We start from the raw sequence: 112,210 nt of genomic DNA on the forward strand, positions 1-112,210 counted from the left end.
CTTGTCCCGAGCATCTGCAACCGATTGATTTTAGATACGTGTTTGGATCCTCGGCACAAGGCCGAGGATGACGTCGCATGCTAGGCAGCCATCACGAAGCAAGCGCGGCCTTTATCTTCTCCGCGTGGGCCTTCAATACCTCGCCATCGGCCATCACGCCGGAATGCGGCTTCAGCGGCTCGCCTTCCTTGCGCGGAATGACGTGGAAATGCAGGTGAAAAACGGTCTGGCCAGCCGCCGGTTCGTTGAACTGGGCGATGAAGACGCCATCGGCATCGAAGGCTTCCTTGGCCGCCACTGCCAGTTTCTGCACCACGGGAATGGTTTTCGCCAGCACTTCAGGGTCGGCATCGAGCAGGTTGCGTGAACCGGTTTTCGGAACGACCAGCAGATGGCCGGGGGCCTGCGGCATCACATCCATGAAGGCTAGCGTGTGCTCGTCCTCGTAAAGCTTGTGGCTCGGAATTTCGCCGCGCAGGATTTTTGCGAAGATATTGTCGTCGTCATAGGCGCTGGCCGTCATCGTGTTCTCTCCTCATGGCGGACTATACGTCCGGTTCCTGTCTCTCGCCCTTGCGGAAGGGCGTGTGTTCATCAAGATAATCGCCGATATGCTCGACTTCCTCGCGCTCGCGCTGAAGATAATCGGCAATGGCGCGGCGCAGGCCTGGGTGGACGATGAAATGCGCCGAATGGGTGGTGACGGGCATGTAACCGCGCGCCAGCTTGTGTTCGCCCTGGGCGCCGGCTTCCACCCGTTTCAGTCCCCTGGAAAGCGCGAAATCGATCGCCTGATGGTAACAGACCTCGAAATGCAGAAAGGGGTGATCCTCGATACAGCCCCAGTGGCGGCCATAAAGCGCGTCCGAGCCGATGAAATTGATCGCACCGGCAATATAGCGTCCCTCGCGTTTCGCCATCACCAGCAGCACGTCATCAGCCATGCGCTCGCCGATCAGTGAATAAAATTCCCGCGTCAGATAGGGCCGGCCCCATTTGCGGCTGCCGGTATCCATATAGAAGGCGAAGAACTGGTCCCAGATATCCTCGGTCAGGTCGCTTCCCGTCAGCCAGTCAATCTCGATGCCGTTTTCGAGTGCGGCGCGGCGTTCTTTCTTCAGCCCCTTGCGCTTGCGCGAGGAAAGGGCGTCGAGAAAATCATCGTGATCGCGATAACCGTCATTGATGAAGTGGAACTGCTGGTCGGTCCTGTGCAGGAAATCGCGCGGCAGAAGGGCGGAGAGATCGTTCTCTTCCAGAAATGTGACATGTGCCGATGAGACGCCGATCTTTTCCGTCACCTGCGCGAGACCGGAGGCCAGGAGCGTTTTGAAACGTGTCTCGTCCTCGTTTTCGCAGACGAGCAACCGTGGTCCGGTTGCCGGCGTGAAAGGGACCGAGCATTGCAGTTTCGGATAATAATGCCCGCCGGCCCGCTCGAAAGCATCCGCCCAGCCGTGGTCGAAAACATATTCGCCCTTGCTGTGGTTCTTCAGATAGGCGGGCACCGCGCCGACCAGAGCTCCGGAGGCGTTTTCGAGAAGCAGATGGTGCCCCAGCCAGCCGGTTTTCGCTGTCGCCGATCCCGATTCTTCCATGGATGATAAAAATTCATGGGAAATAAACGGGTTGTAGATTTTTCCTGACGTATTGCGCGAGGTTCCGGAAAGCCGTTTCCAGCTTTCCGGATCGATATCCCTGAAGGATTGCGCAACGCGAATGGAATAGTCTTCTGTCATGCCGTGGCGGACGGGTTCTCTCTCGGGTCGAAACCTTCGAATGTCATCTGGTCCGCATATTTATAGGTAGTCTCGCGCGCATTTTCATCCCTGACCGTCCAGGTAATCACCGGAAGGCCAAGTTTTCTTTGCGCCTCGATGAAGCTGTTGGGCAGATGACCCCAATGATAGGAGATAAAATCGAGCCCGAACTGCATCGCTTCGTCATGTTTGAAGAAGTCTTCCGGCTTGTCGCCTTCGGCCGTCAGTCCCAGCGGCCAGGGCGAGCCGGCCGCCTTCAAATCCTTCAGCAGATGGTGGTCGAAGCTCATCAGCGCCACATGGCCCTTATAGTCCTCAAGGTCTTCCAGCACCGCCTCGGCAAAACCGTCGTCGACGCCTTCACCGGCGCGGCCTTTAAGCTCGATGACCAGCGGCACCTTGCCGGCGCAGAACGTGAGAAGCTGCTTGAGGGTAGGGACCCGATCCCCGGTCTGGCCGACGGCAAGAAGCGACAGCTCGGCGGATGTGCGTTCGCGCACATCGCCCTTGATGCCGGTCAGGCGGGCCATGTCGTCGTCGTGAAAAATCACCGGCACACTGTCGGCCGCCAGCTGCACGTCGCATTCGATGGCGAAACCGGCTTCGATGGCGCGGGAAAAGGCGGAAAGCGTATTTTCCCAGACCGCCTTATTGAGATCGTGATAACCGCGATGGGCGACGGGCTGAGCTGTCAGCCAGGAGAGTTTCAGCGTCATACGTCGATTTCCACGATGGCGTCTATTTCGACGGCGGCATTGAAGGGCAGGCAGGCCATGCCGACGGCGGCGCGGGCGTGTTTGCCGGGCTCACCGAGAACATTGGCAATGAGGTTGGAAGCACCGTTGATGACGAGGTGCTGTTCCACGAACTCCGGAACCGACGCAACAAAGCCATTCAGCTTGACGACACGGCGGATTTTCGAGAGATCGCCATTCAAAGCGGCCTTGACCTGTGCGAGAATGTTGACGGCGCATAATTCGGCCGCGCGCTGGGCGCCTGGCACGTCGACATCGCGGCCAACGAGGCCCGTCACCGCAATCTTGCCCGATTCCATCGGCAGTTGACCCGATACATAAAGCAGATTGCCGCTGATGGTGAATGGAACGTAGTTTGCGGCTGGTGCTGCGGCTACGGGGAGCGTAAAGCCAAGTTCCTTGAGGCGGCCTTCGATGACGTCCGACATTTTCGTCTCCGGTTTTGTTGTAAATCCTTCAAGAATCCGGCATTCAGAAGATGTTGATCCAAAAGCCGGGCGGTTGCTTGTACAATATGAGCGGCGAGTCCAACAGGAGATATTGCATGTTTGTCAGGACGCTTGGTTTCGTTGCCGCAACAGGGCTTATGACCGGCCTGTCGAACGCTGCCAATGCCTTGCCGGTCACGGTTCCCGATCTCGTCGCCCACCGCGCCGTCTACGATCTCGAACTCAAGGATGCGTCCGATCGATCCGGCATCGAGGGCATGACGGGCCGCATGGTCTATGAATTCACGGGCTCGGCCTGTCAGGGCTACAAGACGGATTTCCGTTTCGTGACGCAGATCAACACCGGCGATGCCGTGCGCATGACCGACCAGCAGACCACGACCTTCGAGGATCTGACGGCCAAGAAATTCACCTTTGAGACCAAGTCCTACACCGACGACAAGCTGGACAAGGAAGTGCAGGGCGCCGCGACCGACGGTACCGATGGCGTGAAGGTCGATCTGACCCGCCCGGATGCCCGCCAGGTCAGTCTCGTCGCCAGCGAATTCCCGACGCAGCACATGTTTCAGGTCATCGAACATGCGAAACAGGGAAAGCGCATCTTCGAATCCCGGATATTCGACGGTTCGGACGATGGCGATGAAAGCCTGATCACCTCCACGCTCGTCGGCAAGTCGCAGATGCCGAAGGATGGCGATGCCGACGCCGGCAAGGCGGGCGAATTCGCCAAGGCGGCATTCTGGCCGGTAACGATCGCCTATTACAACGACAAGACCGGCACGGACGCGCTGCCGATCTACCGCATGTCGTTCAAACTTTACGAAAACGGAATCACCCGCGATCTGACGATGGATTACGGCGATTTCGTTCTGACGGGAAAGCTTACGAAGCTCGATATTCTCAAGCCCGAAACCTGCGAAAACAAGCCTGTCCGCTGAAACGCGGCTGTTTCTGCGGTTTTTTCGCATAAATGCTTGCATTTTCATGCGGGCGACTGTATGCGGCTCACCATTCCACACGCGAAGCTTGGGATGTTCCGGGAGAAATCCGGTCCGTTCCGCCCGGTGGTATCGATGAAAATCGGTGCTGTTCGCTTCGCGGGGGTTAAACCGGAAAAGGAGTAACAAGGCATGGCATTGCCCGATTTTTCTATGCGCCAGCTTCTGGAAGCTGGTGTTCACTTCGGCCACCAGACGCACCGCTGGAACCCGAAGATGAAGCCGTACATCTTCGGCGACCGTAACAACATCCACATCATCGACCTGGCCCAGACCGTTCCGATGCTGTCGCGCGCCCTTCAGGTCGTGTCCGACACCGTTGCCCGTGGCGGCCGCGTTCTGTTCGTTGGCACCAAGCGCCAGGCGTCCGAAATCATCGCCGACAGCGCAAAGCGTTCGGCCCAGTACTACGTCAACTCCCGCTGGCTCGGCGGCATGATGACCAACTGGAAGACCATCTCCAACTCGATCCAGCGCCTGCGCAAGGTCGACGAGATCCTCAACTCGGAAGCTTCCGGCTACTCCAAGAAGGAACGCCTGAACCTTGAGCGCGAGCGCGAAAAGCTTGAAAAGGCTCTCGGCGGTATCCGCGATATGGGCGGCGTTCCGGACCTGATGTTCATCATCGACACCAACAAGGAAAAGATCGCGATCGAAGAAGCCAAGCGTCTTGGCATTCCGGTCGTTGCTATCATCGACAGCAACTGCGATCCGGACCACATCGACTACCCGATCCCGGGTAACGACGATGCTTCGCGCGCCATCTCGCTTTACTGCGACCTGATCGCCCGCGCTGCCATCGACGGTATTGCCCGTCAGCAGGGCGCTTCCGGCCGCGACATCGGCGCTTCGGAAGAAGCTCCGATCGAGCCCGCTCTCGAAGACGAGGCTGGCGCCTGATATAGGCCCTGTCTGGCGGCGATCTCGGTCGCCGTCTCCTCGACCAGGATATGACAAGGCCGTCAAAGACCTTCAATGGGTTGACGGCCTTGTTCGTTTCAAGCGCTCCGCCACGTTTTTATGAAATCGCTGGCGTCCGATGCGGTTGAAACGGAAGGCAGTCTTCATAACGCTGTCATACTTCAGCGGCACCCATCATCTCGATGCATGGAGACGCCGCAGCACTTGGGAATGCGCATGCCCCTTTCCTGAAATCCTCTCCGGTTTCAAAGGGTGTGCGGCCGGGTACAGTCATCACCCAGAACTTCGGTACGGCAAATTCCGCCGGCTGACCGATCGAACCGATAAGAGGCACACAATGACCGAAATCACAGCCGCAATGGTGAAGGAACTGCGCGAAAAGTCTGGCGCAGGCATGATGGACTGCAAGAAGGCTCTTGCTGAGACCAATGGCGACATGGAAGCGGCGATCGACTGGCTGCGCGCCAAGGGCATCGCAAAGGCCGACAAGAAGTCCGGCCGCACGGCTGCCGAAGGTCTGGTCGGCGTTGCCACCATGGGTCACAAGGCTGTCGTCGTTGAGCTGAACTCCGAAACCGACTTCGTTGCCCGTAACGATGCGTTCCAGGACCTCATCCGCGGTATCGCCCAGGTTGCCCTCACCACCAACGGCACCGTTGACGCTGTTTCCGCTGCCACCTATCCGGCAACCGGCAAGTCCGTTGCCGACAGCATCAAGGACGCGATTGCCACCATCGGTGAGAACATGACGCTCCGCCGCTCGGCAGCGCTCGAAGTTCCGCACGGCGTTGTTGCGACCTACATCCACAACGCTGCCGGCGACGGCATCGGCAAGCTCGGCGTTCTCGTTGCCCTGAAGTCGGAAGGCGACAAGGCCGTTCTGAACTCCATCGGCCGTCAGGTTGCCATGCACATCGCTGCGACCAACCCGCTCGCCATCCGCGCTGAAGAAGTCGACGCCGCCGTTGCCGAGCGCGAGCGCAACGTCTTCATCGAACAGGCCCGCGAATCCGGCAAGCCGGAAGCCATCATCGAAAAGATGGTCGATGGCCGTATGCGCAAGTTCTTCGAAGAAGTCGCCCTTCTGTCGCAGGCTTTCGTCATCAACCCGGACCTGACTGTCGGCGCTGCTGTCAAGGAAGCCGAAAAGGAAGCCGGTGCTTCCATCGAAGTGACGGGCATGGTTCGCCTGCTGCTCGGCGATGGCGTCGAGAAGGAAGAAAGCGATTTCGCAGCCGAAGTCGCAGCCGTCGCCAAGGGCTGATTATATTTACCCAATCTTGGGAAAACGGGAGGGCATCGCGTGACAACGCGGTGCCCTTCGTGTATCCGCGTTTCGGTTACATTTCCGAGGAGTCATGATGTCTTCCAAGCCGATCTACAAACGCGTTCTTCTCAAGGCTTCCGGCGAAGCCCTCATGGGCGATCAGGGTTTCGGTATCGATGTGGCGGTGGCTGATCGCATCGCTTCCGATATCGCCGAGGCGAGGGCGATGGGCGTCGAAGTCGGCGTTGTCGTCGGCGGCGGCAATATTTTCCGCGGCGTTGCCGTGGCCTCCAAGGGCGGCGACCGCGTGACTGGCGACCATATGGGCATGCTGGCGACCGTCATCAACGCGCTGGCGCTCGCGACCTCGCTGCGCAAGCTCAGCATCGACACCGTCGTTCTTTCCGCAATCGCCATGCCTGAAATCTGTGAGAGCTTCTCGCAGCGTGCGGCGCTCCATCATCTCGCGCAGGGGCGTGTGGTGATTTTCGCTGGCGGTACGGGCAACCCCTTCTTCACCACTGATTCTGCCGCAGCCTTGCGCGCTGCGGAAATGGGCGCCGAAGCGATCTTCAAGGGCACACAGGTGGACGGCATCTATTCCGCCGACCCGAAGAAGGACCCGGCGGCGACCCGTTTCGACGAATTGACCCATAGCGAAGTGCTCGGCAAGGGACTGGCGGTCATGGATATCGCCGCCGTTGCGCTTGCCCGCGAAAACCACATTCCGATCATTGTTTTCTCGATCCACGAGAAGGGCGGTTTCGCGCAGATATTGACCGGCGGCGGCCGCAAGACCATCGTGCACGACAAATAATCAAAACGATGCCGCCTCAAGGGGCGATTACGGCCGGCTTGGCCGACAAGATGGAGTATCAAGATGAGTGGTGTTGACCTCAACGATATCAAGCGCCGTATGGACGGCGCCATCAATGCATTCAAGAGCGATATCGCATCGCTTCGCACCGGCCGCGCTTCGGCCAATATTCTCGATCCGGTCACCATCGAGGCTTATGGCTCGCGCGTACCGCTGAACCAGGTTGCGAATATCACTGTTCCGGAGCCGCGCATGCTCGGCGTCAACATCTGGGACAAGTCGATGGTCAACGCCGTCGACCGTGCGATCCGCGAATCCAATCTCGGCCTCAACCCCATCGTTGACGGCCAGAACCTGCGTATCCCGCTGCCTGAACTCAACGAGGAGCGCCGCAAATCGCTCGTCAAGGTCGCCCATGATTATGCCGAAAAGTCAAAGGTGGCGATTCGCCATGTTCGCCGCGATGGCATGGATGGTCTGAAAAAAGCCGAAAAGGACGGTGACATCGGTCAGGACGAAAGCCGTGGACAGTCGGAAAAGGTTCAGAAAATGACCGATGACACGATTTCGGAAATTGACCGCTTGCTTGCCGAGAAGGAAAAGGAAATCATGCAGGTCTGATATCGCTTGCGATAGACCTGTATTTTATTCGTTTTAATTCCGCGCTGCCCTGTTACTGGATCGATATGCCGACGACGACACGTTCCTCCATACCCGAGCACGTCGCCATCATCATGGATGGCAATGGACGCTGGGCAAAGCAGCGCGGTCTTCCGCGCGTGATGGGGCATCGCCGCGGTGTGGAGGCCGTGCGCGAGACCGTGCGCGCGGCCGGCGATTGCGGAATACGCTATCTCACGCTCTTTGCCTTCTCGTCGGAAAACTGGCGCAGGCCCGAATCCGAGGTGAGCGATCTGATGGGGCTTTTGAAAGCCTTCATCCGGCGTGACCTTGCGGAACTGCACCGCGAAAATGTCCGCGTGCGGATCATCGGCGACCGGCAGGGGCTGAAGCACGACATCCGTTCTCTCCTCGAAGAGGCGGAGCAGATGACGGCGGGCAATACCAAGCTGACGCTGGTGATCGCCTTCAACTACGGAAGCCGCGACGAGATTGCGCGCGCGACGGCGGCGATTGCGCGCGATGTCGCCGAAGGCAGGCTTAATGCCGAATCCATTACGCCGGAGATGATTTCGGCCAGACTCGACACGTCGGGTATGCCTGATCCTGATCTCATCATCCGCACCAGCGGCGAAGAGCGCCTGTCGAACTTCCTGCTCTGGCAGGCCGCTTATTCCGAGTTCCTGTTCGTTCCCGAATATTGGCCGGACTTCGACCGCCAGCGATTCTTCTCCGCAATCGAGCAATATGCAACGCGTGACCGCCGCTTCGGTGCACTCACCGAGCAGGTTGCCGTGGCAGGCGCCTGATGAGCCGTGAACTCAGACTGCGGATCGTGTCCGCAATCGTCATGGCGGCGGTCATTCTGGCCGCGACCTGGTATGGTGGCATTCTGTTCCGCATCGTCGCGGGCCTCCTGGCGATCCTCATCTATTATGAATGGTCGACGATTACCCGGCTGTCGGAAACCAATTCGACCGGCAATGCCTGGGGCTGGTTCGCGGTCGCCGTCATCGCCGGCAATACGATATTCGGCGAATCCTCGCTCGATCTGCCGCTCTTATCCGGCTTCACGCTGACGGCGGCGCTGTTTCCAATTTTGCGCGGCAGAAACTGGTGGCTGGTGGGCGGCATTTTTTATGCGGGCCTGAGCGGCATATCGCTGGCAGCCATCCGTGGTGACGAGCTGACCGGCTTCGTGTCCATCCTGTTTATCTTCGCCGTTGTCTGGTCGACGGATATTCTCGCCTATTTCGTCGGACGCGCCATTGGCGGGCCGAAGCTTGCGCCTTCGATCTCGCCCGGCAAGACCTGGTCCGGCGCGATCGGCGGGGCGGTGGCGGCCGTGATCGGCGGCGGCGCGGTGTCCATGGCCTATCACGGCAGGATCAGCGTGCTGGTGCTGGGGCTCGCCCTTATCCTTTCGGTGTTCAGCCAGATCGGCGATCTCTTCGAATCTTTCGTGAAACGGCGTTTCCAGGTCAAGGATTCCAGTCATCTCATTCCGGGCCACGGCGGCTTCATGGACCGTGTCGACGGTCTTGTTTTCGCCTGCTTTACGGTATTCCTCATTGCTTTCGTGCATGCGGCGGCAACCGGCGACGTGCCCGGATCGGGCGGCGGTCTGTTGCCGGGTTTTTGAGCGGCGCGAAGGGTCACGACACAAAGGGCAGATTGTCATGAACACAGTAATGGCGGCGACCGGCTTTCTGACCGGCTATATCGTGCCCTTCATCCTGGTGCTGTCACTGCTCGTTTTTGTCCATGAAATGGGCCATTATCTGGTCGGTCGCTGGTGCGGCATCCGCTCCACCGCATTCTCCATCGGCTTCGGCCCGGAACTGATCGGTTTCACCGACAAACGCGGCACGCGATGGAAGATTTCGGCGATCCCGCTCGGCGGTTACGTCAAGTTCTTCGGCGATGAGGATGCGGCGAGCAAGCCGGATAGTTCCGGCCTGTCGCATATGTCTCTGGAGGAGAGGGCGCAGACGCTTTCCGGCGCAAAGCTGTGGAAAAGGGCGGCCACGGTTGCCGCAGGCCCGATCGCCAATTTCATTCTCGCGATTCTCATCTTCGCGGTGCTCTTCGGCATTTACGGCCGGATGATCGCCGATCCGGTCGTGGCGGAAGTCCGTGAAAACAGCGCGGCGGCTGCCGCCGGCGTGCAGCCCGGCGACCGGCTCATCGCGATCGATGGCGAAAAAGTGATGACCTTCGAGGATGTCCGCCGTTACGTCGGCATCCGGCCGGGCACGCCGATCACGGTGACGGTCGAAAGGGCGGGCGAGGAGCTGAAGCTGCCGATGGTCCCGACCCGCACCGAAACCACCGACCAGTTCGGCAACAAGCTGGAAATGGGCATTATCGGCATCGTCACCGACCAGACCAGTGGCAATTTCCGCCATATCGAATATTCGCCGTCCGAGGCGCTGGTCGAAGGCGTGCGGGAAACTGGCCACGTCATTACCGGAACATTCAACTATATCGGCAATCTCGTGACAGGGCGCATGAATGCCGATCAGCTTGGTGGTCCGGTGCGTGTGGCGCAGGCGTCCGGCCAGATGGCGACGCTCGGCATTTCCGCTGTTATCCAGCTTGCCGCCGTTCTTTCCGTCTCCATCGGTCTTTTGAACCTGATGCCTGTGCCGGTTCTGGACGGCGGGCATCTGGTGTTCTACGCCATCGAGGCCATTCGTGGCAGGCCGCTTGGCGCGGGCGCGCAGGAAGTCGCGTTCCGTATCGGGATGATGATGATTTTGGGTCTTATGGTTTTTGCAACATGGAATGATATCAGCAGCTTGATCGGCTGAGGATTGTGTTTTAACGGTTTTGTTAGTTATTTGTTTACCTTGTTTTTATGCCGAAGTGGCGAATGAGCCACTCTGGAGCACGAAGTAAACAGAATTTAACGTTCGCGCTTGCTTGTAGGGGAAAAGCAGGTAAAACGACGCACATGGCCGGAGTCGGGTTCCGCCCGCTGAGGGACAACGTAAAAAGGTAAGAATTGAAATGAAGGCTGGTTCAAGATTTTTGAACGCTGTGTCGGCGGTTGCTCTGTCTGCCGGTGTTGCTTCGGTTGCGGGCCTTGGCGTGCTTGCCTCTGCTGGCGCTGCAAATGCGGCCGTCATCAGCAGGATCGATGTTCGCGGGGCCGACCGGTCCGGTGCGGACTCCGTGCGTTCCAACATCACCATTGCGCCGGGTAAGAACTTTTCCAATTCGGACATCGATGAATCGGTGAAGCGTCTTTACGCCACCGGTTACTTCTCGAATGTTTCCATGCGCGTTTCCGGCAGCACGCTGGTCGTGACCGTCAATGAGAACCAGCTCGTCAACCAGGTGGTCTTCAACGGTAACCGCAAGATTAAGGACGACAAGCTCGCTGGCGTTGTGCAGACCCAGTCCCTCGGCCCGTTCAATCAGGCCATCGTGACCGCGGATATTGCCCGCATCAAGGAAGCCTACGCCGCCATCGGCCGTAGCGATGTTGAAGTCACCACGCAAACCGTTTCCGTCGGTCAGGGCCGTGTGAACATTGCTTTCGTCATCAATGAAGGCGAGCGCACGAAGATCGGCCGCATCGATTTCATTGGCAACAATGCCTATAGCGATGGTCGTCTGGCCGCCGTTATCAATACCAAGAAGTCCAACATGCTGTCGTTCCTGACACGTAAGGACGTCTATAACGAAGACAAGCTGCGCGCCGATGAAGAGGCGCTGCGCCAGTTCTATTACAACCGTGGTTACGCCGACTTCCGTGTCGTTTCCTCCGATGCGGTTCTGGATGAATCCAAGAACGAATACACCATCTCGATCACGGTAGATGAAGGCAAGAAATACGATTTCGGCAATGTCGCCGTCGAATCGACCGTTCCCGGCGTCGATGGTTCCGAACTGCAGGGTCTCGTTGAGACCCGCCAGGGTGCGAGCTACAGTGCCAAGGAAGTTCAGCAGAGCATGGAAGCGATTTCCAAGCGCGTGGCCGGCGAAGGTTATCCCTTTGCCCGCGTAACGCCGCGCGGCGACCGCGACATGGCTGGCAACACCATCGGTGTGACCTATATCGTCGATCAGGGTGAGCGCGCCTATGTCGAGCGTATCGAAATCCGCGGCAACACCCGTACGCGTGACTACGTCATTCGTCGCGAGTTCGATATTTCCGAAGGCGATGCGTTCAACCAGACGGTCATCACGGCTGCAAAGCGCCGTCTCGAAGCGCTCGGCTATTTCTCGAAAGTCAATATTTCGACCGCCGGCGGCAGCGCGCCTGACCGTGTCGTCATCGTTGTTGACGTAGAAGATCAGTCGACGGGTTCGTTCGGTATCGGCGCCGGCTATTCGCAGAACGACGGTGTGCTGCTCGAAGCATCCATCGAAGAGAAGAACTTCCTCGGTCGCGGCCAGTACATCCGTCTCGCCGCTGGTGCGGGTGAAGATGATGCGCGCAGCTATACGCTGTCCTTCACGGAGCCCTATTTCCTCGGCTACCGTCTTGCCGCAGGTTTCGACCTGTTCAAAAGCCAGAGCCGCAGCGAAGACTATTATGACTACGACGAGCAGGGCTTCTCGCTGCGCGTGACCGCGCCGATCACCGAAGACCTCTCGACGACGTTCAAGTACACCTACAAGCAGCTCAATTATGACGGCGAAGGCGACTGGGAAACCGGCAGCAACCTTGCCGCTCCCTACAAGGACCTGATCCGTGGCGGTGACTGGACGCAGTCCATCATTTCGAACACGCTGAACTACAATACGCTCGACGACCGCAACATGCCGCGCGAAGGCTGGCAGGCTGCTCTGACGAACGAATTTGCAGGTCTCGGCGGCGATTCCGAATATTACAAGATTTACGCCAAGGCTCGCTTCTTCTACACGCTCTCCGATGAGTACGATGTCATCGGCTCGCTGACCGGTCAGGCCGGTCACGTGGTGCCGACAGGCGACAATCTGCTGGTATTCGATCAGTTCAAGTTCGGTGGCCGTCAGGTTCGCGGCTTCAAGAACGACGGTATCGGTCCGCGCATCGGTTCCGACTCCATCGGCGGCACGACCTATTTCGCCGCTTCTGCTGAAGTCACGGCTCCGATGCCTGGCGTTCCGGAAGATTTCGGCCTTCGCCTTGCTGGCTTCGTGGATGCCGGCACGCTCTATGGCAACAAGGTTGCCAACAGTGCAGGTGTGAAGGACGACAACTCCATCCGCGCATCCGCCGGTATCGGCGTGATGTGGGCGTCGCCCTTCGGTCCGATCCGCGTCGACTACGCCGTGCCTTTCGCCAAGGAAGACTACGACGAGGAACAGCGTTTCCGGTTTGGCATGTCCAACACTTTCTGATATCGGCAGTCCAGAACTGCAACTTTGAACGTTCTGGAGTTTCCGGCTGATGGAATACAACGCCTTTTTTCCGCCCCACGAGGGATTGCGATTGAAAGATATCGCAGACCGTTTTGGGGCGGAACTGTCTGATGACGCGGCGGGAGAGCGGATCATTCGGTCCGTTGCGCCGGTATATCGGGCAAAACCCGATCAGCTCTGCTATATTCTTTCGCGCAAGAGCCGCGATGAGTTGCAGACCTGCGACGCTGGCGCCGTCATTTGTGACGCCGCACTTGTAGACATGCTTCCGTCTCATACCCCTGCGCTGATATCGAAAAACCCGCATACGCTTTTTGCGCAGGTTGGTGCCTTGCTGCATCCCTCCGCCATGCGTCCGGGTCTGATCGCGCGGATGGAAGCTGAAATTTCCCACGCTGCGCATGTCGATCCATCCGCGAAGCTGGAGGCGGGTGTCATCGTCGAGTCGCTCGCCGTGATTGGAGCTGGCGCCCATATCGGCGCTGGTACGCGCATCGGTCCCGGCGTCATCATCGGGCAGGATGTGCAGATCGGACGCGATTGCACCATTGCCGGCGGCGCAAGCGTTCTTGCAGCCCTTATCGGTAATAATGTGATTATCCATAACGGCGCACGCATCGGACAGGACGGTTTCGGTTATGCCCCCGGTCCGCGCGGCATGTTGAAGATCGTGCAGATCGGCCGGGTCATCATTCAGGACAATGTCGAGATTGGCGCCAACACCACGATCGATCGCGGCACCATGGATGACACGGTCATCGGCGAAGGCACCAAGATCGACAATCAGGTCCAGATCGGCCACAACGTCCGCATCGGCCGCCATTGCGGCATCGTCAGCAAGGTCGGCATTGCGGGCAGCACCCGCATCGGCGACGGTGTGATGATTGGCGGCGCGGCCGGCATCAATGGCCATATCAACATTGGCGACGGCGTACAGATCGCGGCGATGAGCGGCGTTGTGTCGGACGTTCCGGCAGGCGCCCGTTATGGCGGCACGCCCGCGCGTCCGATGAAATATTTCCTGCGCGACATGGCCGAAATTCTGGCGCGCGCTGAAGGGCGTGATAAAAAAACAGGAGAGAAAAACAATGACTGAAGAAACGAAGACGGCGCTCGGCGCGGCTGACATTCTGGAAGTCATGAAGCTTCTGCCGCATCGTTACCCATTCCTGCTGATCGACAAGATCATCGAGATCGACGGTAACAACTCGGCGATTGGCATCAAGAACGTCACCGTCAACGAACCGCATTTCACCGGCCATTTCCCGGACCGGCCGATCATGCCGGGCGTTCTGATCGTTGAAGCCATGGCCCAGACGGCGGGTGCGATCTGCGCTCGCAGCCAGGGTGAGGGCGGTCATCTGGTTTACTTCATGACAATCGACAATGCGCGGTTCCGCAAACCCGTAGTCCCTGGTGATCGTCTGGAAATCCATGTCGTCAAGCAGCGCCAGCGCGGTAATGTCTTCAAATTCCATTGCGAAGCGAAGGTGGACGGCGCGCTGGTGGCGGAGGCCGATGTCGGCGCCATGATGATCCCCGAGGATCAGCAATGAGCACGATTGCCGCCTCGGCCAGAATTCACCCGAGCGCCGTGATCGAAGACGGCGCGGTGATCGGTGAAAATGTCGTCATCGGTGCGCTGAGCTATGTCGGCGCGAAAGTCACGCTGCATGACGATGTTCAGCTGCACAATCACGCCGTTGTTTCCGGCCTGACCGTGATCGGCCGTGGCTCGGTCGTCCATCCCATGGCGGTCATCGGCGGCACGCCGCAGGCAATTCGCCATGACGGTTCGGAAACGACCCTCGAGATCGGTGAGCGCTGCATCATGCGTGAAGGCGTGACGATGAACGCCGGCAGTTCCGATGGCAGCAGCAAGACCATTATCGGTGACGATAATCTCTTCCTCGCCAATTCGCATGTGGCGCATGATTGCCGCCTCGGCAGCCACATTGTGCTTTCCAATAATGTGATGCTGGCGGGCCATGTCACCATTGAGGACCGCGCTATTCTCGGCGGTGGCTGCGCCGTGCACCAGTTCACGCGCATCGGCCGCCAGGCCTTTATCGGCGGACTTTCGGCGGTCAATTACGATGTCATTCCCTATGGCATGCTGAATGGCAATCCCGGCATCCTCGGCGGCCTGAACGTCGTGGGCATGACCCGTGCCGGCATCGAGCGCGCCGATATCCATAAGGTCAGACGCGTCTACAAGGCGATTTTCGAGGCCGAAGGCACGATCCGCGGCAATGCGGCGGCCATCGACCGTAACGACTATCTGGATTGCCCGCAGGCGCTTGAAGTCATCGACTTCATCGGTGCGGATAGCGACCGCGCGATCTCTTCGCCCAACCGGGGCAAGTGAGCCGTGACAGGCGGCGGGCGTCTCGCCATCGTGGCCGGCAGCGGCCAGCTGCCGCTTTATGTGGCGGCCGCTGCCCGTGAGATGGGCGAAAACCCTTTTATCGTGCGCCTGCGTGATGATTCCCGTTTCGACTGGAGCGGTTTCGACAATGCCGTCATCAGTGTCGGCGATGTCGCCGGGCTTGGCCGTCTGCTGCGCGAAAACCGGGTAGACCGCGTCGTGCTGTCCGGTGGTGTGGCGCGGCGGCCGGAATGGCGCGAGATCCGCCCCACACTCGGCATCCTGCTCAAACTGCCGTCCATTGTCAGGACGCTGCTGTCCAGCGGCGACGACGCCGTTCTGCAGATGGTCATCAAGATCATCGGCACGCTCGGCGCAAAAGTCATCGGCGCTCACGAGATCGCCCCCGGCCTGCTGGCCGCTATAGGCCCTTTCGGTGCGCAAAAACCTGCCGAGGATGATCTGCGCGATATACGCAAGGCGGCTGAGGCCGCGCTTGCACTTGGCAAGCTCGATGTGGGGCAGGGCGCCGTCGCCGTCGGCGGCCGCATTGTCGCGCTGGAAGGCGTCGAGGGCACGGATGCCATGCTGGCGCGCGTCGCGGCATTGCGCGCCGAAGGACGAATATCCCCGCGCCGCAGGGGTGTGCTCGTAAAGCTGTGCAAGCCGCAGCAGGATGTGCGCGCCGACCTGCCGACAATCGGTGTGGAAACGGTAGAGAATGCGCGAAAAGCCGGGCTGGCTGGTATTGCCGTCGAAGCCGGGCGGGCGCTGGTGCTTGATCGCGAGGCGATGTTGAAAGCGGCCGATGAGGCGGGCATATTCGTCTGCGGCATCGATACATCACTTGGCGGAGACATGATCGGATGACGGCGGCACTAAAAGTGGCGGTCATAGCCGGGGAAGTATCCGGCGATCTTTTAGGCGCGGATCTGATCCGCTCGCTCAAGGCCCAATATACGGGGCCTGTCGAGCTGGTCGGTGTCGGCGGCGAAGCGCTGGAAGCGCAGGGACTGGTTTCCCTGTTCGACTATTCCGAACTCTCCATCATGGGCTTCACGCAGGTTCTGAAAAAACTGCCGAAGCTCATTGCGCGGATCAACCAGACCGCTCAGGCAATCGCCGCCGCAAAGCCCGATATTCTCCTGATCATCGACAGCCCGGATTTCACCCATCGCGTTGCGAAAAAAGTCCGGCAGCAATTGCCGCATCTGCCGGTCGTCAATTACGTCTGCCCCAGCGTCTGGGCGTGGAAGGAATATCGCGCCACGGCGATGCTCTCCTATGTCGATCACGTGCTGGCGCTGCTGCCCTTCGAGCCGGAAGCCATGCGCCGTCTCGGTGGTCCGCCGACAACTTTTGTTGGTCATCGCCTCAGCGTCGACCCCGATGTGCTCTCCGTGCGTCAAAAGCGGGCGGAACGTTCTCTGCCGGCGAATGGCGAACCGAAGACCATTCTCCTCCTGCCAGGGTCGCGTTCCACGGAGACGACGCGGTTGATGGAGCCGTTTCAGGCGGCAGCGAGAGCTTTTGTGGAGCGCAACGGTCCGACGCGGTTCCTGTTGCCCACCGTGCCGCGTCAGGAAAAACGCATCCGCGAACTGGCAGCATCATGGCCGGAGGATATCAGGCCCGAAATCGGTATCGATTCCGCTTTTAAATGGAATGCCTTTGCTGAAGCCGATGCGGCGATTGCCGCTTCCGGCACGGTCATTCTGGAACTCGCGCTCGCGGGCGTGCCGACGATCTCGGTCTACAAGACGGACTGGATTTTCACCATGCTGAGCAAGCGGGTGAAGACCTGGACAGGCGCGCTGCCGAACCTGATTGCCGATTACGCCGTCGTGCCGGAATATTTCAACGAGGTGGTAAGGGCAGGTTCGATGCTGCGCTGGGCAGAGCGTCTGTCTTCCGACACCACCGAGCGGCAGGCGATGCTCGAAGGTTATGCACTCGTGCAGCAGCGTTTGCACACGGATGTGCCTCCGGGCGAAACCGGTGCGCGCATTCTTCTGGATGTCCTGAAGAGCAAAGCTCGCCCCTCACAATAATCATATAGGCACTCTCTCCATCGGGCTGCCGTCCTGCTGCCGATGCAGGCAGGCGAGGGCGCGATTTTACTGCATTTGATCGTTAGGGCGGCAAACGGCTGACCGTCAGACGGCTCCCGGCCCATAAATTTCCGTCTGGCACACCTCTTGCTTTCAATCTTGTATGCAAGATAGCCATACATCAGAAAGCGCCCAGAGCGCGGTAGAAGACGCCATCATCTCCGGCATTCTTTCCGCCCGCATTCGTCCGGGAACCCGCCTCAGCGAGAACCAGCTCGCCAGCCTTTTCAGCGTGTCTCGCACGCGCATCCGCGAGGCCATGATGCGGCTGGAGACGCGCGGCATCGTCACCGTCAGCCCGCGCCGCGGCTGGTTCGTGGTGGAGCCTTCCGCCGAAGAATCCATCAAGGTCTATGAGGCGCGGCGCATCATCGAATATGGGCTTTTGCGCAATCTTTCCGGCGTCAGCCCGGAAGGCATCGCCATCCTCGCCGATCATCTCGATGAGGAGAAGGCGGCGATTTCCAAAGGCGACCGCCAGCGCCTGACCTGCCTGATGGGCGATTTTCACATCCGCATCGCCGAAATCGCTGGAAACGACATCATCGTCGAAACGCTGCGCGACCTGACGGCCAGAACCATCCTCATCTCCATGCTCTATCAGTCCGATTTCCATGCGCAGCAATCGCATGACGGACATTGCCGTATCTTCGAAGCGATCAAGGCGGCCGATTTCCATGGCGCCGCCGAACTCGCCATCCGCCATCTCGACGAAGTCGAAACCGGTCTCGATCTCACCCGCAGGCCGGATCCGCTCTACGAGCTTCGCAATTCCCTTTCACTTCAGCCTCTTTCCTCAAGCCCCAAGGAGTAATTCTCAATGATTTCCAGACGTTCATTGCTTGCCATTGCCGCGATTTCCGCAACGCTCGGTTTTTCGCCCGCAGCCTTTGCCGATGCGCTCGGTGATATCACCTCCCGCGGCACGATACGCGTTGCCGTCCCGCAGGATTTCCCGCCCTTCGGCAGCGTCGGCACGGATATGGCCCCGCAGGGCTATGATATCGACGTCGCCAATCTGATCGGCGAGAAGCTGGGCGTGAAGGTCGAACTCGTGCCGGTCACCAGCGCTAACCGCGTTCCCTATCTGCAGACCAACAAGGTCGATCTCGTGATTTCGAGCCTCGGCAAGAACCCGGACCGTGAAAAGGTCATCGACTTCTCCACCGCCTATGCGCCCTTCTTCAACGGCGTGTTCGCGCCGGATTCGGTTGCCGTCACCAAGGCGGAAGATTTGTCGGGCAAGACCATTGGCGTCACCCGTGGCGCGGTCGAGGATCTGGAGCTGACGAAGGTGGCGCCTGCCGATACGACCATCAAGCGTTATGAGGACAATAACGGCACGATCTCCGCCTTCCTCGCCGGCCAGGTAGAAGCCGTCGCCACGGGCAATGTCGTGGCCGCCGCCATTCTCGCCAAGAACCCGCCAAAGCGCCCCGAGCTGAAGTTCCTGATCAAGAATTCGCCCTGCTATATCGGTCTGAACAAGGAACAGCCGGCGCTGCTTGAAAAGGTCAACGCCATCATCGCCACCGCAAAGACCGATGGTTCCTTGAACACGATCGCGCAGAAATGGCTGAAAACCGACCTGCCCAAGGATCTCTGAGCAACCCGGAAAAACGCATGCGCCGGCCTCGCCTTGAGGCAGGACCGGCGCATGGTTTGTCCTCGCCGAAAGGAAGCATCGGGTGAAATACACATTCGATTTTGGATGGCTTCTCGACTATTATCCGCAGATCGCCAAAGGCATCGCCGTTACGCTGGAATTGATTGCCATCGGCGGCGTTCTCGGCATCGCCCTCGGCATCGTCTGCGCCTGGGTGCGCGCGCTAGGCCCCAAATGGCTGCGGCCGCCGGTCGCGACCTATGTGGAGCTCATTCGCAACACGCCATTCCTCATACAATTGTTTTTTATCTTTTTCGGCCTGCCATCGCTTGGCCTGCAATTGTCGGAACTGACCGCCGCCAACATCGCCATGGTGGTCAATCTCGGGGCCTATAGCTGCGAGATCATCCGGGCCGGTATTCAGGCGACGCCAAAGGGGCAGTTCGAGGCGGGGGCAAGCCTTGCCATGACCCGCTTTGAAACCTTCCGGCATGTGGTTCTGGTGCCCTCGCTGCAACGCATCTGGCCGGCGCTTTCGTCGCAGGTGGTGATTGTCATGCTCGGCTCTTCGGTCGTATCGCAGATCGCCGCCGAGGATTTGACCTTCGCGGCCAATTTCATCCAGTCGCGCACCTTCCGCGCCTTCGAAGCCTATATGGTCTCCACCGTCATTTATCTCGTGCTCGCCATTCTTCTCCGGCAGGTGCTGGTCATCGGCGGCAACTTCATCTTTCCGCGCAGGAGTGTCCGATGATCGAATTCTCCACCTGGGATATTCTCAGAAACCTGCTGCTCGCCACGCGCTGGACCGTGCTTCTCTCGCTCGTCTCTTTTGCCGGCGGTGGTCTGGTGGCGCTGCTTCTGCTCTTCATGCGCATTTCCCGGAAAAAATCGATGCGGGCTTTCGCACGCTATTATGTCGAGCTTTTTCAGGGCACGCCGCTTTTGATGCAGCTCTTCATCGCCTTTTTCGGCCTCGGCCTGTTCGGCATCGATGTGCCGGCCTGGCTGGCGGCGGGCCTGACGCTGATCCTGTGGGCGGCGGCCTTCCTCACGGAAATCTGGCGCGGCTGCGTTGAATCCGTAGCCAAGGGCCAGTGGGAGGCATCGGCAAGCCTTGCCATGGGACGCCTGCAGCAAATGCGTTACGTCATCCTGCCGCAGGCCCTGCGGGTCGCCATTCCGCCAACCGTCGGTTTCTTCGTGCAGGTCATCAAGGGAACGGCCGTGACCTCGATCATCGGTTTCGTCGAACTGTCCAAGGCCGGCACGGTCGTCACCAACGCCACCTTCCAGCCCTTCACCGTTTATGGCCTCGTCGCCCTCATCTATTTCGCGCTGTGCTGGCCTCTGTCTAAGAGCAGCCAGATCCTCGAAAGGAAGCTCAATGTCGCTCATCGAAATCACTGAAGTCCGCAAAAGCTATGGCAGCAACGAGGTTCTGAAGGGCATCAACCTCGATGTAGAGCCCGGTGAGGTCATCGCCATCATCGGCAAGAGCGGATCGGGAAAATCGACCCTGCTTCGCTGCATCAACGGGCTGGAGACGATTTCGGCCGGTTCCATATCGGTCGCCGGCGCGCAGCTTCTCGAAGACGATCTGCATCTGAAAGCCCTGCGGCTGAAGGTCGGCATGATCTTCCAGCAGTTTAACCTTTTCCCGCACCGGACCGTCGGCGGCAACGTCATGCTGTCGCAGACCGTGGTGAAGAAGACGCCGAAACCGGAAGCGGAAGCCGTTGCCCGCAAGATGCTGGAACGGGTCGGGCTGGCGCATAAATTCGATGCCTATCCCGATGAATTGTCCGGCGGCCAGCAACAGCGCGTCGCCATTGCCCGCGCTCTCGCCATGCAGCCGATTGCGCTGCTGTGCGACGAGATCACCTCGGCACTCGATCCCGAATTGGTCTCGGAGGTGCTGGCGGTGGTGCGTGAACTGGCCGGTGAAGGCATGACTCTCCTGATGGTTACGCATGAGATGAAGTTTGCGCGCGACGTCTGCTCCCGCGTCGTCTTCATGCATGAGGGCAGGGTGCATGAAATTGGCCCGCCGGAGGAGGTGTTTTCCAATCCCGCTACACCCGAACTCAAGCAGTTCCTGGGCGTTGCGGCACGCCACTGAGAACTATTCGGATGCCCAACAAAAAAGGCCGGCGGGTGAAAACCTGCCGGCCTTTGATCTTATAGGGTTTCGCGGCTTAGCGCTTGGAAACCGGAACGTAGTCGCGCTTGCCGGCGCCCGTATAGAGCTGGCGCGGACGGCCGATGCGCTGCTGCGGATCTTCGATCATTTCGTTCCACTGTGCGATCCAGCCGACGGTGCGGGCAAGAGCGAAGAGAACGGTGAACATGGTCGTGGGGAAGCCGAGCGCCTTCAGCGTGATGCCCGAATAGAAGTCGACATTCGGGTAGAGCTTCTTTTCGACGAAGTAGGGGTCGGAAAGGGCGATCTTTTCCAGCTCCAGCGCGACCTGCATGATCGGATCGTCGGAGTTGCCGGTGGCTTCCAGCACTTCGTACATCGTCTTCTGCATGATCTTGGCACGCGGGTCGTAGTTCTTGTAGACGCGGTGACCAAAGCCCATCAGGCGGAACGGATCGTTCTTGTCCTTGGCGCGGGCGATATATTCCGGGATGCGGTCAACCGTGCCGATTTCGTTGAGCATGTTGAGCGCCGCTTCGTTGGCGCCGCCGTGAGCCGGGCCCCAGAGGCAGGCGATGCCAGCTGCGATACAGGCGAACGGGTTCGCACCCGAAGAACCGGCAAGACGCACCGTGGAGGTGGAGGCATTCTGCTCGTGATCGGCATGCAGGATGAAGATGCGGTCCATGGCGCGGGCCAGAACCGGATCGACCTTGTAATCCTCGCAGGGCACGGCAAAGCACATGTGCAGGAAGTTGGAGGCGTAATCGAGGTCGTTCTTCGGGTAAACGAAGGGCTGGCCGATATGGTACTTGTAGGCCATGGCGGCGATTGTCGGCATCTTGGCGATCATGCGCAGCGAAGCGACCATGCGCTGGTGCGGATCGGTGATGTCGGTCGAGTCGTGGTAGAAGGCCGAGAGAGCGCCGACCGTGCCGCACATGACGGCCATCGGATGCGCATCGCGGCGATAGCCGGTGAAGAAGCGGCTCATCTGCTCATGCACCATGGTGTGGCGCGTGACGCGGGTGTCGAAGTCCTTCTTCTGCGCAGCGGTCGGTAGTTCGCCGTAAAGCAGCAGATAGCAGGTTTCCAGGAAGTCGCCCTGTTCGGCGAGCTGCTCGATGGGGAAACCACGGTGAAGGAGAACGCCCTCGTCACCGTCGATATAGGTGATCTTGGATTCGCAGGAGGCCGTCGACGTGAAACCCGGGTCGTAAGTGAAGGAGCCCGTGTGCTTGTAGAGCGTGGCGATATCGACGACGCTTGGTCCAATCGTGCCTTCCCTGACCGGGAGTTCGACCTGCTTTTCGCCAAGTGTCACTGTAGCGCTTTTTTCCGTCATACTGATCCTCCGAAAACATGCGGGTGGGGGCGTTGAGACACGCCCCGCGGTTAAGCGTCTACCGATTAGCTATATGATCCTTGCGCAGATGCCAAGCTATCCAAAGGTCAAATTGTGCATTGCGGCAAACGCAATTGCCTTGCTTTCGTCTTTCCCGGCGATGGCAATTCAATCTCAGTCAACGCAGGGTTAAAGGAAAGGATTGCAATCCCTCGCATCCGCCTGCAAACCTGTTCCCGGTGCGGCAGGGGCGCGGCGCGGATTGCTCGGTCAAGGGGAAAAACAGCATTTCAGATATGCCGAAACGATGCAGGGCGATTTGCCCGGCACGGCGGAAATCCTTTATCCGCTTCGCAGAACCGGCGATGTCGCGACATATGACATGCCCGCTCTTGTCGGCAAGCCGAACCTGCGAACCATCGCCTCCCAAAAAATCGCCGCATGCGTCGCCGAGGAGCGCGCATTCGGCCACGATTTTCTTTTCGTTCCGGTTTTCATCGGCTGCGGTGCGATCCTCTGGTTTTCCCTCAACACCTCGCCTTCATTCTCCGCTCTGGCGATCACATGTCTTATCGCCACCGGTCTGGCGTTTTTCGCGAAATATCGCTCGGGCTTTGCAGCCACGGCCTGTGGCCTTCTCGCGCTGCTTTTGCTGGGCATGCTTTTCGCCGGGGTCGAAACGTGGCGTGCGGGAACAGTGGTGCTGGATACGCCCGTCACCACCACCATTACCGGCACGGTGACCCGAAGGGAGGTGGATGCGCGCGGGGACTGGCGATATGTGGTGCAACTCACCGCAACGGAAGCGCCGGCATTGTCACGCCCGCCGGGTAAGGTCTCGCTCCTGTCACGCGGAGGAGGCGAGCCCGCCGCCCTCGGCGCGACCATTCGTGGCAAGGCGCGGCTTTCGCCGCCATCCGGCCCGGCTCTGCCGGGGCTCAACGATTTCGCCTTCGCGTCCTATTTCAGGGGCATAGGCGCGACCGGATTCTTCTATAAGCCGCCACAGACGGTAACTCCACCCGGCATCGACGCGAAGACGGGCTGGCTGGAATGGGCCGACATGCGGCTCTATGGCCTTCGCACCGCCATTGCCGAGCGCATCCGCAACACCATCGGCGGCGATGCCGGCGCCTTTGCCGCCTCCATCGTCACCGATGAGAGACAGGCCATATCCGCCGAAACGATGGAAGCGTTGCGGCTTTCCGGCCTTGCCCATATCGTCGCCATATCCGGGCTCAACATGGCGCTGGCGTCGGGCATATTTTTCGTAGGACTGAGGCTTGCCTTCAGCCTTTTTCCGGCATTTGCGCAGCGCTGGCCCGTGAAGAAGATTTCGGCTTTCGCCGCGCTCTTGATGACGCTTGCCTATTATCTGATTTCAGGTTTCGCCGTTTCCGCCGAGCGCGCCTGGCTGATGATGTCGGTGATGCTGATCGCGGTACTGTTCGATCAACCCTCGCTCAGCCTCAGGAATGTTGCGCTTTCCGCTTTGGTCATTCTCGCTTTTTCGCCCTCGGAAATCATGGGTCCGAGCTTCCAGATGTCTTTTGCCGCGACCATCGCGCTCGTCGCCTCCTATGCCGCCTGGAGCCGCTGGCGTATCGATCGCGAGCGTCTGTTTATCGGGCGCAAACCGGCATGGATGACGGTGGCGCAAACGGCGTGCGCCATCGTTGGCGGTGTCATCACGACGTCGCTGATCGGCGGTCTTTCGACGGCAATCTATTCGGCCGAGCATTTTCAGCGTGTCACCACCTATGGACTTTTCGCCAATCTGGCCGCCATGCCGCTGATGTCGCTGATTGTCATGCCTTTCGGCCTTTTCGCCATGCTGCTGATGCCTTTCGGGCTGGACGCGTCATTTCTGAAAGTCATGGGGTACGGCATGGCCCTCGTCATCGAGGTTGCGCAGGAGGTGGCGTCCTGGGGCGGAAGCGCTGCGACGGGCCGGCCGCACGGGTGGTTTCTGGGGCTCGCCTCGGCTGGCTTTCTAATGTTGACATTGCTGCGCAGCCGGCTTGCGCTTCTGGGCATGCCGCTTCTGTTCCTTGCCTTTGGCCTTTCGGCCGCCACGGCCTATCGCGATCCGCCCGATTTGCTTGTTCATGAGGATGGCGAGCTGGTGGCGCTGCTGGAGGACGGCAAAGCCTATACGACGAAGGCTCAGCCGCAGGGTTTCGTTTATGGCCAATGGCAAAGGGCGCTGCTTTTACCGGAGCAGCCTGTGCCGCCAGTCCTTCTAAAGACCGAGGCCACGGCAAACACCGTGGCTTTGGCCCCGAAGGCGAAGCTTGATCCGCAAGAGATGAGCGCGGTTGCACGGCAGATGACGGCGGCCCTGAGAGACGCCGAGCCCGGTGTTTTCACCTGCAGCAAAGGCACATGGTGCGTTGCGCGCGCGGGAAGCGGCGAATGGATCATCGTTCTGGAAGATGGCCGCTTTGCCGGAAAGGCTTGCGATATCGCCGATATCATTATCGTCTCCCGCAGAACGTCCTTCTCCCAATGCCGCTCGGGCGCACTTCTGTTGAACCGGGATATCCTGCGACGGATCGGTTCGCTGGAAATGGACTTCGCCGGCAGCGAGCAGGCAGCGGTCGTCGGCAGGCTGCGCGCTGCAATCGCCGGCATGGACAGGCCCTGGAGCGAACATCGCTATTACGACTGGAAAAGCGGCCGCTTCGATCACGACGTGCCTGATGCCATCATGCGGTTGCTGGCGGCATCGCAATAAAGTGCCGCCAGCATGGACCGTCAGGGCTTGATGCGCAGATCCGCGGTCAATTCGCCGATCCCGCTAATTTCCTCTTCATGCGCCGCATCGCGCCAGACTTCCTTCAGTCCGGCCTCGTACCATTCGCGCATGGCGGGAAGGGCGAGCAGCCGGTCGCAATAGGCTTTCGTCGCGGGCGAAAGTTCCGCGCCATAAGTCTGGAAACGAAATGCCACTGGGCAGAAGAAGGCATCGACCGCCGTGAATTTCTGGCCGGCAAGAAAAGGCCCGCCGAATTTCGCGAGGCCTTCGCTCCACAACACGTCAATGCGCTTTATATCGGCCGCAAGCCCGGTATCGCCACCCTTCGGTTTTACGCGAATGCCGACCGACATCGGGTAGAGGTTGCGCAGCGAGGAAAAGCCCGCATGCATTTCGCTCGCCGCCGACCGTGACCAGGCCCTTGCCTGCTTGTCGCTCGCCCAGACGCCCTGGTGTCTTTCCGCCAGATATTCGGCGATCGACAGCGATTCCCAAACCGTCACGCCCTCATCGACAAGGCAGGGCACCTTGCCCGTCGGCGAGAAGGTGGAGAAGGAAACGCCTTCGCCGAAGGGAACGAGTTTTTCATCGAAGGCGATGCCGAGCGTGCGCATCAACACCCAGGGCCGTAGCGACCATGAGGAGTAATTCTTGTTGGCGATATAAAGATCGTACATGACGTGTTTCCCCGATATGACGCGCATTTCTATACCGGCGGGTGGCCCTTGGAATATTGCAAATAATCCATGGCTCCCATAAGCCGCGTTGATGAATGGGAAAGTGAGGGAAGGGAGAAGGAGGCATATCCACGTCACCGCCCGGAGATGAGGGCGAAACACATCCTCTCTTTACTTGCGCAGGGCCGCATTGTTCCAGGGAACAAGCCAAGATGCCTCAAAGGGAGCGTCCTCTTCTCGATGACGCCCCTGGCGAAAAAAGGCGGGCTGCCAATTAATGATAACGGCGGATCAGCCCTACGAGCTTGCCCTGGATTTTCACCCGGTCCGGTCCGAAAATGCGGGTCTCATAGGCGGGGTTGGCGGCTTCCAGAGCGATGGAGGCTCCCTTGCGGCGGAAACGCTTCAGGGTCGCTTCTTCATCATCCACCAGTGCTACGACGATGTCGCCCGGATTGGCCGTGTTGCCGTTGCGGATGATGACGGTATCGCCATCAAAAATGCCGGCTTCGATCATCGAGTCGCCCTTGACCTCAAGAGCGTAATGTTCGCCCGAGCCGAGCATGTCGACCGGGACGGCCACATCATGGGTGTTGTTCTGGATGGCGGAAATCGGCACACCGGCGGCGATGCGGCCCATGACCGGCACGGTGGCGGCGCCGGCGAAATCATTGGTGGGCGCCTTGGGGGCAGGGGCCGGCTCCGGCGTCTTCGGTTTGCCAAGGCTGCCTTCGATGACGCTCGGCGAGAAGCCGCGCTGCGGCCTTGCACCCGGCGCATAGGCCTCAGGCAATTTGATCACTTCCAGCGCCCGCGCCCTGTTAGGTAGCCGGCGAATGAAGCCGCGCTCCTCGAGTGCGGTGATCAGCCGGTGGATGCCGGATTTGGATGCAAGATCGAGTGCGTCCTTCATTTCATCGAAGGAGGGCGGCACGCCGGACTCTTTCATTCTTTCATGAATGAAGAGAAGCAATTCCTGCTGTTTGCGCGTGAGCATGAGGAAAACACCCTTGAGAATCGTCGTTGAAGTCGCGAAACAAATACAGAACGAACACTATATGTTCCATATGTGTTCCGCAATCCCCTAAAATTTCGTGAAGGGTGCATCGCAGATCGTGATTTGATCGTCGAAACTATCAACAAAGCAGATCTAACGATGTGTGCCGCATCTTGAATACCAGAAACCACCGATCGGAGAGACCCGGCCGGTGGTTTCTGACTGCCGTTTGCTACGGCTCTTATATCAGTAGATCGTGAGCGCAGGAATGAAGCTGACCGCGATGAGGAGCAGCATCGCCATGGTGAAGAACGGCCACAATTCCCTCGTCGTCGCGCCGAGCGGCGCTCTGGCTATGGAGGACGAGATGAAGAGCGTGGTGCCGATCGGTGGCGTATAGAGCCCGATACCGAGATTGATGACCATCATCATGCCGAGCTGCACCCTGTCGAGCCCGATCATATCCGCAAGCGGCACGAAGATCGGTCCGAGCAGCAGGATCGACGGCGGCAGATCGAGCGGCATGCCGATGATCAGCATCAGGATGTTCATCATGAGAATGATCAGGATCGGGTTGGAGATATTCTCGGCCACCCAGGTGGCGAAATGCTGGGGCGCCTGATCGAAGGTCAGCACCCAGCCCACCGCCGCACTGCCCATGATGACCAGCATGACGACGCCGGTTGCGGAACCAGCTTCGACGAAATTGTCGCAGAAACGCTTCCACGTCAGATCGCGATAAAAGAAGATGCTGAGCACGAGCGAATAGACGACGGAAAGAACCGCCACTTCGGTTGGCGTTGCAAAGCCGAAGCGGAGGCCGAGGATGATCAGGATCGGCAGGAGGATCGCCGGCAGGCTGCGGAACGCAAGTAGCGCCAGATCGCGCTTGCGGGTGCTTTCGTCACGCACCGCATAACCACGCCGCACGGCAATGGCCCAGCAGACGAAGATGAAACCGGCGGCCATAAGCAGGCCCGGCAGAATGCCGGCGATGAACAGATTGGCGATGCTGACGCCGCTGACCAAAGAATAGAGGATCATCGGGATCGACGGTGGAATGAGTACGTCGATGACCGCTGAAGTGGCATTGTTCGCCGCGCAGAGGGGAGCGGGGTAACCTTGGCGCTTTTGCCATGGAATGAGCACCGAACCGAGTGCGCTCGCGTTGGCGACCGCGGAGCCGGACACGCCGCCGAACACGACCGACGAAATGACGGTGGTGGAAAGCGGGCCGCCGCGCCAGCGCTGCATGGCCTTGGAGGCGAGTTCCAGAAGCTGGGTTCCGAGTTTGCCGCCGAGCATCAGCGTGCCCGCGAGCATGAAGAACGGCAGCGCCAGCATCGGGAAAGACTGCGTCTGGTCGTAAACCTGCTGCGCCACGATCGAAAGCGGCACATAACCGTTCCACAGCACGGCGACGCCGGCAGAGATGATCAGCGCATAACCGACCGGAACCGCAATCATCATGAGAATACAAAATGCAATGATCATCACGATGGTCATAGCGGCATCTCCTCGGTTGCACCGTGTGGGCGGGCATGCCAGCCGCTGGAGAGAATGCGCAGGCTCGCGGTGGCGGTCGCGACCGAGACCAGTGCCGCGCCGAAGGCGATGGAATAATATCCGATGCTATTGGGCAATTGCAGCACAGGGCTGATTTCCGCGCCGGCGATCTCGGCGACGACAAGCGCCTGCTGCGCGAGAACGACGAAACTTGCGACCGTCACGAGATTGGCGAACAGCAGAACCGCCACCTTGCCGCGTTCGTCGAACTTGTCATAAATCCATTCAACCGCCATATGCGCGCCGCTCTGCGCGGCAAGGGTAATGCCGGCGACGATGAACCATGGAAACAGCATGGTTGGCAGTTCTTCCGCAAAGTCCAACCCGCCGGAAGTCGATAGATAGCGGACGATGACGTTTGCGGTCATGATGACCGTGAGCAGAATGCCGGTTGCCACGATGACGATGCGGCAGAGGGTGGCGATGAAACTGTCAACGCGATTGGCGGCGGACAAGGCTCCTTCGAGCATTGGCGCATCTCCTGAAAACTGAAACCGTATGAATGTCGGCGTGAGCGAGGCTACCGCCGATCCTGTCTGTGGACATAAAGGCGAGGCCGGGCGGCATGAACCGGCCCGGCGTCCTGATCATCAGCCCTTGGCAGCCTTTTCCAGCTCGGCGACGAAACCGCCGAAGGGCTTCTGCTTCCATGTCTCCAGCACCTGCGCGGTCGCTTTCGCGAAAGCCGCGTGGTCGATGTCTTCCACCACCTCGATGGCGGCATTGGCCTTGAAGGCAGCCAGAGACGCGCTTGCCTTTTCCGCCGAGAGTTTGCGCTGAAGCGCGCCTGCCTCCTTCGCGGCGGCCTTGACCGCCTCAAAATCCTTGCCCAGCCGCCCCTCGGCGAATTTGGACATCAGGAACGGGGTGGACTCCCATTTATGGGCGGTGAGGCTGATATGTTTGTTGACCTCGTAAAGCTTGGAGCTTTCGATATTCACGAGCGGATTTTCCTGCCCGTCAACGACACCCTGCTGAAGCGCGATGTAGAGTTCGCCAAACGCGATCTGAACCGTCGCCGCATCCAGCGCCTTGAAAATATCCATGGTCATCGGGTCGGCCGGCGTGCGGATTTTCAGGCCCGCGACGTCCTGCGGCTTGGTGATGGCGTGTTTGGAGTTGGAGACATGGCGGATGCCGTTGTCCCACCAGTCGAGCGGCACGATGCCGACCTTCTGGAAACGCGCATCGAGCGATGCGCCGACATCGCCCTCGAGTACCTTGATCGCCTGATCGGCGTTGCTGAACAGGAAGGGCAGGCCGAGCGCCGCAAGTTCAGGAACAACGCTCGAAACCGGACCCTGGCTGTTGGCGGTGAAATCCAGCGCCCCGGTGCGCAGGCTGGTCAGCATGGCGGCGTCGCTGCCAAGCGTTTCCGAACCGGCGACATTGATCGCCACGCGGCCTTCGGTTTTCTGGGCAACGAGTTCCGCGAATTTCGCGGCCGCCAGCGTGCGCGGATTGCCCGGCGCAGCCCCATGGCCGAGCGTCAGCGTCGTGGCGGCCCGGGCGTTGCGGGCCGTCGTCACAATGGCCGGCGCCGCCAGCGCCAGTCCGGTACCGGTCAGGAACATACGCCTGTTGATGGAAATACTCATTTTTCTCCTCCCTGGATTTAAACACTCTCGGCGTTGTCCGACCACGCGGATAACGCGCTCCACTCCCTTGAAACCGCCGGCTCCCCCCCGGCTGATTCCGCACCATGTCTGAGCTTCAGCCTTTAGACCGAACCGTGCGGTACTTCAAAATTTTCATTCTCCAGCCACGCCCTTGCGCGCGCCACGATCATCGCCGTCGAGATGCCGTAGCGGTCATGCAGGGTGGGCAGCGCGCCTGCATCCAGAAAAGCATCGGGCAGGGCGATCTGCCGCAGGCGCGGCAACCGGCCGCTTTTCATCAGCGCCATCGCCACGGCCTCTCCAAGCCCGCCGATTTCGCTGTGGTTTTCCGCCACGATGACCAGACGATCCGCCCGGTCCACTTCCGCGAAGATCGAGGCGGTATCGAGCGGCTTGATGGTGGGGGAATGCAGCACGGCGCAGCCGACGCCCTCTTTTTCAAGCAGGGCAGCCGCTTCGAGAACCCGCATCGTCAATATGCCGGACGATATGAAAAGGACCTGCGCACCATCGCGGATAAGCTTCGCCTTGCCGAGTTCGAACCGATAGCCATATTCTTCGAGCACCACCGGCACCTGGCCGCGCAGCAGGCGCATATAAACGGGGCCGTTAAAATCCGTGATGGCTGGCACCGCGCCTTCTATGTCGGTCGCATCGCACGGGTCGATGATCGTCATGTTCGGCAGCGCGCGAAAAATCGCCAGATCGTCGGTTGCCTGATGGCTGGGGCCGTAACCTGTCGTCAGGCCGGGCAGGGCGCAGACGATCTTCACCGGCAGGTTTTCCTCGGCAATGGCCATCGCGATGAAATCATAGGCGCGGCGGGCGGCAAAGACCGCATAGGTGGTCGCGAAGGGCACGAAACCTTCGCGCGCCAGACCGGCCGCAGTGCTCATCAAAAGCTGCTCGGCCATGCCCATCTGATAAAAGCGCTCGGGAAAGGCTTTGGCGAAAATATGCAGGTCGGTATATTTGCCGAGATCGGCGGTGAGGCCGACAATATCCTCGCGTTCCTTCGCCAGCTGAACAAGGGCGTGACCGAAGGGAGCAGGCCGTGTCGGCTGGCCTTCGGCGGCGATGGAGGCGATCATCGCCGATGTGGTGAGGCGCTTCTGCGGGGCTGCTGTACTCATTGCGGCCGTCCTTCCTCAAGGGCGTCGAGCGCCAGTTTCCATTCATGTGCTTCCACGCGAATGAAATGGGTGATTTCGCGGTTTTCGAGAAAGGGCACGCCGCGGCCCATCCGGGTATCGAAAATGATGGCGCGCGGCCTGTCATCGATAAGTGACATTGCGATATCGAAGGCCTCGCGAACCTTGTCGATATCGTTGCCGTCCACGCGCTGCACGTGCCAGCCGAAGGCCGCGAATTTGGCGTCCACGGGTTCGGAGGACAGCATCTCGCGGGAAGGGCCGTCCGCTTGTTGATTGTTGAAATCCACAAGATTGATGAGATTGCCGAGCCTGTGATGGGACGCGCCCATCGCGGCCTCCCAAGTGGAACCTTCGCCCAACTCGCCATCCGACATCAGGTTGATGATGAACCGGTCGGAATTCTTGCGCTTGAGGCCAAAAGCCATGCCCACCGCAATGCCAAGCCCATGGCCGAGCGATCCGCCGGTGATTTCCATGCCCGGCGTATAGGAGGCCATGCCGGACATGGGCAGGCGCGACCCATCGCAGCCGTAGGTCTCCAGCTCGTCTTCCGGAATGACGCCCGCCTCGATGAGCGCTGCGTAAAGCGCAATCGCATAATGGCCGATGGAAAGCAGAAACCGGTCGCGGCCTTCCCAATGCGGATCGTCCGCCCGGTAACGCATGGTGTGAAACCAGGCCACCGCCAGAACATCGGCAATGCCGAGCGCCTGGCCTACATAACCCTGGCCCTGCACCTCACCCATCAAAAGAGCGTTGCGCCGGATGCGCCAGGCGCGTTCCGCCAGCGATACATTCGCCAGCGCCGCTTCCTTCGTTGCATCTGTGTCCGAATACGCCTGAGCCATGGTTTCCTCCTCCCGGTCAGAAAAATCGAAGCCGATTTTCCGGCTTCGAAAGGGCTTTGTCAGTGAATGAGCATTCCGCCATTCACGTCGACAACCGCGCCGGTGACGTACGAGGAGAGATCCGAGGCGAGGAAGAGATAGATATTGGCGACATCGATAGCGTCGCCGAGACGGTTTAGCGGAATGCCCTTGAGAATGTCGCGGCGCATATCGTCGGTCAGCTTGCCGCCGGTAATGTCGGTCTGGATCAGGCCGGGCGTGACGGAGTTGACGCGAATGCCGTCGGGGCCGAATTCACGCGCCATGGCCTTTGCGAGACCCAGAACGCCCGCCTTGGCCGCCGAATAATGCGGCCCGCCGAAAATGCCGCCACCACGTTGCGCGGAGACGGACGACATGCAGGCAATCGAGCCGCCGCCATTGTCGCGCATATTGGGAATGAAGGCCTGGCTGAAATTCAGCACACCGGTCATGTTGACATCGACGATGCGCTGCCAGTCTGCGCCGGTAATGTCGAGCGTCTTCACCGGCTGGGTAATGCCGGCATTATTGATGAGGATATCGATCTTGCCGAAAGCGGCGATGACTTTTTGCGCGGCCGCCTCGCAGGAGGCGCGATCCGCCACATTGCCGCCGACCCCGAGATGCTCGCCGCCATCCACTTTTTCAAGCGAGGCCGCAGCTTCGATGCTGCCGGCTTCATCCAGATCCACGATGGCGACGCGGGCGCCGTGGCGGGCGAAAAGTTCCGCCGTGGCGCGGCCGATGCCGCGTTTGCTGGCGGCGCCTGAAATAACCGCGGTCTTTCCATTCAACAACATAAGCAATCCTCCCAAGCCGGGCGGGCCGGCTTCATACGCTTGACGGCGGTGCTCCCGACCTGCCGCCGCATCCCGTCCTGCGACGAATGCAGCCTCGATATTGCAGATGGGCAGAGGGCGCTTCAAACGCGAAGTTTACATCATCTCATGAATCTGCTTCAGTAATCGAATGTTGAACGGCATTTCACTCACCTCCATCCGCGCCTTCGAATCCGCCGCCCGGCTCGGCTCATTCCGGGCCGCTGCCGATGAGCTCAACCTGTCGGCGAGCGCCGTCAGCCATGCTATCGTCAAGCTCGAAAGGGTGCTCGGTACGCCGCTTTTCGAGCGCACCACGCGAACCGTGCGCCTGACGGCGGCGGGGCAGACGCTTCTGGCACATGCATCGAACGCCTTCGAGGAGTTGCGGCAGGGCATCGAGGTGGTCTCCTCCAACCGCTCCCATCTTCTGCGCCTGCATTGCGCGCCGAGCTATGCGGCGCAGGTATTGTCGCCGCGCCTGCCGCAATTCTTGAACGCCAATCCGGGCATTGAGGTGCGGCTGGCGGCCAGCACCGCCTATGTGCGTTTCGTCGATGGTGAATTCGATGCCGATATCATCTATGGCGAACCGCAGGGAGACGATCTCATCATCATTCCGCTGGGCAGAGAACGTGTCACACCGCTGTGCTCGCCGTCGCTCGCGGACGAGATCAGGACACCCCGCGATTTGAACCGTCAATTGCTTATTCGAAGCGACAACAAACGTCTGCAATGGCCGGACTGGTTCGAGGCTAATGGGCTCGGCAAGCCGCCCATTCAGGCCATGAGTTTCGACCGCAGTTTCCTGGCGATCGATGCCGCCGCCAATGGCGTCGGCGTGGCGCTGGAATCGACACGGCTTGCCCATCGCGAGATAAAATCCGGGCGGCTGGTCGCGCCCCTGAGCGGCGCGACGCAGGACCTCCACTATGTCGGCCATTATCTCGCTTATCCCAAATCCGGCAGCCAGCGCAGGCTGGCAAGACGGTTTGCCGACTGGCTGATCGAAGATCTTCAGGATCCCGCATTTGAATAGGAATGCGGTTGTTACGTGAATTGAATTCACTGGCGCGTTAATTTTTTCCGCTTGCTCACGAACGGAGCTCTCCGTCATTTTCCGGTCGGAATAATGAGGTTGCAGCGTGATCGGCATCGTCCCTTCGGCTGCGGCTCAAGGGGAGGATTGCATGAAAGATCGCATCATATCGGCGTCCGGCGCGCCATATGACGGCTATGGGCGCGAGGAGATGCTGGAAAGCATCGCCAGGATCGGTTTTCGCCATGTGGAGCCTGCCTTTATCGTCGGTTACACCGAACCATTTGATGAAAGCGCGTTCCTGCCGGCTGAAATGGCGTCATGGCGCCGGTCGCTTGATGATGCCGGGCTGGGCTGCCATGCCATGTCGTCGCATATCGATCTTGGACTGGACGATTCCGTAGAAATTTTCACCGGCAGAATGGCTTTTGCAGCGGGAATCGGCGCGAGGGTAATCGCCACCAATGCATCGGCCCGGCAGCGCGAAGACCGGTTCCTGCGCAATATCGAGGTGCTTCTGCGCCGTGCCGAGGCCTTCGGCATCGTGATCGGGCTGGAAAATCCCGGCGATGGCAGCGAGAGCCTTTTCAACATCGCGCAGGAGGGCGTCGCGCTCACGCGTCGTTTCGGCTCCCCATGGTTGGGGCTGAATTATGACGCGGCCAATACCGCGTCCCATCGTCCGCAACTCAGGAATTTTGCCGATGACGCGGTGGCGGCGCTGCCGGCCTCGGTCCATGCGCATATCAAGGATGTGAAACGCACGCCGGAGGGCTGGTTTTTCGTGGCGGTGGGCGAAGGCGATATCGATTGCCACAAGCTGCTCGGTGAGATTGCCAAAAAGCCGGAGATGCCGATCAGCATCGAGTTTCCAGCCCGCCTGCACCGTCGCGCGGATGCCCAGCCGGTAAGGCGTATCAGTCCTGCATCGCTTCGAGAAATAGAGCAGGCGCTGACGGTTTCGCTTCACGCGGTCAAAAGAGGATTGGCCGGGGGCGGAGCCGCAAGCTCGGCCGCTGTCGCCTGAGAGGCGGCCTGAGAAGCGGCCCGAGAAGCGATAGGGGCTGGCGCGTAGACGGCATAAAGGAGGAGAGTAATGCAGAGATTTGTGAATAATCCCGACGAGGTGGTCGAGGATACGGTGAAAGGCTTCGTCAAGGCCCATCGCGACATCGTGCGCCTTGCGGAAAATCCGCGTGTCGTCGTTGCCAGGGGCGCGCCGGTCGCCGGCAAGGTCGGTGTTGTCACGGGCGGCGGCTCGGGCCACGAGCCGGCCTTTATCGGTTACACCGGCCGCAACATGCTGGATGCCGTCGCCGTCGGCGAATTATTTTCATCACCCACGGCCAAGAGCTTTCACGACGCGATCCGCGAAGCCAATGGCGGCAGGGGCGTGATCGTGCTCTACGGCAATTATGCCGGCGACAATATGAATGTGAAGATGGCGACAAAACTCGCCGCCAAAGACGGCATCGAGATCGCCACCGTCGTCGCCAATGACGATGTGTGTTCCGCGGCCCCCGAGGAGCGTGAGAAACGCCGCGGCGTCGCCGGCGAAATCTTCATGTGGAAGATCGGCGGCGCCAAGGCGGCAAGCGGCGCTTCGCTGGAGGATGTGCGGGCCACCGCCCAGAAGGCCATCGACAATTGCCGCTCCATCGGCGTCGGTCTCGGCCCCTGCACCCTGCCGGCGGTCGGCCATCCCAACTTCCAGATCGAACCGGGCGCGATGGAAGTGGGCATAGGCCACCATGGCGAACCCGGCGTTCGCGTCGAGAAGCTGAAATCCGCCGCTGAGGTGGCGAAGGACATGTGCAAGATCGTGCTCGACGATCACAACCTGCCGGCTGGCAGCGAGGTGGCGGTGCTGGTCTCCGGGCTTGGTGCGACGCCCGTCAACGAACTCTACATCCTCAACGACACGATAGAATCCGAGATTTCGGCGCGTGGCCTGAAAATCCACAAAACCTATATCGGCAACTATTTCACGTCGCTTGAGATGGTGGGCGCGACTTTGACCGTGATGGCGCTGGATGACGAGCTGAAACCGCTGCTCGATGCCGAGGCGCTTTGCACCGTTATGCTGTGAGGAGAAAATTCATGCAGTCTTTTCAGAACGCCAAGGCCGGCGACATCGTTCTCTCCATGGCCGAAACGATCATCGAAAACCGCGCCTATCTCAGCGAGATCGACGGCAAGATCGGCGATGGCGACCATGGCGTGAACATGGCCAAGGGATTCGGCATGGCGGCAGACCGGCTGAGAGGGCAGGACGCCTCGCTTGCCAAGGCGCTCGATACGCTCGGCACGATCCTGATGACGGAAATCGGCGGTTCCATGGGGCCTCTTTATGGGGTGCTGTTTACGGAATTCGCCGAGAAGATCGAAAATGCCGAGGTTATCGATGCACCGTCCTTCAGCAGAATGCTGCATGCCGGTCTTGAAGGCGTCAGTTCCATCGGTTCGGCCAAGGTGGGCGACAAGACGCTGCTGGATACGCTGGTGCCGGCCGTGACGGCATTCGACACCGCCACCGCCTCGGGCGCGTCATTCCACGATGCTGCCGCAGCCCTTGTCGCTGCCGCCGAAACCGGCAGGGATTCGACCATCAATCTCGTGGCGAAGATCGGCCGCGCCAGCCGTCTTGGCGAGCGCTCGCTTGGTGTTCTCGATGCGGGCGCCACCTCCTGCGCGCTCATCCTGCGCAGCCTTGCCGAAGGCGCACAGGCCAGATTGCAATCTTGAAAACATGACATGTCGGCTGAAGCCCACGAGGCTCGCACGCGAATAACGGGAGACACCGAAATGAGAATTGTCGCGGGCGCTGACAGCGCCGGAAAACCCCTGCTGGATGCGGTGCTCGCCCATCTTTCCAGCAGGCAAGGGCTGACCGTCGTGGATCGAAGCCAGGACGGATTTTATGCCGATCTGGCCGAAGCCGTGGCCGGCAGCATCATCGCCGGTGAATTTGATCGCGGCCTCTTGTTTTGCGGAACCGGCATCGGCGTCTGCATCTCCGCCAACAAGGTGCCCGGCATCCGCGCCGCCTTGACCCATGATACGTATTCCGCCGAACGCGCGGCGAAATCCAACAACGCTCAGATCATCACCATGGGCGCCCGCGTGATCGGACCGGAACTGGCGAAAGCCATCGTCGACACCTGGCTGGCATCGGAATTCGATCCGAAAGGGTCTTCGGCGAAAAACGTGGAGGCGATCAACCGTCTCGATGCATGCCGGTAAGCCATAGGTGCGTGACGAGACCGGCCCGGCGAAGCTGATCGTTTGCATTGCTGGCGTCATCTGTGCTTTTGTCACGCGCAAACCCGCAGCACAGGGGCTCGAAAATGGCGAACCGAAATAGTGTCGATCATCTCGTTTTGCCGGTACAGTCTCTTGCCGTGGCGAAAGACCGCCTTGAGCTTCTCGGCTTCACCGTCGCTCCGGAGGCCCTCCATCCCTTCGGCACGCAGAATGCCTGCGTTTTCTTCACGGACGGCACCTATCTGGAACCGCTCGCGATTGCTGACCCGGCTAAATATAATGAATCGGTGAACAGGGGCGACGTGTTCACCGGCAGGGATCGGGCCTTTCGGCAGCGTCATGGCGATGAGGGTTTTTCGGCCCTGGTGGCAAGAAGCGAAAGCGCCATTGCCGATCATGACAGGTTTTCCGCATCCGGCTTCTCGGCAGGCGATATCTTTGAATTTTCACGGCCCGTGCGGATGCCGGACGGCTCACAGAGTGAGGCGGCATTCCGGCTGGCATTCGCAGCGAGCGGCGCGGCTTCGGATTTCTTTCTGTTCAGTTGCCAGCGATTGCTGGCTTTGCCGAGTGACCGGGCGGCGCTGGAGCGCCACGCCAATGGCGCTTCCGGTCTCAGCGAGATCGTTCTGTTTTCTGGCGGCGATCAGAACGCGGTCCGTCTGATCGAAACGGTATTTGCCTGTGAGGAGGAGATGTCTCCAGATGGAGATATTATTTTTGCGACCGGCAACGCGCACATCAGGCTGAACCAGAAACCGGCCTTCAGCGAAAGCCTGCCCAATTCTCCGAATGGCCTGCACGGCGCAGGCATCGTCTTTTCCGTTGACGATCTTGCCGTGACAGAAGCGGTGCTTGCTGCTAATGGCGTCTCCAGCGCAGAAGCGGACGGCCGTCTTGTGGTGTCCGCCGCGCCCGGTCAGGGCGTTGCATTCGCCTTCGAGGAAAAATGATGAGCGTTACGAACAATCTCAAAGTCACCGCCGGCGACGGCGCCAATTCGGTTTCCTTTTCCAACAGCGAGCGATTTTCTCTGATTGCCGGCCCCTGCCAGATGGAAAGCCGGGAACATGCTTTCATGATCGCCGGTGTCCTGAAGGAGCTTTGCGACAAGCTGGGGATCGGGCTCGTTTATAAGTCGTCCTTCGACAAGGCGAACCGTACGTCGCTTTCCGGCAAACGCGGCATCGGCCTTGACAGCGCTATGCAGGTTTTCGCCGATCTCAAGAAGGAATTCGGCTTTCCTGTTCTGACCGACATTCACACCGAAGAACAATGCGCCATCGTGTCCGAAGTGGTGGATGTGCTGCAAATCCCGGCCTTTCTCAGCCGCCAGACCGATCTTCTCGTCGCCGCCGCGAAAACCGGCCGCGTTATCAACGTCAAGAAGGGCCAGTTTCTCGCCCCCTGGGACATGAAGAACGTGCTGGCCAAGCTGAATGAGAGCGGCAATCCGAATGTGCTTCTGTGCGAGCGCGGCGCCTCCTTCGGTTACAACACGCTTGTTTCCGACATGCGCTCACTGCCGATCATGGCTTCGCTCGGCGCGCCTGTTGTCTTTGACGCCACGCATTCGGTTCAGCAGCCGGGCGGGCAGGGCGGCTCCACCGGCGGCCAGCGCGAATTCGTCGAGACTCTGGCGCGGGCGGCGGTTGCTGTTGGTGTCGCCGGGCTCTTCATCGAAACCCATGAGGACCCGGACAATGCGCCGTCCGACGGCCCCAACATGGTTCATCTGAAGGACATGCCGAAACTGCTCGAAAAGCTGCTTGCTTTCGACGCCATCACCAAAGCCTGAGGCGCGGAGGCGTTACGGCGGCACTGTTTGTGCCAATCGATTTTAATGGCGGGCGGGCCGTTTCTGCCGCCCGTCGTCATTGTAATTTCTTCGCCATCGTCTAAGACAGGCGACGGAAAATATCTGTTCCATTCCCAAGGGAGAGACCATGACTGCCATTACCGATATCATCGCGCGCGAAATCCTCGACAGCCGCGGCAACCCGACCGTTGAAGTCGATGTTTACCTCGAAGACGGCTCCATGGGCCGTGCCGCCGTTCCTTCGGGCGCCTCCACCGGCGCGCATGAGGCGGTTGAGCTGCGCGATGGCGGCAAGCGTTATCTCGGCAAGGGCGTGGAAAAGGCGGTCGAAGCCGTTAACACCGAAATCTTCGACGCTATCGGCGGCTTCGATGCTGAAAACCAGATCCAGATCGACCAGACGATGATCGTGCTCGACGGCACGCCGAACAAGTCGCGCATCGGCGCCAACGCCATTCTCGGCGTATCGCTCGCTGTCGCCAAGGCTGCCGCCGAAGCTTCCGGCCTGCCGCTTTACCGTTATGTCGGCGGCCCGAACGCACATCTGCTGCCGGTTCCGATGATGAATATCATCAATGGCGGCGCGCATGCCGATAACCCCATCGACTTCCAGGAATTCATGATCCTGCCGGTTGGCGCGGAAAACATCCGCGAAGCCGTGCGCATGGGTTCTGAAGTGTTCCACACGCTGAAGAAAGAACTGGCTGCCCAGGGCCACAACACCAATGTCGGCGACGAGGGCGGTTTCGCACCGGGGCTCGAAAGCGCGCCCGCCGCACTCGATTTCATCATGAAGTCGATTGAAAAGGCCGGCTACCGCCCGGGCGACGACATGTTCGTCGGTCTTGACTGTGCCTCGACCGAATTCTTCAAGGACGGAAAATACGTTCTCGAAGGCGAAGGCCGCACGCTGGAATCGGGCGCAATGGCGGAATATCTGGCGGAACTCGTCGCCAAGTACCCGATCATTTCCATCGAAGACGGCATGGCCGAAGACGACTGGGAAGGCTGGAAGACGCTGACCGATCTCATCGGCAATAAGTGCCAGCTCGTCGGCGACGATCTCTTCGTCACCAACTCCGCGCGCCTTCGTGACGGCATCAAGATGGGCGTTGCAAACTCCATCCTCGTCAAGGTCAACCAGATCGGCTCGCTCTCCGAGACGCTGGATGCGGTCGAGACGGCGCACAAGGCCGGTTACACCGCCGTCATGTCGCACCGTTCGGGCGAAACGGAAGATTCCACCATCGCCGATCTCGCTGTTGCGACGAACTGCGGTCAGATCAAGACCGGCTCGCTTGCCCGTTCCGACCGGCTCGCAAAGTACAACCAGCTGATCCGCATCGAGGAAATGCTGGGCCCGCAGGCTGCCTACGCCGGCCGTTCGATCCTGCGCGGTTAATTCGCGTTCGGGTTTCTTGATGTGGCCCGTTGCCTGGCGGGTTCGTTTAAGCGGCGAGTGGTATGGTCCGCGCTCCGTCACCCCGGACTTGATCCGGGGTCCAGCGCGATCAAGTCCTTGATCGCGAAAGACTCTTCTCACAGCGCAGACGCGCTGTGGCTGGATGCCGGATCAAGTCCGGCATGACGAGCGTTCTTTTAGCGTCTTTGCCAATCCAGCCCGCCTTTCGGCGGGCTTTTTAATGCCCATTTGCCAATCGCCCGTTAAGGTCAACGGATAGTTAAACAATCCGCCTTAGTCTCGAGACTCAGGTTATGCGTTTTAAGGCTTCTCTCCGGCATGTGGACCAGACATCATAAAAAGAGACGATTCGGTCGGCTGATCGTTCCGGCCATCACGATCGCTTTTCTTTCCTATTTCGGGTATCATTCCATCCATGGCGACTTCGGCCTGCAGGCGACGGAGCGGCTGGAGCGGCAGCGTATCACCCGCACTGCGGAGCTTGCAAAGCTGACGCAGGCGCGTGTGGCGCTGGAGCGGCAGGTGGAATTGATGAGCGATGGCTCGCTGGAGCGGGACATGATCGACGAGATTTCCCGTTACCAGCTGAATATGTCCCGCACGGACGAAATCGTCATCATGAACACATATTTCTGATTAACCTGAATCAAGTTAATTTAACATTTCTGATTTATTCACAGCATCTTAGCGTGAATATGTGCCATGCGTTTAAAGCATTGCTGCATGGCATTTTCTTGCATATGGTACGCGCCACTCTATCCATTCAAATGGCAACTCAGGGAGGGATGAATGGCGCCGCGAAAATCAGCGACCGTATCCGGCCGCAAGACCACGGCAAAGGCTGCAACCGAATTCACCGGCAAGAACAGCCCCGACTTCTCCAAGGAAGACGAACTTCACGCTTACCGTGAAATGCTGCTCATCCGCCGCTTCGAGGAAAAGGCCGGCCAGCTCTACGGTATGGGCTTTATCGGTGGTTTCTGTCACCTCTACATCGGTCAGGAAGCCGTTGTTGTCGGCATGCAGATGTCGCAGAAGGAAGGCGATCAGGTCATCACCGCCTATCGTGACCACGGCCACATGCTGGCTCTGGGCATGAGCGCGCGTGGCGTCATGGCCGAATTGACCGGCCGCCGCGGCGGTCTGTCGAAAGGCAAGGGCGGCTCCATGCACATGTTCTCCAAGGAGAAGCATTTCTATGGCGGCCACGGCATCGTCGGCGCTCAGGTTTCGCTTGGAACCGGTCTTGCTTTCGCCAACAAATATCGCGGCAACGACAATGTCTCCGTGACCTATTTCGGCGATGGCGCGGCCAACCAGGGCCAGGTCTATGAGAGCTTCAACATGGCTGCTCTCTGGAAACTGCCGATCATCTATATCGTTGAAAACAACCGTTACGCCATGGGCACCTCGACCGCCCGCGCCACGGCCCAGTCGAACTATTCGCTGCGTGGCCAGTCCTTCGGAATTCCCGGCGTTCAGGTGGATGGCATGGATGTGCGCGCCGTCAAGGCCGCAGCCGACCAGGCACTGGAACATTGCCGCTCCGGCAAGGGTCCGATCATTCTGGAAATGCTGACCTACCGTTACCGTGGTCACTCCATGTCCGACCCGGCGAAATACCGTTCCAAGGATGAAGTGCAGAAGATGCGCTCCGAACATGACCCGATCGAGCAGGTCAAGGCACGGCTTCTGGAGCAGGGCTGGGCAAGCGAAGACGAACTCAAGGCCATCGACAAGGATGTCCGTGATATCGTTGCCGATAGCGCCGACTTCGCCCAGAACGACCCAGAGCCGGATGTATCCGAGCTTTACACCGACATTCTGCTCTGATCGGGAAAGGGAAACCAATGCCAGTAGAAATTCTTATGCCCGCCCTTTCTCCGACCATGGAGGAAGGCACGCTTTCCAAATGGCTTAAAAAGGAAGGCGACAAGGTTACATCCGGTGACGTGATCGCCGAGATCGAGACCGACAAGGCGACCATGGAAGTGGAAGCTGTGGATGAAGGCGTCATCGGCAAGCTGCTGATCGAGGCTGGCACCGAAGGCGTCAAGGTCAACACGGCAATCGCCGTTCTCCTTCAGGACGGCGAAAGCGCCGACGACATTTCTTCCTCCGCGAAGAAAGAAGAGCCGAAGGCTGAAGCCGCAAATTCCGATTCGGATGCGGCCGGCGGCAAGACCCGCGAAGCGACCGAAGAGCCGAGCGCTGCCAAGGAAGCCGCCAAGGTTCCGGCAGCACCCAAGATCGAAGTCGCAGCCGATCCGGACATTCCGGAAGGCACGGAAATGGTGATGACGACGGTGCGTGAAGCGCTGCGCGACGCCATGGCCGAAGAAATGCGCGCCGACGAAAAAGTCTTCGTCATGGGTGAAGAAGTCGCCGAATATCAGGGCGCCTACAAGATCACTCAAGGGTTGCTGCAGGAATTCGGTGAACGTCGCGTCATCGATACCCCAATCACCGAGCACGGCTTTGCCGGTATCGGCGTCGGTGCGGCGATGACGGGCCTGCGACCTATCGTCGAATTCATGACCTTCAACTTCGCCATGCAGGCGATCGACCAGATCGTCAACTCGGCGGCAAAGACGCTTTACATGTCGGGTGGCCAGATGGGCGCGCCGATGGTGTTCCGCGGTCCCTCGGGCGCTGCTGCCCGCGTCGGCGCACAGCATTCGCAATGTTACGCCGCATGGTACAGCCATATTCCGGGCCTCAAGGTCGTCATGCCTTACACGGCTGCCGACGCCAAGGGTCTGCTCAAGGCCGCCATCCGCGATCCGAACCCGGTCATCTTCCTTGAGAACGAAATTCTCTACGGCCAGAGCTTCGAAGTGCCGAAGCTCGATGATTTCGTGCTGCCTATCGGCAAGGCGCGCATTCACCGCAAGGGCAAGGACGCGACCATCGTTTCCTTCGGCATCGGCATGACCTATGCCATCAAGGCTGTTGCGGAACTCGAAAAGCTCGGCATCGATGTCGAACTGATCGACCTGCGCACCATCCGTCCGATGGATCTGCCCACCGTCATCGAATCGGTCAAGAAGACCGGTCGTCTGGTCACCGTCGAGGAAGGTTTCCCGCAGTCATCGGTCGGTGACTTCATCGCCAACCAGGTCATGCGCGCTGCTTTCGACTATCTCGATGCGCCGATCCTGACGATTGCCGGCAAGGACGTTCCGATGCCTTACGCGGCAAACCTCGAAAAGCTGGCTCTGCCCAACGTCGATGAAGTCGTTCAGGCCGTCAAAACCGTCTGCTACAAGTAAGGGGAGGCGTTTCGATGCCGATAAACATCACCATGCCTGCCCTTTCTCCGACGATGGAAGAGGGCAATCTGGCCAAGTGGCTGGTCAAGGAAGGCGACAAGGTCGCTCCCGGTGACGTGATCGCCGAGATCGAGACCGACAAGGCGACCATGGAAGTGGAAGCCGTCGACGAAGGCACCGTTGCGAAGCTGGTTGTTCCGGCCGGCACGGAAGCCGTCAAGGTCAACGCCCTCATTGCAATCCTCGCCGCCGATGGCGAGGATGTTGCCGAGGCGGCAAAGGGCGGCGCTGCCGCTCCCGCGAAGGCCGAGGCTCCGAAGCAGCAAGCCGCAAAGGCTGAAGCGCCGAAGGAAGAAAAATCCGAAGCTGCTCCTGCCAAGGCTGAAAAGCCGGCCGCCGATCAGGCGCCCGCGTCCTCTACCCCGGCCCCGGTTGCAAAGTCCGGCGAGCGCATCTTCGCTTCGCCGCTTGCCCGCCGTCTCGCCAAGGAAGCTGGTCTCGAGCTCTCGGCCGTCTCCGGTTCCGGCCCGCATGGCCGCATCGTGAAGACAGACGTCGAAAAGGCTGCCGCTTCCGGCGGTGCAAAGACTGCGCCGAGCGCGGCTGCCGCGTCCGCAGGGGCACCGGCCCCCGCACTCGCCAAGGGTCAGTCGGACGAAGCAGTTCTCAAGCTGTTCGAAGAAGGCTCCTACGAGCTCGTGCCGCATGATGGAATGCGCAAGGTCATTGCCAAGCGTCTGGTCGAATCCAAGCAGACCGTTCCGCATTTCTACGTCTCGGTCGATTGCGAACTGGATACGCTTCTGGCGCTGCGCGCCCAGCTTAACGCCGCTGCCCCTGAAAAGGACGGCAAGCCAGCCTACAAGCTTTCGGTCAACGATATGGTCATCAAGGCGCTGGCGCTGGCGCTTCGTGACGTGCCTGACGCCAACGTCTCCTGGACGGAAAGCGCTATGGTCAAGCACAAGCATTCGGATGTCGGCGTCGCCGTTTCCATTCCGGGCGGCTTGATCACGCCGATCATCCGCAAGGCCGAGCAGAAGTCGCTCTCCACAATCTCCAACGAGATGAAGGACTACGGCAAGCGCGCGAAAGAGCGCAAGCTGAAGCCTGAGGAGTATCAGGGCGGTACGACTGCCGTGTCCAACATGGGAATGATGGGCGTGAAGAGCTTCTCCGCCGTCATCAACCCGCCGCATGCCACCATTCTGGCAGTCGGCGCGGGTGAAGAACGCGCGGTCGTCAAGAACGGCGAGATCAAGATCGCCAACGTCATGACGGTGACGCTCTCCACCGACCACCGCTGCGTCGATGGCGCGCTCGGAGCCGAACTGATCGGCGCCTTCAAGCGCTACATCGAAAACCCGATGGGCATGCTGGTTTGATCGGAGAATAAAATGGTGAAGTCGGTCCTCTGCTTTGGCGATTCCCTGACCTGGGGATCAAATGCGGAAACGGGTGGCCGGCATAGCCATGGCGATCTCTGGCCGAGCGTCTTGCAAAAGGCGCTCGGTTCCGACGTGCATGTGATCCACGAAGGTCTTGGCGGCCGCACCACCGCTTATGACGACAACACCGCCGATTGCGACCGCAATGGTGCGCGGATTCTTCCGACGTTGTTGCACAGCCATGCGCCGCTTGATCTGGTGATTATCATGCTTGGCACCAACGACATGAAACCGGCGATCCATGGGTCGGCGATTGTTGCCATGAAGGGCGTGGAGCGGCTTGTGAAGCTCACGCGCAACCACATCTGGCAGGTGGCCGATTGGGAAGCGCCTGACGTGCTGATCGTCGCGCCGCCGCAACTGTGCGAAACGGCCAACCCCGTGATGGGAGCGATCTTTCGTGATGCAATCGATGAATCGGCAATGCTGGCGTCCGTTTACCGGGATCTGGCCGACGAGCTCGATTGCGGATTTTTCGATGCGGGTTCCGTGGCGCACACGACGCCGGTGGATGGCGTTCATCTCGATGCTGAAAACACGCGAGCCATCGGGCGCGGGCTGGAGCCCGTCGTCCGCATGATGCTCGGACTTTAGGAACAATTCCCGGTCGTGGCGCTGCTCGCGACCCGATAGGACAAGGCAGGAAAACAATGGCTCAATCTTATGACGTCATCATCATCGGTTCGGGACCGGGCGGTTACATAGCCGCGATCCGCGCAGCCCAGCTCGGCATGAAGGTTGCCGTCGTGGAGCGTGAGCATCTGGCCGGCATCTGCTCCAACTGGGGCTGCATTCCCACCAAGGCGTTGCTGCGCACCGCCGATGTCATGCACACCGCCACCCATGCCAAGGATTACGGCCTGACGCTGGAAGGCTCGATCAAGCCTGACGTCAAGGCAATCGTGGCGCGTTCGCGCGGCATTGCCGCTCGCATGAACAACGGCGTCGGTTTCCTGTTCAAGAAGAACAAGGTCGATATCATTTGGGGTGAGGCCAAGATCACCAAGCCGGGCGAAATCGTTGTAGGCAAGTCCACCAAGCCGGTGGTTCAGCCGCAGGGTCCCGTGCCGAAGAACACGCTCGGCGAGGGCACCTACACTGCCAAGCACATCATCGTCGCCACAGGCGCCCGCCCGCGCGCGCTGCCCGGCATCGAGCCGGATGGCAAGCTGATCTGGACCTATTTCGAGGCAATGAAGCCGGAGGAACTGCCAAAGTCGCTGCTCGTCATGGGCTCGGGCGCCATCGGCATCGAATTCGCCAGCTTCTACCGCACCATGGGCGTCGACGTCACCGTCGTCGAGATCATGAGCCAGGTCATGCCGGTCGAGGATGCGGAAATCTCCACCTTCGCAAAGAAGCAGCTCGAAAAGCAGGGCATGAAAATTCATCTGGAGACCAAGGTTTCCAAGGTGGAGAAGGGGGCGAACTCCATTACCGCGACGCTTGAGAAGAAGGACGGTTCTTCTGAAAAGATCACGGCTGATCGCATGATCTCGGCTGTCGGCGTCGTCGCCAATATCGAAGGTATCGGCCTTGAGGCTGCCGGCGTGAAGACGGATCGCGGCTTCATCGTCATCGACGGTTACGGCAAGACCAACGTGCCTGGCATCTACGCCATCGGTGATGTCGCCGGCCCGCCGCTGCTTGCCCACAAGGCCGAGCACGAAGCTGTCATCTGCGTCGAAAAGATCGCCGGTCTGCCGAATGTGCATCCGATGGACAAGCTCAAGATTCCGGGCTGCACCTATTGCAATCCGCAGGTCGCTTCTGTCGGTCTCACTGAAGCCAAGGCGAAGGAACAGGGCCGCGACATCCGCGTCGGCCGCTTCTCCTTTGCGGCGAACGGCAAGGCCGTGGCGCTCGGCGAAGATCAGGGCATGGTCAAGACCATCTTCGACAAGAAGACGGGTGAGCTGCTTGGCGCGCATATGGTCGGTGCGGAAGTCACCGAACTCATTCAGGGCTCCGTTGTTGCGATGAACCTCGAGACCACTGAAGAAGACCTCATGCACACGATCTTCCCGCATCCGACCATTTCGGAATCGATGAAGGAAAGCGTGCTCGACGCCTATGGGCGTGTTCTGAACGCATAAGTGCTCCGTGATACCCGGCATTGTCTAACCATGCCGGGTGTCCCATATGTCTCGATGCAGGCTCCTTAAATGGGGCTGGTTCTTTCAGGGAGCGTGGGAATGGAAAGTGTAGGCTGGATTGCAGCAATCATCATCGGCGGTCTCGCCGGCTGGCTTGCGGGCAAGCTCATGGACATGCGTTTCGGCATCTTCATGAACATCGTCCTTGGCATCGTCGGCTCGGTGGTTGCGGTTGCGGTGCTTCGAACCTTCGATGTTTTCGTGCAGGACAGCAGGCTCGGCTATTTCGTCACCTCGTTCCTCGGCGCCAGCCTTTTGCTGTTTCTGGCGAAGCTGGTACGGCGCTGAAAGGCTTCGTGGCCGGAAGGGGCTTACGCTTTTTCTGGAATTGTTCTAAAGCATCGGGCCAACAGATGTTTAGGTCGCCAGGGGCGATGGAAGCAGGTTTTTAATGGTCACTATTCTCGACAGGACGTCGTCCGACGAAAAGCGCATTCGCCACCCGGAAAAGGCGCATCGGCCCGATACCGAGGTCATGCGCAAGCCGGAATGGATCCGCGTCAAGGCGCCGACCTCCAAGGGCTATCACGAGACGCGTGAACTGGTGCGTTCGCACAAGCTGGTGACGGTGTGCGAGGAGGCCGGCTGTCCGAATATCGGCGAGTGCTGGGACAAGAAGCACGCGACCTTCATGATCATGGGTGAAATTTGCACCCGCGCCTGCGCCTTCTGCAATGTCGCGACCGGCAAGCCCAATCCGCTGGATATGAACGAGCCGGAGAACGTCGCCAAGGCCGTCAAGCAGATGGGCCTTTCCCACGTCGTCATCACTTCGGTTGACCGTGACGATCTCGCCGATGGCGGTGCTGAACATTTCGAAAAGGTGATCTGGGCGATCCGCGCCGCGTCTCCGACGACGACCATCGAAATCCTCACACCCGACTTCCTGAAGAAGCCCGGTGCGCTGGAGCGTGTCGTCGCCGCCAAGCCCGATGTCTTCAACCACAATATGGAAACCGTTCCGGGCAATTACCTCACGGTTCGCCCCGGCGCGCGCTATTTCCACTCCGTGCGCCTCTTGCAGCGGGTAAAGGAACTCGATCCCACCATGTTCACCAAGTCGGGCATCATGGTCGGCCTCGGCGAAGAGCGCAACGAAGTGCTGCAGCTGATGGACGATCTGCGCAGCGCCGATGTGGACTTCCTGACCATCGGTCAGTATCTGCAGCCGACCCGCAAGCACCACAAGGTCGAGGCCTTCGTGACGCCGGAAGAGTTCAAGTCCTATGAGACGGTTGCTTACACCAAGGGCTTCCTGATGGTGTCGTCGAGCCCGCTGACCCGCTCCTCGCACCATGCCGGCGACGATTTCGAGCGCCTGCGTGCGGCCCGCGAAAAGAAGCTGCTGGCAGCTGCTGAGTAGGGGACAAAGGTTCGGTAACATAGGTTGCTGCATCGGGCGATATACGCTCTCTCCACGGTCATGCTCGGGCTCGTCCCGAGGATCTGCAACCTATCGATTGTACGATACGTGATTGGATCCTCGGGCCCTAGGATGACGTGAGTAGGAGGCGAGGCTTGTGAAATGGCTCCGCCGCCTGTTTCCGGCCTTCAACCGATCACACCACAACCTTTTCCGGCCGATGCGCCCGCATGCACAGCACGACGCTCAGCACCACCGCACATATTGCCACGACCTCAATCAGTGTCGGGCCACGCCCTTCCCAGAGAAAACCGTAAAGCAGCGCAAACAGCGTTTCGAACAGGATCATCTGCCCGACCATGGTGAGCGGCAGAAGGCGGCTCATGCGGTTCCATAGGGCATTGCCGAGAATGGAGGCGGTAAAACCAAGCCCGGCTGCAACAGCCACAAAGTGCAGCCAGTCGCCTGAACTATGGCTTTCGCCGCCAAAGCCAAAGGCCGGAATGGCGAGCGCGAGCGCAAGCCCACCGGTCACCACACCGGTCATCATGTTCCAGTCGTCGGCGCTGACATCGTGAAGACGGGAGAGCCAGCGGGCATTGCCGACCGCAAAGGCTGTCCATGACGCCAGCGCACCGAGCGCACAGGCAAGCCCGATGACACGGGAGACATCGAGCCCCGCATCGTTTTCCGTCAGCGACTGCCATGAAATGCCGATAATCCCCATCGCGCCGAAGGCGAGCGACGGCCACAGCCGCTTCAGCGACACCGCCCCGTGATCGCGGCTGCCGATGATGGTGACGGCGACCGGCAGGAAACCGATGATAATGGAGGTTAAGGCGACGCCGCTCAATTTTACCGCGGTCGATATGAAGACATAATAGGCGATATTGCCGATCATGCTCAGCCAGCCGAGTGCTATCCACTCCCGCGCGCCAAAATGGGCCGAGATGCGTTTCAGACGCGGCCCGATGATGATGAGGGAAATCAGCCCATAGGTGAGATAACGCGCCGTCGAGAGTTGCAGGGCGGAAAAATCCGGCACGAGTTTGGGAGCGAGAAAAATCCCACCCCAAAGCGCACCCGCCAGCATGCCGAAAAAAACACCGAGACCTGTTCTGTTCATGTCATGTCACATCCGCATTCACATCTGCCTGCGATGTGCCACAGCTCTTTGCGGCTGTCTTGACAAAAACTCCTGATCGAATGTGCTGGCGGTTTTAATGAAGCCCGCAGGTCCGACGGTAGGCTGCGGGCGTTTCACCCACTGCATTGCGCATGGCGCGCGTCAGTGCAGTCTGGTCGGAAAAACCGGCCCGCAAGGCGATCTCGGCAATCGGCAGGGTGGAATTGCTGAGCAATGCGCAGACCTTGTCCAAGCGCAGCCCGGCCAGCCAGCGGTGAGGCGGGAGGCCGAATTCTTCGAGAAACAGCGCATGCAGGCGGCTGTCGCTGATCGTCACGCAGGAGGCGAGCATCTCGATGGTCCAGGGGAAGAACGGTTCCGCCCTGATAAGTGCAACAACCCTGCGCAGGCGTTGGCGAATGTCGGCTTTCTCATTGGCAAGGCTGTCGATCAGGAGCGGTGCCCACAGACCGGCAATATCGTCGCGTCGCCCCTCTGTTCCGATGACGCCGCGCATATAGGCGATCAATTGCCGCGTATCCTGCGCGATATCGAGAAACGGCGAATGGGCGAATTTCTCGAGCGTTTGCTCGGGAAGGGCGCCTTCATCTATATCGACCACCAGCGAGTGGTTGCTTGCCGTCGCTTCCTGCGTATGCGGCGCATCGCGATGGATGAACACGCCGCGTCCGGCCGACAATTCGTCCTGCCGTCCCGCCACATCGATCAGCAAACGCCCGGAAACCGGAAGAACGATCTGAACGAAGCCATGCCGTTCCTTCGGTCTTTCTTCCCTGTAGGTTCTGATATCGGCGGATGCGGCTGTCATGACGCTGTCGTTTCCATTGTGCAAAGAAATGGCCGCCTCGAAAAAGCGGCCAGTTTCATCGTTTGATTATGACATCGTCTTGAAGATTGGGCCAGTCGGCTTTATCGATCGGCTCTGCGCGCCGGCAATTAACAGCCTTCCTTGGCGGTCGATTCGCCGCGTTTGCGCTTGCGCAGAACCGGCTTGTTCTCTCTCGCCTCGCATTTCGCGACGTCGATCAAATAGGCAAGCACCGGCATGCCGTTCATCGATGCGAGTTGCTTGGCGGATTCGAGAAGGTTGATGATGTTGGAAAAATCGTCCATCGGCTCACTCAGTGGCTCAAAGCGGTTATATGTCGGGTCTGAACCCAAGGATGAATACGCTGGGTGAAATCGGGAGCTTCCAGCGCCGTTGCATCCAATGGGTGTAATATTAGTCGCAAATAAATAGCAATCCCTGCGACGGGGTTACAATAGTCAATTTTCCGTAACTGTCATGCACGGCGAAGATATCGCTGCGGGGTGATGGCAGAAAAATCCAGCAGTCAGATGAGGTTTCTGAAATGCCAAACTATCTTCACAGGGTGGAAGATGCGGCTGCGATCATCGCCGGGGCGCAGCGAATCATGGTCGTGGGCTGCTCCGGCGGCGGCAAGACGACGCTTTCGCAGAAGCTCGCGCGCAATTTCGGACTTCGCTACATCTCCATGGATCGCGATGTTTTCTGGCTGCCCGGCTGGCAGGCGCGCCCGCGCGACGAGCAGCGACGGAGGATAGCCACCATCATTACCGAGGAACGCTGGCTGATGGACGGCAGCAATCCGTCGTCTTTCGATATACGGCTGCCGCGATCCCACATCGTTTTGTGGGTGCGCATGCCGCGCTGGCTCTGCCTGTGGGGCGCCGTCAGCCGGGCGATCAAGGGTTACGGCAAGGCCCGCCCGGAAATGGCGGAGGGGTGTCCCGAAAGGATAGACATCGATTTCCTGCGCTATATCTGGAATTTCGAACGCCGCCATGCCCCGATTTTCGAGCAGAATTTCGCGCTTTATGGTCCTGATGTGCCGGTATTCCAGCTGAAAAGCCGAAAACAGTTTCGCCGCCTTCTTGATCTTCTGCGTATCGAGGATTAACTGCCGCTCATGCCACAGTTCGAAACGCATCGCCACGTCAAACACTCGCCCGACCGCATGTACGACCTCGTCGCCGATGTGGAGAAATATCCGCAGTTTCTGCCCCTTTGCGAGGCGCTCACCGTCCGTTCGCGCAAGGAGCGCGATGGCAAGGTGCTGCTGGTGGCGGATATGACGGTGGGCTACAAGGCCATTCGCGAAACCTTCACCACGCAGGTGCTGCTGAACCCGGCCGAGCGCGCCATCGACGTGAAATATATCGACGGACCGTTTAAATATCTCGACAATCGCTGGCGTTTCGAGCCTGCCGACGAGGGCGGCTCAGCCATTCATTTTTTCATCGATTATGAATTCAAGAACCGTCTGCTCGGCGCGGTCATGGGGTCGATGTTCGACCGTGCCTTTCGCATGTTCGCGGAAGCCTTCGAGACGCGTGCCGATAAAATTTATACGGACCCGGCCTGATTGAGGTCTATCAGCATCTGGAGCGCCGTCCTCACCGTCGCAAGCCGGATTTCGGTGCGGCCGATCTCGCCGTAACGCATTTCCCGATGCAGGATTTTACCGCCGCGCGCATGGGCGGCCAGATGCACCAGCCCAACCGGCTTGTCGGCGGAACCGCCCCCCGGACCGGCGATGCCAGTTACCGCCACGGCGAAATCCGCGCGGGAACGGAAGAGGGCACCATGCGCCATCTGCAGCGCTGTCTGTCGGGATACCGCGCCGAAATTCGCCAGCGTCTCGGCGCCAACGCCCAGCATGTCCATCTTGGCTTCATTGGTATAGGTGACAAAACCACGGTCAACGACAGCGGAGGAGCCGGCAATCTCCGTCAGGGCACCGGCGATCAGGCCGCCCGTGCAGCTTTCCGCGGTCGAGACCATGAAACCATGCGCGGTGAAATCGGCAATGATCTCCCGCGCCAACTCTTCTATGTCAGCGGGAAAAAGGCTCATAAAGGTCTGCCGCTGTAGATGACGGTGGCGGTGGCGATTGCAGCGATGCCTTCCCGGCGGCCGACGAAACCGATGGTCTCATTGGTCGTCGCCTTCACCGAGCAGCGCTCCAGCGCGATGCCCAGCATGTCCGACAGTGCTTCGCGCATGGCTTGCCGATGCGGGCCAATGCGCGGCGCTTCCGCAATCAGCGAGACATCGGCATTCATGATCGTGCCGCCATTGTCGCGAACCACTTTGGCCGCATGTTCGAGGAAGATGCGCGAGGCGGCACCCTTCCATTGCGGATCGGAAGGCGGGAAGTGATCGCCGATATCGCCGGCGCCACAGGTGGCGAGCAGCGCATCCGTCAGCGCATGCAAAGCCACATCGGCATCCGAATGACCTTTGAGTTTCTGGTCGTGTTCGATGAAGACGCCGCACAACGTCACGCCGTCGCCGGCTTCCAGCTGATGCACGTCGTAACCATTGCCGGTGCGCACGTCCGGCAATCCGTGGGAGAGCTTTTCATCGGCCATCGCGATATCCCGCTTGAGAGTGAGTTTTACATTATCGACCGAACCTTCGGTCAGCGTCACCGTCAGCCCCGCCCATTCGGCAATCGAAGCGTCATCGGTAAAATCGGACTTTCCGGAGGCGGCAGCGGCGCGGTGCGCGGTGAGAATATCGCCGTAGCTGAAACTCTGCGGTGTTTGAGCGGCATAAAGCCCCTGCCGGGAAACCGTTTCCACGACGCGACCATCCGAGCCGCGCTTCAGCGTGTCGGTGACGGAGAGGGCAGGCAAAACGCCGCTGGCGCCGGCCCGGTGCAGGGCGACGATGCGTTCCAGCATGTCCACGGGGACGAAAGGCCGCACGGCATCATGGATCATCACATGCGTCAGCTCTTCCGAGGCGAGCGCTTCCAGCCCGGCAAGCACCGATTGCTGGCGTGTTGCGCCGCCCGTGACGGTAACGATCCGCTCGCCGGCATCAAGCCGCCGGAGGATTGGCGACAGTAGTTCCGCATCGTCTGCATGGCTGACGATCACGATGGGGGAGGCATGATTCCAGTCGAGGAAGGTCGACAGTGTATGCTCGATCACGGCCCTGCCTCCGATAGGGCGATATTGTTTCGGCCCTTCCTCGGGAGAGCCCGCTCTTTCTCCGCGTCCGGCGGCGACGATGACGATGCCGAGTTTCATGGTACTTTCCTGCATTGGTCTTATGCTTTGCGCGCAACCCTTAGCGGTTGACAGTCCTGCTCTAGCGTTTCAAAACCCGGATGGCCAGCCCGATAAGACGCGCATTCGCCCCTGCATGTCGCAGGATCGAGCGTCATTGCGCCTTTGAACCTGCACAAATTGCTGCCGACAGCAAAACAGGCAGGCAGTCGCCCAGCAAATAAAAGGTGCAACCCTCTAAAAGTGCTTGGCAACTGCACAAACACTGTCTAAAAATAATGCAAATAACCCTTCTGCATGAAAGATCATCAATTGCATCTTCCGGAGTTGTCAGAACCGTTCAGCATCGGCTCAGTCACGATCCGTAATCGTGCCGTGCTGGCGCCCATGTCGGGCGTGACGGATCTACCGTTCCGGCAGCTTGCCTGGCGTTATGGCGCGGGCCTTGTCGTTACGGAAATGGTGGCAAGCCGTGAGCTCGTCGGCAACCGAGGCGAATCCTGGGCGCGGCTGAAAAATGCCGGCATGGTTCCGCATATGGTGCAGCTCGCAGGACGCGAGGCGCATTTCATGGCCGAGGCGGCGAAGATCGCCGCCGATAATGGCGCCGGCATCATCGACATCAATATGGGCTGTCCAGCCAAGAAGGTGACGGGCGGTTATTCCGGCTCGGCTTTGATGCGCGATCCGGATCATGCACTCTCGCTCATTGAGGCAACGGTCAATGCAGTCAACGTGCCTGTGACGCTGAAGATGCGGCTCGGCTGGGACGAGAACACCATCAATGCGCCGGAGATCGCCCGCCGTGCCGAAGCCGCAGGTGTTCAGCTGATCACCATTCACGGCCGCACCCGCATGCAGTTTTACGAGGGATGGGCGGACTGGGATGCCATCCGCGCCGTGCGTGAGGTGATTTCCGTGCCGCTGATCGCCAATGGCGACGTTGAAACGGCCGGAGATGCGCGCGAAATCCTGCGCCGTTCGGGTGCGGATGCCGTCATGGTCGGGCGCGGCGCGCAGGGGCAACCCTGGCTGCCGGCGGTGCTTGCCGGACATTCAGCGCCGCACCGCGGCGATATTCCCGCCATCGCCATCGAACATTACGAGATGATGCTGGAATTTTATGGAAGGGAAGCCGGTCTCCGGCATGCCCGCAAACATCTCGGCTGGTATCTCGACCGTTTTGCGCCGGAGATCGCCACGCCTGACAAGGCTGAAATCATGACATCGCGTGACACGGCGGAAGTGGCGGATTTGCTGCGCTCCGCCCTTAGCGAAAATGCGGGCGAAGACGCCGCAAGGAAGGCCGCATGAGCGCTGACAAACACAGCCCGGCAGATGCAAACCCGCTTGCCATGGCGGTTCTGAACGCGGTGCAGAACCCGGTTATTCTGGTGGATGCCGAAGGTTTCATCGCCTTCGCCAACTGGGAAGCCGAAGCCTTTTTCGGGGCGAGCGCCTCCCATCTCGCGCGCTACCGCGTTTCCACCTTCATTCCCTTCGGCAGCCCGTTGCTGGCACTGATCGACCAGGTGCGGGAGCGCCGCGCGCCGGTCAACGAATATCGCGTCGATCTGAGTTCGCCGCGTCTCGGCCAGGACAAGCTGGTCGATCTTTATGTCGCGCCCGTTGTCAGCGAACCGGGATCGGTGGTGGTCGTCTTCCAGGAAAGGTCGATGGCCGACAAGATCGACCGGCAATTGACCCACCGGGCGGCGGCGCGCTCCGTTACCGGCCTTGCCTCCATGCTCGCCCATGAAATCAAGAATCCGCTGTCCGGCATTCGCGGCGCTGCCCAGTTGCTGGAGACCTCGGTTGCCGATGAAGACCGGGCGCTGACGCGGCTGATCTGCGACGAGACCGACCGCATCGTCTCGCTGGTCGACCGTATGGAGGTGTTTTCCGACGAGCGTCCGGTGGATCGCGTGCCGGTCAACATCCATTCCGTGCTCGATCACGTGAAGGCCATCGCCAAGGCCGGCTTTGCCCGCAATATCAAGATTTCGGAAAACTACGACCCCTCGTTGCCGCCTGTTTATGCCAATCGCGACCAGCTGGTGCAGGTCTTTCTCAATCTGGTGAAGAATGCGGCGGAAGCCGTGGGCAACCAGCCGGACGGCGAGATCATCCTTACCACCGCCTATCGCCCCGGCATGCGGCTTTCGGTCGCCGGCAGCCGGGAGCGCATCTCGCTGCCGCTCGAATTCTGCGTGCATGATAATGGCCCGGGCGTTCCGGCCGATCTTTTGCCGCATCTTTTCGATCCCTTCATCACCACCAAGACGAATGGTTCGGGCCTCGGGCTGGCGCTTGTCGCCAAGCTGATCGGCGCCCATGGCGGCATTGTGGAATGCGACAGCCAGAACCATCGCACGACTTTCCGCGTATTGATGCCCGTCTCGCCGGAAGTGGCGCTCGACGACCGCTCTTTGCCGAACACGACAGGAAATGACCAATGACAGCTACGATCCTCGTCGCCGATGATGATGCCGCAATCCGCACGGTGCTGAACCAGGCGCTGAGCCGCGCCGGTTACGACGTGCGCATCACCTCCAATGCCGCCACGCTCTGGCGCTGGGTTTCGGCGGGTGAGGGCGATCTTGTCGTAACCGATGTCGTGATGCCGGATGAAAACGCCTTTGACCTGCTGCCGCGCATCAAGAAGGCCCGCCCGGACCTGCCGGTTCTGGTCATGAGTGCGCAGAACACCTTCATGACGGCCATCAAGGCCTCGGAAAAAGGCGCTTACGACTATCTGCCGAAGCCCTTCGACCTGACGGAGCTGATCGCCATCATCGGCCGCGCTTTGTCTGAGCCGAAGCGCAAGCCGGCCAAACTCGATGACGACATGCAGGACGGCATGCCGCTCGTCGGCCGCTCGGCGGCGATGCAGGAAATCTACCGCGTTCTCGCCCGCCTGATGCAGACCGACCTGACGCTGATGATCACCGGCGAATCCGGCACCGGCAAGGAGCTGGTGGCGCGCGCGCTGCATGATTACGGCAAGCGCCGCAACGGTCCCTTCGTCGCCATCAACATGGCCGCAATCCCGCGCGACCTGATCGAATCCGAACTCTTCGGCCATGAGAAGGGCGCCTTCACCGGCGCGCAGAACCGCTCCACCGGCCGTTTCGAACAGGCCGAGGGCGGCACGCTGTTCCTCGACGAAATCGGTGACATGCCGATGGACGCCCAGACACGCCTGCTGCGCGTGTTGCAGCAGGGCGAATATACGACGGTGGGCGGCCGTACGCCGATCCGCACGGATGTCCGCATCGTTGCTGCGACCAACAAGGACCTGAAGCAGTCGATCAATCAGGGCCTTTTCCGCGAAGACCTCTATTATCGCCTGAACGTCGTGCCGCTGCGGCTGCCGCCGCTGCGTGACCGCGCCGAGGATATTCCCGATCTGGTGCGCCACTTCATCCAGCAGGGCGAAAAGGAAGGTCTGGAAGGCAAGCGTTTCGAGAGCGAGGCGCTGGAGGTCATGAAGGCCTACGCCTGGCCGGGCAACGTGCGCGAGCTGGAAAACCTGATCCGCCGCCTGATGGCGCTTTATCCGCAGGAAGTCATCACCCGCGAGATCATCGAGCAGGAACTGCAATCGGATGTTCCAGACAGCCCGCTCGACAAGATGGCGGTCCGCACGGGGTCGCTCACCATTTCGCAGGCGGTGGAAGAAAATATGCGGGATTATTTCGCCAGTTTCGGCGATGGCCTGCCGCCGCCCGGCCTTTACGACCGCGTTCTGCGCGAACTCGAATATCCACTGATTCTCGCGGCTTTGACTGCGACACGCGGCAACCAGATCAAGGCCGCCGATCTTCTCGGCCTGAACCGCAATACGCTGCGCAAGAAAATCCGCGAGCTTGGCGTTTCCGTTTATCGCAGCTCCCGCCCAAGCTGAGAATGTTGACAAGGTCGCATTTGTCGTTGCACTTTCGCCACATTGTGTTGCTTGAAAAACACTAGGAAGGAAAGAGATTCGCCGATCTGAGGCGCGTCTTACCTGACTTCATAAATGTGGTGCTGGCTGGCCAGCGATTGGGAGTAGTGCATGCGGAAACCCGCCGCCGAAAACGCCGTTGCCGATGAAGCAGCGGGCATGGTGGTTGCCGATCGCAGGATGTCTTTCGCTTTGCCGGGGCTGGTGCTCGCCGGCGTCGCTCTCGTTTGCGCCATCCTCACCCTGTTCGTGCTTCTGGGTGTCACGCCAATCGCGCCGACATCGAACGTCGTCATCGCCTCCGTCGTCATCAATTCGATCTTCGTGATCGGCCTGATCTTCCTCATCGGGCGCGAAATCAACCGCCTGCTGAAAGCGCGTAAAAAGGGAAGGGCGGCTGCGCGTCTGCATGTCCGCATCGTCGTGCTTTTCTCCATCGTGGCGATTACGCCCGCCGTGCTCGTCGCCATCTTCGCCAGTCTGACGCTGAATGTCGGTCTAGACCGCTGGTTTTCGCTGCGCACGCAGTCGATTGTCGATTCATCGAGCAATATCGCCCAGGCCTATATGATGGAGAATGCCGGTTATCTTCAGGGGCAGACCCTGTCGATGGCAACCGACCTCGACCGCAACCGTGCGCTTTTTTATCTGGATCGCACTGGCTTCGTCGATCTGATGACCCGTCAGGCCAAGGGGCGCGGCCTTCTCGGCGCGTTTCTGGTGCAGGAGGACGGCGACGCCGTCGCTCAGGCCGACATCAAGACCGAAAAACCGCTTCCCGCCATACCGCATGACGCGCTTGAAAAGGCGGCCGCCGGCCAGCCGACGCTGATACCACCCGGTATCACCAACCTCGTCGGTGCCATTATCAAGCTCGAAGGCATCAGCGGCACCTTCCTTTACACGGTGCGCGCCGTCGATCCCAAGGTGATGAGCGCGATGCGGCTGATGGAAGAGAACCGCGCCGAATACAAGGCGATGGAGGCAGGCCGCGCGCCGCTGCAGATCGCCTTTGCGATCCTCTATCTCGGTTTCGCACTGATCGTGCTTCTCGCTGCCATCTGGACGGCGATTGCGGTGGCCGACCGTATCGTGCGGCCTATCCGTCTGCTCATCAGTGCGGCAGACAGTGTTGCCACCGGCAACATGCATGTGCTGGTTCCCGTCCGCGCCGTCGATGGCGACGTCGGGCGACTGTCGCGCACCTTCAACAAGATGGTCTCCGAACTGCGCAGCCAGCAGGAACAGATCATCGAGGCCAAGGACGATATTGATGATCGCCGCCGCTTCATCGAGGCCGTGCTGTCAGGCGTTACCGCCGCCGTCATCGGTGTCGATGAGAACCGCAGGATCACCATCGTCAATCCGTCGGGCGAAGAATTCCTGGCGCAGACATCCGAGCAGCTTATCGGCGCGCAACTGTCGGAGATCGCGCCGGAAATCGAACAGGTGGTCAACGAGGCGAATACCTGGTCACGCGGCAATTTCCGCAAGCAGATCAACATCATGCGGCGGGGCAAGGAACGAACGCTGAATGTGCAGGTGACCCGCGAGGACGCTCGCGACAGCCGTGACAGCTACGTCATCACCCTTGACGACATCACCGATCTCGTCATCGCCCAGCGTTCGACCGCATGGTCTGATGTGGCGCGGCGCATCGCGCATGAAATCAAGAACCCGTTGACGCCGATCCAGCTTTCCGCCGAGCGTATCAAACGCCGTTTCGGCAAGCAGATCGACGAGAGCGACCGTGCCGTCTTCGACCAGTGTACGGACACCATCGTCCGGCAGGTTGGCGATATCGGCCGGATGGTGGATGAATTCTCCGCTTTTGCGCGCATGCCGAAGCCGACGAAGGAAAAGTCGGACCTGCGGGCGATCTTGAAGGACGCCGCATTCCTGCGCGAGATCAGCGCCGCCGATACGAAATTCTCAACCGAACTGGGCGATATCCCGCTGGAGGGCATGTTCGATGCCCGCATGCTGGGTCAGGCCTTCGGCAATCTTATCAAGAATGCGACGGAAGCCATCGAGGCGGTGGAAGGCGAAAAGCGGCCGGGTAAAATTCTGGTGCGCGCCGCTTTTGACGAAGCCAATTCCCGTTTCGTGGCTGACATCATCGACAATGGTCGCGGCCTTCCCGTCGAGAACCGTCACCGCATTCTCGAACCCTATATGACGATGCGGGACAAGGGCACGGGCCTCGGCCTCGCCATCGTCAAGAAAATCATCGAAGAGCATGGCGGGTATCTGGAACTCCACGATGCCCCGCCGGAATTCGATCACGGCCACGGCGCCATGATCAGAGTGCTGCTGCCCTATATCGAGGCGGTCGGCGGCGAAAATAACAAGGAAGCAGCATATGGCGTCTGATATTCTGGTCGTGGATGACGAGGCGGACATTCGCGAAATCGTAGCGGGCATTCTTTCCGACGAGGGCCACGAGACCCGCATGGCGTTCGACAGCGACAGCGCGCTGGCCGCCATTTCGGAGCGCGTGCCGCGTCTGATCTTTCTCGATATCTGGATGCAGGGCTCGAAGCTCGATGGTCTGGCGTTGCTGGATGAGATCAAGAGCCGCCACCCCGAAATCCCGGTGGTCATGATTTCCGGTCACGGCAATATCGAAACCGCCGTCAACGCCATCAAGCGCGGTGCCTTCGATTTCATCGAGAAGCCGTTCAAGGCCGACCGCCTCATTCTGATCGCCGAGCGGGCGCTGGAAAACTCCAAGCTGAAGCGCGAGGTTCAGGAACTCAAGAAGCGCACCGGTGACGCGGTTGAACTCGTCGGCGCATCGCTTGCGGTGTCGCAGCTTCGCCAGACCATCGACCGGGTTGCGCCCACCAACAGCCGCATCATGATCCTCGGCCCCTCCGGTTCCGGCAAGGAACTTGTTGCGCGCATGGTGCACAAGAAGTCCTCGCGTGCCAGCGGACCCTTCGTGGCGCTCAACGCCGCGACGATCACACCGGACCGCATGGAAATCGCGCTTTTCGGCACGGAGGGCCTTCCCGGGCAGCCGCGCAAGGTCGGGGCTCTGGAAGAAGCTCATCGCGGCGTGCTTTATCTCGATGAAGTCGGCGAAATGCCGCGCGAGACCCAGAACAAGATCCTGCGCGTGCTGGTCGATCAGCAATTCGAGCGCGTTGGGGGCGGCAAGCGGGTGAAGGTGGATGTGCGCATCATTTCCTCGACCGCCCATCACCTCGAAAGCCTGATTGCCGAAGGCCAGTTCCGCGAAGATCTCTATCATCGCCTCGCCGTGGTGCCGGTGAAGGTGCCGGCCCTTTCTGAGCGGCGCGAGGATATTCCGTTCCTTGTCGATATGTTCATGCGCCAGATTTCCGAGCAGGCCGGCATCCGTCCGCGCAAGATCGGCGACGACGCCATGGCCGTTCTCCAGACGCATGACTGGCCGGGCAATATCCGCCAGCTGCGCAACAATATCGAGCGGTTGATGATTCTCGCCCGTCCCGAGGGCGGCGAAGCGCCGATCTCGGCCGACATGCTGCCGTCGGATATTGGCGACATGCTGCCGAAGATTTCGGCGCAGGGCGATCAGCACATCATGACCCTGCCGCTGCGCGAAGCCCGCGAAATGTTCGAGCGCGACTATCTGATGGCGCAGATCAACCGTTTCGGCGGCAATATTTCGCGAACGGCGGAATTTGTCGGCATGGAACGGTCTGCACTGCATCGCAAACTGAAATCTCTCGGCGTATAAGGAAAGAAGGCGCTTCGCCGTAACCGATTATTCCGTCAGAGAGACAGCATGAAAGTCATCATTTGCGGCGCAGGGCAGGTGGGTTACGGCATCGCCGAACAATTGTCGCGGGAAAATAATGAAGTATCGGTGATCGATACCGCCGCGCCGCTCATCACCGCCATTACCGAGACGCTGGATGTGCGCGGTTATGTCGGCCATGGCGCGCATCCCGACATGCTGGCCAAGGCCGGCGCTGACCAGGCCGACTTGATCATCGCCGTGACCTTGCATGACGAGATCAATATCGTCGCCTGCGAGGTGGCGCATGCCCTGTTCAGTGTGCCGACCAAGATCGCCCGCATCCGCGACCAGAGCTATCTGAAGCCGGAATATGCCGATCTCTTCAGCCGCGAGAACATGTCCATCGACGTGACGATTTCGCCTGAAGTCGAAGTCGGCAAGATGGTGCTCCGGCGCATCGCCTTTCCGGGCGCAACGGATGTGGTGCGTTTCGCCGACGACACGATCTACATGCTGGCCATCGAATGCATGGAGGATTGCCCGGTCATCAACACGCCGCTGCAGCAGCTTTCCAGCCTCTTTCCAGACCTCATCGCCACGGTGGTGGGGGTGTATCGGGATGGTGTCCTCAAGGTGGCGCATTCTTCGGAACAGTTGCGGGTGGGCGACCTTGCCTATGTCATCTGCCAGCGCCAGCACGCTCGTCGCACCTTAAGCCTTTTCGGCCATGAGGAGCAGGAAGCGCAGCGCATCGTGATTGCCGGCGCCGGCAATATCGGCCACTTCGTCGCCCGCAAGATCGAGGAAATGCAGCCGAAAACGCGGGTGAAGATCATCGAGGCGGACCGAGACAGGGCGGTTGCCGCATCCGAACAGTTAAGCCACACCATCGTCATGCACGGCTCGGCGCTCGACCAGAAAATCCTGATGCAGGCCGATATTCAGGATGCCGATCTTATCGTGACGCTCACCAATAACGATCAGACCAATATTCTGGCGGCGGTGATTGCCAAGCAGCTCGGCTGCAAATCGAATCTGGCGCTTTTGAACAGTACGTCGTTCCACGACGTCGCCCGCTCTCTGGGGCTCGATGCCTATATCAACCCTCGGGCCGTGACGATCTCCCGCGTGCTTCAACACGTGCGCAAGGGCCGCATCCGCTCAGTCTATGCTGTCCAGCGCGGCTCGGCGGAGGTGATCGAGGCGGAAGCGCTGGAGACGTCGCCGCTGGTCGGCCAGTCCTTCCGCGACATCGATATGCCCGACGGTGTGCGCATCGGGGCGATCTATCGCGACGGCGTGGTGATCCGCCCGGATGGCAGCACGAAAATCAAGGCGAAGGACCGGGTCGTGCTGTTCGCATCCGCCGATGCGGTGCGCGACGTGGAACAACTTTTCCGTGTTTCGATACAATATTTTTGACTGTCCCGAATTGAAAATGTGGGTCAATACTCGTACTCATTCGGCTGTTTTGACCGTTGCGGAACGGAACACGATTTGATACCAGAGTTTGAGGTCGGCCAAGCGGGGGACAAGACTCGGCCGGCTTATTATTGATTGATTATTTTCCGGTATCCCTGCCGGCAAAAAAGAAAGAAGCGGCGCCATGGCGGAACGTTCTCAAAACCTTCAGGATCTCTTCCTCAATACCGTTCGTAAGCAAAAGATTTCGCTCACGATTTTCCTGATCAACGGCGTCAAGCTGACGGGCGTTGTCACCTCCTTCGACAATTTCTGCGTGCTTCTGCGCCGTGACGGTCATTCGCAGCTTGTTTACAAGCATGCGATCTCCACCATCATGCCCGGTCAGCCGATGCAGATGTTCGAAAGCGAAGAAGGCGCGGCCTGATCGGGCTCCCTCGACGGATATTCGACATAGACTGACCCGGACCGGGAACATTTCCCGTGCCGTCAGGTTAATCCCCATGGCCGCCCGCGCGGATGCGGTCGGCCGCAATCCTCTTTCTGGACAAGGCTGAACCCATTTCAACGCGCGACACCTCGAACGAATCGATTATTCCGGAGCAGGAAAAGCGCCGCGACGACATGCGTGCGGTTGTTCTCGTGCCGGTCCTCAAGCAGCGCGAAACGCGCGACGCGGCTGCCGGCCCGGCTGCCCCCGGCCGTTCGGTCGAAGCCAAGCTTGAGGAAGCAAAAGGACTGGCGCTCGCCATCGATCTGGAAGTGACGCAGGGTCTCATCGTTCCGGTGAACCAGCCGCGCCCGGCCACGCTGTTCGGAACCGGCAAGATCGAAGAAATCGGTCATCTTCTCGACGAGACCGATTCCGGCCTGGTGATCGTCGATCATCCGTTGACCCCAGTGCAGCAGCGCAATCTCGAAAAGCAGTGGAATTGCAAGGTCATCGACCGCACGGGCCTGATCCTTGAAATCTTCGGCCGCCGCGCCTCCACAAAGGAAGGCACGCTGCAGGTCGATCTTGCGCATCTGAACTACCAGAAGGGCCGCCTCGTCCGAAGCTGGACCCACCTTGAACGCCAGCGCGGCGGTGCGGGCTTCATGGGCGGTCCGGGTGAAACCCAGATCGAAGCGGACCGCCGACTTTTGCAGGAACGCATCGTCAAGCTGGAGCGCGAACTGGAGCAGGTCGTGCGCACGCGCCAGCTACACCGCGCCAAGCGCCGCAAGGTGCCGCATCCGATCGTCGCGCTGGTCGGTTACACCAATGCCGGCAAATCCACGCTGTTCAACCGCATCACCGGCGCAGGCGTTCTGGCGGAGGATATGCTGTTCGCCACGCTCGACCCGACCTTGCGCCGCATGAAATTGCCGCATGGTCGCACCGTCATCCTGTCCGATACGGTCGGTTTCATTTCCGATCTTCCGACGCATCTGGTCGCCGCTTTCCGCGCCACTCTGGAAGAGGTGCTGGAAGCCGATCTCGTTCTGCATGTGCGCGATATGTCCGATCCGGACAATGCCGCCCAGTCTGCGGATGTGCTGCGTATTCTTGGTGACCTCGGCATTGACGAGAAGGAGGCGGAAAAGCGCATCATCGAGGTCTGGAACAAGGTCGACCGTCTCGAGCCGGAAGCGCATGACGCCATCATGCAGCGTGCCGAGGGCCGTTCGGATATCCGCGCCGTTTCGGCCATCACGGGTGAGGGCGTCGATGCCCTGATGGACGAGATTTCAAAGCGTCTTTCCGGTGTTCTGACGGAAACGACCGTTGTGCTCTCTATCGAACAATTGCCGCTGATCTCGTGGGTCTATAGCAATTCCATTGTCGACGGTCGTGAAGACCATGAGGATGGATCGGTTGCGCTTGATGTGCGCCTTTCGGAAGCGCAAGCGGCCGAACTGGAACGGAAGCTTGGTAAAGCGACTGTCCGCGAACGCGAGGACTGGGAGCGCTAAGCGTTCCTGGGACGATTATAAGGCGCGAAAACCTCTCCCCGTCATTCCGGCCTTGAGCCGGAATCCAGCCACGACGCGTCTGCGTCGTGAAAAACGAGTCTTTTGCGATCAAGGACTTGATCGCACTGGACCCCGGACTAAATCCGGGGTGACGGTGGGCTAGGACGAAACCGTATCAAGCGAACGTTCGATGCGTTTCGCCGCCTGCCAGAGATCTTCCATTCTCTCGAGACTCGCTTCTTCCAGCGTTTCGCCATTTTGAGTGAGCGACGTTTCGATGTGATTGAAACGCCTGCGGAATTTCGTGTTCGTACCGCGCAGCGCATCTTCCGGATCGGCTTTGACATGCCGGCCGATGTTGACGAGGGCAAAAATGAGATCGCCGAGCTCGTCCGAGACCTTTTCCGGTTTTCCTTCCGCCAGCGCCTCACGCAGTTCGGCGATTTCCTCCTCGATCTTGTCGAGAATCGGAGCTGGGTTCGACCAGTCGAAACCGGCACGCGCTGCCTGTTCCTGCAGCTTCAGGGCTTCGGTCAGCGCCGGCTGGCTGCGCTGTACGCCGCCCAGAAAGCCGGCCTTAAAATCCTCGGTGATACCACGTCGCGCGCGTCGCTCTGCACGCTCGCGTTTTTCTTCCGCCTTGATGCGATCCCATTGCAGTTTGACGCCGTCCGGCGTGTCGGCGTCGGATACGGCGAAGACATGGGGATGACGGCGGATCATCTTCGAGGTCACGGCATGCACTACGTCGCCGAAGGTGAATTCGCCCATCTCTTCGGCAATACGAGCATGGAAAACCACCTGCAGCAGAAGGTCGCCCAGTTCCTCGCAAAGATCGTCCATGTCCTTTCGCTCGATAGCGTCGGCGACTTCATAAGCCTCTTCAATGGTATAGGGCTTGATCGTCTCGAAGGTCTGCACGACATCCCATGGGCAACCGGTTTCCGGCTGCCGCAGGGCTTCCATGATCTCGATCAGGCGGGAAATATCCTTCGAGGCTTCCATAATGTCTCAAACCTTCGTTCTTTGTTTCTGCGCATCGCCGGGACGGAAAACCGTCACGCACGTCCTGCGGAAATGCCCTAGTTCAATGGAATGTCGTTGCCGCTCTTCGATGACTGGTAGCTGGTGGAAAGATCGTCATAAGCGGCCTTGATGCGGGCCGTCTGCGCCTTCAACGTGGTCTTCAGCGGATCGTCTTCACCCTCCACCAGATCGGCAATGAAATACGAATTCCAGAAGGCATTGTTGCGGCGATACCCGCCCGGTTCCAGCCCGAAAACTTCCTTGAGGATTTTCAGGTCGTGAGGGATCGCGAAAGCGTCGCGGGAATCCTCGTGGCTGAAGAAGGAGTAGAAATTATCGAAGCCCGCCCAGGTGATGGCGGACATGCACATGGTGCATGGTTCGTGGGTAGAGAGAAAAATCAGCTCCTTCGTGTTCGGCTTTTCGCCCAGCTCGTAAAACCGCTTCAGCGTATGCACTTCGCCATGCCAGAGCGGATTTTCCAGCTCGTTATTGGTCTCGGCGATCACCAGCGACAGGTCCGATTTGCGCAGGATCGCCGCACCGAAAACCTTGTTGCCAAGGCTGACGCCACGCGCCGTCAAGGGCAGGATATCGTGTTCGATGACATCGAGAAGGCGGGCGGCGAGGGTGGGGCTGGTCAAGGGTCTGGTCCTTCGTGCCGCTTTAAGGAAAAGCGGTCTTCGCATGGGGAAATCGACAGTCGATGGTCGCTCCTTGTTCGGCGCGAGGACCCGCTTTGTCAAGGGATTGCACGGGGATTCTCAGGGCTTGCGCAGGTGCGGAAAAGCATCGCCGGTTTGTTTTCCTCCAAAACCGGGGTCTTCGAGAAATAAAAATCCAGGTGCCGGAAAGGCTTGAATTTCTGTTTCTTCAATCTTGCACCGCAATGCGAGATATATGTCCAATGCACAACGAACATGATTTTTCCGCTGCTGGCGACCGCCTTTCAACCTTCCCCGCTTTCTTTCGGGTCGAGGGGCGGCAGGTCGCTGTTTTCGGAAATGGCGATGAAGCCTTCGCGAAGGTAAGGCTTCTCGCCAACACCAACGCGCATATCATTGCCTATGCCGACCAGCCGGAAGCCGATTTTGCCCGTTATATCAGCGAAAACGGCATTGATCATCGAGCTTTGGCTTTCGCCGGCGAATTGATCGAAGGCGCCACGCTGGTCTTCGCCGCTACCGGCGACGAGGCGCTGGACCGTGAGATCGTCACCGTGGCGCGCGCCGCGAAAATTCCCGCCAATGCGGTGGATCAGCCGGAATTCTGCGATTTCTTCACCCCGGCGCTCGTCGCCCGCGCGCCGGTCGCCGTGGCTATCGGCACGGAAGGGGCAGGGCCGGTTCTCGCCCAGATGATCCGCGCCCGCATCGACCAGATGCTGTCGCCGTCGCTTGGTAAGCTTGCGCGCCTTGCCGTGCAGTATCGTGATGCGGCCGAGGAGAACGTGCCGAAGGGCGCCTTGCGTCGCAATTTCTGGCGACGGTTCTTTTCAGGTGCGGTGGCGGATGCCGTCGCCGTTGGCGATACGCTCTCCGCCCGTCAGGCCGTCGACCGCCTGCTGCAATCGCCCGAACGCAGCGAAGGCCGTATCTGGCTCGTCGGCGCAGGACCGGGCGCTGAAGATCTGCTGACGCTGCGTGCGCAGCGCGTGCTGATGGAAGCCGATGTGATCGTTTACGACGCGCTTGTGCCGCAGGCGATTGTCGATATGGGCCGCCGCGATGCAGAGCGGCTCTCCGTCGGCAAGCGCAAGGGCTGCCACAGCAAGTCGCAGGATGAGATCAACCGCCTGCTGGTGCGCCTCGGCAAAGATGGCAAGCGCGTCGTGCGCCTCAAATCCGGCGATCCGCTGGTCTATGGCCGGGCGGGTGAAGAAATGGCGGCGCTGCGTGAGGCCGGTATTGCCTATGAGATCGTGCCCGGCATCACGTCGGCCTTCGCCGCCGCTGCGGATTTCGAATTGCCGCTGACGCTGCGCGGTGTCGCTTCATCGCTGATTTTCACTACTGGCCACGATCTGGCTGGCGATGTCCTGCCCGATTGGGCAAGGCTTGCGGTTTCCGGCGCCACCATCGCCGTCTATATGGGCCGCAGTGTTGCTGCTTCGGTCGCGAAGCGGCTGATCGACGCGGGATTGGGCGTGGAAACCACGGTTGCCGTCATCGAAAACGCCAGCCGCGCGGATCGCCGCCTGCTGCATGGCACACTGAACGATCTGCCCGAACTCGAACATCGCGATGAACTGACCGGACCGGTCATGGTGATCATCGGCGATGCGGTGGCGGGCGCCAATTTTGACAGGTCCGAGGCGCTTGCATTGTCAGTGCGGCCGGCGGATTTCAAACGGGAGTATGTAAATGGCTGACAAGGTTTTGACCGCCAACCGCCTGAGCGATGGCATCGCCGTCTGGCTCGATGCCAACGGGGAGTGGACGGAGAACCTGCAGGGCGCAATCGTTGCCCGCCATGCGGAGGCCGTCGCCTCGTTCGAGGAAATCGGCAAGCGGGATTTCTCCGCCAACAAGGTCGTCGATGTGGCCGTCATCGATGTCATCGAAGAGAACGGCAAGCTTTGGCCGACGCGTCTTCGCGAACGCATTCGCGCCGCCGGCCCCACCGTGCACTATGCCACCGGCTTCAAGCCGGCCGATGCAGCATTCATCGCAGTCTGAGGAATAATATGTACCGTTACGACGAGTTCGATCACGCATTTGTTGAAGGCCGCGTGGCGCAGTTTCGCGATCAGGTCGAGCGCCGCCTTTCCGGCGAACTGGCCGAGGATGCGTTCAAGCCGCTGCGCCTGATGAACGGCGTCTATCTTCAGCTGCATGCCTATATGCTGCGCGTCGCCATTCCTTACGGCACGCTGAATTCGAAGCAGATGCGGATGCTGGCCCACATCGCTCGCAAATATGACCGGGGTTATGGCCACTTCACCACCCGCCAGAACATCCAGTACAACTGGCCGCGTCTTTCCGACACACCGGATATCCTGTCCGAACTGGCGAGCGTGGAAATGCACGCGCTTCAGACGTCCGGCAACTGCATTCGCAACGTCACCGCCGATCATTTCGCCGGTGCGGCCGCCGATGAGGTCGCCGATCCGCGTCCCTATGCGGAAATCCTGCGCCAGTGGTCTTCCGTTCACCCGGAATTCTCCTTCCTGCCGCGCAAGTTCAAGATCGCCGTCACCGGCGCCGAGCGCGACCGTGCCGCCATTCAGGTGCACGATATCGGCCTGCACCTGAAAAAGAACGACAAGGGTGAGATCGGTTTCGCCGTCTATGTCGGCGGCGGGCAGGGCCGCACGCCGATGATCGCCAAGAAAATCCGCGACTTCCTGCCGGAAGAGGACTTGCTTTCCTACACGACGGCAATCATGCGCGTTTATAACCTGCACGGCCGCCGCGACAATAAATACAAGGCGCGCATCAAGATCCTCGTGCACGAGACCGGTGCGGAAGAACTGGCCCGCCAGGTCGAGGTCGAATTCGCTGAACTCAAGAACACCGAGTTGAAGCTTCCGGATGCCGATATTGCGGCAATCACCGCTTATTTCGCGCCGCCGGCGCTGAAGGATCGGCCGGAAGGCTGGGAAAGCCTGGCGCGCTGGAAGCGGGCCGATGAAGGTTTTGCCCGTTTTGTCGAGCAGAACGTCGCACCGCACAAGCATCCCGATTACGGCATGGTGACGATCTCGCTGAAGCCGATCGGCGGCATTCCGGGCGATGCGACCGATGAGCAGATGGAACTCGTCGCCGATATCGCCGCGGAATATGCTTTCGATGAAATCCGTATCAGCCATGAGCAGAACATCATCCTGCCGCATGTGGCCCTGGCCGATCTCGAGCCGGTTTATCGCGCGCTGGTGGGTGCGGGCCTCGCGACCGCCAATGCCGGGCTGATCACCGATATCATTGCCTGTCCCGGGCTGGACTATTGCGCGCTCGCAAATGCGCGCTCCATTCCGGTGGCGCAGGAAATTTCCACCCGCTTCGGTTCGCCGGAGCGTCAGGCGGAAATCGGTGAGCTGAAGATCAAGATTTCCGGCTGCATCAATGCATGCGGCCACCACCATGTCGGCCATATCGGCCTGCTGGGTGTGGAAAAGAAGGGCGCGGAACTTTACCAGATCACGCTTGGCGGATCGGGCGATGAGAACACCTCGATCGGTGAAATCATCGGCCGTGGCTTCGAGCCGGAAAAAGTCACCGAAGCCATCGAAACCATCGTCGACACCTATCTCGGGCTTCGCCTTTCGAAGGAAGAAATTTTCCTCGAAGCCTATCGCCGCGTTGGACCGCAGCCATTCAAGGATGCGCTATACGGTTCCGCTGCAGAAGCCGCCTGAGGAGAATGCCATGACGAAAATCTGGAACCGCGACGGCTTCGTGGAAAACGATCCCTGGGTGATCGAAACGGAAGAAGTGAAAGCAACGGCGGAGCAGAAGCCCGTGCTGCCGCTCGCCGATTTTCTGGTTCGTGCCGCCGAAAGCAACGATATCGGCCTCGGCGTTCTGATCACGCCTGCCGACGATGTGACGCGGCTCGGACCCTATCTCGACCGTATCGACCTTGTCGCCGTAAGCTTCCCGGCCTTCAATGACGGTCGCGGTTTCAGCCACGCTTCGCTGCTGCGCAGCCGTCTCGGTTTTGCGGGCGAGGTGAGGGCGGTTGGCGACGTCCTGATCGATCAGGTGCCGCTGATGCTTCGTACCGGCTTCACCAGCTTTGCAGTGACGAACGGCACGGCCATCCACCGCCTGTCCGAAAATCGCCTGCCGGAAATCCCGGTTTATTACCAGCCGACAGCCAAGCCGGCGAGCGGCGGTGAGGCCTATAGCTGGCGTCGTCGTGCGTCTCTATGACACGTTGCGTGGAAATATGAGTTTTTGATACATATTTCCTGCGCACATGGCAGTATTGACATTCTCATGCCTTCAAACCGGAGCAAAAATGGTATAATTGCCCGGTCGGAGAATGTCGCATCGAATAAGAATGGACGGAACCTGAAATGAACGCGCCAGCCAAGACGGAAGATTTCGCGATCAAGATACCTGACGGTGTTTACGCCGAGACGGTTTTATCGGTGGAGCACTATACCGACCACCTGTTCCGTTTCCGCATGACGCGCCCGGCCGGCTTCCGTTTCCGTTCCGGCGAATTCGCCATGATCGGCCTGATGGTCGGCGACAAGCCGATCTACCGCGCCTATTCCATCGCCAGCCCCGCCTGGGATGAAGAACTGGAATTCTTCTCGATCAAGGTTCCGAACGGTCCGCTGACATCGCATCTTCAGGCGATCAAGCCCGGCGATACCGTGCTGATGCGGAAGAAGCCGACAGGCACGCTGGTTCTGGATGCGCTGACGCCCGGCAGACGGCTTTACATGTTCTCCACCGGCACCGGCATCGCGCCTTTCGCGAGCCTGATCCGTGACCCGGAGACCTATGAGAAGTTTGAAGAGGTCATCCTCACCCATACCTGCCGTGATGTTGCAGAGCTGAAATACGGCTTCGATCTGGTCGAGGAAATCCGTAACCACGAATTCCTGAACGAAATCGTCGGCGACAAGCTGAAGCATTATGCGACCGTCACCCGCGAAGATTACCCGTTCAAGGGCCGCATCACAACGCTGATCGAGAACGGCAAGCTGTTTGCGGATCTGGGCGTTCCGGCGCTCGATCCCGAAATCGATCGCGGCATGATCTGCGGCTCCTCGGCAATGCTGAAGGACACCAAGGAGCTTCTGGAAAAAGCCGGCCTGAACGAGGGCGCCAACAACAAGCCCGCCGAATTCGTGATCGAGCGCGCTTTCGTCGGTTGATCCCATAAAAAGCTACGAGATTTCAGGAGGCCGTCAGGCCTCCTTTTTGTTTGCGCCTTCAGTGCGGGTGTTGAGAGGCGGCGTCGTCATCCTGTTTCGGGGCTATTTCGTTGCGATAGAGAAGAAAAAGCCCGATGGCGATAGCGGCAATGCCGCCGCCGACGAGATGCGACAGCGAATAACCGCCCTTCGTCACCAGCCAGCCTGCGACGACATTGCTGAACGATGCGCCGATACCCTGAACCATCATGACGCTGGCAAGGCCGACATTAAAACGACCGGTGCCTTTCAAAATCCTCTCCACCGCAACCGGGGTGACGATGCCGAGCAGGCCCGCGCCAACGCCATCGAGAAACTGCACCGGGAAGATCACCCAGAAATCCGAAAAGGCCGAGGCGAGGAGACCGCGTATCGGCAACGCGATCAGCGCGATGATGAAAACGGTCGAGAGACCGAAACGGCGTATCAGCCATGGGGCCATTGCGGCGACGAAGATCATCGCGAATTGCGCGACGCCGGTAATGATGGCGGTGGTGCGGAAGGGCGTCTGCAGTTCAATGGCGAAATCCTGTGCGATCAACCGGCCCATCGGCGCGTTGCCGAAGTGGAAAACAAGCAGAATGATGGCGAGAAAGATCAGCCCGCGTTCGTGCATCAGCACCCTGATGCCGGACGGCCCCGGCTCTCCCTTGTCTTCGGCAAGGCCACGCGCAACCTTGTGATCAATCCTATCGGGATCAATGGCCGCCGTAGCGAGCAGGGCGCCTGCAGCGGTCAGCAGCATCAGACCGATGATCCCGTTCATGCCGAAGAACGTTACGACCACATAAGTCGCGAAAAGCGACGCAAAATTACCACCGTGGTTCCAGAACTCATTGCGCGAAATCTGGTGGGAAAACAGTCGCTCGCCGACAAGGCCGAGTGTGAGGCCGGCAAGCGCGGGACCGACCACTGCGCCAACCACCGCCGTCATGATCTGGCCGGTCCAGACGATCCAAACATCCGGAAAGATCAGCGTGATCAACGCCCCGACGGTCACGAGAACAACGGGGATAGCAATCAGCGTTCGTTTCCACGTCGTCCCATCCACCAGCGCGCCGCAAAGCGGCGTGGCAAGCAGACCGACGAGGCCACCGACCGTGGCGATCATGCCCAACGAAAGCGAAGACCAACCCTGTGTCGCCAGAAATGCATCCAGAAACGGCCCGAGGCCGTCACGGGCATCGGCAAGGAAAAAATTCAGCGCTGCAAGGGCAAAAAGCGTGCGGTCTGAGATACCACCGCTACGCGGCAAGCCACCGGAAGGAAGTCCGCCGGGTGGTGCCGAAACGCCGATTGTCGTCATGAAATATGCTCCGAAAAATATGCAAGAGGGAATGGGAATTAATTGAGGCTGGCGAAAAACATCTGTGCCCGCATTTGGTTGCATTGGCACGACATGACGATAAATCCTAGATGTTTTTGGTCGCTGCAAAGTCGGCTGGAGGAACGTTTAACGGTACTGGTGAGTTAGTCTTCGTGGAAAAACGGATACGCGCCATGAAGATCAAGGTTTTTGCAGTTTTATTTTCGGCCGCATTGCTCGGCACGCAGCCCGCACATGCGGACGAACGCGCATTTCTCTCATCGCTGAAAGGCACATGGGCAGGTAAGGGAACCGTGATTACCCGGATAGGCACGCCGCCGATCAATGTGAGTTGCACACTGAACTCCAATGCGGGGGCATCGTCGCTCAACATGTCCGGCACTTGCCGCGGCCTTCTCGTGGTAAGGCGGGCAATCGCTGCCGATCTGTCGGAGAAAGGCGGACGCTACAGTGGCGCCTATACTGGGCCTTCCGGCCGCCCATCCGCGCTTTCCGGCACAAGACAGGGCAACGCCATAAATCTGACAGTGCGATGGAACCGGGATATCAACGGCGATCGCATTGCTGCCATGACCATTGAAAAGATTGGAGCCAACGGCCTGCGGCTGCGCACCACCGATAAGGACGGCAGGACCGGCAAGACGGTGGTGACGAGCGATATCCGGCTCGTTCGCTAAGTCAGCCGTGAGACAATGACGGATGGGCGGCTCGGGTTTCTAGTGGAATTCGAGCAGCAGGGGGCAATGGTCCGAAACTTCCGGCTGTCTCACCACATCGAAACGATCGATCTGCACGGCTGGGTTGACCAGCATGTAATCCGCATAACGGTTCGCTTTGGCATAATGTGAGGTCCGGGTGTCGGTAAAGCCGCGTGTCGTGACGAGTTCGGTGAGATCCAGTTCCTTCAGCACAGTGAAGGTCTCGCTGTCAGGCAGGACATTAAAATCACCGCAGACGATGATCCGGTCGCCATCCTCAGCAATGTTTTTGACAAGTTGTACGAGGCGTTTCGCCTGCGCTAGACGGGCGGGGATATCGTGTTTGCCGCTGAGGTCGCGCAATCCGTGTATATGGGCGATGACGGCCGGCTGACCGGTGGTGAAGTCGAAAACCCTGACGGCGTGGCCAGTGCGCGACCGTGGATGATCTCCATATCCGTCTGCGGAAAAAGTCCCGTGCACGAACCCTTGCGCCTGCGCAACGATGGCCATGGATTTGCGCACAAATGTCGCTAGCCCCCATTGGGAAGGATATTTGGTTTCGCTGTGCCAGAGATCACCCTGCGCCGCCGGACAGAAGATCGCCAGGTGATCCGGCAAGGCCTCGGCGATTTCGTGGAAGAAGTTCGCCCTTTGCGGCAGGTCGATGCCGTGATCGCGGTAGCTCAGCCAGTCCTCAAAGGCAGTCGGCGTGTGCACCACCTCCTGCAGGCAAAGAATATCGGGATCGGATGAGGAGATATAGGGAACAATCTCGTCATGAAGCTTTCCGCCCCAACCATTCAGGCAAATCACACGCATTCCCGCTCCATCGCCGCTTGTTTGCGGCATCCGTTCTAGCATGGAATGTGTGGCGAGCAATCGTGTGCGGCGGGGCCGCGAAACGTTGCTGCTGTAACGGAAAAGGCCCGGATCGCTCCGGGCCTCTACATGTACCAGTCGCCTGCCGTCTCGTTATATTACATCTTCGGCAGCAACACCTTGTCGATGACATGAATGACGCCATTGGATTGTTTGACGTCGGCGATGGTGACGTGGGCAACCGTACCATTCTCGTCCGTCAACGTGATTTTGCCCATGCTTTCCTTGGCCTTGAGAACGCAGCCGCCGACGGTCTTAACGTCATGCTCACCTTTGTCGTCCTTGATCATTTTTTCGATGGCGGGTGACAGTGCATTGGCGGCAACCACATGGCAGGTCAGCACCTTGACCAGCTTCTCCTTGTTCTGAGGCTTCAGAAGATCATCGACCGCACCCTTCGGAAGGGCCGCAAAAGCCTCGTTGGTTGGTGCGAACACCGTGAACGGGCCCTTTCCCTGAAGTGTTTCGACAAGCCCGGCAGCCTTGACCGCTGCGACAAGCGTTGTATGGTCTTTCGAGTTCATCGCATTTTCAACGATGTTCTTGTCCTCGAACATTGCGGCGCCGCCAACTTTGGGGTTCGCGGCATAAGCGGAAACCATGCCGATGGAAAGAGCTGCGGCCAGCATCAGGACGCGAACAGAAACGTTGTACATCGTTATTCCTCCTTGGTGACTTCCAAACCCCGAAAGGTACTTCTTCCGGTGGCCGCTATCGGTTATCCGTAGCGACACAAGAGACGGAAGCCGGCTCCTCGAAGTTTCGAGGCGAGCCAGGAAAAATGATAAATAATTGATTTCAAGAATGATTATCTATGTGTCGACATAAAAAAGCCCGGAGCGATCCGGGCTTTTGTCTTGAGAGAAACGAAGTTTACTCAGCCGCTTCGGCATAAGCCTCCATCGGCGGGCAGGTGCAGATGAGGTTGCGGTCGCCATAGACGTTGTCGATGCGGTTGACCGGCGACCAATATTTGTCGATGCGGAACGCGCCGGGCGGGAAGCAGCCCTTTTCGCGGCTATAGGGACGATCCCATTCACCAACGAGGTCTTCCACCGTGTGCGGTGCGTTCTTCAGCGGGTTGTTGGTCTTGTCCGCGCGGCCTTCCTCGATGTCGCGGGCTTCCTCTCGGATCGCCAGCATGGCATCGCAGAAACGGTCGATTTCCGCCTTGGTTTCGGATTCCGTCGGCTCGATCATCAGCGTCCCGGCAACCGGCCAGCTCATGGTCGGCGCGTGGAAACCGCAGTCGATGAGGCGCTTCGCGACATCGTCCACCGTCACGCCGCAGCTATCTGCCAGCGGACGGGTATCGATGATGCACTCATGCGCCACGCGGCCGGTTTCAGACTTGTAGAGCACGTCGAACGCACCCTTCAGCCGCTCAGCGATATAGTTGGCGTTGAGGATCGCCACCTTGGTCGCCTGCGTCAACCCTTCGCCGCCCATCATCAGGCAATAGCTCCACGAAATCGGCAGGATCGATGGCGAGCCGAACGGGGCCGCAGACACCGCACCCTCACGACCGTCCGTCGCCGGATGGCCGGGCAGGTAGGGAGCAAGATGCGCCTTGACACCGATCGGTCCCATGCCGGGGCCACCGCCGCCATGCGGAATGCAGAAGGTCTTGTGCAGGTTGAGATGCGAAACGTCCGAACCGATATCGCCGGGGCGGGCGAGACCGACCATGGCGTTCATGTTGGCGCCGTCCAGATACACCTGTCCACCATGCTTATGGGTGATTTCGCAAATCTCGCGAACCGTCTCCTCGAACACGCCGTGGGTGGACGGGTACGTGATCATGCAGCACGAGAGGTTTTCCGCATACTGCTCTGCTTTTGCACGGAAATCGTCGATATCGATGTCACCATTATCCCGCACTTTGACCGGCACCACTTTCATGCCGACCATCTGCGCAGAGGCAGGATTGGTGCCATGCGCCGACGTCGGAATGAGGCACACGTCACGGTGTGTGCCGCCATTGGCGAGGTGATAGTTGCGGATGGTCAGAAGCCCGGCATATTCCCCCTGCGCGCCGGAATTCGGCTGCATGGAGAAGGCGTCGTAACCGGTGACCGAGCACAGCTTTTCGGAGAGATCGTCGATCATCTCCTTGTAGCCGAGCGCCTGATTGGCCGGCGCGAAGGGATGGATGTCGGAAAATTCCGGCCAGGTGATCGGCAGCATTTCCGCTGTTGCGTTCAGCTTCATGGTGCAGGAGCCGAGCGGGATCATCGAGCGGTCGAGCGCCAGATCGCGGTCCGAAAGACGGCGGATGTAACGGGTCATCTCGCTTTCGGCGCGGTTCATGTGGAAGATCGGATGCGTCATGTACTGGCTGGTGCGCAGCAGGTCCTTCGGCAGGCGATATTCCGGCTCGAAATCCGAGATCGAGAAATTGCCGCCGAAAGCGCGCCAGACCGCCTCAAGCGTTGCCGGGCGCGTGCGCTCGTCAAGGCTCATGCCGATCTTGGTCGCGCCCACCTTGCGCAGGTTCACGCCTTCCGCAACGGCCGAGCGCAGGATGACGCCCTGCATATGGCCGACTTCGACGGTGATGGTGTCGAAGAAGGTTTCCGGCTCGATGGTGTAGCCGAGCTTTTCCAGCCCCTTGGCCATCAGAACGGCCTTCTGGTGGGTCTGCTGGGCGATGGCCTTGATGCCCTGCGGGCCGTGGAAGACGCCGTACATGGAGGCCATGACGGCCAGCAGCACCTGCGCCGTGCAGATGTTCGACGTCGCCTTTTCGCGGCGGATATGCTGTTCGCGTGTCTGCAGCGACAGGCGATAGGCGCGGTTGCCGCGCGCATCGACCGAAACGCCGACCAGACGGCCGGGCATGGAGCGCTTATGCGCATCCTTGACGGCCATGTAAGCCGCGTGCGGACCGCCGTAACCAACCGGAACGCCGAAGCGCTGCGAGGTGCCGATGGCGATGTCAGCGCCCATTTCACCGGGCGACTTCAGAAGCGTCAGCGCCAGAAGATCGGCGGCGACGGCGGCAATCGCGCCCGTCTGGTGCAGGCGGGAAATCAGGCCGGAGAAATCGCTGACATGGCCGTGGGTGCCCGGATACTGGAAGATCGCACCGAACACATCGACCGGGTCGAGATCAGTAAAGGGGTTGCCGACAATCACCTTCCAGCCGAGCGGGGCCGCGCGGGTCTCGATCAGCGCAATGGTCTGCGGATGGCAATTGGCGTCAACGAAGAAGGCGGTCGCCTTGGATTTGGCGACGCGCTGGCACATCGCCATGGCTTCGGCAGCCGCCGTCGCTTCATCGAGCAGCGATGCGTTGGCAACATCGAGGCCGGTCAGGTCGCAGACCATGGTCTGGTAGTTCAGCAGCGCCTCAAGGCGGCCCTGGCTGATTTCCGGCTGATAGGGCGTATAGGCCGTGTACCAGGCCGGGTTTTCCAGAATATTGCGCTGGATGACCGGCGGCGTGATGGTGCCGTAATAACCCTGGCCGATCAGCGAGGTCAGAACCTGGTTTTTGTTGGCCGTCTCACGCAGGCGGTCGAGCGCTTCGCGTTCGGTCAGCGCGGCACCCCAGGTCAGCGGCACCTTCTGGCGGATGGAAGAGGGAACGGTGGCGTCGATCAGGGCGTCGAGGCTCTTATAGCCAACGACCTTCAGCATCTCGGCCATTTCCGACGGCGAAGGCCCGATGTGACGCCGGTTGGCGAAATCATAGGGCTGATAGTCGGTGAAATGGAATTCGGTGGGCGTCGTCATTACGCGATCAGCTCCTTGTAGGCTGCTTCATCGAGCAGCGTATCGGCATCTGCGGCGTTGGAAAGCTTCAGCTTGAAGAACCAGCCGGCGCCCTGCGGGTCGGAATTGACCAGCGAGGGATCATCGACGATGGCCTGGTTGATTTCCACCACTTCGCCATCCAGCGGACAATAGACATCGGAAGCCGCCTTGACGGATTCAACGGTCGCCGCGTCGCCATCCTTGGAGAAGGTGGCGCCCACTTCCGGCAATTCGACAAAAACGAGATCGCCAAGCTGTTCAGCGGCGTGGCTGGTGATGCCAACGGTGGCGATATCGCCTTCGAACTTCAGCCATTCGTGTTCTGCGGTAAATTTCAGCATCGTATTCTCTCCGGAGATGGGATGAAGATTATCGTTTATAGGTGGGCTTGATGAAGGGCAGGGCGGCGACGGTGACGGGCAGATATTTGCCACGCACTTCCGCAAAGACAGCCGTGCCGGGAGCAGCGTGGGAAACAGGCACGTAACCCATGGCGACGGGACCTTCGACCGAGGGACCGAAACCGCCCGAGGTCACTTCACCGATCTCCGTCTTGCCTTCGGCATCCGCAAACAGCTTCGAATGGCCGCGCACCGGCGCCTTGCCTTCCGGCTTCAGGCCGACGCGGCGGCGCGATGTGCCATCGTTCAGTTCGCCGAGAATACGCTCCGCGCCAGGAAAACCGCCCTCGCGGTCTCCACCGGCGCGGCGCGCTTTCTGGATCGCCCATTCGAGCGAGGCTTCGATGGGGGAGGTCGTAGTGTCGATATCGTTGCCGTAAAGACAAAGGCCGGCTTCGAGGCGCAGGCTGTCGCGCGCACCAAGCCCGATGGCATCGCAATCGGGATGTTCGAGCAGGGCTTTGGCAATTTCTTCGGCCTTGTCGGCCGGTACGGAAATCTCAAAGCCGTCTTCACCGGAATAACCGGAGCGCGAGACGATGCACGGCACGTCATGCAGCGGCACTTCCTGCACATCCATGAATTTCATTTCCGAGACGCCGGCCCAGAGTTCAGCCAGAACGGCCTCAGCGCGCGGACCCTGAAGCGCGATAAGCGCCCGGTCATCGAGAAGAGTTATCTCGCAGGCATCGGAAAGATGCGCCTTCATATGGGCGACATCGGCATCCTTACAGGCGGCGTTGACGACGACAAAAAGATGATCGCCGCGATTGGTGATCATCAGATCATCCAGAATGCCACCATTTTCGTCGGTGAAGAAACCGTAGCGCTGGCGGCCTTCCTTGAGGCCGAGAATGTCAACCGGCACCAGCTTTTCGAGCGCGCGTGCGGCATCTTCATTCTTGCCGGACTTCGCCTTCAGGATCACTTGGCCCATATGGGACACGTCGAAGAGGCCGGCGGAGGTGCGGGTCTGGAGATGTTCCTTCAGAACGCCGGCCGGATATTGCACGGGCATGTCGTAACCGGCAAAGGGCACCATGCGGGCGCCAAGCGATATGTGCAGGGAGTGGAGCGGCGTGGTTTTCAGCGCGGCGGTATCGTCCAAGGACGCCTCCAGGGTTGCGCGAGATATCGCGCGGGCTCAGGTCATGGCGCGAAAAACGCACCGGGTTCAAGAGCCCCCTCTGTCCTTGTCGCCTGAGATTGTTATCCCTTCGGCGAGCCGTCCTTATGAAAGGTGGCTTCTCTCCAGAGTTCCGTCGTCACCGCTGGTCCTTTTGCCTGAGAGTTTCCGGGGCGGTTGCTCCTTCGGCACCGCATTGAAGCGGTTTCTCCCAACGATGATGCGACGCTCATTATCTTCGAAGACCCGTTATTGGCAAGGACCAAATGACGCATCTGAACAGATTCTTGCTCCATCTGCGCCATCGGCGTAGCGATCTGGGACGACAGATGGTCTTGGCGGCTTTCTTCAGTCGGATTTTTTCTCAGGCAGGCCCTTGCGTTTCGTCGATGCGAAATCCTCAAGCTCCTTTTCTGTCATGGACTTCTCCATGCTTTTTGAAGCGCCTTTTAAACTGGATTTCTTCGTTTCTCCGCGTTTGGCCGCCAGTGCGGCGCCCGCCGCTTTCTGCTGGGCCTTCGATTTCGCTGGCATTGTCGGGCCTCCATTGAAATGATGGTTGCCGAAGGAAAATGCCGCCTGGCATCTATTGTTCCCTTGCGACGGTCTGGCCTGCGGCAAAATTCCCCTTTGAAATCGGAGAGAAACAGGGATATCGCCTAGAACATGGATGCAAATCGAACACGACGATTGATGGGGATGGAGAAAATGCTTCGCATTTTCTGCGCGACCCTGATGTTGTCCCTCGGTTTTGCCCACAAGCCGGCACTTGCCGCAGCACCCGCCGTTGCGCTGGATGAGAGTTACCGGCTGCCGGACGGCACCTTCGCGGAAATCTGCCTTGGCCATGGCAACGGCGTCAATGCTTCCCATAACAAGGAAGGCCCCGCCCATTCCGGCGACGCCATCCTTTTTTGCGAGGCCTGCCTGCTCGCCTCGTCCATTCTTCTGCCGATGCCCGATACGGCTGGCTGGCTGAAGACGGAATTTGCCTGGCTAGACAACCGCCTGCCTGCGGAATGGAGCTTCCGCTCCGTGCTGACGATCCAGAAGCCCGCCGCGCGCGGCCCGCCGTCCCTGTCCGCCTGATTTTTCGTTTTACGGGATCATCGCCGCCTTTGGCGGCACGGAGCGGCTGCGCGGACCCAGAGGGATAGCAGCCGCAGGGACAAGCAAATGAAAACCACCAAGATCATCACCTGCAGCCTTTTCGTCGCCTCGGTTTCGACCTCGCAGGCTTTCGCCCATGCCACATTCGTTGACGGTTCGGCCGAACAGGAAAGCACCGTCGTTGCCGCCCTCCAGGTTCCGCATGGCTGCGAAGGCGGGCTCGCCACCACCGAAGTTCAGATCAAGCTGCCGGAAGGATTCATTGCCGCGAAGCCCCAGCCCAAGGCCGGCTGGGAACTGGAGGTCATCAAGGGAGACTACCAGAAGGCCTACAAGAACCACGGCAAGGAGATTAAAAGCGGACCGGTCGAAATCCGCTGGAAGGGCGGCAACCTGCCGGATGAATTCTACGACACCTTCTCCGTGCAGGGAAAAATCTCCGGTATTGAGGCGGGGCAGGACCTGCCATTCAAGGTAACACAGCTCTGCGGCGACAAGGGCAAGGTTGCCTGGGACGAAGTGGCAGCGGCTGGCGTCGATCCGCATTCCCTGAAAAGTCCCGCTCCCACCATTCGCGTTGCCGCAAAGGCTGCACATGCCGGCGGCCATGATCACTCCGCCATGGATATGGATGTCGTGAAGGCCGGCAGCCTCGAAGTGTCGGAGGGAACGACCAAGGCCATGCTGCCGGGCCAGCCGGTGGGCGGTGGATACGTGACGATCAAGAATACCGGCGATAGCGACGACAAGCTGATCGGCGTTGAATCGTCGTCCGCCGGACGTGCTGAAATCCACGAGATGGCTATGGTCAATGACGTCATGAAAATGCGCAAGTTGGATGACGGCATCGTCATTCCCGCCGGCCAGACGGTGGAGCTGAAGCCCGGCGGCCTGCACATGATGTTCTTCGATGTGAAGAAGCCCTTTGCCGAAGGCGACAAGGTGCCGGTAACGCTCATCTTCGAAAAGGCGGGCAAGGTGGAGATCGTGCTGTCCGCAGGCGCAGCCAAGGGCGGCGGCGACCACCAGCATAATTGACCGATGAAAAACGGCTACCGGAACGCGTGACAGGTCCGGTAGCCGCAAATTTTCATCTATCGTGTTGTTCTTCAGCGCCGTGGCGGAAAAGCAGGATGGCATTCGCCCACGTGATTTTCCGGAACTAGGTTGCAAATCTCTAGAAGATCAATCTGACACCAGGCTGAATGCAGGGACCCCGCCTATATTGCGAGAAACTGAAGAAACAACATTAAAATATCAATATATCCACCTGATCTATAAATTACTTTCAGATTTCGAGGTGAAGCTGTTTTCCTCGTAGGCCTCCACGGCCTGCTCGAGTGTCGCCTGTGGTTCTTGGCGCTGGCTGCTTGCTATCAGGAAATAGAGGGTGAGGGCCGGCGGCTTGATCGTCGTCATCAGGGCCCTGAGCTGGAAGTCATCCCCGTTTTCGGCTTTGCGCGCCAGTTCGTGAATGGCCTCTTCAACCTCGCTCTTGCGCGGCACGCGTTGCGGCGGCTTCATGGCCTCCAGCGCATAGGCCGCTGTATTCGCGGAAACGGAAAGAACCTGTGTCATCGAACCTCCGGCCATCTTCGCCGACCCTGAAAAACCGTAGATTAACAGTTGCCCATTGTTGGAAGGCTAAATCGCACAGCTGCAATTTAATCGTATTTTAACAGCCCAAAGCGCCGGGCAAAGGGGTTTCGCCAGCGGTTCCCATGGTCTAAAAATGTCCTGGACCGTCCGGTCCGACGATTTCTTCCGGAGACACAATTCCCCATGATCAATATCGCCCTTGTCGCTGCAGGCGGCGCAATCGGTTCCGTGTTCCGTTATCTGGTCGGGGTCTGGAGCGTGCGGTTGGCCGGACCGAATTTTCCCTGGGGAACCCTTGCCGTCAATGTGGTCGGATCTTTCCTGATCGGTCTGCTGGTCGAGCTTGTGGCGCGCCGGCTGAACGCCTCGATGGAAATGCGCCTGTTTCTCGTCACCGGCGTGCTCGGCGGGTTCACCACATTCTCGTCCTTCTCGCTCGATGCGGTCGCGCTGTTCGAACGCGGCGCGCTCGGGCTATCGGCGGTTTACGTGCTTGCAAGCCTCGCTGTTTCCATCACGGCGGTTTTCGCCGGTCTGGCCTTGGGCCGCAGTTTGTTCTAAAGGCTTGGTCCAAACGGCGCGCCGACGAATAGGGCGCGCGATCAGGACAGAAAGACTGGAAATTTCATGGCAGGTATCGAGCATATCAAGGTCGGGGCCGACGAGGCCGGTATGCGCCTCGATCGCTGGTTCAAGATTCATTATCCGGGACTTGGTTTCGGGCAGTTGCAGAAGCTTCTGCGCTCCGGCCAGGTGCGTGTGGATGGCGGCCGGGTGAAGACGGATGCACGCGTGCAGCCGGGACAGATGGTGCGCGTACCGCCGGTCGATTCCGATCTCAAGGTCAAGAGCGGCCCGATCGGATCGAAAGACCTCAAACACTCCGAAGATGGCGAGCTTCTGGCGCGCATGCTCCTGCATGAGGACGACAAGGTGTTCGTCTTCAACAAGCCGGCCGGCATTGCCGTGCAGGGCGGCTCCGGCGTCACTCGCCATATTGACGGGCTGCTGGAAGCCTGGACCAATCAGAAAGGCGAAAAGCCGCGTCTGGTGCACCGCCTCGACCGCGATACGTCGGGCGTGCTGGTGGTTGCCCGCACCCGCGGTGCTGCACAGAAGCTGACTGCCGCCTTCCGCGAACGCGATACCAAGAAGACCTATTGGGCGCTGGTCAAAGGCGTGCCGCGCAAGCATCAGGACAAGATTTCCACCTGGCTGGTCAAGGAACAGACCATGGATGGCGATCGCATGCGTATCGCCAAGCACGGCGAGGAGGGGGCCGATCACGCCGTTTCCTATTACCGCGTCATCGATACCGCCGCGCAGAACCTCGCCTGGCTGGAAATGGAACCCTATACCGGCCGCACCCATCAGCTTCGCGTGCACGCGCTGCATATGGGCCACCCGATCATCGGGGATCCCAAATATTACATCGACGATCCGAACTGGGATTTCCCGGGCGGCATCCAGAAGCGCCTGCATCTCCACGCACGCCATATCGACATACCGCATCCGAATGGCGGCCGGCTTCGGGTCAGCGCGCCCCTGCCGCCGCATATGGTCCAGACCTGGAACCTGCTCGGTCTCGACGTGGCCGATGGCGACAGGGAAGACTGACAGCCCATGAAACTGGTTCTTTTCGATTGTGACGGAACGCTGGTGGATAGCGCCGGCCTGATCCATGCCGTCATGTCAGATACTTTCGCTGATTTCGGCAAACCGCGCCCCGATATCTCCGAAACCAAGGCGATCATCGGTCTGACGCTGGATATCGCCATCGCCCGCATGCTGGGCAAGGCGCATGTGGATGATGAAGCGAAGGCGATGACGGAACGTTACAGGGAACTCTATCATCCCCTGCGGGAGCGGCCGGAAATGACCGTGCCGCTTTTCGACGGTATCGCCACGCTGATCGATACGCTTTCGAAACGCGACGATGTGCTGATCGGCGCGGTGACAGGCAAGGGTCGTCGCGGTCTTACCCATATTCTGCAGACCCACGGCCTTGCCGATCACTTCATCGTTTCGCGCACGGCGGATGATTGCCCCTCAAAGCCGCATCCGGCCATGGTGATGGAATGCTGCCATGAAACCGGCATGGTTCCGGCCGATACTGTCGTTATCGGCGATGCGATTTACGACATGCAGATGGCCAAGGCCGCCGGCGCGAAAGCAATCGGCGTCGCCTGGGGTTATGCCTCGGTCGACGATCTCTGGAAGGCAGGCGCCGATGCGGTCGTCAGCCATCCGCGCGAAATTCCGGCCTATGTTCCGGCCGATATTCTTGAATAACCTTTCTATCCGACTGACGAGGACGTGCCATGCGTGATCTCCTGAACGACCTTTCGGAGGGCCTGAGCCATCCCGACCCGATCCTGCGCGCGCAGATCCAGATGCAGAAACCTCTGCCGAAGCGGTTCTATAAAGATGTCACCGTCGGCGAGGCGGAGGAGGGCGGTTTTACCATCCTTCTCGATGGCAAGCCGCTGCGCACCCCCGCCAAGAAGCCGCTGACCGTCCCGACGCGCGCGCTGGCGGAACTGCTTCGCGATGAATGGGATGCCCAGAAAGAAGTGGTCAATCCGGTGGTCATGCCCGTTTCTCGGCATGTGAACACGGCCATTGATGGCGTCGCCAATGATACCCAGGCTGTTTTTGAGGACATACTTCGATTTTCCTCTTCCGATCTCCTCTGCTATCGCGCCGGCGATCCGGAAGCGCTGGTTGCGCGGCAGACGGACCATTGGGATCCGGTTCTGGACTGGGCGGCCAATGTGCTCGGAGCGCGCTTCATTCTCGTTGAAGGCGTGATGCATCAGGACCAGCCGCGCGAAGCCATCGCGGCTTTTGCGGTAACGCTGAAGAAATACGACACACCGATTGCGCTTGCCGCTCTTCACACCATGACGTCGCTGACCGGCTCCGCCATTTTGGCGCTGGCGCTGGCGGAAGGGGAGTTGACGCTGGAGGAAGCCTGGGCGCTTGCCCATCTGGATGAGGACTGGACCGCCGAACAATGGGGCGAGGACGAGGAGGCGCTGGAGCGCCGCGCCGTCAGGCTTGTCGATATGCGCGCGGCCCTCAATGTTCTGGAGTCGCTGAAGAGCGCTTCTTAACGCTTTTCTAACCCTGATGGCCGAGTATGCGGTTACCTCACGTTAGGGGAGCCGCAAATCATGAATACCACGCTGAAACGCCTTGGCACCATTGTGCTGGCGTGTTTCACGCTCATGTCTTTCAGGCTGGAACCGGAAGCGACCAATACCGACCGGCTGCTTTACGATGTGCGCGGCGCATTCGTTGCGGCACGCCCGGATGTCGCTCCGGCGCTGATGCAGTCCATTCATGCGCAGGTGCAGAATGCGATCAAGACGACGGCGCGTGGAGAAACCCGGCCGCGCGTGGTACTGACCATCCGTCTCGCATCCGTTACACGCGGTCCCTTTCTTTTCGGGGAAAGAGCGTCAGCCAAAGTCATCGTCCGCGCCGCCGCCGTTGCGACGGGAGAGGTAATCGCAGAGGCCAAATTCACCGCCACCGTCGTCAGCTTCGACGATCAGTCGATAGAGCAGGAACTTGCTTATGGTGTCGCCGAACGCGTGATCCGCGAATTCAGGCTCAGCCGGCCCGGCCCGACAACGCTGGCGACGGCATTGTTTCCATAAGCGGGACACAAAAGGCGAGGGCGCGACGCCTATTCGTCCGCATTTCAGCTTCCGAAATATTTCAAGCTTCAATCAGGCGCATCTTCGGTGCCCTTAAATTCACATACGTCGCGTATATGTAATTGACATGCGGCGCGTATGTAACTATCTGACATACGTAACGTATGTAAATGGGTGTCCGAAGCCCTCTTTTAAAAAGAGCAACGCTTCTCGCGTCCATGACCACTCAGCCAAAAGAGAGATGCATAATGACCGCACGCGAAGCAATTTTCCCCGCTAACAGGCATGCGCTTTACGAGGAGCATGGCTATTCCGCAGCTATCCGATCCGGTGACCTTCTTTTCGTTTCCGGCCAGGTCGGCAGCCGTGCCGATGGAACGCCTGAACCTGATTTTGAACGTCAGGTCCGGCTGGCCTTCGAAAACCTCAAGGCCACGCTTGCAGCGGCGGGCTGCACTTTCGACAATATTGTGGATGTAACGACGTTCCACACGGACCCGCAAAACCAGTTCGGAACGATCATGACCGTCAAGCAGGAGATTTTCAGCCAAAAGCCTTACCCGAACTGGACGGCTGTCGGCGTCAACTGGCTTGCCGGTTTCGATTTCGAGATCAAGGTCATTGCCCGCATCCCGTAATGTCAGGTTAAATCCGAAACGGCGGCGCTTACAGGGCGCCGCCAGCCTGCTTCTCCATCCTTATCCCAGCCGCTCCGCATGCCACTTCAAATGGTCATCCATGAAGGTGGAAATGAAATAATAGGAGTGGTCGTAGCGCTCATGCATGCGCAGCGTCAGGCCGATATCCGTGCCCCTGATCGCTTCTTCGAACAGCCAGGGGCGCAGGCCCTTTTCGAGAAAACTATCGGCCTTGCCCTGATCGATCAGGAACTCGGGAAAACGCGCGCCGTCCTCGACCAGTGCACAGGCGTCGTATTGACGCCATGCGGCCTTATCCGCACCGAGGTATTTTTCCAGCGCCGGCTCGGACCAGTCGGCCGAAGAGGGAGCCACGATCGGCGCAAAGGCGGAGCAGCTCTTGAAACGCTCGGGGTTCTTGAGCGCAATGGTCATAGCGCCATGGCCGCCCATCGAATGGCCAAAAATGCCCTGGCGGCTCATATCCGCACGGAAATGCTGGCCGATGAGTGCGGGCAGTTCTTCCGTCACATAGCTGTACATCCGATAGTGCTCGGACCAGGGCTCTTCTGTGGCATCGAGATAAAATCCGGCGCCCTTGCCCATCTGCCAGTTGGTCAGCTCATCTGGCACGTCATTGCCGCGCGGGCTGGTATCCGGGCAGACGACGATCAGCCCGAGTTCCGAGGCCATCCGGCGATATTCGCCCTTTTCCATGACATTGGCATGGGTGCAGGTGAGGCCGGAAAGATACCACAGGACAGGGCAGGGCTCATGGATCGCCTTCGGCGGCACATAAACCGCAAAGCTCATCTCAGATTTCAGGGTTTCGGATGTGTGCGAAAATACGCCCTGCATGCCGCCAAAGGCCGTATTCTGCGAAATAATGTTCATGAAGCCATTCCTTGTGAAATATTGCGGTTCAGCCTGCAAGCGAAACGGCTGCATTGACCGCCGCCGCCACAAGAACCGTATTGAAGAAGAAAGAAACGATGGAGTGCAGCAGCGTGACCTTGCGCATGGCGGTCGTGGTTATCCCCACATCCGACGTCTGCGCCGTCATGCCGATCACCACGGCGAAATAAAGAAAGTCGTAACCGCAGGGTTCCTTCGTGCCCGGAAAATCCATGCCGCCGCGATGCTGACGTTTGCCGTCCACCATGGCGGGCCGCCAGTAAAGATGGGCGTAATGCAGGGCGGTCATGGTGTGGATGGTCAGCCAGCCGAAGATCACCGAGGCGAAGGCGATGAGCAACGGCCAGACCGTTTCGCCGGTATGGTTGAGCGCCTGAAACAGCGATACAACCGCGACGGCAACGGCTAGCAGCGTAACGGCGATGATGGCGACCGCAGGCAGATCGTCGCTATCGGCATGGGCCTTAAGGTGCTGCGCCGTCAGGCCCGACAGGCGAAAGGCAATCAGGGTGAGATAGGTCAGGAAGAACAGAACGGCCGCGATCTCGATCGCCAGCGGCGGCGCAAAAACCAGCGCCAGGCCAAGGCTCACGGCGCCGACCAAAAAGGCAATGACGAAAGGTTGATGGCGGCGATAGCTGTTGCTTTTCATATTGGCCGGGGTCATGGGCGGCACCTTTCCGTTGGCGCCGTCATTTTTTGACACGGCGGCAGAAACGGTCAAGCGTCTCCAGAAAGGCGGAGCGGTCACGCGGTGAAAAAGCCGCATTATATCCCTTGCTTTCACCGGTTTCGCGCAGATGCGCGCCAAGATCGCGCATCGCCGTCGCCATCCCGATATTCGACTGGTCAAAAACGCGGCCCGTCGGCCCGGTCACCAGCGCACCCTTGGCGACGCAGCGGCCGGCCAGCGGCACATCGGCAGTGATGACAATGTCGTTTTCGGCCGCATGATCGGCGATCCAGTCGTCCGCCGCGTCGAAACCGGCGGAAACGATGACGTTTTTCACCATGGGATCGCGCGACGGGCGCAGACCGGAATTGGCAACGAAGGTCACTTCCAGCCCATGCCGCTCCGCCACCTTGAGAATCTCCGGCTTCACGGGGCAGGCATCGGCATCGACATAGATTTGCGGGTTTTGCGGCATGAGCACTCTTTTTGAGATAATTCCTGTCACGCTTCTAAGCGCAAACGCCGCGATTACCAAGCCTATCATTGCTGAAATGCGGGGTCGATGCCGGGTAGGGGCGGCACTTGCGACCACCCTGAAAATCGCATACGTTCCCTTTATGTTCTTGTCCCGAAAGGTTTCCCATGCTGGAAGAGTTCATCGTGCAGGCGAAGTCCGCCACCTATGTCGGCGGCGGCAGCAAATCCGCGACGCCCACCCGCAAGGGATCGCACGATCTCGGTTATCAGAGCGGCGACTTGCACTATATCGACAGCTATTTCGGGGGAACCGATTTCATCGGCCAGGAGGTTGTCTGGCATCAGGGAACGGCGGTGTGGGCGATGAGTTATTACGGCCGCATCCTCCGGCCCGACATGATCGACGGCGCCACGGCCGGCATGGTCATTCAGCGGTCGCTTTCCACGCTCTATCGTCAGGGCCGGTTCCTTGGCGGTTTCACCAACCCGGTGGAAGATCTGGTCTATGTCGATACGAATGAAGGTGAATTCCGGTCCTTCACCGGCATCGAGCGCATTTACCGGGGCCATGTCGAGACGTACCGGCTTGACTATCATGGCGGGATCATAAAGCCATGAGAGATGCGGCGGGATGGGACGATGATGTTTCACCGCCCCATCACAGGCTTCAAATCAGCCGGGCTGCTTGGTCTTGCGCAGATAGGGAAGAACCGTGTCGTAAGAACCGAAACGGGCAATCGCATCCTCGTTGGAAACGGCGGCGGTGATGATGACATCTTCACCCTGCTTCCAGTTGGCCGGTGTCGCCACCTGATGTTTGGAGGTGAGCTGGATGGAATCGATCGCGCGAAGAATTTCCTCGAAGTTGCGGCCGGTGGTCATGGGGTAGGTGAGGACCAGCTTGATCTTCTTGTCGGGACCGATGACGAAGACGGAGCGCACGGTGGCGTTATCGGCAGGCGTGCGGCCTTCGGAACTGTCGCCAGCGCCGGCCGGCAGCATGTCGTAAAGCTTTGCTACCTTCAGGTCCTTGTCGCCGATCAGCGGATAATCGACGTTGAAACCGGTCGCGGTGCGAATATCGTTCTTCCATTTTTCATGGCTTTCGACCGGATCGACCGAAATACCGATGATCTTGACGCCACGCTTTTCGAATTCCGGCTGCAGGCCGCCCATCGCGCCGAGTTCCGTCGTGCAGACGGGGGTGAAGTTCTTCGGATGCGAAAACAGGACCGCCCAGCCAGCGCCGATCCAGTCGTGAAAGCTCACCGGACCATGGGTGGTCTCGGCGGTGAAGTCTGGTGCTATGTCGTTGATACGCAGGCTCATCTGATGTTTTCTCCCTAATGATTTGAACTGAAAACTGATGGTTCTCGGCAATCCGTGTCCGGCGCTGGAGCTTAGAGTTTTTGCATGAAATGGCCAGCCCTTTCATCGGGCTTCGGCAGTATTTGCTTCAGCCCCACAGAGATTTGATGGCCCTGATTTTCCCCGTTTGTCGCGGTTGCACGATATCCGCCCGGTTGATTGTTTCAGGAGGACATGATTATTCCAGAGACGATCGGGGGGCATCATGACGACTTCTTCTGCGCCTGTTTCCGCGACGGTTCGGGCACGCATTCCAGCGACGGTCTGGGTGCTGGGCATCGTTAGCCTTCTGATGGATATTTCTTCGGAAATGGTGCAGACGCTGCTGCCCTATTATCTCGTTTCCGGCCTCGGCGCTTCCGCGGTCACCGTCGGTTTCATCGAGGGCATGTCGGTTGCCATCGCCACCACGACCAAGCTGTTTTCCGGGATTATCGCGGACTGGACGAGGCGGCGGAAAATGCTCGCCGTGGTTGGATACGGTCTCGGCGCAATCTCGAAACTCGCTTTTCCCTTCGCCACCTCGCTTGGCTGGATCGTCGCCGCCAAGGCGGTGGACCGGGTCGGAAAGGGCATTCGCGGAACGCCGCGCGACGCTCTTATTGCCGATGTGACGCCGCCCGAAATTCGTGGCGCCGCATTCGGGCTCAGAAAGTCGCTCGATACGGTCGGCGGCTTCATCGGGCCGCTGGCGGCCATCGGGCTGATGTTCGCGCTCAGCGAAAATGTGCTCGCCATTTTCTGGATCGCGGTCATTCCCGCTTTCCTTGCGGTGTTCATCCTCATCGCCGGTGTGAAGGAGCCGGATGCGCCCGCAAGACCGAAAGCCGAAAAGCCATTCCGGCTCGCCGATTTTGCGAAACTCAATCTGGCGGTCTGGATCGTCATCATCGCGGCGTCGCTCCTGACCTTCGCGCGTTTCAGCGAAGCATTCCTGTTGCTGAAATCCGAAGAGGCAGGCTTCCGGCCGGCATGGATACCGATCACGATGGTCATCATGCATGCCGTCTATGGCCTGACAGCCTATCCCGCCGGCCGGCTTTCGGACAGGATCGGCCGCTCAGGGATTATCGCGGCGAGCATGGTCGTGCTGGTGGCCTCCTATCTGACGCTCGCTTTTGCCAATTCCATTCCGCTGTTCCTGTTCGGCATTCTTCTATGGGGGCTGCATATGGGCCTGTCGCAGGGTCTGCTTGCAGCCCTGATTGCGGAAACGGCGCCGCCACATCTCAAGGGAACGGCCTTCGGCGTTTTCAATCTGATGACGGGTCTCGCGGTACTGGTCGGCAATGTCATCGCCGGCTTGCTGTGGGACCTCCACGGTTCCTTCGGCACCTTCCTGGCAGGCGCCGCACTGTCTTTTACCGCATTGACGGTGTTGATCTGGGTGTCCCGTGGAAAGAGCGCCGCCGCCTGAGCCTCTACCGAAAACACGACGACGTTCCGCGCCGCCATTCGGCGAGCCGCGCCGGAGGTGGTGATGCAGAAGGTCGCCATTGCTGTCGACAAGATACGCGCAGCCGGAAAAATCGTGGGGACGCTCGCGACATTGGAAGAAATGCCGCACTGGCGGAAGCGTGGCGTGCAATTCTTCTACATCCATTCCGATCCGTTCCTGCGCCGCGGTCTCGCCGCGGTGAAGGAGGCGCTCGCCTGAGGCGGAGCAGGGGTTCTTCGGTTTAACGACGCCGCAAGCGAGGGCCTGAACCTTCAGGCCCTTGCCATGCCGTTAGAAATCCGCCGTGACGGGTTTCCACAAATGCACCGGATCGAAGCCGCCGCAGCGCGCGATCACAATCCGGGTGCCGTTTTTAACCCGCCGCCGCAAAAGATCGGAACGTTCGGACTGCGCCCGAAGAGAACCGTCATCCTGAAGCTTCTGCAGCATCGACCGCGAAAGCCCGAGTTCAGACGCCAGCAGACGATCAAGGCGTATACCGGCCTGAAGCGGAACCATGAGATCGATCTCCGCCATGGCCCAGTCGGGAGTGTCATCCCGTATCTGTTTCGCGATATCGAATTCCGGAAACTCGTCGACGCGCTGGGATTTACGTCTCAAGGCTTCGAGGTTGAATGCCTCCGCCTTTATCCATTGCGGATCGTTGGACTGCAACGCTTCGAGGACGGCAGGGCTGATGTCCCGGACATTCTCCCGCTCGAAAATCGGCCTGTTCCAGCTCTTGTCGCACATCAGGCATCTATAGATAAGCCACGCATCCAGCTTGCGGCCATTGGCATTGAGCCGGATCTTGCCGCTGGCCTGAAATGCCCTCAGGCCACCGCATCCGCTGCATGCAAGCCAGGGCTGGGGCGCCGTTCGTGGTGTAATGGTCCATTGGACCCGAAGTAAATTGCACATAGTCTCTTGGTCTTCCATTTGGAAGTCCACCGAGATGGTGCAGGAGAAAACCCTTACGGGAACGGCATGGCGGTGTTCTGGGGTGGTGAAGAGCTGAGACAGCGGCGCTGTGCAGGGCACATTGTAACAATGCCAGACCGGTCTCTTGCCACCACCCGATGAACATGATCATACGCAGACAGCCTGCGGCTATCCGCAATACGGGTGAAACTGGATTGAGACCGGTATTTACTTAGGCAAAGTCTACCTCGATGCGCCAATGCTCTTCGGTGGCGACAATAACAAACGATCGTTCCGAAGCAGAGTCATCAAGTGCAGCGAAAAGGCCGAAAGCCGTTACGATGCGACTTTTATGCAACGTCAGGTGACCCGCCCATTCTTCCCGGTTCGAACGACGTCGACGGACGGATTTTGCGCCTGTTAGCGGCTGTCGGAAACGGAAGATACCGGTGACTATACGCCAGGCAAACATCCTTAAGGGGGACGGTTTCAATCTAGAAACATGTCAAACCCGATTAGAGATGCGACGCCTCTGGCCCGTTAGAAATGCGACACTGGCTCCGACAATCAGCCCCCGACCGGACCGGCTGGGCCGGGTTGCAAGGGTAGGGAGGGGGCGGGTGTTGTTCTCCCTCTTTGGCTTTAGCTTCCTCAGTTGTAGTGACTGCTTTGCGCCAGAAGCGGACCTTGGCGATTGCGGCAGTACACTGCGCATTGTGTGACGTCGCAAAAGTCGGGAAAACAAAGTTCGCTTTAATATTTGCGATAGGACAAAAAGACCACAGTCGGCCCGGGCAGATCATATTGGCGCTTCCGCGCGCCGTACGGTTGGTTTTGTCCGCGCTGGCATCTTCACCTCTGGAACCCTAAGTGTTCAACCGGTAGATAAAAAGTCGTTTTGGGTAGAGACAGTTCTATACGTTTAGGCAGGAGCATCATCATGGCTTTGGAAAAGGTTTCGGCTGAAGAGTGGATCGATGAGGTGAAGCGGCGGACCGTCGCGCTGCCGGTGCATCTCGGGGACTATGTAGGCCGCTTCCAGCTGACTCCGGCTGGTTTGCCGCTGGAAGATATCGAGGCGCGCTATCATGTGGGCGATTTGCGGGTGGACGGTAACTTTCGGCCTGAGAGCCTGATCACGGCGGTCGATGGCGATCTCGTCGTTGGCGGACTCGTTTCGACGCAAGGCGGCGATGGCGCCGATGGCAACGCGACACTGATTGTTTTTGGCGATGTGCGGTGCAAGACGCTGATCAATGAATGGGGTAGCATCATCATTGTGATCGGCGACCTGATCATCGACGAGTGGGTTTATGCCGGGCGAGAGGATTCATCGCTAGTTGTCGGCGGGGATTTCAAGACGCCGATTTACATCGGCGCAGATATCGGGGTTACCGTCGGTGGCGCGGTGGAGGCCGATTATGCCTATGGCTACGCTACCAACTTTCCGGAACTGGGGCAAACGTATGGGGCTAGCAAGACGTTGGAGAACAGAAGCTGGCGAGAGATCGCGGCTCGGCTTGGTCTTGGCCGCGAGGTGACGGCGGAGGAGGGGCTGATGGAGGCGCTGGATATGCGGGTAATTGCGACGGGGAGTTTGTTGCCGAGTTAAAATCCTTCATTCGGCACTTTGAGCCAGACTAGGGGATCAAGCTGGCGACTTTCGCAGCAAAGTATCCGGCTGATTCCACGAATGCCATGGGTCCTCAATCCGTCTGCGACACATCATCGTCGATGTGGTTCCGGCAGCGCCGACTAACGACTGAACCAACGGCGGCTTTCACGGCGGCTCGTCTGCACGAGCGAATTGAAGGCGCAGAGCCGTCTCACGGCATTCGATCCACGATGCCCGCTTTGGGCCAAAAGCGGCCTTATTCAGCCGCCTCCATTCGAGCAAGCGCTTTCTGCCTTCTCGCAATCACTTCTGGATCGTTCATGAAATCCGTCCGTCGCCCAGGCTTGCGACTGCGCTTTCGATATCCATTGCTTTGGCTGCCGTCCGGGATCTCAAACATGCTGTTGACCTGTCCGGTTCGGCGCGGGCCACGTTTGCTCCGTTGTAAATCGCGGCCTTCCTGCATCTGAGCGACCAGCGACAGCATATCGTCCAGTCGTTTGTTCTCAACCACAGGCGACCGGTGAACCGAGCGAAGCGTGTCGAAGGTTCTGTAGGACAGGTTGAAACTCTCGTGCATGATCTCCAGACGGCCGTCCGGATAATCGCATACGATGACTTTTTGACCCGCCAGTGATGTTGCCCGTTCCGTCGGATCGAGAATGAATATCACCTTGTCATAGCGCAACGTCAGGGATTGCGAGAGCGTGCGGACCTCCTTGCGGCACATGGCACTGTCGAGGTTCTCATGGGCGGCGAGGGGACGGTGCATGTCTCTCGGATTACGTGGTGGTTTACCGAAACGAGCGTTGAAATCGATAATGAATTCCTGCGCGTAATCGTTGGCAGCGTCTATCGTATCGATACCGCGGAGCCGCAGCTCCTTGACCAATCGATCCTGCAGGGTCTGATTGGCCCGTTCAACCCGGCCCTTGGCCTGTGGAGTGTTGGCGCAGATGATGTCGATGTTCAGCTCATAGAGTGCGCGTCCAAACTGCGTCAGCCCACTGGTTCGATCTTTCTCCGAAGCGTGCGTAGAGCGAAACACGCCGTGCTTGTCGCTATAAAAAGCCAGCGGTTTACCCCATTGCTGCAAATAGGCCTTTGTCGCGTGCAGATAATCGAAAGTGTTCTCGGATCCCGCAAAGCGCAGATGTAGCAGCTTGCCGGTAGCGTCATCGATATAGACGAGAAGGGCGCATTTTGGTCCGCGACTCTCGAACCACCAGTGATGCGATCCATCGATCTGCACCAGCTCGCCAAAGCAATCGCGCCGGCCGCGTGGTTGAAAGACACGTTTCTTGCGTTCTCTCCGAGATATCCAGATGCCTGCCTCGGTCATCCACTGGCGTAACGTTTCCTTGCCGATCGCCAGTTGGTGCCGCTCAATCAGCTTCTCACGAGCCAAGGTTGGACCGAAATCGGCATACCGTTCTCTGACCAGATCGAGAACGGCGTTGCGAATATCCTCGCTGTGACGCCGGTTGCTTGGTTGTTGGCGCTTCTTCGAGACGAGACCAGGCATGCCATCGCTCTCATATGCATTTAACAGCCGATGCATCTGGCTTCGGCTGATGCAGAGCACGCCGGCGGCCTGAACGACACTCAGGCGCCGATCATGGATCTTCTGAATAACTTCGAGGCGATGCAATTCTTTCTGCGACATGGTGATCAAAAAGGACATGGCAACTCCGAACGCTCCTGACCGCAGTCAGGCTGAACATCGTCGCATCCTTGCTCCCAACGTTGACATTGACCAGCGTGGCTGTGCGAGGAGAGTGTCGCATTTCTATCCGGCCCAAGTGTCGCATTACTAAATGGGCGCTACAAAACATAATCGCATAAGATAGATTATGGAACTTATTCGATGATGTAATTCCGGATTCAATGTCGCCGCGCGATCAAGCCATGGCCGTTTCAACGCCTCGAAAGCCCGTGAATATCTTCTCCCGCCACAATCGAACTGATCATATGGTTCCGGAATTGAAAAGCACGAAACGTTGAACTGAACTCACCCTGTCAGATTGATTTTAGCGAAACACGTTTCTCAAGTTCATCTGCCAACTCTTTGCGTTCGCTATATCGATCTGTGAGATAGCTGGAAGCGTCACGCGTCAGCAGCGTGAATTTTACCAGTTCCTCACAGACATCCACGAGACGGTCATAATAGGATGACGGCTTCATCCGGCCTTCCGCGTCGAATTCCTGATACGCCCTTGCCACCGAGGACTGGTTGGGAATGGTGATCATCCGCATCCATCGGCCGAGAATTCGCATCTGGTTCACGGCGTTGAAGGACTGGCTGCCGCCGGACACTTCCATGACGGCGAGCGTCTTGCCCTGTGTCGGCCGTACAGAACCGATTGCAAGAGGAATCCAGTCGATCTGCGACTTCATGATGCCGGTCATTGCGCCATGACGTTCCGGGCTTACCCAGACCTGTCCTTCCGACCATTCTGAAAGTTCACGCAGTTCCTGCACCTTGGCATGGCTGGCTGGCGCTTCATCGGGTAAAGGCAGGCCCTTCGGATCGAATACTCGAACCTCGCAACCGAGCCGTTCGAGCAGCCGCCCAGCCTCGAACGCCAGCAGACGGCTATAGGACACCTCGCGCAGCGAGCCATAAAGGATCAGGATGCGTGGTTTATGGGTCGAAAACGCCGGACGCAGAGCCTCCGGGTCAATGCTGTGCAGGTGATGCGCCTGCAACGCGGGAAATCTATCAGACAATGCGCTTTCCTTCATTATCGAGAACCTGCTCGCAATCCTCCTTAACGAACGATCCATTGAAAGTGTCCGGCAGAATATCCAGCACGACCTCTGAAGGACGGGCGAGCCTGGTGCCGAGCGGTGTTACAACAAAGGGGCGATTGATGAGGATCGGCGTTTCCACCATCGCATCGAGTAACTGATCGTCAGTCAGGTCCGGATTGTCGAGACCGAGCTGGGCATAAGGTGTCCCCTTCTCGCGCATGGCTTCGCGCACCGTCAGGCCCGCATCCGCAATCATTCTTGAAAGCTTTTCGCGTGTCGGCGGTTCCCGCAGATATTCGATTACGGTCGGCTCGATCCCTGCCGCGCGGATCAGCGCCAGCGTGTTGCGCGACGTCCCGCAGGACGGGTTGTGATAGATGGTGATGTCCATAGTCACTGCCTTTCGGTCATTGTGGTTCGGGAAACGGCGGGTGCGGCCTCATACCAGCCCTTCGAGCGGTTCACGATCCAGACGACCGAAAGCATGACCGGAACTTCGATGAGGACGCCGACAACGGTTGCCAGCGCAGCACCTGACTGAAAGCCGAACAGGCTGATGGCGGCCGCGACCGCCAGTTCGAAGAAGTTGCTGGCGCCAATGAGTGCGGAAGGCCCGGCGACGCAATGGCGCTCACCCGTCATGCGGTTCAGGAGGTAGGCAAGCCCCGAATTCAGATAGACCTGGATGAGGATGGGAATGGCGAGCAGGCCGATGATGGCCGGCTGGGCGATGATTTGCTCGCCCTGAAAGGCGAAGAGAAGAATGAGTGTCGCAAGCAGCGCCGCCAGAGAAACCGGCTGCAGCTTTGCGAGAACGCAATCCAGCATCCGTGAGGTGCCGTCAGTCATGAGCCGATGCCTGATCAGCTGCGCAAGGATGACCGGAACGACAATATAGAGCGCAACGGAGAGAACAAGCGTATCCCAGGGCACGGTAATGGCGGAAAGGCCGAGCAGCAGGCCGACCAAGGGAGCAAAGGCCACGACCATGATCGCATCGTTGAGCGCGACCTGCGACAGCGTAAACAGCGGCTCGCCGCGTGTAAGGTTGCTCCAGACGAAGACCATCGCGGTGCATGGAGCAGCGGCAAGGATGATCAACCCGGCAACATAGGAATCGATCTCACCAGCCGGAAGATAAGGCCGGAACAGCCAGCCGATGAAAAACCAGCCGAGCAGCGCCATCGAGAACGGCTTGACGGCCCAGTTGATGAACAACGTCACGCCAATGCCGCGCCAGAACATGCCGACCTGCGAAAGAGAGCGGAAATCGATCTTGAGCAGCATCGGAATGATCATCAGCCAGATCAGGATCGCGACCGGAATATTCACTTTGGCAATCTCGGCCGCAGCGATGAGCTGGAAGACGCCGGGCATCAGATGGCCGAGCGCAACACCGGCGACGATGCACAGAAACACCCAGACGGTCAGATATCGTTCGAAGGCAGACATCAGGCCGACTTTTCTTCAGGATTGGTGGTTCCATCCAATGTACCGATCTGCCGAATCTGCGTTTCCAGCGCCATCCGATCGATGGATTGCAGGGGCAGGCTGACGAAAGCCGCGATCCTGTTTTTGAGGAAACGCGCGGCCTGCGCGAAGGCGCGCTGAACCTCGATCTCCGAGCCGACCGCAGCGGCGGGATCCTCTATCCCCCAATGGGCCGTCATCGGATGGCCGATCCAGACCGGACAGGCTTCGCCGGCGGCGCTGTCGCACACAGTGAAGATGAAATCCATCCGGGGCGCTTCCGGCCCGGCAAACACGTCCCAGCTTTTCGAGGTGAAGCCGCTGGTGGGATACCCCAGTACCGCCAGTTCCTTCAGGGCGTGAGGATTTACCTCTCCCTTCGGCTGGCTGCCGGCCGAATAGGCATTGAACCTCCCCTCACCTTCCTTGGCGAGAATGGATTCGGCAAGAATGGAGCGAGCGGAATTGCCCGTGCACAAAAAGAGCACGTTATAGATCTTGTCGGTCATGGTTTCGTTCCGTGGTTAGATCGGTGGTCTCGCAAGCCCGGCGATCGAAGCAGAAGAAGTGGTGGACACCAGCCCGGCGGCGCTCATGACGGCTTTACCTGCGGGCTGCAGCAGGGTGTCAGCTCGGCAATCAAAGGCGCGCAAAGCTCGGTCGAACCACCGCAGCAATCCTTCAGCAAAAACAGGGTCAGCAGGCGCAACCCGTCAAGATCGGCGCGATAGATGATAGACCGGCTCTGCCGCTCACTTTTGACCAGACCGGCCCGGGAAAGCGTGGCGAGATGCGCCGACATCGTGTTCTGGGGAACGTCGACAAGACGCGCGAGCTCACCGGCCGGAATGCCATCCGGCTCGTGGCGCACGAGAAGCCGGAAGGTCTCCAGGCGGGTAGATTGGGCGAGCGCGCCAAGCGCGGTTATTGCACTACTGTTATCCATATATCTAGAATAATGGATATAACGAGCGTGTCAAGTGACGGATATCGTCATGGTCGACAGGCCGGGCGAAGGAATTCCCCTCGCCCTGCCCCTGCAAGCGCTTAAACCAGCTTCGCGTCGTAAAGCCGTGAGACGACCGTTCTCGAGACCGCAGTCCGGTTTTTGGGGACTATTCGGTACGGGCCTATGCCCCAGCTGTTGCCGGCGTCGGACACCGTCCGGTTTCATCCGCTGCATTGGAATTGCCGTGCCGAAAGGAAACGGCCGATGATCAGATGCATCATCTCGGCCTCTTTCAGGGGCCGGAAATCGGGATCGACCGCCAGGCGCGAGAAAACACCGTCAATCAATGCGGCAATCCAGGTGGCGGCGCGCTCGGCGTCGAGATTGGCACAGATAATCTAATGTAATTTCAAAACTCACCAGACGCCTCCCGGCGTCTCAGGTCCAGTTCTTCGCTATAGCGCCTCAGCGTATGGCTTTCGGTGAGCAATCCGACAGGGCGATTTTCGATCTTGTCATTAACGACAACCAGCGCTTCGCTCTCCGCCGCATCGAAGGCTGCCGCCGCCTGGCGGGCATTCATGGTCGGCAGCAGCACATCGTTCTTGTATTGCAGATAGGTTTCGAGGCTGATCTTGCTGGGGTCGCGATCCATCGGGTCCGCGTAAATTTCCGGCACGAGGACGATGCCCGCATAACGCCCGTCATCATGGGTCATGATTACCCGTTGCGTCGAACCGAGCGGGAACTTCTCCTTGAAGGCCGGGAGGCCCATGCTGACATTGGCCTTGCGGATATCGGCGCGCATCATCCTGCCGACCGTCAGGTCGCGGATCCAGCCAATATCATGGGCGCTGCGAATGCTCTCGCCCCGCAGGTGAAAACGCCAGGTGGCGAAGGAGTAACCGAAGGTGGTGCGCACCACGAGCGAGGTGGTGATGACGGCGGCAAGCACCAGCGCCGTGATCTGGAAGTCGCCAGTCAGTTCCAGCGCCAGAAATGTCATCGTCAGCGGACCGCCGATAATGGCGGCGGCAAAGGCGCTCATGCCGATCACGGCATAGACGATGGGCGCTGTCGACCCATAACCGATATAGGGTGCGCAGAGCGCGAAAATCTTGCCCAGCAGCGAGCCCATGAACAGCGACGCGAAAAACAGGCCGCCGCGGAAATTCGAGCCGATGGAAATGGCGCTCGCCGCCGCTTTCAGCAGGAACAGCCCGGCCACCCCGTATATCGTCAGTTCGGCATCGATATTGAGATGCAGCGCACCATGGCCGCTCGACAGCACCTGCGGTGAAATCAGCGCAAGCCCGCCCACCGCCACGCCGCCGATGGCAGGACGCAGCCAGCCCGGAATGGCGCTTTTGCGTGCGGTTTCTTCGATGAAGGACACCGCCTGCATCAGCACGATGCCGATGGCCGCACATACGACGCCGAGAAAGATGGCGGGCACATAATCCGCCGGTGTTACACGGCTGGCATCGACAATATCGATCGAGATACCATGGCCGCCGATAATCCCGATGACCGTCGTCGCCACCAGTGCCGAGACGATGAGCGGCGCAAGCGTCACGACGGTATAGGTGCCGATGATGAGTTCGATGGCGTAAAACGCCCCGGTCAGCGGCGCGTTGAAGGCGGCCGCAATCGCCCCCGCAGCGCCGCAGCCGACAAGGATACGCATGTCCCCTCGCCGCAGCTTCAGCTTGATGCCGATCTTCGAGGCGACGCCGCTGGCGATCTGTGTGTAACCGGCCTCCAGCCCAACGGACGCGCCAAAACCGTTGGAGACGATATTCTGCACGCAGACGATGATGCTGTCCGTCAGCGACAGCCGGCCGCCATGCAGCGCATTCGCCTCGATGGGGTCGACCATGGGTTTCTTGCGGGTCTTCGAAAGGATGAAGATGATCAGCCCGAGCACGATGCCGCCGATGATCGGGCCGACAAGCACGATCCGTCCGGAAAGATCGCTGCTGCTCAGCCGCTCGACGCCGAAAACCAGCAGATGCAACGCCGTGCTCAAGGCGCCGATCAGCGCCACCAGAAGGCCTGCCGCAATGCCGATGAAGACGGCAAGGAGCACCAGTCCCAGCTCGCCCCGCCGAAACATCGCGCGCAGCCGACTGGCGCGCAGATTGTCGAAGAAGCTCGCCATACTGGGTGCACGGAAAGGCTTGGTCGACATGCTGTTCCTTTTCAGGCGGCGTCAGGCTGCTTCGATCTCGATCTCGAAACGCATCTGATCATAAGCCGGTTCGACATGATCAGGCGTTTCCCGCATCACCGTCTCATAATCGAGCGGAATATGCATGTGGGTCAAGATCGCCCTTTTGGGTGCGAATCTCTCGATCCAGCCAAGCGCCTGTTCCAGTGAAAGATGGCTGGGGTGATACCGGTGCTGCAGCGCGTCGATGACGAGGACATCGAGACCGGCAAGCTTCGGCAGGCTTTCTGCCGGAAAATCGCTGACATCGGTGCAATAGGCGACGTCACCAATGCGGAAGCCCAGCGAATGCACATCGCCATGCTGCTGCATGTGCACGTTGAACGGGATCGGCCCGCCGGCCCCATCGATGACCAGCGCCGCGTCGATATCGGCGATGATCCGCGGTTCGACGATGGGCGGATAACTGCTGCCCGGCGGGGTCTCCAGGCAATAGGCGAAACCGTCCTTTATCCGCGCCATGGTAATGGGATCGGCATAGATCGGAATGCGGTTTTGCTGAAGGGCGAAATAGATGCGCAGATCGTCGATACCGTGCAGATGGTCGGCATGAGCGTGGGTGTAAAGCACCGCATCCACCGCCTCCACCTTGGCCGCGATCATCTGCTCGCGAAAATCCGGGCCGGTATCGATGACGACAGTCGTCCTGCCTCCATCCGGGCCGATCTGCTCCACCATGAATGCCGTTCGCGTGCGCCGGTTCTTCGGGTTTTCGGGATCGCAGGCGCCCCAGTCGCCGTTGATGCGCGGCACGCCGGGCGACGACGCGCAACCGAGAACCGTGAAGCGACGACGGTAGATTGCCACACCTACACCCTTGTCATCTTGGAAAAGCAGCGGAAGGCGTTTTCGGTGGTGATTTCGGCCATGCGCTCATAGGAAATGCCATGCACCTCAGCCAGAACCTCAGCGGTATTGACCACGTAGGACGGCTCGTTGCGCTTTCCCCGCCAGCGCTTCGGCGCAAGATAGGGCGCATCCGTTTCCACCAGTAGCCGGTCCAGCGGCACGGTGGCGGCGATATCGCGGATGTCCTGCGATTTAGGGAAGGTCAGAATGCCGGAAAAGGACACATATCCACCAAGCTCGACACCGGTTTTCGCCAGCTCGGGACCAGCGGAAAAGCAGTGGAGAATGAAGGGGAATGGTCCCTTGTCGCTTTCGGCGCGCAAAATAGCGGCCATGTCGTCATCGGCGCTGCGGCTGTGGATGACAAGCGGCAGCTTCGTTCGTCTTGCTGCCTCGATGTGGCGAATGAGGCCGGTCTTCTGGTCTTCCGGCTTCTGCGTATCGTAGAAATAATCCAGACCCGCCTCGCCGATTGCCACGATCTTGTCATGGCTCTCCGCCAGCCGCACGAGCTCATCGGCGGAAATATCCAGTTCCTCATCGGCATTGTTCGGATGCGTGCCGACCGAACAGAAGACCGACGGATATTTTTCCGTGATCTTCAAGAGTTCGGGCAGCCGGCGCACCCGGGTCGAGATCGTCACCATCTGGCTGACACCAGAAGCATGGGCGCGGGCGATGATATCGTCGCGCTCAGCCTCGAAATCGGGAAAATCCAGATGGCAATGTGTATCGATCAGCATGGGTCTGGCCTTCACGCTTCCGGTGCGACGTAACGCGGGAAGACCGGCTTCGGTGCTTCCAGCGGCGTGCCCGGAACCAGACGGCCCGCTTCGCCGAGTGCTGCAAAATCACGTTTGTCGGCAGGAGCAGCAACGAGATCCAGCAGCTTTCCGCAGGATTCCGGCATGAACGGCTGCAGAAGAATGCCGATCTGGCGCACCACTTCTGCCGTAACGTAAAGCACGGTGCCCATGCGCTCGGGATCGGTCTTTTTCAGCGCCCACGGCTCCTGAGAGGCAAAATAGCGGTCGGTCTCCGAGACAACGGCGATGATGGCCGAAAGCGCGCGGTGGATGAGCTGCTTGCCCATTTCCTCGCGGCAAATCTCAAGCAGCCCATCGGCGGAAGCCAGCATCGCCTTGTCTTCTTCGGTGAACTCACCGGGCGTCGGAATCTGGCCGTCGCAATTCTTGACGATCATCGACAGCGAACGGCTGGCGAGATTGCCGATACCGTTGGCAAGATCGGCATTGATGCGTGTGGCGATGCCCTCTTCGCTATAGCTGCCGTCCTGGCCGAAGGAGACTTCGCGCAGGAAGAAATAACGGACTTGATCGAGACCGAAATGGTTCACCAGATTGGCCGGATCGACGACATTGCCGAGCGACTTCGACATCTTCTCGCCCTTGTTGAGCAGGAAGCCATGCGCATAGACCCGCTTGGGCAGCGGCAGCTTCGCGCTCATCAGGAAAGCCGGCCAATAGACCGCGTGGAAGCGGATAATGTCCTTGCCGATGATATGCACGTCGGCCGGCCAATATTTCGCACGCGGGCCGTTTTTATCCTCGATGTAACCCGTGGCGGTGATGTAGTTGGTCAGCGCATCGACCCAGACATACATGACGTGTTTCGGATCGTTCGGAACCTTGATGCCCCAGTCGAAGGTGGTGCGGGATATCGACAGGTCCTTGAGGCCGGATTTGACGAAGGAGATGATTTCGTTGCGGCGTTCTGCCGGGCCGATGAACTCCGGGTTCTCCTCATAGAGCTTCAGCAGCTTGTCCTGATATTCGGAGAGCTTGAAGAAGTAGCTTTCCTCCTCCACCCACTCGACCGGCGTGCCCTGCGGTCCGTAACGAACGCCGTCAGCACGCACTTCCGTCTCGTCCTCGGCGTAATAGGCCTCGTCGCGCACGGAATACCAGCCGGCATAGCTGTCCTTGTAGATGTCGCCGCTGTCGGCCATCAGGTTCCAGATATTGCGCGAGGTCTCGTGGTGACGCTCTTCCGTGGTGCGGATGAAATCGTCGTTCGAGGCGTTGAGCAGCTTGCCCATCGCGCGGAACTGGTCGGAATTGCGCGCAGCCAGGTCTTCCGGTGAAATGCCTTCCGCACGCGCCGTCTGCTGCATCTTCTGGCCGTGTTCATCGGTGCCGGTCAGGAAGAACACATCCATTCCATCCAGGCGCTGAAAGCGTGCCATGGCGTCCGTCGCAATCAACTCATAGGCATGGCCGATATGCGGCTTGCCGTTAGGATAGGAGATCGCGGTGGTGATGTAGAATGGTGTCTTGTCTGTCATGACGGTCTATCGACTTTACAGGCTGTTTTTTGGATAGACCGCTCTTAAACCATTGTTCGCAGCAGCGAAAGAAAAAGAGTACGTTTTGTACGACCGCTTGCAGACAAATTGGATTTGGCGAGCGCTTGGCATCCGCACTACCATCAACCCGGACTGGATCCGGGGTCCAGCGCGATCAAGTCCTTGATCGCAAAAGACTCTCTTCACGGCGCGGACGCGCCGTGGCTGGATGCCGGATCCAGTCCGGCATGGCGGAGGAGAATTCATCCACCGTCGAATCGTACATTCCGTACGATCCCTTGCCTTCACACGCCGCGAATATCTTCCAGAATGGAAAGCACCATCTGCTTCTTATCGAGATTATAGGCCTGCGCCACGGTGATGCGCTCCGAGAGCGCCGAGGAAAGCCGGGCATGTTTTTCCGCCGCCGCAATATCGCCGGCTATCGCCGCCGCCCGTGCGCGCTCCATGAGCTCTTCCGTCACATGCTCCATGAAGAAGCCGAGAACGATGTCGCCGTCCTTCTGTGCCAGAGCCTCGGCGAGCTTGTGCATCTGCTTGCGCACGCCGGGCCCTTCGGAAGCCATGACCTGCGCAAAGGCCTCGACAATGTCGGAGCCGCCGTAATTCATCAGCTTCAGCGCCTGCGCGACGCTCCCCTTGGAGGCGGCAAGCAAGGCGTCGCGCTTTTCGCCTTCCGGGCTGATGCCGAGATGATCGAGGGACTGCTCCATGGCCGCATCTGAAAGCGGCAGGAGCCTGAGCGGCATGCAGCGCGAACGGATGGTCGGCAGCAATTTTCCCGGCGCATGGGAGAGAACGAGGAACATCGCCCGTTTCGGCGGCTCCTCCAGTATTTTGAGGATCGCATTCGCGGCGTTGCGGTTGAGATCGTCGGCGGGATCGATGATGACGATACGCCAGTTGCCGGTGCCGGAGGTCTGCGAAAAGAAGTGCCCTGCCCGCCGCACCTCGTCCACCGTAATGGCGGATTTCACACGGCCGGTCTTTTCATCCACCGGACGGGTCAGATGCAGCAGATTATGCGAGGCGCCGGCGGTAATCTGGCGGCTGACCAGCGATTGCGGATCGGGATCGGCGAGAAAATCCGGCGCCAGCGAAGGATCGGGATGGTTGAGCACGTGATTGGCGAAACGGAAGGCAAGCGTCGCCTTGCCAATCCCCTCCGGCCCTTCGATCAGAATGGCATGGTGACCCTTACCGGAACGATAGGATTGCGCGAGGAAGGCTTCCGCTTCCTCATGCCCGAAAAGCTTCGTGTTCTGCTGCGGCGCAATCGCACCGTCGAGAACGCCCTGGACCTCACTCATGCGCCGCGCCCGCTGCTGTTTTCAACTGTTCGAGCAAGGGTTCGACAAAGGACATGACATCCTCCGCCACTTTTTCTTCCGGCTGATCGGCGTTGACGATCCGGCAACGACGCGGCTCGGCGAGCGCGATGTCGAGATAGGCCTCACGCCGCTTCTCGTGGGTCTCGATTTCCTCTTTTTCGAACCGGTCCGGCGCAGCGCCTTCATCCGCGCGCTTTCTGGCGCGGGCGAGCCCCTTTTCGGCGGCAATATCGAAAATCAACGTCAGTTCCGGCACGACACCGTCAATCGCGATGCGTTGCAACGTCTCTATGAAATCCGGCTCCAGATTGCCGGTCGTGCCCTGATAGACGCGGGACGAATCGAGGAACCGGTCGCAGAGCACGATCTCACCGCGCGCAAGCGCCGGGCGAATGACCTCCTCGACATGGTCGTTGCGTGCCGCCGCAAACAGGATCGCTTCCATGCGCACACCAAAGGATTCGGCTGCACCCGAGAGAAGAACATGCCGAACGGCCTCCGCGCCCGGCGAGCCGCCCGGCTCACGCGTCACGACCACCTCGAAACCACGGCCGCGAAGCGCCTCGGCAAGCGTGCGAATCTGCGTCGACTTGCCGGCGCCTTCGCCGCCTTCGAAGCTGATGAACAATCCGGTCTTTTCGGCCAATGTCACGTCCTGCGAGGAATTCACGTCAATGTTGAAATGCCTGTTTACAGCATCGAACGGAAAAGTGTGAAGCGCTTTTCAGAAAATCCGGTGGCTGAACAAAAGCATAGGAACAGGGCCGCCCGTGCAACAGGCTTTCAGAGCCAGAACAGCAGCAGTTCCTTAAGCGCACCTGTCGCATTCTGGGTGAGCGACCCCTTGCCGACTGCCGCCTTCGTATAAAGCGGTACTTCCCGCAACAGGCGCTCGCCCGAAAAAATCTTAAGCGTTCCGGCATTTGCCCCGACGTCCAGCGGCGCATTCAGGGGCCAGCGATAGACGATGCGGCCGGAAATACGATCCGGATTATTGACCGGTACAAGCACGCTGACATCTTCCTTCGGCGAAAGATCGATATGCGAAACATCGCCGCCATAAACGCTGACGGACCCAACCGCTTCGTCCTTGCTGAAGAGATGGCGTTTTTCAAAGGCGGTCAGGCCCCAGTCCACCACCCGGCGGGCCTCTTCCTGCCGCGTCTTGTCGTCCACGATGCCGGCAAGCGCCAGATAGACCCGGCGGCCTTCCCGCTCCGCCGAAACGACAGCGGCAAAACCGCTGCCTTCCGCAAAACCGAGACCGAGACCGTCGATACCGCTGCCGGGCATCAGCAGCGTATTCTTGTTGCGCTGGAAAATCCGGTTCCATTCGAAATCCGGTTTGGTGAAAAGCCCGTAACGCTCGGGATAGGTATCGCGCAGATGCTGCGCGAGACGCACCATGTCCCGCGCGGTCGTCCGGTTGCCGGGGTCGGGAAGCCCGGTCGAATTGGTGAAGGCGCTGCTGCTCATGCCCAGTTCGCCCGCCCGCGCCGTCATGCGCTTGGCGAAAGCGGCATCCGAACCCGCCATGCCTTCGGCAACGACGATGCAGCCGTCATTGGCGTTCTGCACAATGATGCCGGTCAAAAGATCGTTGATGCTGACGGAGGATTTCAGCGCCGCGAACATGGTCGAGGTGCGCGAGGGCGCGCCGCCCGTGCGCCAGGCATATTCGGAGACCGGGTAAGCCGTCTCTGACGTGACCTGCCCCTTTGACAGCGCATCCAGCACCACCTCAACCGTCATCAGCTTTGCAAGCGACGCGGGCGGAAAGGGCTGATTCTCGTTTTGCGAAAGAAGCACCGTGCCGGTTTCGGCATCGATCATGTAAGCCTGTTCAGCCTTCGCGATGAAGGGGCCGGTCTGCGATTGCACCGTGCCTGCACTGAAAAACGCAAACGCTGCCGCTACGGCGACCGAACGATAGGAGCGATGAATGGCCTTGCGCATGAAACCGCCCAGTCCTGCCTGCCGTAACCGGCTGCCCGCGATAAAGGCGAGAGGCCGGCCGTATCCTTCAACCCGTCAGCGGGACTTCGCCTGCTGACGCTTCACATGGGCGAGTATCGATTGCTCGTTGAGCGCGCCACGGTCGACGAGCACGCTGTCGAAGGCGCTCGCGGTCCTGGAGACCGTAGCCGATTCTTCGGAATAGGCCGCAGCAAATTTGGAGGAAGGCGTCGGCACACGCAGATAATTGCCGCCAGGCGCCGCCGGCTCACGCATGAAATTGCCTTCCGGGCGCTCCGCCAGGATAGGGCCGATTTCCGGCAGTATCGCGAACTGCTCGAAAGCCGGTGCCGGGCCGTTGACCAGCGGCATGGCCTGAAGCGCCGCATTCTTCTTGGAACCGACGAGCGCCGTCTGTGTGGAGCCGGCATAATTCGGGTTGGACGCGGGCGCCGGAACGAAATTCGGCGAGGCCGAAGCCACCATCACGCCCGTCGCGATCTGCCCTTCGGGTGCCACACCCGGCGAGCGCGAACCCTTCGGGATATAGGATGCCATCAGATAAGGCATGTCGTGACCATCAAGCGGTGCGCGGCCGGCATATTGCACCCGCACATTGGCCGTGCCGGTGGCCTTCATGTCGAGAAGATCGGCCGTCTTGCTGGAAACGTCGATCAGGCGGCCTTCGTGGAACGGTCCGCGATCGTTGACGCGCACCAGAACCGAAGCGCCATTTTCCATGTTGGTGATGCGCGCGTAGCTCGGCAGGGGAAATGTCGGATGTGCGGCAGAAAGATGTTCTTTGTCGTAGACTTCGCCATTGGCGGTCAGGCGACCATGGAAGGCAGAACCGTACCAGGAAGCAAGACCGGTCTTGTTGTAACCCGGCTCTTCCTTCGGGAAATAACGGCGGCCCTTGACTGTATAGGCATTGCCGATCAACTCTCGCCCGCCGCCCTTGGGAATGGCCTTGCCATCGGCCACACGCGGACTGGCTTTGACGCCATATTCGGATTCGGAAAAATATTCCTTGCTGCGCTTGGGCTTGGGCTTGGTCTCGGATGTCGTGGAACACGATGCGGTTGCGGCGCAAAGCACGGAAATTGCAAGCCACTTCACGCCCGACCTGGCGTTGATGCCGAGTTTCTTGACCGTAGAATTCAAATCGTCTGCCCCACGCTGCTATTGGCTCGGAGAACCGCACCCTCACTTGCCTCGATTATTTGCCCCTGCCATCGAAGCACCTAACAGTCGCTTAATCTTGTGCATAACGTGGCGAAAATGCGAACGACTTCTGCAAATTCGATAAAATTGTAACGAACGTGGTTAATGATTTCTATCTTTTGAGCCCACCCATCGGGCCGGATTTGCCCGCCTCAACATCTCCCGCTCACCGCGTCTGCAAGGAACAAACGGACGGCAACCGCGTTCTCTCCCCGCAAACAAACGAGCTTTCCGCCGGTTTCGGCTGAGGGAGGAAACATGATCAAGCTTATGAAAACCACAGCTCTTGCGATGGGCATCGCCCTGGTATCCTTCGCCGCGCCGATCCCCGCAGGTGCGCAGGACATGGAACTCAGAATCGGCCCCGACGGCGTTCGCCCCGTCATCCGCGATCGTGACCGGGACGCAGACCGCCGCGGCCCGCCCCGCATGCGCGGCTGCAGCGAACGCGAAGCCCGCGCCGCCGCCCGTGAGGCAGGTCTGCGCGATCCCGAGGTCGTGCGCGTCACGCCTGGTCGTGTCGTCGTTGAAGGCTTCACGCGCCGGGGACCGGATCGCATCACCTTCGCCAACGAACGGGGCTGCCCTGAAATCTGATTGAATGAACACATGGAACCCGCCGTAAGGCGGGTTTCTCATTTGCGCTGAATTCAAGCCATTCCAAAGCTGATTAACGCGATCGAGGCATCCCTCGTCGCAGCGTTGTTTGAATGATTTTTGCGCTTTATGGCAGATGGGGTGGGATTCGAACCCACGGTACGCTCTCACGCACGCCGGTTTTCAAGACCGGTTCCTTAAACCACTCGGACACCCATCCATCGGTGGTGAGGCTTTATAGCGGTTTGAAAAAGGCCGTCAATCCCGCCCGGGCGAGCCGTGTCGCCCTTCTCTTGCGGTTGGCAGATCATTGCCCCGGGGTCGTTGCCGGCGGCAGCAGGGATCCGTCGCCTGAAGGTATCGAGGGCACCTGCTGAGCCGTATCGAATAGCGTCAGGCTCAAAACGATTGCGACAAGCACCAACAAAAGCGCCACGAAAAGGATTCCCGATTTATCCATGCGTCTGCTCATGTCACGTTATGTTAAAGGCGAATATGTGCAATTCGAGGCAATGCGAAGAATAAAGCGAAAGTCTGTCAAGTTGTCTTACAGATTTTACGAACTCATCGTTTAAAAATCTGCTGATTGAGCGAAATTTATGCATAGGCGTACTGTTTGGGACGGAAATGGCCTATCGCGTCAGCACTGTTGTCACTTATATCAACCCATCGCTCCCGGGCATTGCCCAACTTTCCCCGAGCGATCAACCTGCCCCGCCTCTTTGCGGGGCTTTTTTCTTTTTTGGCCAGAAGAAGAATCGCGGCCAAAAAGGCCAGCGGTTCTCCATACCGCCCTCGCCTCAGACGCCGATGCTCGGCCCGCCATTGCCATGCCGGCCGTCACCCCTGAGGATATCTTCGAACAGGTTCAGCAGCGCCGGCGGCAAGGTCTCGGACAATTCGGCGATGATTTCGTTGGCGCGATTATAGGAGTAGATGGCTGAGAGCGTCAGCACCAGAAGCACGATCCACGGCCAGATCGGCTTGCGCCTTTGCGGCGCTCCGTTTGGTTGTTGCGGTAAAGTCATGCTGGCACCTTCCCTTCAGGCCTTCACGCGCGGCTCGCCTCCGGGCGCATAGGCGGTTTTCTGCAGGAAACGGAATATATTGCCGCACTGGGCGCAGCGGATCATGAAATCCGTCGGATCGCCCGAGGCGCGCTCGGCGCGAAATCCGCGCGGCATTTCATCGATGCGAAAATCGACGTCCCGGCGGCTCTTGTCATCCGATTCCGACGCTTCGGCAAAACCCTGATGACCACATCTGGAACATTCGAGCTTCCGGGAATATCTGTCGCGCGCTGCCATATGCCGTCCTTTGCTTGGTGATTATCAGGTAGCAGCGGCAAAACATCATTTCAATGCCGATCGCCCCGGGTTAAAGCTTTGCACGGCTATTTCCCGGCCGGAAACCCATCCGGCGGCCGGAATGAATATGGAAGCCCATGAACGACCAGAAACCCCTGCTTTCATCGTCACTCATGCTCCGGGCCGCTCTCATCGCCGGAATTCTTTTCGTCTTTCTCGGCGCCCTCAATGTCGGCATCAAATGGTATGGCGAGCGGATTCTTCAGGCGGGCCATACGACGGCCACCGAGGAGGTTGAAATCGTCATCGGCAACGACCGGCTGAAGCTTGCAAAAAACACCCTGCGGGCGCCTTCGGAGCGACTCGGCGGAGAGCGCGAGCGCGTCGACCTTTATCTGAGCTGGCCTGACCTCAAGGGTTATGAGGAGGCGAATCGCGCCGTCTTCGACGATCCGGCGCAGGCGGCAGGGCTGATCTTCATCCAGCTTTCGCAAAGCACCATGTCCGAGGACATGTCCGGTCGTTTCGGGCCGATCTACTCGAGGCTGACGGAGGGAGAGCCCGTGCCGCTGAAGCACGGCTTGCTGCTGCACCGCCTGCGCGCCGATTCCGGTTACGGCAAGGAAGTGATATTGACCGGCGAGCGCGAAGGCCAAAGCGCCTATGTGGTGCGCTGCCTGCTGCCGCAAACGCCGCAGGCGGCC

At 59.5% G+C, this 112,210-nt stretch carries 115 protein-coding genes, 1 tRNA gene, 1 pseudogene and 1 riboswitch (1 of these 118 cut by a window edge); of the genes and pseudogenes, 67 read left to right on the forward strand and 50 right to left on the reverse strand.

Annotated elements, in window-relative coordinates:
* Nucleotides 1-91: 91 nt before the first annotated feature.
* The 4 genes from AGR7B_RS06630 to AGR7B_RS06645 are packed head-to-tail and all read right to left on the reverse strand — an operon-like array spanning nt 92 to nt 2,943.
* On the reverse strand, nt 92-523 hold the full coding sequence (locus tag AGR7B_RS06630; protein ID WP_078053976.1) for an HIT family protein: 432 nt from the start codon (nt 521-523) through the stop codon (nt 92-94).
* 22 nt (nt 524-545) lie between these two features.
* Nucleotides 546-1,739, reverse strand: coding sequence for a GNAT family N-acetyltransferase (locus AGR7B_RS06635; RefSeq protein WP_065653931.1), 1,194 nt, complete (start codon nt 1,737-1,739; stop codon nt 546-548).
* Nucleotides 1,736-2,476 (reverse strand): glycerophosphodiester phosphodiesterase, encoded by a 741-nt coding sequence (locus AGR7B_RS06640; RefSeq protein ID WP_065653930.1) that lies wholly within the window; start codon nt 2,474-2,476, stop codon nt 1,736-1,738. Before AGR7B_RS06640 ends, AGR7B_RS06635 begins: the two co-directional genes overlap by 4 nt.
* Entirely contained in the window at nt 2,473-2,943 is a 471-nt protein-coding gene (locus tag AGR7B_RS06645; protein ID WP_065653929.1) for a RidA family protein, read from the reverse strand. Before AGR7B_RS06645 ends, AGR7B_RS06640 begins: the two co-directional genes overlap by 4 nt.
* Before the next feature lie 116 nt (nt 2,944-3,059).
* Between AGR7B_RS06645 and AGR7B_RS06650 the strand changes: the two genes are divergently transcribed.
* The 19 genes from AGR7B_RS06650 to AGR7B_RS06740 all read left to right on the forward strand — a co-directional run bounded on the left by AGR7B_RS06650 (nt 3,060) and on the right by AGR7B_RS06740 (nt 21,153).
* The gene (locus tag AGR7B_RS06650; RefSeq protein WP_065653928.1) at nt 3,060-3,902 is read left to right on the forward strand and encodes a cell envelope integrity EipB family protein; all 843 of its coding nucleotides are present in this window, start codon (nt 3,060-3,062) and stop codon (nt 3,900-3,902) included.
* Nucleotides 3,903-4,094: 192 nt separating this feature from the next.
* Nucleotides 4,095-4,862, forward strand: a complete 768-nt coding sequence (gene rpsB, locus AGR7B_RS06655) for a 30S ribosomal protein S2 (protein WP_003496241.1) — start codon at nt 4,095-4,097, stop codon at nt 4,860-4,862.
* Between the two features lie 358 nt (nt 4,863-5,220).
* Nucleotides 5,221-6,147, forward strand: coding sequence for a translation elongation factor Ts (gene tsf, locus AGR7B_RS06660; RefSeq protein WP_003521408.1), 927 nt, complete (start codon nt 5,221-5,223; stop codon nt 6,145-6,147).
* 97 nt (nt 6,148-6,244) lie between these two features.
* Entirely contained in the window at nt 6,245-6,967 is a 723-nt protein-coding gene (gene pyrH / locus AGR7B_RS06665; RefSeq protein WP_035218853.1) for a UMP kinase, read from the forward strand.
* A 63-nt stretch (nt 6,968-7,030) separates the two neighbouring features.
* Nucleotides 7,031-7,588: a ribosome recycling factor gene (gene frr / locus AGR7B_RS06670; RefSeq protein ID WP_003521407.1), complete on the forward strand. Its 558-nt coding sequence runs from the start codon at nt 7,031-7,033 to the stop codon at nt 7,586-7,588.
* Between the two features lie 65 nt (nt 7,589-7,653).
* Entirely contained in the window at nt 7,654-8,397 is a 744-nt protein-coding gene (locus tag AGR7B_RS06675; protein ID WP_065653927.1) for an isoprenyl transferase, read from the forward strand.
* The gene (locus tag AGR7B_RS06680) at nt 8,397-9,230 is read left to right on the forward strand and encodes a phosphatidate cytidylyltransferase (RefSeq protein WP_003521405.1); all 834 of its coding nucleotides are present in this window, start codon (nt 8,397-8,399) and stop codon (nt 9,228-9,230) included. Before AGR7B_RS06675 ends, AGR7B_RS06680 begins: the two co-directional genes overlap by 1 nt.
* A gap of 49 nt (nt 9,231-9,279) precedes the next feature.
* Complete coding sequence (rseP, locus tag AGR7B_RS06685; protein ID WP_003521404.1) at nt 9,280-10,401, forward strand: RIP metalloprotease RseP; 1,122 nt, start codon at nt 9,280-9,282, stop codon at nt 10,399-10,401.
* 199 nt (nt 10,402-10,600) lie between these two features.
* Nucleotides 10,601-12,925 carry an outer membrane protein assembly factor BamA gene (gene bamA, locus AGR7B_RS06690; RefSeq protein ID WP_080856293.1) on the forward strand — a complete coding sequence of 775 codons (2,325 nt, stop codon included), beginning with the start codon at nt 10,601-10,603 and terminating at the stop codon, nt 12,923-12,925.
* A gap of 49 nt (nt 12,926-12,974) precedes the next feature.
* Complete coding sequence (gene lpxD, locus AGR7B_RS06695; RefSeq protein ID WP_080856294.1) at nt 12,975-14,042, forward strand: UDP-3-O-(3-hydroxymyristoyl)glucosamine N-acyltransferase; 1,068 nt, start codon at nt 12,975-12,977, stop codon at nt 14,040-14,042.
* Nucleotides 14,035-14,502, forward strand: a complete 468-nt coding sequence (gene fabZ, locus AGR7B_RS06700) for a 3-hydroxyacyl-ACP dehydratase FabZ (RefSeq protein WP_065653924.1) — start codon at nt 14,035-14,037, stop codon at nt 14,500-14,502. Before lpxD ends, fabZ begins: the two co-directional genes overlap by 8 nt.
* Nucleotides 14,499-15,314, forward strand: coding sequence for an acyl-ACP--UDP-N-acetylglucosamine O-acyltransferase (gene lpxA, locus AGR7B_RS06705; RefSeq protein ID WP_003521399.1), 816 nt, complete (start codon nt 14,499-14,501; stop codon nt 15,312-15,314). The genes fabZ and lpxA overlap by 4 nt, the downstream gene beginning before the upstream one ends.
* 3 nt (nt 15,315-15,317) lie before the next feature.
* A complete protein-coding gene (locus AGR7B_RS06710; RefSeq protein ID WP_162934069.1) occupies nt 15,318-16,184 on the forward strand; it encodes an LpxI family protein in 867 nt (288 codons plus the stop codon).
* The gene (gene lpxB / locus AGR7B_RS06715) at nt 16,181-17,365 is read left to right on the forward strand and encodes a lipid-A-disaccharide synthase (RefSeq protein ID WP_080856295.1); all 1,185 of its coding nucleotides are present in this window, start codon (nt 16,181-16,183) and stop codon (nt 17,363-17,365) included. Before AGR7B_RS06710 ends, lpxB begins: the two co-directional genes overlap by 4 nt.
* Before the next feature lie 163 nt (nt 17,366-17,528).
* Entirely contained in the window at nt 17,529-18,239 is a 711-nt protein-coding gene (locus AGR7B_RS06720; protein WP_080856296.1) for a GntR family transcriptional regulator, read from the forward strand.
* Nucleotides 18,240-18,245: 6 nt separating this feature from the next.
* The gene (locus AGR7B_RS06725; RefSeq protein WP_035261717.1) at nt 18,246-19,031 is read left to right on the forward strand and encodes a transporter substrate-binding domain-containing protein; all 786 of its coding nucleotides are present in this window, start codon (nt 18,246-18,248) and stop codon (nt 19,029-19,031) included.
* An 82-nt stretch (nt 19,032-19,113) separates the two neighbouring features.
* Nucleotides 19,114-19,785: an amino acid ABC transporter permease gene (locus AGR7B_RS06730; protein ID WP_080856297.1), complete on the forward strand. Its 672-nt coding sequence runs from the start codon at nt 19,114-19,116 to the stop codon at nt 19,783-19,785.
* Nucleotides 19,782-20,441, forward strand: coding sequence for an amino acid ABC transporter permease (locus AGR7B_RS06735; protein ID WP_078053972.1), 660 nt, complete (start codon nt 19,782-19,784; stop codon nt 20,439-20,441). Before AGR7B_RS06730 ends, AGR7B_RS06735 begins: the two co-directional genes overlap by 4 nt.
* Nucleotides 20,419-21,153, forward strand: a complete 735-nt coding sequence (locus tag AGR7B_RS06740) for an amino acid ABC transporter ATP-binding protein (RefSeq protein WP_080856298.1) — start codon at nt 20,419-20,421, stop codon at nt 21,151-21,153. The genes AGR7B_RS06735 and AGR7B_RS06740 overlap by 23 nt, the downstream gene beginning before the upstream one ends.
* A 76-nt stretch (nt 21,154-21,229) precedes the next feature.
* On the opposite strand, the gene gltA is transcribed toward AGR7B_RS06740, so the two are convergent.
* Entirely contained in the window at nt 21,230-22,519 is a 1,290-nt protein-coding gene (gene gltA / locus AGR7B_RS06745) for a citrate synthase (RefSeq protein WP_003502585.1), read from the reverse strand.
* Nucleotides 22,520-22,826: 307 nt separating this feature from the next.
* On the opposite strand from gltA, the gene AGR7B_RS06750 reads away from it, so the two are divergent.
* Nucleotides 22,827-25,256 (forward strand): ComEC/Rec2 family competence protein, encoded by a 2,430-nt coding sequence (locus tag AGR7B_RS06750; protein ID WP_080856299.1) that lies wholly within the window; start codon nt 22,827-22,829, stop codon nt 25,254-25,256.
* Nucleotides 25,257-25,276: 20 nt separating this feature from the next.
* On the opposite strand, the gene AGR7B_RS06755 is transcribed toward AGR7B_RS06750, so the two are convergent.
* The 8 genes from AGR7B_RS06755 to AGR7B_RS06790 form a co-directional block, all read right to left on the reverse strand.
* Nucleotides 25,277-25,954, reverse strand: a complete 678-nt coding sequence (locus AGR7B_RS06755) for a glutathione S-transferase family protein (protein WP_080856300.1) — start codon at nt 25,952-25,954, stop codon at nt 25,277-25,279.
* Between the two features lie 274 nt (nt 25,955-26,228).
* Nucleotides 26,229-26,951, reverse strand: a complete 723-nt coding sequence (lexA, locus tag AGR7B_RS06760; protein WP_080856301.1) for a transcriptional repressor LexA — start codon at nt 26,949-26,951, stop codon at nt 26,229-26,231.
* Nucleotides 26,952-27,197: 246 nt separating this feature from the next.
* Nucleotides 27,198-28,457 (reverse strand): TRAP transporter large permease subunit, encoded by a 1,260-nt coding sequence (locus AGR7B_RS06765; protein WP_080856302.1) that lies wholly within the window; start codon nt 28,455-28,457, stop codon nt 27,198-27,200.
* Nucleotides 28,454-28,987 carry a TRAP transporter small permease gene (locus AGR7B_RS06770; protein ID WP_080856303.1) on the reverse strand — a complete coding sequence of 178 codons (534 nt, stop codon included), beginning with the start codon at nt 28,985-28,987 and terminating at the stop codon, nt 28,454-28,456. Before AGR7B_RS06770 ends, AGR7B_RS06765 begins: the two co-directional genes overlap by 4 nt.
* 120 nt (nt 28,988-29,107) lie before the next feature.
* Nucleotides 29,108-30,115, reverse strand: a complete 1,008-nt coding sequence (locus tag AGR7B_RS06775) for a TRAP transporter substrate-binding protein (RefSeq protein ID WP_080856304.1) — start codon at nt 30,113-30,115, stop codon at nt 29,108-29,110.
* A 122-nt stretch (nt 30,116-30,237) separates the two neighbouring features.
* A complete protein-coding gene (locus tag AGR7B_RS06780; RefSeq protein ID WP_080856305.1) occupies nt 30,238-31,269 on the reverse strand; it encodes a transketolase family protein in 1,032 nt (343 codons plus the stop codon).
* Entirely contained in the window at nt 31,266-32,138 is an 873-nt protein-coding gene (locus AGR7B_RS06785; RefSeq protein ID WP_080856306.1) for a transketolase, read from the reverse strand. The genes AGR7B_RS06780 and AGR7B_RS06785 overlap by 4 nt, the downstream gene beginning before the upstream one ends.
* A gap of 59 nt (nt 32,139-32,197) precedes the next feature.
* Nucleotides 32,198-32,959 (reverse strand): SDR family NAD(P)-dependent oxidoreductase, encoded by a 762-nt coding sequence (locus AGR7B_RS06790; protein WP_035262426.1) that lies wholly within the window; start codon nt 32,957-32,959, stop codon nt 32,198-32,200.
* A 169-nt stretch (nt 32,960-33,128) separates the two neighbouring features.
* On the opposite strand from AGR7B_RS06790, the gene AGR7B_RS06795 reads away from it, so the two are divergent.
* From AGR7B_RS06795 to lipA, 16 genes are all read left to right on the forward strand, one after another.
* A complete protein-coding gene (locus AGR7B_RS06795; protein ID WP_080856307.1) occupies nt 33,129-34,016 on the forward strand; it encodes a LysR substrate-binding domain-containing protein in 888 nt (295 codons plus the stop codon).
* A 151-nt stretch (nt 34,017-34,167) separates the two neighbouring features.
* Nucleotides 34,168-35,043 (forward strand): sugar phosphate isomerase/epimerase family protein, encoded by an 876-nt coding sequence (locus AGR7B_RS06800; RefSeq protein ID WP_080856308.1) that lies wholly within the window; start codon nt 34,168-34,170, stop codon nt 35,041-35,043.
* Nucleotides 35,044-35,112: 69 nt separating this feature from the next.
* Nucleotides 35,113-36,105, forward strand: coding sequence for a dihydroxyacetone kinase subunit DhaK (locus AGR7B_RS06805; RefSeq protein ID WP_080856309.1), 993 nt, complete (start codon nt 35,113-35,115; stop codon nt 36,103-36,105).
* 11 nt (nt 36,106-36,116) lie between these two features.
* Nucleotides 36,117-36,761 carry a dihydroxyacetone kinase subunit DhaL gene (dhaL, locus tag AGR7B_RS06810; protein WP_080856310.1) on the forward strand — a complete coding sequence of 215 codons (645 nt, stop codon included), beginning with the start codon at nt 36,117-36,119 and terminating at the stop codon, nt 36,759-36,761.
* A 60-nt stretch (nt 36,762-36,821) separates the two neighbouring features.
* Nucleotides 36,822-37,259, forward strand: coding sequence for a D-erythrulose-4-phosphate isomerase (gene derI, locus AGR7B_RS06815; RefSeq protein WP_080856311.1), 438 nt, complete (start codon nt 36,822-36,824; stop codon nt 37,257-37,259).
* 104 nt (nt 37,260-37,363) lie between these two features.
* Nucleotides 37,364-38,233, forward strand: coding sequence for a VOC family protein (locus tag AGR7B_RS06820; protein WP_080856312.1), 870 nt, complete (start codon nt 37,364-37,366; stop codon nt 38,231-38,233).
* Nucleotides 38,233-39,078, forward strand: coding sequence for a 3-deoxy-8-phosphooctulonate synthase (gene kdsA, locus AGR7B_RS06825; RefSeq protein WP_080856313.1), 846 nt, complete (start codon nt 38,233-38,235; stop codon nt 39,076-39,078). The genes AGR7B_RS06820 and kdsA overlap by 1 nt, the downstream gene beginning before the upstream one ends.
* 148 nt (nt 39,079-39,226) lie before the next feature.
* Nucleotides 39,227-40,501 (forward strand): phosphopyruvate hydratase, encoded by a 1,275-nt coding sequence (eno, locus tag AGR7B_RS06830; protein ID WP_003521367.1) that lies wholly within the window; start codon nt 39,227-39,229, stop codon nt 40,499-40,501.
* A 339-nt stretch (nt 40,502-40,840) separates the two neighbouring features.
* Nucleotides 40,841-41,158 carry an FtsB family cell division protein gene (locus tag AGR7B_RS06835; protein ID WP_003502598.1) on the forward strand — a complete coding sequence of 106 codons (318 nt, stop codon included), beginning with the start codon at nt 40,841-40,843 and terminating at the stop codon, nt 41,156-41,158.
* Between the two features lie 153 nt (nt 41,159-41,311).
* Nucleotides 41,312-42,355 (forward strand): pyruvate dehydrogenase (acetyl-transferring) E1 component subunit alpha, encoded by a 1,044-nt coding sequence (pdhA, locus tag AGR7B_RS06840; RefSeq protein WP_065653902.1) that lies wholly within the window; start codon nt 41,312-41,314, stop codon nt 42,353-42,355.
* A 17-nt stretch (nt 42,356-42,372) separates the two neighbouring features.
* Entirely contained in the window at nt 42,373-43,794 is a 1,422-nt protein-coding gene (locus AGR7B_RS06845; RefSeq protein ID WP_080856314.1) for a pyruvate dehydrogenase complex E1 component subunit beta, read from the forward strand.
* A gap of 14 nt (nt 43,795-43,808) precedes the next feature.
* On the forward strand, nt 43,809-45,179 hold the full coding sequence (locus tag AGR7B_RS06850) for a pyruvate dehydrogenase complex dihydrolipoamide acetyltransferase (RefSeq protein WP_080856315.1): 1,371 nt from the start codon (nt 43,809-43,811) through the stop codon (nt 45,177-45,179).
* A gap of 12 nt (nt 45,180-45,191) precedes the next feature.
* On the forward strand, nt 45,192-45,836 hold the full coding sequence (locus AGR7B_RS06855; protein WP_080856316.1) for an SGNH/GDSL hydrolase family protein: 645 nt from the start codon (nt 45,192-45,194) through the stop codon (nt 45,834-45,836).
* Between the two features lie 56 nt (nt 45,837-45,892).
* On the forward strand, nt 45,893-47,338 hold the full coding sequence (gene lpdA, locus AGR7B_RS06860; RefSeq protein ID WP_080856317.1) for a dihydrolipoyl dehydrogenase: 1,446 nt from the start codon (nt 45,893-45,895) through the stop codon (nt 47,336-47,338).
* 99 nt (nt 47,339-47,437) lie between these two features.
* On the forward strand, nt 47,438-47,686 hold the full coding sequence (locus AGR7B_RS06865) for a GlsB/YeaQ/YmgE family stress response membrane protein (protein WP_042619429.1): 249 nt from the start codon (nt 47,438-47,440) through the stop codon (nt 47,684-47,686).
* Between the two features lie 103 nt (nt 47,687-47,789).
* A complete protein-coding gene (gene lipA, locus AGR7B_RS06870) occupies nt 47,790-48,761 on the forward strand; it encodes a lipoyl synthase (RefSeq protein WP_065653898.1) in 972 nt (323 codons plus the stop codon).
* A gap of 196 nt (nt 48,762-48,957) precedes the next feature.
* Here lipA and AGR7B_RS06875 read toward each other — a convergent pair whose 3' ends face one another.
* The 3 genes from AGR7B_RS06875 to AGR7B_RS25825 form a co-directional block, all read right to left on the reverse strand.
* The gene (locus tag AGR7B_RS06875; protein WP_080856318.1) at nt 48,958-49,887 is read right to left on the reverse strand and encodes a DMT family transporter; all 930 of its coding nucleotides are present in this window, start codon (nt 49,885-49,887) and stop codon (nt 48,958-48,960) included.
* A 94-nt stretch (nt 49,888-49,981) separates the two neighbouring features.
* On the reverse strand, nt 49,982-50,716 hold the full coding sequence (locus AGR7B_RS06880; protein ID WP_080856319.1) for a helix-turn-helix transcriptional regulator: 735 nt from the start codon (nt 50,714-50,716) through the stop codon (nt 49,982-49,984).
* Nucleotides 50,717-50,844: 128 nt separating this feature from the next.
* Complete coding sequence (locus AGR7B_RS25825) at nt 50,845-51,021, reverse strand: hypothetical protein (protein ID WP_162934070.1); 177 nt, start codon at nt 51,019-51,021, stop codon at nt 50,845-50,847.
* Nucleotides 51,022-51,260: 239 nt separating this feature from the next.
* Between AGR7B_RS25825 and AGR7B_RS06890 the strand changes: the two genes are divergently transcribed.
* The gene (locus tag AGR7B_RS06890; RefSeq protein WP_080856321.1) at nt 51,261-51,830 is read left to right on the forward strand and encodes a P-loop NTPase family protein; all 570 of its coding nucleotides are present in this window, start codon (nt 51,261-51,263) and stop codon (nt 51,828-51,830) included.
* Between the two features lie 9 nt (nt 51,831-51,839).
* Nucleotides 51,840-52,295, forward strand: a complete 456-nt coding sequence (locus AGR7B_RS06895) for a type II toxin-antitoxin system RatA family toxin (RefSeq protein WP_065655387.1) — start codon at nt 51,840-51,842, stop codon at nt 52,293-52,295.
* Here the strand turns inward: AGR7B_RS06895 and AGR7B_RS06900 are convergent.
* Together AGR7B_RS06900 and AGR7B_RS06905 are read right to left on the reverse strand one after the other, a co-directional pair.
* Complete coding sequence (locus AGR7B_RS06900) at nt 52,277-52,786, reverse strand: CinA family protein (protein ID WP_080856322.1); 510 nt, start codon at nt 52,784-52,786, stop codon at nt 52,277-52,279. The two genes, AGR7B_RS06895 and AGR7B_RS06900, sit on opposite strands and share 19 nt — an antisense overlap.
* Nucleotides 52,783-53,970, reverse strand: a complete 1,188-nt coding sequence (locus tag AGR7B_RS06905) for a bifunctional 2-C-methyl-D-erythritol 4-phosphate cytidylyltransferase/2-C-methyl-D-erythritol 2,4-cyclodiphosphate synthase (RefSeq protein ID WP_080856323.1) — start codon at nt 53,968-53,970, stop codon at nt 52,783-52,785. Before AGR7B_RS06905 ends, AGR7B_RS06900 begins: the two co-directional genes overlap by 4 nt.
* A gap of 276 nt (nt 53,971-54,246) precedes the next feature.
* Between AGR7B_RS06905 and dusB the strand changes: the two genes are divergently transcribed.
* The 8 genes from dusB (at nt 54,247) to hflX (ending at nt 65,003) form a co-directional block, all read left to right on the forward strand.
* Nucleotides 54,247-55,263, forward strand: coding sequence for a tRNA dihydrouridine synthase DusB (dusB, locus tag AGR7B_RS06910; RefSeq protein ID WP_080856324.1), 1,017 nt, complete (start codon nt 54,247-54,249; stop codon nt 55,261-55,263).
* Nucleotides 55,260-56,408 carry a two-component system sensor histidine kinase NtrB gene (locus AGR7B_RS06915; protein WP_035264009.1) on the forward strand — a complete coding sequence of 383 codons (1,149 nt, stop codon included), beginning with the start codon at nt 55,260-55,262 and terminating at the stop codon, nt 56,406-56,408. Before dusB ends, AGR7B_RS06915 begins: the two co-directional genes overlap by 4 nt.
* Nucleotides 56,405-57,856 carry a nitrogen regulation protein NR(I) gene (gene ntrC / locus AGR7B_RS06920; protein WP_035217434.1) on the forward strand — a complete coding sequence of 484 codons (1,452 nt, stop codon included), beginning with the start codon at nt 56,405-56,407 and terminating at the stop codon, nt 57,854-57,856. The genes AGR7B_RS06915 and ntrC overlap by 4 nt, the downstream gene beginning before the upstream one ends.
* A 150-nt stretch (nt 57,857-58,006) precedes the next feature.
* Nucleotides 58,007-60,268 carry a sensor histidine kinase NtrY-like gene (locus AGR7B_RS06925; protein WP_059752857.1) on the forward strand — a complete coding sequence of 754 codons (2,262 nt, stop codon included), beginning with the start codon at nt 58,007-58,009 and terminating at the stop codon, nt 60,266-60,268.
* A complete protein-coding gene (gene ntrX, locus AGR7B_RS06930) occupies nt 60,258-61,622 on the forward strand; it encodes a nitrogen assimilation response regulator NtrX (RefSeq protein WP_003521348.1) in 1,365 nt (454 codons plus the stop codon). Before AGR7B_RS06925 ends, ntrX begins: the two co-directional genes overlap by 11 nt.
* Nucleotides 61,623-61,670: 48 nt before the next feature.
* Nucleotides 61,671-63,047: a Trk system potassium transporter TrkA gene (gene trkA, locus AGR7B_RS06935; RefSeq protein WP_080856325.1), complete on the forward strand. Its 1,377-nt coding sequence runs from the start codon at nt 61,671-61,673 to the stop codon at nt 63,045-63,047.
* 184 nt (nt 63,048-63,231) lie between these two features.
* Entirely contained in the window at nt 63,232-63,474 is a 243-nt protein-coding gene (hfq, locus tag AGR7B_RS06940) for an RNA chaperone Hfq (protein ID WP_003496145.1), read from the forward strand.
* 92 nt (nt 63,475-63,566) lie between these two features.
* Nucleotides 63,567-65,003, forward strand: coding sequence for a GTPase HflX (hflX, locus tag AGR7B_RS06945; protein ID WP_173999839.1), 1,437 nt, complete (start codon nt 63,567-63,569; stop codon nt 65,001-65,003).
* 159 nt (nt 65,004-65,162) lie between these two features.
* Here the strand turns inward: hflX and mazG are convergent, their stop codons facing one another.
* Together mazG and AGR7B_RS06955 are read right to left on the reverse strand one after the other, a co-directional pair.
* Complete coding sequence (mazG, locus tag AGR7B_RS06950) at nt 65,163-66,008, reverse strand: nucleoside triphosphate pyrophosphohydrolase (protein ID WP_003521344.1); 846 nt, start codon at nt 66,006-66,008, stop codon at nt 65,163-65,165.
* 77 nt (nt 66,009-66,085) lie between these two features.
* Nucleotides 66,086-66,718, reverse strand: a complete 633-nt coding sequence (locus tag AGR7B_RS06955) for a deaminase (protein ID WP_425352588.1) — start codon at nt 66,716-66,718, stop codon at nt 66,086-66,088.
* A 218-nt stretch (nt 66,719-66,936) separates the two neighbouring features.
* Between AGR7B_RS06955 and cysG the strand changes: the two genes are divergently transcribed.
* The 5 genes from cysG to AGR7B_RS06985 all read left to right on the forward strand — a co-directional run bounded on the left by cysG (nt 66,937) and on the right by AGR7B_RS06985 (nt 71,862).
* On the forward strand, nt 66,937-68,400 hold the full coding sequence (gene cysG, locus AGR7B_RS06965; RefSeq protein ID WP_080856327.1) for a siroheme synthase CysG: 1,464 nt from the start codon (nt 66,937-66,939) through the stop codon (nt 68,398-68,400).
* A complete protein-coding gene (locus tag AGR7B_RS06970; protein ID WP_003521341.1) occupies nt 68,393-68,707 on the forward strand; it encodes a DUF2849 domain-containing protein in 315 nt (104 codons plus the stop codon). The genes cysG and AGR7B_RS06970 overlap by 8 nt, the downstream gene beginning before the upstream one ends.
* Nucleotides 68,708-68,715: 8 nt before the next feature.
* Nucleotides 68,716-70,386, forward strand: coding sequence for a nitrite/sulfite reductase (locus tag AGR7B_RS06975; RefSeq protein ID WP_080856328.1), 1,671 nt, complete (start codon nt 68,716-68,718; stop codon nt 70,384-70,386).
* A 10-nt stretch (nt 70,387-70,396) separates the two neighbouring features.
* Nucleotides 70,397-70,903, forward strand: coding sequence for a DUF934 domain-containing protein (locus tag AGR7B_RS06980; protein ID WP_080857012.1), 507 nt, complete (start codon nt 70,397-70,399; stop codon nt 70,901-70,903).
* A gap of 146 nt (nt 70,904-71,049) precedes the next feature.
* Nucleotides 71,050-71,862, forward strand: a complete 813-nt coding sequence (locus AGR7B_RS06985) for a ferredoxin--NADP reductase (RefSeq protein ID WP_035264028.1) — start codon at nt 71,050-71,052, stop codon at nt 71,860-71,862.
* A gap of 58 nt (nt 71,863-71,920) precedes the next feature.
* Here AGR7B_RS06985 and AGR7B_RS06990 read toward each other — a convergent pair whose 3' ends face one another.
* Nucleotides 71,921-73,207 (reverse strand): MFS transporter, encoded by a 1,287-nt coding sequence (locus AGR7B_RS06990; RefSeq protein WP_080856329.1) that lies wholly within the window; start codon nt 73,205-73,207, stop codon nt 71,921-71,923.
* Between the two features lie 194 nt (nt 73,208-73,401).
* Here AGR7B_RS06990 and AGR7B_RS06995 point away from each other — a divergent pair, with 194 nt between their 5' ends.
* Nucleotides 73,402-73,905: a hypothetical protein gene (locus AGR7B_RS06995; protein WP_080856330.1), complete on the forward strand. Its 504-nt coding sequence runs from the start codon at nt 73,402-73,404 to the stop codon at nt 73,903-73,905.
* A gap of 39 nt (nt 73,906-73,944) precedes the next feature.
* Here the strand turns inward: AGR7B_RS06995 and AGR7B_RS07000 are convergent, their stop codons facing one another.
* From AGR7B_RS07000 to AGR7B_RS07025, 6 genes are all read right to left on the reverse strand, one after another.
* Entirely contained in the window at nt 73,945-74,748 is an 804-nt protein-coding gene (locus tag AGR7B_RS07000; RefSeq protein WP_080856331.1) for an endonuclease/exonuclease/phosphatase family protein, read from the reverse strand.
* A gap of 158 nt (nt 74,749-74,906) precedes the next feature.
* Nucleotides 74,907-75,464 carry a fasciclin domain-containing protein gene (locus AGR7B_RS07005; RefSeq protein WP_080856332.1) on the reverse strand — a complete coding sequence of 186 codons (558 nt, stop codon included), beginning with the start codon at nt 75,462-75,464 and terminating at the stop codon, nt 74,907-74,909.
* Between the two features lie 217 nt (nt 75,465-75,681).
* Nucleotides 75,682-78,546, reverse strand: coding sequence for an aminomethyl-transferring glycine dehydrogenase (gcvP, locus tag AGR7B_RS07010; RefSeq protein WP_080856333.1), 2,865 nt, complete (start codon nt 78,544-78,546; stop codon nt 75,682-75,684).
* A complete protein-coding gene (gcvH, locus tag AGR7B_RS07015; RefSeq protein ID WP_003502678.1) occupies nt 78,546-78,908 on the reverse strand; it encodes a glycine cleavage system protein GcvH in 363 nt (120 codons plus the stop codon). Before gcvH ends, gcvP begins: the two co-directional genes overlap by 1 nt.
* 28 nt (nt 78,909-78,936) lie before the next feature.
* Nucleotides 78,937-80,076, reverse strand: a complete 1,140-nt coding sequence (gene gcvT / locus AGR7B_RS07020; protein WP_080856334.1) for a glycine cleavage system aminomethyltransferase GcvT — start codon at nt 80,074-80,076, stop codon at nt 78,937-78,939.
* Between the two features lie 154 nt (nt 80,077-80,230).
* A riboswitch (glycine riboswitch) is annotated at nt 80,231-80,318 on the reverse strand.
* Between the two features lie 124 nt (nt 80,319-80,442).
* Nucleotides 80,443-80,628 (reverse strand): DUF3008 family protein, encoded by a 186-nt coding sequence (locus AGR7B_RS07025; RefSeq protein WP_065655407.1) that lies wholly within the window; start codon nt 80,626-80,628, stop codon nt 80,443-80,445.
* A gap of 174 nt (nt 80,629-80,802) precedes the next feature.
* Between AGR7B_RS07025 and AGR7B_RS07030 the strand changes: the two genes are divergently transcribed.
* Nucleotides 80,803-81,183: a hypothetical protein gene (locus AGR7B_RS07030; RefSeq protein ID WP_080857013.1), complete on the forward strand. Its 381-nt coding sequence runs from the start codon at nt 80,803-80,805 to the stop codon at nt 81,181-81,183.
* An 87-nt stretch (nt 81,184-81,270) separates the two neighbouring features.
* Nucleotides 81,271-82,242, forward strand: a complete 972-nt coding sequence (locus tag AGR7B_RS07035) for a copper chaperone PCu(A)C domain-containing protein (protein WP_080856335.1) — start codon at nt 81,271-81,273, stop codon at nt 82,240-82,242.
* 237 nt (nt 82,243-82,479) lie between these two features.
* On the opposite strand, the gene AGR7B_RS07040 is transcribed toward AGR7B_RS07035, so the two are convergent.
* A complete protein-coding gene (locus AGR7B_RS07040) occupies nt 82,480-82,782 on the reverse strand; it encodes a hypothetical protein (protein WP_080857014.1) in 303 nt (100 codons plus the stop codon).
* A 204-nt stretch (nt 82,783-82,986) separates the two neighbouring features.
* Between AGR7B_RS07040 and crcB the strand changes: the two genes are divergently transcribed.
* The 6 genes from crcB to AGR7B_RS07070 all read left to right on the forward strand — a co-directional run bounded on the left by crcB (nt 82,987) and on the right by AGR7B_RS07070 (nt 87,106).
* On the forward strand, nt 82,987-83,364 hold the full coding sequence (crcB, locus tag AGR7B_RS07045; RefSeq protein ID WP_080856336.1) for a fluoride efflux transporter CrcB: 378 nt from the start codon (nt 82,987-82,989) through the stop codon (nt 83,362-83,364).
* 66 nt (nt 83,365-83,430) lie between these two features.
* Entirely contained in the window at nt 83,431-84,420 is a 990-nt protein-coding gene (locus tag AGR7B_RS07050) for an RluA family pseudouridine synthase (RefSeq protein ID WP_035264040.1), read from the forward strand.
* A gap of 6 nt (nt 84,421-84,426) precedes the next feature.
* Complete coding sequence (locus tag AGR7B_RS07055; protein WP_065655411.1) at nt 84,427-85,095, forward strand: HAD family hydrolase; 669 nt, start codon at nt 84,427-84,429, stop codon at nt 85,093-85,095.
* Nucleotides 85,096-85,124: 29 nt separating this feature from the next.
* On the forward strand, nt 85,125-85,919 hold the full coding sequence (locus tag AGR7B_RS07060; protein WP_059752907.1) for an ATP12 family chaperone protein: 795 nt from the start codon (nt 85,125-85,127) through the stop codon (nt 85,917-85,919).
* Between the two features lie 60 nt (nt 85,920-85,979).
* Nucleotides 85,980-86,468: a hypothetical protein gene (locus AGR7B_RS07065; protein WP_080856337.1), complete on the forward strand. Its 489-nt coding sequence runs from the start codon at nt 85,980-85,982 to the stop codon at nt 86,466-86,468.
* Between the two features lie 248 nt (nt 86,469-86,716).
* Nucleotides 86,717-87,106 (forward strand): RidA family protein, encoded by a 390-nt coding sequence (locus AGR7B_RS07070; protein ID WP_080852082.1) that lies wholly within the window; start codon nt 86,717-86,719, stop codon nt 87,104-87,106.
* Nucleotides 87,107-87,166: 60 nt separating this feature from the next.
* On the opposite strand, the gene fghA is transcribed toward AGR7B_RS07070, so the two are convergent.
* From fghA to AGR7B_RS07085, 3 genes are read right to left on the reverse strand one after another with little or no spacing between them, the layout of a single operon-like run.
* Nucleotides 87,167-88,000 (reverse strand): S-formylglutathione hydrolase, encoded by an 834-nt coding sequence (gene fghA / locus AGR7B_RS07075; RefSeq protein WP_078052960.1) that lies wholly within the window; start codon nt 87,998-88,000, stop codon nt 87,167-87,169.
* 28 nt (nt 88,001-88,028) lie between these two features.
* The gene (locus tag AGR7B_RS07080) at nt 88,029-88,688 is read right to left on the reverse strand and encodes a DUF1345 domain-containing protein (RefSeq protein ID WP_080856338.1); all 660 of its coding nucleotides are present in this window, start codon (nt 88,686-88,688) and stop codon (nt 88,029-88,031) included.
* 25 nt (nt 88,689-88,713) lie between these two features.
* Nucleotides 88,714-89,169: a YaiI/YqxD family protein gene (locus AGR7B_RS07085; RefSeq protein ID WP_080852077.1), complete on the reverse strand. Its 456-nt coding sequence runs from the start codon at nt 89,167-89,169 to the stop codon at nt 88,714-88,716.
* Nucleotides 89,170-89,336: 167 nt separating this feature from the next.
* Between AGR7B_RS07085 and AGR7B_RS07090 the strand changes: the two genes are divergently transcribed.
* A complete protein-coding gene (locus AGR7B_RS07090; protein WP_080856339.1) occupies nt 89,337-89,789 on the forward strand; it encodes a DUF5680 domain-containing protein in 453 nt (150 codons plus the stop codon).
* 54 nt (nt 89,790-89,843) lie between these two features.
* On the opposite strand, the gene AGR7B_RS07095 is transcribed toward AGR7B_RS07090, so the two are convergent.
* Complete coding sequence (locus AGR7B_RS07095) at nt 89,844-90,500, reverse strand: peroxiredoxin (RefSeq protein ID WP_065655419.1); 657 nt, start codon at nt 90,498-90,500, stop codon at nt 89,844-89,846.
* A 244-nt stretch (nt 90,501-90,744) separates the two neighbouring features.
* Here AGR7B_RS07095 and AGR7B_RS07100 point away from each other — a divergent pair, with 244 nt between their 5' ends.
* Nucleotides 90,745-91,956, forward strand: a complete 1,212-nt coding sequence (locus tag AGR7B_RS07100) for an MFS transporter (protein ID WP_080856340.1) — start codon at nt 90,745-90,747, stop codon at nt 91,954-91,956.
* A 28-nt stretch (nt 91,957-91,984) separates the two neighbouring features.
* Nucleotides 91,985-92,196, forward strand: a pseudogene (locus tag AGR7B_RS07105) (HpcH/HpaI aldolase family protein); the annotation flags it as partial.
* Nucleotides 92,197-92,268: 72 nt separating this feature from the next.
* Here AGR7B_RS07105 and AGR7B_RS07110 read toward each other — a convergent pair.
* Nucleotides 92,269-93,018 carry a DUF1062 domain-containing protein gene (locus tag AGR7B_RS07110; protein ID WP_162934072.1) on the reverse strand — a complete coding sequence of 250 codons (750 nt, stop codon included), beginning with the start codon at nt 93,016-93,018 and terminating at the stop codon, nt 92,269-92,271.
* Nucleotides 93,019-93,838: 820 nt separating this feature from the next.
* Here AGR7B_RS07110 and AGR7B_RS07115 point away from each other — a divergent pair.
* Complete coding sequence (locus tag AGR7B_RS07115) at nt 93,839-94,510, forward strand: hypothetical protein (RefSeq protein ID WP_080856342.1); 672 nt, start codon at nt 93,839-93,841, stop codon at nt 94,508-94,510.
* Between the two features lie 259 nt (nt 94,511-94,769).
* Here AGR7B_RS07115 and AGR7B_RS07120 read toward each other — a convergent pair whose 3' ends face one another.
* The 6 genes from AGR7B_RS07120 to AGR7B_RS07145 form a co-directional block, all read right to left on the reverse strand.
* Nucleotides 94,770-96,197, reverse strand: coding sequence for an ISNCY family transposase (locus tag AGR7B_RS07120; RefSeq protein ID WP_080856343.1), 1,428 nt, complete (start codon nt 96,195-96,197; stop codon nt 94,770-94,772).
* A 335-nt stretch (nt 96,198-96,532) separates the two neighbouring features.
* Complete coding sequence (arsH, locus tag AGR7B_RS07125; RefSeq protein ID WP_245317712.1) at nt 96,533-97,261, reverse strand: arsenical resistance protein ArsH; 729 nt, start codon at nt 97,259-97,261, stop codon at nt 96,533-96,535.
* Nucleotides 97,236-97,658, reverse strand: coding sequence for an arsenate reductase (glutaredoxin) (arsC, locus tag AGR7B_RS07130; protein ID WP_080856345.1), 423 nt, complete (start codon nt 97,656-97,658; stop codon nt 97,236-97,238). The genes arsH and arsC overlap by 26 nt, the downstream gene beginning before the upstream one ends.
* Nucleotides 97,659-97,660: 2 nt before the next feature.
* Nucleotides 97,661-98,719, reverse strand: coding sequence for an ACR3 family arsenite efflux transporter (arsB, locus tag AGR7B_RS07135; RefSeq protein WP_080856346.1), 1,059 nt, complete (start codon nt 98,717-98,719; stop codon nt 97,661-97,663).
* Nucleotides 98,719-99,246, reverse strand: a complete 528-nt coding sequence (locus AGR7B_RS07140) for an arsenate reductase ArsC (RefSeq protein WP_080856347.1) — start codon at nt 99,244-99,246, stop codon at nt 98,719-98,721. Before AGR7B_RS07140 ends, arsB begins: the two co-directional genes overlap by 1 nt.
* A gap of 83 nt (nt 99,247-99,329) precedes the next feature.
* The gene (locus AGR7B_RS07145) at nt 99,330-99,683 is read right to left on the reverse strand and encodes an ArsR/SmtB family transcription factor (protein WP_078052967.1); all 354 of its coding nucleotides are present in this window, start codon (nt 99,681-99,683) and stop codon (nt 99,330-99,332) included.
* A 275-nt stretch (nt 99,684-99,958) separates the two neighbouring features.
* Here AGR7B_RS07145 and AGR7B_RS26430 point away from each other — a divergent pair, with 275 nt between their 5' ends.
* Nucleotides 99,959-100,093 carry a hypothetical protein gene (locus tag AGR7B_RS26430; RefSeq protein ID WP_262927925.1) on the forward strand — a complete coding sequence of 45 codons (135 nt, stop codon included), beginning with the start codon at nt 99,959-99,961 and terminating at the stop codon, nt 100,091-100,093.
* A 2-nt stretch (nt 100,094-100,095) separates the two neighbouring features.
* On the opposite strand, the gene AGR7B_RS07150 is transcribed toward AGR7B_RS26430, so the two are convergent.
* The 8 genes from AGR7B_RS07150 to AGR7B_RS07185 all read right to left on the reverse strand — a co-directional run bounded on the left by AGR7B_RS07150 (nt 100,096) and on the right by AGR7B_RS07185 (nt 109,542).
* On the reverse strand, nt 100,096-101,877 hold the full coding sequence (locus AGR7B_RS07150; protein ID WP_078052968.1) for a chloride channel protein: 1,782 nt from the start codon (nt 101,875-101,877) through the stop codon (nt 100,096-100,098).
* Between the two features lie 21 nt (nt 101,878-101,898).
* Nucleotides 101,899-102,723 carry an MBL fold metallo-hydrolase gene (locus AGR7B_RS07155; protein ID WP_080856348.1) on the reverse strand — a complete coding sequence of 275 codons (825 nt, stop codon included), beginning with the start codon at nt 102,721-102,723 and terminating at the stop codon, nt 101,899-101,901.
* A gap of 2 nt (nt 102,724-102,725) precedes the next feature.
* Nucleotides 102,726-103,508, reverse strand: a complete 783-nt coding sequence (locus AGR7B_RS07160) for a TatD family hydrolase (protein WP_080856349.1) — start codon at nt 103,506-103,508, stop codon at nt 102,726-102,728.
* Between the two features lie 11 nt (nt 103,509-103,519).
* On the reverse strand, nt 103,520-105,070 hold the full coding sequence (metG, locus tag AGR7B_RS07165) for a methionine--tRNA ligase (RefSeq protein ID WP_080856350.1): 1,551 nt from the start codon (nt 105,068-105,070) through the stop codon (nt 103,520-103,522).
* A gap of 305 nt (nt 105,071-105,375) precedes the next feature.
* A complete protein-coding gene (locus tag AGR7B_RS07170) occupies nt 105,376-106,401 on the reverse strand; it encodes a DNA polymerase III subunit delta' (RefSeq protein WP_080856351.1) in 1,026 nt (341 codons plus the stop codon).
* A complete protein-coding gene (gene tmk, locus AGR7B_RS07175) occupies nt 106,394-107,068 on the reverse strand; it encodes a dTMP kinase (protein WP_065655460.1) in 675 nt (224 codons plus the stop codon). The genes AGR7B_RS07170 and tmk overlap by 8 nt, the downstream gene beginning before the upstream one ends.
* 137 nt (nt 107,069-107,205) lie before the next feature.
* Nucleotides 107,206-108,378 (reverse strand): D-alanyl-D-alanine carboxypeptidase family protein, encoded by a 1,173-nt coding sequence (locus AGR7B_RS07180; RefSeq protein WP_078052973.1) that lies wholly within the window; start codon nt 108,376-108,378, stop codon nt 107,206-107,208.
* 75 nt (nt 108,379-108,453) lie between these two features.
* Entirely contained in the window at nt 108,454-109,542 is a 1,089-nt protein-coding gene (locus AGR7B_RS07185) for a septal ring lytic transglycosylase RlpA family protein (protein ID WP_065655433.1), read from the reverse strand.
* 318 nt (nt 109,543-109,860) lie between these two features.
* Here AGR7B_RS07185 and AGR7B_RS07190 point away from each other — a divergent pair, with 318 nt between their 5' ends.
* Complete coding sequence (locus AGR7B_RS07190; protein WP_080856352.1) at nt 109,861-110,199, forward strand: hypothetical protein; 339 nt, start codon at nt 109,861-109,863, stop codon at nt 110,197-110,199.
* Nucleotides 110,200-110,329: 130 nt separating this feature from the next.
* On the opposite strand, the gene AGR7B_RS07195 is transcribed toward AGR7B_RS07190, so the two are convergent.
* From AGR7B_RS07195 to AGR7B_RS07210, 3 genes are all read right to left on the reverse strand, one after another.
* Nucleotides 110,330-110,419 (reverse strand) — tRNA-Ser (locus AGR7B_RS07195).
* Between the two features lie 580 nt (nt 110,420-110,999).
* Nucleotides 111,000-111,227 (reverse strand): hypothetical protein, encoded by a 228-nt coding sequence (locus AGR7B_RS07205; protein ID WP_080856353.1) that lies wholly within the window; start codon nt 111,225-111,227, stop codon nt 111,000-111,002.
* A 15-nt stretch (nt 111,228-111,242) separates the two neighbouring features.
* On the reverse strand, nt 111,243-111,506 hold the full coding sequence (locus AGR7B_RS07210; protein ID WP_035261275.1) for a hypothetical protein: 264 nt from the start codon (nt 111,504-111,506) through the stop codon (nt 111,243-111,245).
* A 137-nt stretch (nt 111,507-111,643) separates the two neighbouring features.
* Here AGR7B_RS07210 and AGR7B_RS07215 point away from each other — a divergent pair, with 137 nt between their 5' ends.
* Nucleotides 111,644-112,210, forward strand: the 5' portion of a protein-coding gene (locus AGR7B_RS07215; protein ID WP_080856354.1) for a hypothetical protein. The gene runs 153 nt beyond the window's last position; 567 of the gene's 720 nt are visible here — the first part of the coding sequence; it begins with the start codon at nt 111,644-111,646; the stop codon falls past the right edge of the window.

Origin of the sequence: Agrobacterium deltaense RV3 (assembly GCF_900013505.1) — a bacterium.
Lineage (GTDB): Bacteria > Pseudomonadota > Alphaproteobacteria > Rhizobiales > Rhizobiaceae > Agrobacterium > Agrobacterium leguminum.

Coding starts and splice junctions, on each gene's coding strand:
- AGR7B_RS06630 (WP_078053976.1), bottom strand. CDS start 523: ATGACGGCCAGCGCCTATGACGACGACAATATCTTCGCAAAAATCCTG.
- AGR7B_RS06635 (WP_065653931.1), bottom strand. CDS start 1,739: ATGACAGAAGACTATTCCATTCGCGTTGCGCAATCCTTCAGGGATATC.
- AGR7B_RS06640 (WP_065653930.1), bottom strand. CDS start 2,476: ATGACGCTGAAACTCTCCTGGCTGACAGCTCAGCCCGTCGCCCATCGC.
- AGR7B_RS06645 (WP_065653929.1), bottom strand. CDS start 2,943: ATGTCGGACGTCATCGAAGGCCGCCTCAAGGAACTTGGCTTTACGCTC.
- AGR7B_RS06650 (WP_065653928.1), top strand. CDS start 3,060: ATGTTTGTCAGGACGCTTGGTTTCGTTGCCGCAACAGGGCTTATGACC.
- rpsB (WP_003496241.1), top strand. CDS start 4,095: ATGGCATTGCCCGATTTTTCTATGCGCCAGCTTCTGGAAGCTGGTGTT.
- tsf (WP_003521408.1), top strand. CDS start 5,221: ATGACCGAAATCACAGCCGCAATGGTGAAGGAACTGCGCGAAAAGTCT.
- pyrH (WP_035218853.1), top strand. CDS start 6,245: ATGTCTTCCAAGCCGATCTACAAACGCGTTCTTCTCAAGGCTTCCGGC.
- frr (WP_003521407.1), top strand. CDS start 7,031: ATGAGTGGTGTTGACCTCAACGATATCAAGCGCCGTATGGACGGCGCC.
- AGR7B_RS06675 (WP_065653927.1), top strand. CDS start 7,654: ATGCCGACGACGACACGTTCCTCCATACCCGAGCACGTCGCCATCATC.
- AGR7B_RS06680 (WP_003521405.1), top strand. CDS start 8,397: ATGAGCCGTGAACTCAGACTGCGGATCGTGTCCGCAATCGTCATGGCG.
- rseP (WP_003521404.1), top strand. CDS start 9,280: ATGGCGGCGACCGGCTTTCTGACCGGCTATATCGTGCCCTTCATCCTG.
- bamA (WP_080856293.1), top strand. CDS start 10,601: ATGAAGGCTGGTTCAAGATTTTTGAACGCTGTGTCGGCGGTTGCTCTG.
- lpxD (WP_080856294.1), top strand. CDS start 12,975: ATGGAATACAACGCCTTTTTTCCGCCCCACGAGGGATTGCGATTGAAA.
- fabZ (WP_065653924.1), top strand. CDS start 14,035: ATGACTGAAGAAACGAAGACGGCGCTCGGCGCGGCTGACATTCTGGAA.
- lpxA (WP_003521399.1), top strand. CDS start 14,499: ATGAGCACGATTGCCGCCTCGGCCAGAATTCACCCGAGCGCCGTGATC.
- lpxB (WP_080856295.1), top strand. CDS start 16,181: ATGACGGCGGCACTAAAAGTGGCGGTCATAGCCGGGGAAGTATCCGGC.
- AGR7B_RS06720 (WP_080856296.1), top strand. CDS start 17,529: ATGCAAGATAGCCATACATCAGAAAGCGCCCAGAGCGCGGTAGAAGAC.
- AGR7B_RS06725 (WP_035261717.1), top strand. CDS start 18,246: ATGATTTCCAGACGTTCATTGCTTGCCATTGCCGCGATTTCCGCAACG.
- AGR7B_RS06735 (WP_078053972.1), top strand. CDS start 19,782: ATGATCGAATTCTCCACCTGGGATATTCTCAGAAACCTGCTGCTCGCC.
- AGR7B_RS06740 (WP_080856298.1), top strand. CDS start 20,419: ATGTCGCTCATCGAAATCACTGAAGTCCGCAAAAGCTATGGCAGCAAC.
- gltA (WP_003502585.1), bottom strand. CDS start 22,519: ATGACGGAAAAAAGCGCTACAGTGACACTTGGCGAAAAGCAGGTCGAA.
- AGR7B_RS06750 (WP_080856299.1), top strand. CDS start 22,827: ATGCAGGGCGATTTGCCCGGCACGGCGGAAATCCTTTATCCGCTTCGC.
- AGR7B_RS06755 (WP_080856300.1), bottom strand. CDS start 25,954: ATGTACGATCTTTATATCGCCAACAAGAATTACTCCTCATGGTCGCTA.
- lexA (WP_080856301.1), bottom strand. CDS start 26,951: ATGCTCACGCGCAAACAGCAGGAATTGCTTCTCTTCATTCATGAAAGA.
- AGR7B_RS06765 (WP_080856302.1), bottom strand. CDS start 28,457: ATGACCATCGTGATGATCATTGCATTTTGTATTCTCATGATGATTGCG.
- AGR7B_RS06770 (WP_080856303.1), bottom strand. CDS start 28,987: ATGCTCGAAGGAGCCTTGTCCGCCGCCAATCGCGTTGACAGTTTCATC.
- AGR7B_RS06775 (WP_080856304.1), bottom strand. CDS start 30,115: ATGAGTATTTCCATCAACAGGCGTATGTTCCTGACCGGTACCGGACTG.
- AGR7B_RS06780 (WP_080856305.1), bottom strand. CDS start 31,269: ATGAGTACAGCAGCCCCGCAGAAGCGCCTCACCACATCGGCGATGATC.
- AGR7B_RS06785 (WP_080856306.1), bottom strand. CDS start 32,138: ATGGCTCAGGCGTATTCGGACACAGATGCAACGAAGGAAGCGGCGCTG.
- AGR7B_RS06790 (WP_035262426.1), bottom strand. CDS start 32,959: ATGTTGTTGAATGGAAAGACCGCGGTTATTTCAGGCGCCGCCAGCAAA.
- AGR7B_RS06795 (WP_080856307.1), top strand. CDS start 33,129: ATGTTGAACGGCATTTCACTCACCTCCATCCGCGCCTTCGAATCCGCC.
- AGR7B_RS06800 (WP_080856308.1), top strand. CDS start 34,168: ATGAAAGATCGCATCATATCGGCGTCCGGCGCGCCATATGACGGCTAT.
- AGR7B_RS06805 (WP_080856309.1), top strand. CDS start 35,113: ATGCAGAGATTTGTGAATAATCCCGACGAGGTGGTCGAGGATACGGTG.
- dhaL (WP_080856310.1), top strand. CDS start 36,117: ATGCAGTCTTTTCAGAACGCCAAGGCCGGCGACATCGTTCTCTCCATG.
- derI (WP_080856311.1), top strand. CDS start 36,822: ATGAGAATTGTCGCGGGCGCTGACAGCGCCGGAAAACCCCTGCTGGAT.
- AGR7B_RS06820 (WP_080856312.1), top strand. CDS start 37,364: ATGGCGAACCGAAATAGTGTCGATCATCTCGTTTTGCCGGTACAGTCT.
- kdsA (WP_080856313.1), top strand. CDS start 38,233: ATGAGCGTTACGAACAATCTCAAAGTCACCGCCGGCGACGGCGCCAAT.
- eno (WP_003521367.1), top strand. CDS start 39,227: ATGACTGCCATTACCGATATCATCGCGCGCGAAATCCTCGACAGCCGC.
- AGR7B_RS06835 (WP_003502598.1), top strand. CDS start 40,841: ATGTGGACCAGACATCATAAAAAGAGACGATTCGGTCGGCTGATCGTT.
- pdhA (WP_065653902.1), top strand. CDS start 41,312: ATGGCGCCGCGAAAATCAGCGACCGTATCCGGCCGCAAGACCACGGCA.
- AGR7B_RS06845 (WP_080856314.1), top strand. CDS start 42,373: ATGCCAGTAGAAATTCTTATGCCCGCCCTTTCTCCGACCATGGAGGAA.
- AGR7B_RS06850 (WP_080856315.1), top strand. CDS start 43,809: ATGCCGATAAACATCACCATGCCTGCCCTTTCTCCGACGATGGAAGAG.
- AGR7B_RS06855 (WP_080856316.1), top strand. CDS start 45,192: ATGGTGAAGTCGGTCCTCTGCTTTGGCGATTCCCTGACCTGGGGATCA.
- lpdA (WP_080856317.1), top strand. CDS start 45,893: ATGGCTCAATCTTATGACGTCATCATCATCGGTTCGGGACCGGGCGGT.
- AGR7B_RS06865 (WP_042619429.1), top strand. CDS start 47,438: ATGGAAAGTGTAGGCTGGATTGCAGCAATCATCATCGGCGGTCTCGCC.
- lipA (WP_065653898.1), top strand. CDS start 47,790: ATGGTCACTATTCTCGACAGGACGTCGTCCGACGAAAAGCGCATTCGC.
- AGR7B_RS06875 (WP_080856318.1), bottom strand. CDS start 49,887: ATGAACAGAACAGGTCTCGGTGTTTTTTTCGGCATGCTGGCGGGTGCG.
- AGR7B_RS06880 (WP_080856319.1), bottom strand. CDS start 50,716: ATGACAGCCGCATCCGCCGATATCAGAACCTACAGGGAAGAAAGACCG.
- AGR7B_RS25825 (WP_162934070.1), bottom strand. CDS start 51,021: ATGGACGATTTTTCCAACATCATCAACCTTCTCGAATCCGCCAAGCAA.
- AGR7B_RS06890 (WP_080856321.1), top strand. CDS start 51,261: ATGCCAAACTATCTTCACAGGGTGGAAGATGCGGCTGCGATCATCGCC.
- AGR7B_RS06895 (WP_065655387.1), top strand. CDS start 51,840: ATGCCACAGTTCGAAACGCATCGCCACGTCAAACACTCGCCCGACCGC.
- AGR7B_RS06900 (WP_080856322.1), bottom strand. CDS start 52,786: ATGAGCCTTTTTCCCGCTGACATAGAAGAGTTGGCGCGGGAGATCATT.
- AGR7B_RS06905 (WP_080856323.1), bottom strand. CDS start 53,970: ATGAAACTCGGCATCGTCATCGTCGCCGCCGGACGCGGAGAAAGAGCG.
- dusB (WP_080856324.1), top strand. CDS start 54,247: ATGAAAGATCATCAATTGCATCTTCCGGAGTTGTCAGAACCGTTCAGC.
- AGR7B_RS06915 (WP_035264009.1), top strand. CDS start 55,260: ATGAGCGCTGACAAACACAGCCCGGCAGATGCAAACCCGCTTGCCATG.
- ntrC (WP_035217434.1), top strand. CDS start 56,405: ATGACAGCTACGATCCTCGTCGCCGATGATGATGCCGCAATCCGCACG.
- AGR7B_RS06925 (WP_059752857.1), top strand. CDS start 58,007: ATGCGGAAACCCGCCGCCGAAAACGCCGTTGCCGATGAAGCAGCGGGC.
- ntrX (WP_003521348.1), top strand. CDS start 60,258: ATGGCGTCTGATATTCTGGTCGTGGATGACGAGGCGGACATTCGCGAA.
- trkA (WP_080856325.1), top strand. CDS start 61,671: ATGAAAGTCATCATTTGCGGCGCAGGGCAGGTGGGTTACGGCATCGCC.
- hfq (WP_003496145.1), top strand. CDS start 63,232: ATGGCGGAACGTTCTCAAAACCTTCAGGATCTCTTCCTCAATACCGTT.
- hflX (WP_173999839.1), top strand. CDS start 63,567: ATGCGGTCGGCCGCAATCCTCTTTCTGGACAAGGCTGAACCCATTTCA.
- mazG (WP_003521344.1), bottom strand. CDS start 66,008: ATGGAAGCCTCGAAGGATATTTCCCGCCTGATCGAGATCATGGAAGCC.
- AGR7B_RS06955 (WP_425352588.1), bottom strand. CDS start 66,718: ATGCGAAGACCGCTTTTCCTTAAAGCGGCACGAAGGACCAGACCCTTG.
- cysG (WP_080856327.1), top strand. CDS start 66,937: ATGCACAACGAACATGATTTTTCCGCTGCTGGCGACCGCCTTTCAACC.
- AGR7B_RS06970 (WP_003521341.1), top strand. CDS start 68,393: ATGGCTGACAAGGTTTTGACCGCCAACCGCCTGAGCGATGGCATCGCC.
- AGR7B_RS06975 (WP_080856328.1), top strand. CDS start 68,716: ATGTACCGTTACGACGAGTTCGATCACGCATTTGTTGAAGGCCGCGTG.
- AGR7B_RS06980 (WP_080857012.1), top strand. CDS start 70,397: ATGACGAAAATCTGGAACCGCGACGGCTTCGTGGAAAACGATCCCTGG.
- AGR7B_RS06985 (WP_035264028.1), top strand. CDS start 71,050: ATGAACGCGCCAGCCAAGACGGAAGATTTCGCGATCAAGATACCTGAC.
- AGR7B_RS06990 (WP_080856329.1), bottom strand. CDS start 73,207: ATGACGACAATCGGCGTTTCGGCACCACCCGGCGGACTTCCTTCCGGT.
- AGR7B_RS06995 (WP_080856330.1), top strand. CDS start 73,402: ATGAAGATCAAGGTTTTTGCAGTTTTATTTTCGGCCGCATTGCTCGGC.
- AGR7B_RS07000 (WP_080856331.1), bottom strand. CDS start 74,748: ATGCGTGTGATTTGCCTGAATGGTTGGGGCGGAAAGCTTCATGACGAG.
- AGR7B_RS07005 (WP_080856332.1), bottom strand. CDS start 75,464: ATGTACAACGTTTCTGTTCGCGTCCTGATGCTGGCCGCAGCTCTTTCC.
- gcvP (WP_080856333.1), bottom strand. CDS start 78,546: ATGACGACGCCCACCGAATTCCATTTCACCGACTATCAGCCCTATGAT.
- gcvH (WP_003502678.1), bottom strand. CDS start 78,908: ATGCTGAAATTTACCGCAGAACACGAATGGCTGAAGTTCGAAGGCGAT.
- AGR7B_RS07025 (WP_065655407.1), bottom strand. CDS start 80,628: ATGCCAGCGAAATCGAAGGCCCAGCAGAAAGCGGCGGGCGCCGCACTG.
- AGR7B_RS07030 (WP_080857013.1), top strand. CDS start 80,803: ATGCTTCGCATTTTCTGCGCGACCCTGATGTTGTCCCTCGGTTTTGCC.
- AGR7B_RS07035 (WP_080856335.1), top strand. CDS start 81,271: ATGAAAACCACCAAGATCATCACCTGCAGCCTTTTCGTCGCCTCGGTT.
- AGR7B_RS07040 (WP_080857014.1), bottom strand. CDS start 82,782: ATGACACAGGTTCTTTCCGTTTCCGCGAATACAGCGGCCTATGCGCTG.
- crcB (WP_080856336.1), top strand. CDS start 82,987: ATGATCAATATCGCCCTTGTCGCTGCAGGCGGCGCAATCGGTTCCGTG.
- AGR7B_RS07050 (WP_035264040.1), top strand. CDS start 83,431: ATGGCAGGTATCGAGCATATCAAGGTCGGGGCCGACGAGGCCGGTATG.
- AGR7B_RS07055 (WP_065655411.1), top strand. CDS start 84,427: ATGAAACTGGTTCTTTTCGATTGTGACGGAACGCTGGTGGATAGCGCC.
- AGR7B_RS07060 (WP_059752907.1), top strand. CDS start 85,125: ATGCGTGATCTCCTGAACGACCTTTCGGAGGGCCTGAGCCATCCCGAC.
- AGR7B_RS07065 (WP_080856337.1), top strand. CDS start 85,980: ATGAATACCACGCTGAAACGCCTTGGCACCATTGTGCTGGCGTGTTTC.
- AGR7B_RS07070 (WP_080852082.1), top strand. CDS start 86,717: ATGACCGCACGCGAAGCAATTTTCCCCGCTAACAGGCATGCGCTTTAC.
- fghA (WP_078052960.1), bottom strand. CDS start 88,000: ATGAACATTATTTCGCAGAATACGGCCTTTGGCGGCATGCAGGGCGTA.
- AGR7B_RS07080 (WP_080856338.1), bottom strand. CDS start 88,688: ATGACCCCGGCCAATATGAAAAGCAACAGCTATCGCCGCCATCAACCT.
- AGR7B_RS07085 (WP_080852077.1), bottom strand. CDS start 89,169: ATGCCGCAAAACCCGCAAATCTATGTCGATGCCGATGCCTGCCCCGTG.
- AGR7B_RS07090 (WP_080856339.1), top strand. CDS start 89,337: ATGCTGGAAGAGTTCATCGTGCAGGCGAAGTCCGCCACCTATGTCGGC.
- AGR7B_RS07095 (WP_065655419.1), bottom strand. CDS start 90,500: ATGAGCCTGCGTATCAACGACATAGCACCAGACTTCACCGCCGAGACC.
- AGR7B_RS07100 (WP_080856340.1), top strand. CDS start 90,745: ATGACGACTTCTTCTGCGCCTGTTTCCGCGACGGTTCGGGCACGCATT.
- AGR7B_RS07115 (WP_080856342.1), top strand. CDS start 93,839: ATGGCTTTGGAAAAGGTTTCGGCTGAAGAGTGGATCGATGAGGTGAAG.
- AGR7B_RS07120 (WP_080856343.1), bottom strand. CDS start 96,197: ATGTCCTTTTTGATCACCATGTCGCAGAAAGAATTGCATCGCCTCGAA.
- arsC (WP_080856345.1), bottom strand. CDS start 97,658: ATGGACATCACCATCTATCACAACCCGTCCTGCGGGACGTCGCGCAAC.
- arsB (WP_080856346.1), bottom strand. CDS start 98,719: ATGTCTGCCTTCGAACGATATCTGACCGTCTGGGTGTTTCTGTGCATC.
- AGR7B_RS07140 (WP_080856347.1), bottom strand. CDS start 99,246: ATGACCGACAAGATCTATAACGTGCTCTTTTTGTGCACGGGCAATTCC.
- AGR7B_RS07145 (WP_078052967.1), bottom strand. CDS start 99,683: ATGGATAACAGTAGTGCAATAACCGCGCTTGGCGCGCTCGCCCAATCT.
- AGR7B_RS26430 (WP_262927925.1), top strand. CDS start 99,959: ATGCATCATCTCGGCCTCTTTCAGGGGCCGGAAATCGGGATCGACCGC.
- AGR7B_RS07150 (WP_078052968.1), bottom strand. CDS start 101,877: ATGTCGACCAAGCCTTTCCGTGCACCCAGTATGGCGAGCTTCTTCGAC.
- AGR7B_RS07160 (WP_080856349.1), bottom strand. CDS start 103,508: ATGCTGATCGATACACATTGCCATCTGGATTTTCCCGATTTCGAGGCT.
- metG (WP_080856350.1), bottom strand. CDS start 105,070: ATGACAGACAAGACACCATTCTACATCACCACCGCGATCTCCTATCCT.
- AGR7B_RS07170 (WP_080856351.1), bottom strand. CDS start 106,401: ATGAGTGAGGTCCAGGGCGTTCTCGACGGTGCGATTGCGCCGCAGCAG.
- AGR7B_RS07180 (WP_078052973.1), bottom strand. CDS start 108,378: ATGCGCAAGGCCATTCATCGCTCCTATCGTTCGGTCGCCGTAGCGGCA.
- AGR7B_RS07190 (WP_080856352.1), top strand. CDS start 109,861: ATGATCAAGCTTATGAAAACCACAGCTCTTGCGATGGGCATCGCCCTG.
- AGR7B_RS07205 (WP_080856353.1), bottom strand. CDS start 111,227: ATGACTTTACCGCAACAACCAAACGGAGCGCCGCAAAGGCGCAAGCCG.
- AGR7B_RS07210 (WP_035261275.1), bottom strand. CDS start 111,506: ATGGCAGCGCGCGACAGATATTCCCGGAAGCTCGAATGTTCCAGATGT.